The 115,343-nt window shown below is 69.4% G+C and carries 97 protein-coding genes, 10 pseudogenes and 1 CRISPR repeat array (2 of these 108 cut by a window edge); of the genes and pseudogenes, 46 read left to right on the top strand and 61 right to left on the bottom strand.

The genetic code is table 11. The annotated features are described in order from the left end of the window. Positions 1–885 carry the 5' portion of an IS200/IS605 family accessory protein TnpB-related protein gene (locus tag ACQEXA_RS06455; RefSeq protein WP_433128973.1) on the bottom strand. 825 nt of this gene lie to the left of the window's left edge, so only the first 885 of its 1,710 coding nucleotides appear in the window; its start codon is at positions 883–885; its stop codon lies off the left edge, out of view. Positions 886–1,042: 157 nt separating this feature from the next. Between ACQEXA_RS06455 and purU the strand changes: the two are divergent. Further along, a pseudogene (purU, locus tag ACQEXA_RS06450) lies at positions 1,043–1,171 on the top strand (formyltetrahydrofolate deformylase); the annotation flags it as partial. Between the two features lie 28 nt (positions 1,172–1,199). Here the strand turns inward: purU and ACQEXA_RS06445 are convergent. Together ACQEXA_RS06445 and betA are read right to left on the bottom strand one after the other, a co-directional pair. After that, entirely contained in the window at positions 1,200–2,036 is an 837-nt protein-coding gene (locus ACQEXA_RS06445) for a methylenetetrahydrofolate reductase (RefSeq protein ID WP_432936296.1), read from the bottom strand. Between the two features lie 3 nt (positions 2,037–2,039). After that, positions 2,040–3,710 carry a choline dehydrogenase gene (gene betA / locus ACQEXA_RS06440; RefSeq protein ID WP_432936298.1) on the bottom strand — a complete coding sequence of 557 codons (1,671 nt, stop codon included), beginning with the start codon at positions 3,708–3,710 and terminating at the stop codon, positions 2,040–2,042. Positions 3,711–3,862: 152 nt separating this feature from the next. Here betA and ACQEXA_RS06435 point away from each other — a divergent pair, with 152 nt between their 5' ends. Then, the gene (locus tag ACQEXA_RS06435) at positions 3,863–4,660 is read left to right on the top strand and encodes an IclR family transcriptional regulator (protein WP_432936301.1); all 798 of its coding nucleotides are present in this window, start codon (positions 3,863–3,865) and stop codon (positions 4,658–4,660) included. Between the two features lie 60 nt (positions 4,661–4,720). Here the strand turns inward: ACQEXA_RS06435 and ACQEXA_RS06430 are convergent, their stop codons facing one another. The 5 genes from ACQEXA_RS06430 to ACQEXA_RS06410 form a co-directional block, all read right to left on the bottom strand. Then, positions 4,721–5,854, bottom strand: a complete 1,134-nt coding sequence (locus tag ACQEXA_RS06430) for an aromatic ring-hydroxylating oxygenase subunit alpha (RefSeq protein WP_432936304.1) — start codon at positions 5,852–5,854, stop codon at positions 4,721–4,723. 129 nt (positions 5,855–5,983) lie between these two features. Beyond that, positions 5,984–7,144, bottom strand: a complete 1,161-nt coding sequence (locus tag ACQEXA_RS06425; protein WP_432936306.1) for an NAD(P)/FAD-dependent oxidoreductase — start codon at positions 7,142–7,144, stop codon at positions 5,984–5,986. Further along, the gene (locus ACQEXA_RS06420) at positions 7,141–7,503 is read right to left on the bottom strand and encodes a bifunctional 3-phenylpropionate/cinnamic acid dioxygenase ferredoxin subunit (RefSeq protein WP_359401713.1); all 363 of its coding nucleotides are present in this window, start codon (positions 7,501–7,503) and stop codon (positions 7,141–7,143) included. Before ACQEXA_RS06420 ends, ACQEXA_RS06425 begins: the two co-directional genes overlap by 4 nt. 490 nt (positions 7,504–7,993) lie before the next feature. Beyond that, a complete protein-coding gene (locus ACQEXA_RS06415; protein WP_432936309.1) occupies positions 7,994–8,131 on the bottom strand; it encodes a hypothetical protein in 138 nt (45 codons plus the stop codon). Next, entirely contained in the window at positions 8,128–9,216 is a 1,089-nt protein-coding gene (locus tag ACQEXA_RS06410) for an S-(hydroxymethyl)mycothiol dehydrogenase (RefSeq protein WP_433128971.1), read from the bottom strand. Before ACQEXA_RS06410 ends, ACQEXA_RS06415 begins: the two co-directional genes overlap by 4 nt. 230 nt (positions 9,217–9,446) lie before the next feature. Here ACQEXA_RS06410 and ACQEXA_RS06405 point away from each other — a divergent pair, with 230 nt between their 5' ends. Then, positions 9,447–9,866 (top strand): ArsR/SmtB family transcription factor, encoded by a 420-nt coding sequence (locus ACQEXA_RS06405; RefSeq protein WP_433134465.1) that lies wholly within the window; start codon positions 9,447–9,449, stop codon positions 9,864–9,866. A 262-nt stretch (positions 9,867–10,128) separates the two neighbouring features. Here ACQEXA_RS06405 and ACQEXA_RS06400 read toward each other — a convergent pair whose 3' ends face one another. Beyond that, on the bottom strand, positions 10,129–10,938 hold the full coding sequence (locus tag ACQEXA_RS06400) for an SGNH/GDSL hydrolase family protein (protein ID WP_433128969.1): 810 nt from the start codon (positions 10,936–10,938) through the stop codon (positions 10,129–10,131). Positions 10,939–11,257: 319 nt separating this feature from the next. Between ACQEXA_RS06400 and ACQEXA_RS06395 the strand changes: the two genes are divergently transcribed. The 4 genes from ACQEXA_RS06395 to ACQEXA_RS06380 all read left to right on the top strand — a co-directional run bounded on the left by ACQEXA_RS06395 (position 11,258) and on the right by ACQEXA_RS06380 (position 14,413). Next, positions 11,258–11,758 carry a winged helix-turn-helix transcriptional regulator gene (locus ACQEXA_RS06395; RefSeq protein ID WP_359401728.1) on the top strand — a complete coding sequence of 167 codons (501 nt, stop codon included), beginning with the start codon at positions 11,258–11,260 and terminating at the stop codon, positions 11,756–11,758. A gap of 88 nt (positions 11,759–11,846) precedes the next feature. Further along, entirely contained in the window at positions 11,847–12,353 is a 507-nt protein-coding gene (locus ACQEXA_RS06390; protein WP_359401768.1) for an SRPBCC family protein, read from the top strand. Beyond that, positions 12,353–13,411: an LLM class flavin-dependent oxidoreductase gene (locus ACQEXA_RS06385; RefSeq protein ID WP_433128967.1), complete on the top strand. Its 1,059-nt coding sequence runs from the start codon at positions 12,353–12,355 to the stop codon at positions 13,409–13,411. Before ACQEXA_RS06390 ends, ACQEXA_RS06385 begins: the two co-directional genes overlap by 1 nt. A gap of 279 nt (positions 13,412–13,690) precedes the next feature. Next, a complete protein-coding gene (locus ACQEXA_RS06380) occupies positions 13,691–14,413 on the top strand; it encodes a hypothetical protein (RefSeq protein ID WP_433128965.1) in 723 nt (240 codons plus the stop codon). 102 nt (positions 14,414–14,515) lie between these two features. Here the strand turns inward: ACQEXA_RS06380 and ACQEXA_RS06375 are convergent, their stop codons facing one another. After that, positions 14,516–15,268 carry an SDR family NAD(P)-dependent oxidoreductase gene (locus ACQEXA_RS06375; protein ID WP_433128963.1) on the bottom strand — a complete coding sequence of 251 codons (753 nt, stop codon included), beginning with the start codon at positions 15,266–15,268 and terminating at the stop codon, positions 14,516–14,518. 944 nt (positions 15,269–16,212) lie between these two features. Between ACQEXA_RS06375 and ACQEXA_RS06370 the strand changes: the two genes are divergently transcribed. Beyond that, a complete protein-coding gene (locus ACQEXA_RS06370) occupies positions 16,213–17,481 on the top strand; it encodes an ISL3 family transposase (protein WP_433128623.1) in 1,269 nt (422 codons plus the stop codon). Positions 17,482–17,617: 136 nt separating this feature from the next. After that, positions 17,618–18,838: an RNA-guided endonuclease InsQ/TnpB family protein gene (locus ACQEXA_RS06365; protein ID WP_433128961.1), complete on the top strand. Its 1,221-nt coding sequence runs from the start codon at positions 17,618–17,620 to the stop codon at positions 18,836–18,838. Positions 18,839–18,901: 63 nt separating this feature from the next. Here the strand turns inward: ACQEXA_RS06365 and ACQEXA_RS06360 are convergent. Both ACQEXA_RS06360 and ACQEXA_RS06355 read right to left on the bottom strand, forming a co-directional pair. Further along, positions 18,902–19,762 (bottom strand): annotated as a pseudogene (locus ACQEXA_RS06360) (anti-sigma factor RsbA family regulatory protein); the annotation flags it as partial. Further along, positions 19,759–20,118: an STAS domain-containing protein gene (locus tag ACQEXA_RS06355; RefSeq protein ID WP_433128959.1), complete on the bottom strand. Its 360-nt coding sequence runs from the start codon at positions 20,116–20,118 to the stop codon at positions 19,759–19,761. The pseudogene ACQEXA_RS06360 and the gene ACQEXA_RS06355, both read right to left, overlap by 4 nt. Before the next feature lie 531 nt (positions 20,119–20,649). Here ACQEXA_RS06355 and ACQEXA_RS06350 point away from each other — a divergent pair. Both ACQEXA_RS06350 and ACQEXA_RS06345 read left to right on the top strand, forming a co-directional pair. Beyond that, positions 20,650–20,877 (top strand): hypothetical protein, encoded by a 228-nt coding sequence (locus ACQEXA_RS06350; RefSeq protein WP_433128957.1) that lies wholly within the window; start codon positions 20,650–20,652, stop codon positions 20,875–20,877. A 16-nt stretch (positions 20,878–20,893) separates the two neighbouring features. Further along, on the top strand, positions 20,894–22,276 hold the full coding sequence (locus ACQEXA_RS06345; protein WP_433128955.1) for an IS200/IS605 family accessory protein TnpB-related protein: 1,383 nt from the start codon (positions 20,894–20,896) through the stop codon (positions 22,274–22,276). Here ACQEXA_RS06345 and ACQEXA_RS06340 read toward each other — a convergent pair. Beyond that, complete coding sequence (locus ACQEXA_RS06340; RefSeq protein WP_433128623.1) at positions 22,230–23,498, bottom strand: ISL3 family transposase; 1,269 nt, start codon at positions 23,496–23,498, stop codon at positions 22,230–22,232. The two genes, ACQEXA_RS06345 and ACQEXA_RS06340, sit on opposite strands and share 47 nt — an antisense overlap. Before the next feature lie 166 nt (positions 23,499–23,664). On the opposite strand from ACQEXA_RS06340, the pseudogene ACQEXA_RS06335 reads away from it, so the two are divergent. Both ACQEXA_RS06335 and ACQEXA_RS06330 read left to right on the top strand, forming a co-directional pair. After that, positions 23,665–23,991 (top strand): annotated as a pseudogene (locus tag ACQEXA_RS06335) (IS200/IS605 family accessory protein TnpB-related protein); the annotation flags it as partial. Positions 23,992–24,045: 54 nt separating this feature from the next. Next, positions 24,046–25,311, top strand: coding sequence for an IS701 family transposase (locus tag ACQEXA_RS06330; RefSeq protein WP_433128953.1), 1,266 nt, complete (start codon positions 24,046–24,048; stop codon positions 25,309–25,311). Positions 25,312–25,452: 141 nt separating this feature from the next. On the opposite strand, the gene ACQEXA_RS06325 is transcribed toward ACQEXA_RS06330, so the two are convergent. Both ACQEXA_RS06325 and ACQEXA_RS06320 read right to left on the bottom strand, forming a co-directional pair. After that, positions 25,453–26,091, bottom strand: coding sequence for an IS630 family transposase (locus tag ACQEXA_RS06325; protein ID WP_433134462.1), 639 nt, complete (start codon positions 26,089–26,091; stop codon positions 25,453–25,455). Beyond that, positions 26,004–26,585 carry a helix-turn-helix domain-containing protein gene (locus ACQEXA_RS06320; protein WP_433128951.1) on the bottom strand — a complete coding sequence of 194 codons (582 nt, stop codon included), beginning with the start codon at positions 26,583–26,585 and terminating at the stop codon, positions 26,004–26,006. The genes ACQEXA_RS06325 and ACQEXA_RS06320 overlap by 88 nt, the downstream gene beginning before the upstream one ends. Before the next feature lie 93 nt (positions 26,586–26,678). Here ACQEXA_RS06320 and ACQEXA_RS06315 point away from each other — a divergent pair, with 93 nt between their 5' ends. Then, entirely contained in the window at positions 26,679–27,077 is a 399-nt protein-coding gene (locus tag ACQEXA_RS06315; RefSeq protein WP_432936334.1) for a helix-turn-helix domain-containing protein, read from the top strand. Between the two features lie 129 nt (positions 27,078–27,206). On the opposite strand, the gene ACQEXA_RS06310 is transcribed toward ACQEXA_RS06315, so the two are convergent. Beyond that, positions 27,207–28,487 (bottom strand): MFS transporter, encoded by a 1,281-nt coding sequence (locus ACQEXA_RS06310; protein WP_433128949.1) that lies wholly within the window; start codon positions 28,485–28,487, stop codon positions 27,207–27,209. A gap of 601 nt (positions 28,488–29,088) precedes the next feature. On the opposite strand from ACQEXA_RS06310, the gene ACQEXA_RS06305 reads away from it, so the two are divergent. Together ACQEXA_RS06305 and ACQEXA_RS06300 are read left to right on the top strand one after the other, a co-directional pair. After that, positions 29,089–29,481, top strand: a complete 393-nt coding sequence (locus ACQEXA_RS06305) for a nuclear transport factor 2 family protein (protein WP_432936339.1) — start codon at positions 29,089–29,091, stop codon at positions 29,479–29,481. Positions 29,482–29,780: 299 nt separating this feature from the next. Further along, positions 29,781–31,238, top strand: a complete 1,458-nt coding sequence (locus ACQEXA_RS06300) for a dihydrolipoyl dehydrogenase family protein (RefSeq protein WP_433128947.1) — start codon at positions 29,781–29,783, stop codon at positions 31,236–31,238. A gap of 125 nt (positions 31,239–31,363) precedes the next feature. On the opposite strand, the gene ACQEXA_RS06295 is transcribed toward ACQEXA_RS06300, so the two are convergent. Next, positions 31,364–32,443: a PP2C family protein-serine/threonine phosphatase gene (locus tag ACQEXA_RS06295; protein WP_433128945.1), complete on the bottom strand. Its 1,080-nt coding sequence runs from the start codon at positions 32,441–32,443 to the stop codon at positions 31,364–31,366. Positions 32,444–32,755: 312 nt separating this feature from the next. On the opposite strand from ACQEXA_RS06295, the gene ACQEXA_RS06290 reads away from it, so the two are divergent. From ACQEXA_RS06290 to ACQEXA_RS06270, 5 genes are all read left to right on the top strand, one after another. Next, positions 32,756–33,652, top strand: coding sequence for a LysR family transcriptional regulator (locus ACQEXA_RS06290; RefSeq protein WP_432936348.1), 897 nt, complete (start codon positions 32,756–32,758; stop codon positions 33,650–33,652). Between the two features lie 457 nt (positions 33,653–34,109). Next, positions 34,110–34,943 carry a maleylpyruvate isomerase family mycothiol-dependent enzyme gene (locus ACQEXA_RS06285; protein WP_433128943.1) on the top strand — a complete coding sequence of 278 codons (834 nt, stop codon included), beginning with the start codon at positions 34,110–34,112 and terminating at the stop codon, positions 34,941–34,943. 139 nt (positions 34,944–35,082) lie between these two features. Next, positions 35,083–35,799 (top strand): FadR/GntR family transcriptional regulator, encoded by a 717-nt coding sequence (locus ACQEXA_RS06280; RefSeq protein WP_432936353.1) that lies wholly within the window; start codon positions 35,083–35,085, stop codon positions 35,797–35,799. Then, positions 35,796–37,187 (top strand): hypothetical protein, encoded by a 1,392-nt coding sequence (locus ACQEXA_RS06275; RefSeq protein WP_433128941.1) that lies wholly within the window; start codon positions 35,796–35,798, stop codon positions 37,185–37,187. Before ACQEXA_RS06280 ends, ACQEXA_RS06275 begins: the two co-directional genes overlap by 4 nt. After that, positions 37,184–39,040, top strand: coding sequence for a GMC family oxidoreductase N-terminal domain-containing protein (locus tag ACQEXA_RS06270; RefSeq protein ID WP_433128939.1), 1,857 nt, complete (start codon positions 37,184–37,186; stop codon positions 39,038–39,040). The genes ACQEXA_RS06275 and ACQEXA_RS06270 overlap by 4 nt, the downstream gene beginning before the upstream one ends. A 161-nt stretch (positions 39,041–39,201) precedes the next feature. Here the strand turns inward: ACQEXA_RS06270 and ACQEXA_RS06265 are convergent, their stop codons facing one another. The 15 genes from ACQEXA_RS06265 to budA form a co-directional block, all read right to left on the bottom strand. Beyond that, positions 39,202–39,756, bottom strand: coding sequence for an HD domain-containing protein (locus tag ACQEXA_RS06265; protein ID WP_432936362.1), 555 nt, complete (start codon positions 39,754–39,756; stop codon positions 39,202–39,204). Beyond that, on the bottom strand, positions 39,753–40,583 hold the full coding sequence (locus ACQEXA_RS06260; RefSeq protein ID WP_432936365.1) for an inositol monophosphatase family protein: 831 nt from the start codon (positions 40,581–40,583) through the stop codon (positions 39,753–39,755). Before ACQEXA_RS06260 ends, ACQEXA_RS06265 begins: the two co-directional genes overlap by 4 nt. After that, entirely contained in the window at positions 40,580–41,821 is a 1,242-nt protein-coding gene (locus ACQEXA_RS06255; RefSeq protein WP_432936368.1) for an alpha-D-ribose 1-methylphosphonate 5-triphosphate diphosphatase, read from the bottom strand. The genes ACQEXA_RS06260 and ACQEXA_RS06255 overlap by 4 nt, the downstream gene beginning before the upstream one ends. Further along, on the bottom strand, positions 41,818–42,588 hold the full coding sequence (locus ACQEXA_RS06250) for a phosphonate C-P lyase system protein PhnL (RefSeq protein WP_432936371.1): 771 nt from the start codon (positions 42,586–42,588) through the stop codon (positions 41,818–41,820). Before ACQEXA_RS06250 ends, ACQEXA_RS06255 begins: the two co-directional genes overlap by 4 nt. A 5-nt stretch (positions 42,589–42,593) precedes the next feature. Beyond that, positions 42,594–44,459 carry an alpha-D-ribose 1-methylphosphonate 5-phosphate C-P-lyase PhnJ gene (locus tag ACQEXA_RS06245; RefSeq protein ID WP_432936374.1) on the bottom strand — a complete coding sequence of 622 codons (1,866 nt, stop codon included), beginning with the start codon at positions 44,457–44,459 and terminating at the stop codon, positions 42,594–42,596. Then, entirely contained in the window at positions 44,456–45,586 is a 1,131-nt protein-coding gene (locus ACQEXA_RS06240; protein WP_359401259.1) for a carbon-phosphorus lyase complex subunit PhnI, read from the bottom strand. Before ACQEXA_RS06240 ends, ACQEXA_RS06245 begins: the two co-directional genes overlap by 4 nt. Further along, positions 45,586–46,260: a phosphonate C-P lyase system protein PhnH gene (gene phnH / locus ACQEXA_RS06235; protein ID WP_433128937.1), complete on the bottom strand. Its 675-nt coding sequence runs from the start codon at positions 46,258–46,260 to the stop codon at positions 45,586–45,588. The genes ACQEXA_RS06240 and phnH overlap by 1 nt, the downstream gene beginning before the upstream one ends. Continuing rightward, entirely contained in the window at positions 46,257–46,691 is a 435-nt protein-coding gene (locus ACQEXA_RS06230) for a phosphonate C-P lyase system protein PhnG (protein WP_432936379.1), read from the bottom strand. Before ACQEXA_RS06230 ends, phnH begins: the two co-directional genes overlap by 4 nt. 13 nt (positions 46,692–46,704) lie before the next feature. After that, on the bottom strand, positions 46,705–47,595 hold the full coding sequence (locus ACQEXA_RS06225) for a GntR family transcriptional regulator (RefSeq protein ID WP_432936381.1): 891 nt from the start codon (positions 47,593–47,595) through the stop codon (positions 46,705–46,707). Positions 47,596–47,769: 174 nt separating this feature from the next. After that, complete coding sequence (phnE, locus tag ACQEXA_RS06220; protein WP_433128935.1) at positions 47,770–49,557, bottom strand: phosphonate ABC transporter, permease protein PhnE; 1,788 nt, start codon at positions 49,555–49,557, stop codon at positions 47,770–47,772. Positions 49,558–49,561: 4 nt separating this feature from the next. Continuing rightward, on the bottom strand, positions 49,562–50,365 hold the full coding sequence (gene phnC, locus ACQEXA_RS06215; protein ID WP_433128933.1) for a phosphonate ABC transporter ATP-binding protein: 804 nt from the start codon (positions 50,363–50,365) through the stop codon (positions 49,562–49,564). 167 nt (positions 50,366–50,532) lie between these two features. Continuing rightward, the gene (locus tag ACQEXA_RS06210; RefSeq protein ID WP_432936387.1) at positions 50,533–51,489 is read right to left on the bottom strand and encodes a phosphate/phosphite/phosphonate ABC transporter substrate-binding protein; all 957 of its coding nucleotides are present in this window, start codon (positions 51,487–51,489) and stop codon (positions 50,533–50,535) included. Positions 51,490–52,107: 618 nt separating this feature from the next. Beyond that, complete coding sequence (locus tag ACQEXA_RS06205) at positions 52,108–52,332, bottom strand: hypothetical protein (RefSeq protein ID WP_432936389.1); 225 nt, start codon at positions 52,330–52,332, stop codon at positions 52,108–52,110. Positions 52,333–52,435: 103 nt separating this feature from the next. Then, complete coding sequence (alsS, locus tag ACQEXA_RS06200) at positions 52,436–54,106, bottom strand: acetolactate synthase AlsS (RefSeq protein ID WP_433128931.1); 1,671 nt, start codon at positions 54,104–54,106, stop codon at positions 52,436–52,438. A gap of 358 nt (positions 54,107–54,464) precedes the next feature. Continuing rightward, positions 54,465–55,262 carry an acetolactate decarboxylase gene (budA, locus tag ACQEXA_RS06195; protein WP_432936393.1) on the bottom strand — a complete coding sequence of 266 codons (798 nt, stop codon included), beginning with the start codon at positions 55,260–55,262 and terminating at the stop codon, positions 54,465–54,467. Between the two features lie 436 nt (positions 55,263–55,698). Between budA and ACQEXA_RS06190 the strand changes: the two genes are divergently transcribed. Beyond that, a complete protein-coding gene (locus tag ACQEXA_RS06190) occupies positions 55,699–56,628 on the top strand; it encodes an aldo/keto reductase (RefSeq protein ID WP_432936396.1) in 930 nt (309 codons plus the stop codon). 59 nt (positions 56,629–56,687) lie between these two features. Here ACQEXA_RS06190 and ACQEXA_RS06185 read toward each other — a convergent pair whose 3' ends face one another. The 3 genes and pseudogenes from ACQEXA_RS06185 to ACQEXA_RS06175 form a co-directional block, all read right to left on the bottom strand. After that, positions 56,688–57,824 carry an integrase core domain-containing protein gene (locus ACQEXA_RS06185; RefSeq protein ID WP_433128929.1) on the bottom strand — a complete coding sequence of 379 codons (1,137 nt, stop codon included), beginning with the start codon at positions 57,822–57,824 and terminating at the stop codon, positions 56,688–56,690. A 76-nt stretch (positions 57,825–57,900) separates the two neighbouring features. Continuing rightward, a pseudogene (locus ACQEXA_RS06180) lies at positions 57,901–58,092 on the bottom strand (LysR family transcriptional regulator); the annotation flags it as partial. A 227-nt stretch (positions 58,093–58,319) separates the two neighbouring features. Further along, positions 58,320–59,174 carry a S1 family peptidase gene (locus ACQEXA_RS06175; RefSeq protein ID WP_432936401.1) on the bottom strand — a complete coding sequence of 285 codons (855 nt, stop codon included), beginning with the start codon at positions 59,172–59,174 and terminating at the stop codon, positions 58,320–58,322. A gap of 1,095 nt (positions 59,175–60,269) precedes the next feature. Here ACQEXA_RS06175 and ACQEXA_RS06170 point away from each other — a divergent pair. Next, entirely contained in the window at positions 60,270–61,712 is a 1,443-nt protein-coding gene (locus ACQEXA_RS06170; RefSeq protein ID WP_433128927.1) for an IS1380 family transposase, read from the top strand. 176 nt (positions 61,713–61,888) lie between these two features. Next, positions 61,889–62,374: pseudogene (locus ACQEXA_RS06165) on the top strand (IS110 family transposase); the annotation flags it as partial. Positions 62,375–63,041: 667 nt separating this feature from the next. Here ACQEXA_RS06165 and ACQEXA_RS06160 read toward each other — a convergent pair. Beyond that, entirely contained in the window at positions 63,042–64,385 is a 1,344-nt protein-coding gene (locus ACQEXA_RS06160; RefSeq protein WP_433128925.1) for an IS4 family transposase, read from the bottom strand. Positions 64,386–64,579: 194 nt separating this feature from the next. On the opposite strand from ACQEXA_RS06160, the gene ACQEXA_RS06155 reads away from it, so the two are divergent. The 6 genes and pseudogenes from ACQEXA_RS06155 to ACQEXA_RS06130 all read left to right on the top strand — a co-directional run. Then, positions 64,580–66,040: an IS1380 family transposase gene (locus ACQEXA_RS06155; RefSeq protein ID WP_433128923.1), complete on the top strand. Its 1,461-nt coding sequence runs from the start codon at positions 64,580–64,582 to the stop codon at positions 66,038–66,040. A gap of 239 nt (positions 66,041–66,279) precedes the next feature. Next, positions 66,280–67,536, top strand: a complete 1,257-nt coding sequence (gene ltrA, locus ACQEXA_RS06150; RefSeq protein ID WP_432920871.1) for a group II intron reverse transcriptase/maturase — start codon at positions 66,280–66,282, stop codon at positions 67,534–67,536. A 552-nt stretch (positions 67,537–68,088) separates the two neighbouring features. After that, positions 68,089–69,096, top strand: coding sequence for a group II intron reverse transcriptase/maturase (ltrA, locus tag ACQEXA_RS06145; protein ID WP_433128392.1), 1,008 nt, complete (start codon positions 68,089–68,091; stop codon positions 69,094–69,096). Continuing rightward, on the top strand, positions 69,060–69,350 hold the full coding sequence (locus tag ACQEXA_RS06140; RefSeq protein ID WP_433128390.1) for a group II intron maturase-specific domain-containing protein: 291 nt from the start codon (positions 69,060–69,062) through the stop codon (positions 69,348–69,350). Before ltrA (ACQEXA_RS06145) ends, ACQEXA_RS06140 begins: the two co-directional genes overlap by 37 nt. An 86-nt stretch (positions 69,351–69,436) precedes the next feature. Next, positions 69,437–70,141, top strand: a pseudogene (locus tag ACQEXA_RS06135) (transposase); the annotation flags it as partial. 16 nt (positions 70,142–70,157) lie between these two features. Beyond that, positions 70,158–71,468, top strand: a pseudogene (locus ACQEXA_RS06130) (galactose oxidase-like domain-containing protein); the annotation flags it as partial. Positions 71,469–71,486: 18 nt separating this feature from the next. Here ACQEXA_RS06130 and ACQEXA_RS06125 read toward each other — a convergent pair. Next, positions 71,487–71,807 carry a hypothetical protein gene (locus tag ACQEXA_RS06125; RefSeq protein ID WP_432936412.1) on the bottom strand — a complete coding sequence of 107 codons (321 nt, stop codon included), beginning with the start codon at positions 71,805–71,807 and terminating at the stop codon, positions 71,487–71,489. Positions 71,808–71,912: 105 nt separating this feature from the next. Here ACQEXA_RS06125 and ACQEXA_RS06120 point away from each other — a divergent pair, with 105 nt between their 5' ends. Beyond that, on the top strand, positions 71,913–72,023 hold the full coding sequence (locus ACQEXA_RS06120) for a hypothetical protein (RefSeq protein ID WP_432939870.1): 111 nt from the start codon (positions 71,913–71,915) through the stop codon (positions 72,021–72,023). 242 nt (positions 72,024–72,265) lie between these two features. Here ACQEXA_RS06120 and ACQEXA_RS06115 read toward each other — a convergent pair whose 3' ends face one another. The 4 genes and pseudogenes from ACQEXA_RS06115 to ACQEXA_RS06100 form a co-directional block, all read right to left on the bottom strand. After that, a complete protein-coding gene (locus ACQEXA_RS06115; RefSeq protein WP_433128921.1) occupies positions 72,266–72,391 on the bottom strand; it encodes a hypothetical protein in 126 nt (41 codons plus the stop codon). A 226-nt stretch (positions 72,392–72,617) separates the two neighbouring features. Next, positions 72,618–72,863: a GntR family transcriptional regulator gene (locus tag ACQEXA_RS06110; RefSeq protein WP_359410545.1), complete on the bottom strand. Its 246-nt coding sequence runs from the start codon at positions 72,861–72,863 to the stop codon at positions 72,618–72,620. A 1,056-nt stretch (positions 72,864–73,919) separates the two neighbouring features. After that, positions 73,920–75,015 (bottom strand): annotated as a pseudogene (locus ACQEXA_RS06105) (integrase). A 510-nt stretch (positions 75,016–75,525) separates the two neighbouring features. Next, positions 75,526–76,632, bottom strand: a complete 1,107-nt coding sequence (locus ACQEXA_RS06100; protein ID WP_433128919.1) for a replication-relaxation family protein — start codon at positions 76,630–76,632, stop codon at positions 75,526–75,528. Between the two features lie 679 nt (positions 76,633–77,311). Between ACQEXA_RS06100 and ACQEXA_RS06095 the strand changes: the two genes are divergently transcribed. After that, on the top strand, positions 77,312–77,812 hold the full coding sequence (locus ACQEXA_RS06095; RefSeq protein WP_432939872.1) for a hypothetical protein: 501 nt from the start codon (positions 77,312–77,314) through the stop codon (positions 77,810–77,812). 147 nt (positions 77,813–77,959) lie between these two features. Here ACQEXA_RS06095 and ACQEXA_RS06090 read toward each other — a convergent pair whose 3' ends face one another. Further along, entirely contained in the window at positions 77,960–79,243 is a 1,284-nt protein-coding gene (locus tag ACQEXA_RS06090) for a HEAT repeat domain-containing protein (RefSeq protein ID WP_433128918.1), read from the bottom strand. A 216-nt stretch (positions 79,244–79,459) separates the two neighbouring features. Next, positions 79,460–80,023, bottom strand: a complete 564-nt coding sequence (locus ACQEXA_RS06085) for a hypothetical protein (protein WP_433128916.1) — start codon at positions 80,021–80,023, stop codon at positions 79,460–79,462. Between the two features lie 207 nt (positions 80,024–80,230). On the opposite strand from ACQEXA_RS06085, the gene ACQEXA_RS06080 reads away from it, so the two are divergent. Then, positions 80,231–80,377, top strand: coding sequence for a hypothetical protein (locus ACQEXA_RS06080; RefSeq protein WP_432936430.1), 147 nt, complete (start codon positions 80,231–80,233; stop codon positions 80,375–80,377). After that, complete coding sequence (locus ACQEXA_RS06075; RefSeq protein WP_433134460.1) at positions 80,377–80,670, top strand: choice-of-anchor P family protein; 294 nt, start codon at positions 80,377–80,379, stop codon at positions 80,668–80,670. The genes ACQEXA_RS06080 and ACQEXA_RS06075 overlap by 1 nt, the downstream gene beginning before the upstream one ends. A 306-nt stretch (positions 80,671–80,976) precedes the next feature. Here the strand turns inward: ACQEXA_RS06075 and ACQEXA_RS06070 are convergent, their stop codons facing one another. From ACQEXA_RS06070 to ACQEXA_RS06055, 4 genes are all read right to left on the bottom strand, one after another. Further along, complete coding sequence (locus ACQEXA_RS06070) at positions 80,977–81,147, bottom strand: hypothetical protein (protein ID WP_432936433.1); 171 nt, start codon at positions 81,145–81,147, stop codon at positions 80,977–80,979. 44 nt (positions 81,148–81,191) lie between these two features. Continuing rightward, complete coding sequence (locus ACQEXA_RS06065; protein WP_433128913.1) at positions 81,192–82,055, bottom strand: cytochrome b N-terminal domain-containing protein; 864 nt, start codon at positions 82,053–82,055, stop codon at positions 81,192–81,194. After that, entirely contained in the window at positions 82,052–82,483 is a 432-nt protein-coding gene (locus tag ACQEXA_RS06060; protein ID WP_433128911.1) for a hypothetical protein, read from the bottom strand. The genes ACQEXA_RS06065 and ACQEXA_RS06060 overlap by 4 nt, the downstream gene beginning before the upstream one ends. 394 nt (positions 82,484–82,877) lie before the next feature. Continuing rightward, positions 82,878–83,867, bottom strand: coding sequence for an Acg family FMN-binding oxidoreductase (locus ACQEXA_RS06055; protein WP_433128909.1), 990 nt, complete (start codon positions 83,865–83,867; stop codon positions 82,878–82,880). A gap of 717 nt (positions 83,868–84,584) precedes the next feature. Here ACQEXA_RS06055 and ACQEXA_RS06050 point away from each other — a divergent pair. Then, the gene (locus ACQEXA_RS06050) at positions 84,585–85,190 is read left to right on the top strand and encodes a hypothetical protein (protein WP_432936441.1); all 606 of its coding nucleotides are present in this window, start codon (positions 84,585–84,587) and stop codon (positions 85,188–85,190) included. Positions 85,191–85,209: 19 nt separating this feature from the next. Continuing rightward, positions 85,210–87,576, top strand: coding sequence for a bifunctional polysaccharide deacetylase/glycosyltransferase family 2 protein (locus ACQEXA_RS06045; protein ID WP_433128907.1), 2,367 nt, complete (start codon positions 85,210–85,212; stop codon positions 87,574–87,576). Positions 87,577–87,655: 79 nt separating this feature from the next. Here ACQEXA_RS06045 and ACQEXA_RS06040 read toward each other — a convergent pair whose 3' ends face one another. The 4 genes from ACQEXA_RS06040 to ACQEXA_RS06025 all read right to left on the bottom strand — a co-directional run bounded on the left by ACQEXA_RS06040 (position 87,656) and on the right by ACQEXA_RS06025 (position 92,426). Beyond that, positions 87,656–88,858 (bottom strand): S53 family peptidase, encoded by a 1,203-nt coding sequence (locus ACQEXA_RS06040; RefSeq protein ID WP_432936445.1) that lies wholly within the window; start codon positions 88,856–88,858, stop codon positions 87,656–87,658. Between the two features lie 352 nt (positions 88,859–89,210). Further along, complete coding sequence (locus tag ACQEXA_RS06035; RefSeq protein ID WP_432936447.1) at positions 89,211–89,966, bottom strand: hypothetical protein; 756 nt, start codon at positions 89,964–89,966, stop codon at positions 89,211–89,213. A gap of 377 nt (positions 89,967–90,343) precedes the next feature. Continuing rightward, positions 90,344–90,626: a CRISPR direct-repeat array (repeat unit 29 nt; unit sequence CTGCTCCCCGCACCCGCGGGGATGGTCCC). A gap of 79 nt (positions 90,627–90,705) precedes the next feature. Further along, positions 90,706–91,782: a transposase gene (locus tag ACQEXA_RS06030; protein ID WP_432936449.1), complete on the bottom strand. Its 1,077-nt coding sequence runs from the start codon at positions 91,780–91,782 to the stop codon at positions 90,706–90,708. Beyond that, complete coding sequence (locus ACQEXA_RS06025; RefSeq protein WP_432936452.1) at positions 91,755–92,426, bottom strand: hypothetical protein; 672 nt, start codon at positions 92,424–92,426, stop codon at positions 91,755–91,757. Before ACQEXA_RS06025 ends, ACQEXA_RS06030 begins: the two co-directional genes overlap by 28 nt. 803 nt (positions 92,427–93,229) lie before the next feature. On the opposite strand from ACQEXA_RS06025, the gene ACQEXA_RS06020 reads away from it, so the two are divergent. Then, a complete protein-coding gene (locus ACQEXA_RS06020; protein WP_433128905.1) occupies positions 93,230–94,798 on the top strand; it encodes a DUF7405 family protein in 1,569 nt (522 codons plus the stop codon). A 598-nt stretch (positions 94,799–95,396) separates the two neighbouring features. Continuing rightward, entirely contained in the window at positions 95,397–96,164 is a 768-nt protein-coding gene (locus ACQEXA_RS06015) for a pirin family protein (protein WP_432936461.1), read from the top strand. Between the two features lie 82 nt (positions 96,165–96,246). Here the strand turns inward: ACQEXA_RS06015 and ACQEXA_RS06010 are convergent, their stop codons facing one another. From ACQEXA_RS06010 to ACQEXA_RS05995, 4 genes and pseudogenes are all read right to left on the bottom strand, one after another. After that, positions 96,247–96,648 (bottom strand): tautomerase family protein, encoded by a 402-nt coding sequence (locus ACQEXA_RS06010; protein WP_433128903.1) that lies wholly within the window; start codon positions 96,646–96,648, stop codon positions 96,247–96,249. Between the two features lie 29 nt (positions 96,649–96,677). Beyond that, positions 96,678–97,130 (bottom strand): annotated as a pseudogene (locus tag ACQEXA_RS06005) (SDR family oxidoreductase); the annotation flags it as partial. A gap of 67 nt (positions 97,131–97,197) precedes the next feature. Continuing rightward, entirely contained in the window at positions 97,198–98,451 is a 1,254-nt protein-coding gene (locus ACQEXA_RS06000) for an IS256 family transposase (protein ID WP_432939878.1), read from the bottom strand. Positions 98,452–98,680: 229 nt separating this feature from the next. Then, positions 98,681–100,357, bottom strand: a complete 1,677-nt coding sequence (locus ACQEXA_RS05995; protein ID WP_433128901.1) for an IS4 family transposase — start codon at positions 100,355–100,357, stop codon at positions 98,681–98,683. A 525-nt stretch (positions 100,358–100,882) separates the two neighbouring features. Here ACQEXA_RS05995 and ACQEXA_RS05990 point away from each other — a divergent pair. After that, on the top strand, positions 100,883–102,709 hold the full coding sequence (locus tag ACQEXA_RS05990) for a reverse transcriptase domain-containing protein (RefSeq protein WP_433128899.1): 1,827 nt from the start codon (positions 100,883–100,885) through the stop codon (positions 102,707–102,709). 195 nt (positions 102,710–102,904) lie between these two features. Here the strand turns inward: ACQEXA_RS05990 and ACQEXA_RS05985 are convergent. From ACQEXA_RS05985 to ACQEXA_RS05965, 5 genes and pseudogenes are all read right to left on the bottom strand, one after another. Further along, a pseudogene (locus ACQEXA_RS05985) lies at positions 102,905–103,201 on the bottom strand (SDR family NAD(P)-dependent oxidoreductase); the annotation flags it as partial. 52 nt (positions 103,202–103,253) lie between these two features. Beyond that, positions 103,254–104,732 carry a benzoylformate decarboxylase gene (mdlC, locus tag ACQEXA_RS05980; RefSeq protein ID WP_433128897.1) on the bottom strand — a complete coding sequence of 493 codons (1,479 nt, stop codon included), beginning with the start codon at positions 104,730–104,732 and terminating at the stop codon, positions 103,254–103,256. Positions 104,733–104,802: 70 nt separating this feature from the next. Then, positions 104,803–106,023 carry an RNA-guided endonuclease InsQ/TnpB family protein gene (locus ACQEXA_RS05975; RefSeq protein WP_433128895.1) on the bottom strand — a complete coding sequence of 407 codons (1,221 nt, stop codon included), beginning with the start codon at positions 106,021–106,023 and terminating at the stop codon, positions 104,803–104,805. Positions 106,024–106,033: 10 nt separating this feature from the next. Beyond that, complete coding sequence (locus tag ACQEXA_RS05970; RefSeq protein WP_433128893.1) at positions 106,034–106,330, bottom strand: hypothetical protein; 297 nt, start codon at positions 106,328–106,330, stop codon at positions 106,034–106,036. 291 nt (positions 106,331–106,621) lie between these two features. Next, positions 106,622–107,782, bottom strand: coding sequence for an alpha-hydroxy-acid oxidizing protein (locus ACQEXA_RS05965; RefSeq protein WP_433128891.1), 1,161 nt, complete (start codon positions 107,780–107,782; stop codon positions 106,622–106,624). Positions 107,783–107,891: 109 nt separating this feature from the next. Between ACQEXA_RS05965 and ACQEXA_RS05960 the strand changes: the two genes are divergently transcribed. Continuing rightward, the gene (locus tag ACQEXA_RS05960) at positions 107,892–108,926 is read left to right on the top strand and encodes an Lrp/AsnC family transcriptional regulator (RefSeq protein ID WP_432936479.1); all 1,035 of its coding nucleotides are present in this window, start codon (positions 107,892–107,894) and stop codon (positions 108,924–108,926) included. Positions 108,927–109,040: 114 nt separating this feature from the next. On the opposite strand, the gene ACQEXA_RS05955 is transcribed toward ACQEXA_RS05960, so the two are convergent. Next, positions 109,041–109,481: a hypothetical protein gene (locus ACQEXA_RS05955; RefSeq protein WP_432936482.1), complete on the bottom strand. Its 441-nt coding sequence runs from the start codon at positions 109,479–109,481 to the stop codon at positions 109,041–109,043. Positions 109,482–110,035: 554 nt separating this feature from the next. Between ACQEXA_RS05955 and ACQEXA_RS05950 the strand changes: the two genes are divergently transcribed. The 6 genes in view from ACQEXA_RS05950 to ACQEXA_RS05925 are tightly spaced (at most 45 nt apart) and all read left to right on the top strand, a layout consistent with a single transcriptional unit that may run on beyond the window. Next, positions 110,036–110,764, top strand: coding sequence for a DUF1684 domain-containing protein (locus tag ACQEXA_RS05950; RefSeq protein WP_433128889.1), 729 nt, complete (start codon positions 110,036–110,038; stop codon positions 110,762–110,764). A gap of 45 nt (positions 110,765–110,809) precedes the next feature. Beyond that, positions 110,810–112,330: an ABC transporter substrate-binding protein gene (locus tag ACQEXA_RS05945; protein WP_433128887.1), complete on the top strand. Its 1,521-nt coding sequence runs from the start codon at positions 110,810–110,812 to the stop codon at positions 112,328–112,330. Further along, complete coding sequence (locus ACQEXA_RS05940) at positions 112,330–113,295, top strand: ABC transporter permease (protein WP_432939881.1); 966 nt, start codon at positions 112,330–112,332, stop codon at positions 113,293–113,295. Before ACQEXA_RS05945 ends, ACQEXA_RS05940 begins: the two co-directional genes overlap by 1 nt. Continuing rightward, on the top strand, positions 113,292–114,170 hold the full coding sequence (locus tag ACQEXA_RS05935) for an ABC transporter permease (protein ID WP_432936491.1): 879 nt from the start codon (positions 113,292–113,294) through the stop codon (positions 114,168–114,170). Before ACQEXA_RS05940 ends, ACQEXA_RS05935 begins: the two co-directional genes overlap by 4 nt. Further along, entirely contained in the window at positions 114,167–114,967 is an 801-nt protein-coding gene (locus ACQEXA_RS05930; RefSeq protein ID WP_432936494.1) for an ATP-binding cassette domain-containing protein, read from the top strand. The genes ACQEXA_RS05935 and ACQEXA_RS05930 overlap by 4 nt, the downstream gene beginning before the upstream one ends. Continuing rightward, a protein-coding gene (locus ACQEXA_RS05925; RefSeq protein WP_433128885.1) for an ABC transporter ATP-binding protein crosses the window boundary here: on the top strand, positions 114,964–115,343 show its 5' portion. 385 nt of this gene lie beyond the right edge of the window; only the first 380 of its 765 coding nucleotides appear in the window; it begins with the start codon at positions 114,964–114,966; the stop codon falls past the right edge of the window. Before ACQEXA_RS05930 ends, ACQEXA_RS05925 begins: the two co-directional genes overlap by 4 nt.

Here is a 115,343-nt window from a genome sequence, read left to right as displayed (position 1 = left end):
GGGTGGGATGGTCCAGGAGGCGGTGAGGTACCAGCGGCAGCGGCCTGCGTCGTAGTGGATGCGGTAGGCCACGGCCCGATTCGTGGTGACGCGGTCGGCCCACTCGTCGCTGCGGTGGTGGAAGAGGGCAGCGCCGGTGAGCGCATACCGGCCATGCGGAGCGTTGGCCAGGTGGGCGAGCGGCACAGGCAGTTTCAGTGACACCTCGCCCTCGGGCGTGACGCGGATCGTCTCATTACCGAACCGCTTGCCCGATTCCCCGTCCGCCTGCACAAACCAGCGTGATGCTTCCCAGCGTTGCCGCCACTGGGCCTGCGTGAGCTGGGCGGCCTTGAGGTGGTGCCGGTTGCGTGCGAGCCGCTTCCCGCCGCGCACCACCCGGACCCGGCCCGCAGCGTGGTCGGCCTGCTCGGCACTCAGCCGGTCTTCAAGGACCTGCAGGCGCCGGGACTTGGCGAACCACTCCCGTGCGCTGCGGTAGCCGCCCGACGCCCGCCTGTTTCCCTTCTCGCCGATCGGGAGGGACAGGCGGTGCGCGATCGTCCGCACGCCCACCTGAAGGCTTTGAATGTGCGCGAGTTGGGCACGCCGCGCCAGCGCCCACTGATCATGCGTGGCCTTGGTAATACTCCCGGCCCAACGCGACGAAGACTCCTTTGTCAGGGCCCGCTTACGCTCCGCCCACCTCTCCGCGGAGTGCTCCAGACCGTCGGCGCACCGGCGTTTGAGGTCCTTCGAGGCCAGCGAGCCCAGATGCGCGCCCACCAGGCGCAGCACCTCCTCGTCGTCGGCGCTCAGGTGGCCCAGACGGGTCCGGATCGCCACGCCCGACGGGCCAACGGCCACGAAGGAAGCAGCGATCGTGCGCAGCGACTCATCACGCATCGATGTACTCCCCTCCACCACGCTTGAGCAGCAACAGGAAGAACGGTACGGGCGGGCACTGACAGTGCCCGCCATACGACGTGTGCGCGCTACAACACCACGAACCAGTACATGCCCCTGCACACCCACGCACGCTCCTGCACATCCGAAAACGACCAGTTCCCCACCCGACGATCTCGTCACGGTGGGCCGCGACGTGGAGGCGCAGGTACTGGCCCACGCGGTGAAGTGGCACACCGAGAGCCGGGTCATGGTGCACGGCAACCGCACGGTGGTCTTCCGCTGAGCGTTCCGCGGAACCCGTTCAGCCCACCTCAGCCGTCCAGCCGGTCGAGCAGGGCGCGGCGCCAGCGTTCGGTCTCCGCGATCTGGTTGAACGTGAAGAGGTGAAGTCCGGCCACTCCCGCCGAGGGCGCGGTGAACGCGTCCGCGCCGCGCGCGAGGAGCCGTCCGGGGTCGTATCCTCCGGGCGCGGCGAACCGCAGAAGCCACGAGGGGTGCCTGGTCAGGAAACGTGTGGACTCGCCGACCCCGATCTTTGTCGCCATGGACAGCAGCTTCGCGCGCTGCACGGGCCCGGCGACGCCCACGTGGACGGGCAGGGTGACCCCGCGGCGGCGGATCCGGGTGATCCAGTCGCCGAGCACGCGCGGATCGAAGCACAGGTTGCTGACGATGTACGTGGCGTGCGCCTGCTTGTCCCACATCGCCTGGACGGTGATGTCGTCATGGATGAGGGGGTGGCTCTCCGGATAGCCGGTGATCCCCATCTTCGCGAAGGGCCTGCCCAGTTGGCTCAGCGTGCGCAGCACCGGCAGCGCCCCGTCGTACGCCCCGGCCGGCGGATCGGCGTCGCCCGCCGGGACGAACACGTCGTCGACGCCCACCGCACGCAACCGGTCGAGGACATCCTTGAGATGCGCGTCGTCCCGCAGCAGTCGCGCGGGAACGTGCGGGACGACAGGGTAACCGTGCGCGGCGAACCGCTCGGTGAGGGCGAGCGTCGGCTCCAGGCCCTTGACCGGCGACGCGGTGACCGTGACCACGACGTCGCGAGGTAGATGGGCGAGGACCTTCTCCTCGGTCGTCGCGGCCGGCAGCACCTCGTAGCGGACACGGCCGAGCAACGTCCGCAGTACCTCGGCGCCCAAGGCCTACCGGGCCTGTTTCTGTGCGTCGCGGTGGCGGTAGTACACGGCCTTGGACGGGGTCGGCGGTTCGTTGCCCAGGATGAGGTCCGCCGCCTTCTCGGCGACCATCATCACCGGTGCGTAGATATTGCCGTTGGTGACGTACGGCATCACCGAGGCGTCGACGACGCGCAGCCCGTCCAGTCCGTGCACCCTCATGCTCAGCGGGTCGACGACGGACATCTCGTCGGTGCCCATCTTGCAGGTGCAGGAGGGGTGGAGGGCCGTCTCGCCCTCCTTGGCGACCCAGGCGAGGATCTCCTCGTCGGTCTCCACTGAGGGTCCGGGTGAGATCTCACCGTCGTTGTACGGCGCGAGCGCCGGCTGGCCTAGGATCCGGCGCGCGACGCGGACGGCCTCGACCCACTCGCGGCGGTCCTGTGCGGTGGACAGGTAGTTGAAGCGGAGCGCCGGGTGCTCGAGCGGATCCCTGCTCTTGATCTTCACGGAGCCCCGGGCGTCGGAGTACATCGGCCCCACGTGCACCTGGTAACCGTGCCCGCCCGCCGGCGAGGAGCCGTCGTAGCGGACCGCGACGGGCAGGAAGTGGAACATCAGGTTGGGATAGTCCACGTCCTCGTTGCTGCGGGCGAAGCCGCCGGCCTCGAAGTGGTTGGTCGCGGCGGGGCCCGTGCGGAAGAGCCACTGCAGTCCGATGAGGGGAGCACGCCACTTGGCCATGTACGGCTGCACGGACACGGGCTGCCTGCAGGCGTACTGGACGTAGACCTCGAGGTGGTCCTGGAGGTTCTCCCCGACGCCCGGCAGGTCGTGGACCACGTCGATGCCGAGGGCGGCCAGTTCGTCGGCGTTGCCGACCCCGGACAGCTGCAGCAGTTGCGGGGAGTTGACGGCGCCGCCGCACAGGACGACCTCGCGGGCGCGGACCTGCTGCGGTGTGCCGCGCCCTTGCCGGTACTCGACGCCGACGGCGCGCTGGCCCTCGAAGAGGATCCGGCTGACGAACGCCCGGGTCTGCACGGTGAGGTTGGGCCGTTTCATCGCGGGCTTGAGGTACGCCTTCGATGCCGAAAGACGGCGCCCGCGGTGCACGTTGCGGTCGAAGGGAGCGAAGCCTTCCTGGCGGTAGCCGTTGACGTCGTCGGTGCGGGCGTAGCCCGCCTGCTCAGTGGCCTCGAGGAAGGCGGTGAACAGCGGGTTGACGGCGGGGCCGCGCTCGAGCACGAGCGGGCCGTCGTGGCCGCGGAACTCGTCGTCGGGACCGGCCGCGAGACAGTTCTCCATCCGCCGGAAGTACGGTAGGCAGTGCGCGTAGTCCCAGGTCTCCATCCCGGCATCGGCGGCCCACCGCTCGTAGTCCATGGGGTTGCCGCGTTGGAAGATCATGCCGTTGATGCTGCTGGAGCCGCCCAGTAGTTTGCCGCGGGCGTGGTAGATGCGCCGGCCGCCCATATGGGGTTCGGGCTCGGACTCGTACTTCCAGTCGTAGAAGCGACTGCCGATCGGGTAGGTCAGCGCCGCGGGCATGTGGATGAACACGTCCCACGGGTAGTCGGGCCGGCCCGCCTCCAGCACCAGCACCCGGTTTCGGGGGTCCGCCGAGAGCCGGTTGGCAAGGGCGCTGCCGGCCGATCCACCGCCGACGATGACGAAGTCGTACTGCTGAGGAGCCATGGTGCCTCGTCTCGCTCGCGCCGTCGATACGCGAGGCATGCTAGTACGGGTAGCGCTATACGCACTAGGTTGCGTTCAGCGCAACTTGACGCCCCTTCGGCCTATCGGCGATCACTTGCGTCGGCGTTGTTTACTGCGCGTATAGTTTCGCCATGAGCAACTACAGTCCGGATACCGAAACGACAGGTTCGCAGGCCGGCGGAGTGCAGTCCGTCGATCGCGCCATCAGCGTCCTCGAGATCCTGGCCCAGCGCGGCGAGGCGGGCGTCAGCGAAGTGGCCGCCGAGATCGATGTTCACAAGTCCACCGCGTTCCGGCTGCTCGGCGCCCTGGAGGCGCGCGGTCTGGTGGAGCAGGCGGGCGAGCGCGGCAAGTACCGGCTCGGATTCGGCATCGTCCGCCTGGCCGGTGCCGTCACGGGGCGGATCGACATCACCCAGCAGGGACGCCCGGTCTGCGAGCGCCTCGCCGAGGAGATCGGCGAGACCGTGAACATCGCCGTGATGCAGGAGCAGTACGCGATCAACCTCTACCAGGTGCGCGGGCCGGCGGCCGTCACCGCGCACAACTGGGTCGGCCAGCTGACCCCGTTGCACGCCACCTCGAGCGGCAAGATCCTGCTTGCCCATCTGCCCGCCAAGGGGCGTGCCGCCCTGCTGTCGGACGCCGGCCTGAAGAAGGTCACCCCGCACACGCTGACGGCGAAGACGAAGCTGGAGAAGAACCTCGCCGAAGCCCGGGAACGGGGCTATGCCTGGACGCTGGAGGAGCTGGAGATCGGGCTGCACGCCATGGCCGCGCCGATCCGCGACCGGGAGGGGCAGGTCGTCGCGGCGATCAGTGCCTCGGGACCCTCCTACCGGTTCACCGAGGAACGGATGCACGAGCTCGCTCCGGTGCTGCTCAAGGGCGCCGAGGAGATCAGCCACCGGATGGGCTACCTGGGCTGAGCGGCCCGCGCGCCCCGGCCGCGGGGAGCTCCGGAGCGAGGCCGTGACCGCACGGCCCGGTCAGCGCGGCCGCCTGGTGCCCAGACGCTCCTGCACCCAGTCGTGGAAGGCGCCGATGTGGTGCTCACTGGGCACCAGCACACCGCCCTTGGCGTAGAGCCGGGAGCTCATTCCGGGCTGGGTGCGTTCGCACGCATCGAAGTCCTGGCGGTTGACCCGGTCGAAGAGTTCCACGGACCGGCCGAGGTCCTTGCCGCTCTCCACGACGCCGGGCAGGTAGAGCCAGTCGCACTCCACGACCGTGCGGTCCACGGCCACCGGGTACATTCGATGGAAGATCACGTGGTCGGGTACGAGGTTGATGAACACCTGCGGCTTGACGGTGATCGCGTAGTAGCGGCGGTCCTGCTCGTCGGACACCCCGGGAATCCGCTGAAGTCCCTCGGAGCCGTCGACGGTGAAGCCCTGGACCTCGTCGCCGAACTCGGCGCCGTGGCCCACGTAGTACTGCGCGGCGTAGCCGTCCGCGAACTCCGGCAGAACCTCGGTGAGTTCGGGGTGGATCGTGGCGCAGTGGTAGCACTCCATGAAGTTCTCGATGATGAGCTTCCAGTTCGCCTTGACGTCGTAGACGATCCGCTTGCCCACCGCGAGGTTCGCGATGTCGTAGTGCTCGATCGACTCCACGTCGCCCAGCCGGGCGATGACCTCGCCGACGACCTCCTCCTCGAAGGACGGCGGATTCTCCGCCAGGCACACCCACACATAGCCGAGCCACTCGCGCACGGCCACGCTCACCAACCCGTACTCGGTGCGGCCGACATCGGGCATCTTGCTGAGATTGGGCGCCGCGACGAGCCTGCCGTCGAGGTCGTAGGTCCAGGCGTGGTACGGGCACTGGAAGGCACGCTTCACCTCGCCGGACCCCTCGGTGCGGAGCTTGGCTCCGCGGTGCCGGCAGACGTTGAAGTAGGCGCGCACGGAGTCGTCCCGGGCGCGGGTGACGAGGATGCTCTCGCGCCCGACGTCGACCGTGCGGAAGGCGCCTGGCTTCGGCAGGTCGGACGAGCGCGCGACGCAGAACCACATCGTCTCGAAGATGCGCTCCTGCTCCTGGGCGAAGATTCCCGGGTCCGTGTAGCAGGAGCCGGGGAGGGTGGCGATCAGGCTGTCCGGCAGGTCTGTCGAGGTCACGGTGCACTCCTCGGGAAACGTCGTGGATCGGTCAGTCACGCGCAGAGAAGAGCGACTTCGGGCGGCGTTGTGTATGGAGCAACGCTGCGTGTCATGTGCAACGCAGCATGAGTTGCCGCCCCGTCGGTGTCAAGAGGCGGCCGTGAGCCTCTTGCGCCAGCGGGTGAACAGCCGCGGCTGGTTCATCCCGAGCACGGCGACCGGTCTACCGGCACGCCGGTAGACGGCCAGGAAGCTACGGTCGCCGGTGGTTCCTTCCTCCACCGTCACGCTGTCGGCACCGGCGGCGTGACCCACGAACTGGATCTTCACGCCGTACTGGTCGGACCAGAAGTACGGTGGCCGGGGCGCGACCGTCTCGGCGGCACCCGAGGACAGCAGCGTCGCCACGGCGATGTCCGGCCGCTCCAGCGCGCCGGTCCAGTGCTCGACGCGGCGATGGCGGCCGACGTGGGGGTCGTACCAGGCGGCGCAGTCTCCGACGGCCACCACCCCGGGCAGGCTGGTGCGTCCGTCGGCACCGCACGTGACGCCGTCGTCGAGCGCGACACCGGAGCCTGACAGCCAGTCCGCGCATGGACGTGCGCCGACACCGACGACGACGGTGTCGGCCGGAATGCCACGGCCGTCCTCGAGCAGCACGCCCTCCACCCGGCGCTCCCCGCTGAGTCCCTTGACGCCGACACCGCACAACAGCCTTACGCCGTGGTCGGCATGGAGGGCGGAGACGACGCCGCCCATGGTCTCGCCGAGCGGTCCGGCCAGCGGTGCCGGTGCCGCTTCGACCACCGTCACGTCGAGTCCGAGGCCGTGCGCGGTGGACGCGACCTCGGCGCCCACGAACCCGCCGCCGATCACCACCAGCCTTCCGCCCGCGGCCAGTTCGCCCCGCAGGGCGCGGGCGTCGTCCAGGGTGCGCAGGACGTGCACTCCGGCCAGTCCCGAGGTGCCGGGCAGCCGGCGCGCAGCCGCGCCGGTCGCGATGACCACGCCGTCGGCGCGTATCTCCCGGCCGTCGGCGAGACCGATGGAGCGCCGATCGCCGTCGAGTCCGACGGCGCGGGCACCCAGCACCCACTGGGCGTCCAGGTCCTCGTCGTCGCTCTCCAGCGCCAGATCCGCTTCGCCGATGGCACCGGCCAGGAACTCCTTGGACAACGGCGGTCTGTCGTACGGGCGGTGAAGCTCCTCACCGATGACGACCAGCCGGCCGTCGTACCCCCGCTTCCGCAGCGAGCGCGCCGCCGAGAGACCGGCCAGCGAGGCGCCCACCACGGCCACGGTCCTCACGCGGGGCCTCCGGCGAGACGGGAAGCCACGCAGGGCGGCAGGTTGGGCGCATCCGTCGACAGCCGGACGTAGATCGTGCCGTCCTCGACGACGACCTCGTGGGTGCGGACCGGGAGCTTGGCCGGCGGGGCGCCGACGGCACCGGTCCTCAGGTCGAACGTGGAGGCGTGCAGCGGGCATTCCACCTCGCAGCCCTCCAGCCAGCCGTCGGCGAGCGAGGCGTCCTGGTGGGTGCAGGTGTCGTCGATGGCGAAGACCTCTCCGTCCTCGGTGTGGAACACCGAGACCGGCGGGTCGATGTCGAGCCGGTAGGCCTCGCCTCGCGGCAGATCCGCGAGACGGCACGCGGGAATCATCATGACACCTCGGTGCGTATAGCGAAACGGATTGCGATTGACGCAACGCCAGTTTGTGGGCGGCGCCAAACCCTTGTCAAGACGTCCAAGAGCCCGGTTGAACCGGCTCCGGCGGCTGTTCCCGGCGCATGCCAAAGGGCCTCAACCAGCCGCGCGAGCAGGCCGAAACGGGATCCGGCGATCCGGTGAGGAGGGGAGAACGCGGGCCCATGCGGAACCATCGCGCCGGGAGACAGGTGCGGAAGGCATGGCCGTCCGTCGCACGGCGCGGCGGTGGCGCGGCGGCCGGGACTCGTTCGCCCGTAGCAGCGGGGGGCGCACGAGCTCCTCGTGCCCGCACCGGCGCGCAGGTTGGGCCTGGACCGGCTCCCCATCGGCGTGGAGACCGGGCCCGCACCGGCGTGAAGCCGGAGGGCGACGGGACCCCCCGTGAGGCGGCACCCTCTCCACGGCCGGCGCCGTGAAGCGCCGAGAGGTGCCGCCGCCAGGGCGTTCAGAAGCCGCGGTCGATCCGCTCCTGAAGGTGTGGAGTCTCGGCGCCGATGATGGTGGGGAAGTCGCTGTACGACCTGCCGCCTGCCGGCGTGAACGTCCCCGAAGTGACGAGCCGTTCCTTACGCGCCCCCGTCATGGGAAGACCACCACCGAGCGCAGTACGTCGCCCTGGTGCATACGCGCGAAGGCCTTCTCGACCTCGTCCAGCGCGATGGTCTCCGTGACGAAGGCGTCCAGGTTCAGGCGGCCCCGCAGATAGAGGTCGATGAGCATGGGGAAGTCACGCGAGGGGAGGCAGTCGCCGTACCAGGAGGACTTCAGTGATCCGCCCCGGCCGAAGACGTCCAGCAACGGCAGTTCCAGCTTCATGTCCGGGGTCGGGACGCCGACCAGCACCACCGTCCCGGCCAGGTCGCGGGCATAGAAGGCCTGCCGGTAGGTCTCCGGGCGGCCCACCGCCTCGATGACGACATCCGCCCCGAATCCGCCGGTCAGTTCGCGGACCGCCTCGACCGGATCGGTCTCCTTGGAGTTGACCGTGTGGGTCGCACCCAGCTTCCTTGCGGTCGCCAGCTTGCGGTCGTCGATGTCCACCGCGATGATCTTCGATGCGCCCGCCAGGTGCGAACCGGCGATCGCCGCGCCCCCCACGCCGCCGCAGCCGATCACTGCCACGCTGTCGCCGCGCCCGACGTTGCCCGTGTTGATCGCCGCGCCGAGCCCCGCCATCACCCCGCACCCGAGAAGTCCGGCGGCGGCCGCCGACGCCGCCCGGTCCACCTTGGTGCACTGCCCGGCCGCCACGAGTGTCTTCTCGGCGAAGGCGCCGATGCCCAGGGCCGGCGACAACTCGGTGCCGTCCAGCAGGGTCATCTTCTGCCGCGCGTTGTGCGTGTCGAAGCAGTACCACGGCCGACCGCGCAGACAGGCACGGCACCGGCCGCAGACCGCACGCCAGTTCAGGATCACGAAGTCACCGGGCGCGACGTCCGTGACGTCCTCGCCCACCGACTCCACCACTCCCGCCGCCTCGTGCCCGAGGAGGAAGGGGAAGTCCTCGCTGATGCCGCCCTCGCGGTAGTGGAGGTCGGTGTGGCAGACCCCGCACGCCTCGATCTTCACCAGCGCTTCGCCCGGGCCGGGATCGGGCACGACGATCGTCTCCAGGCTCACGGGGGAACCCTTGCCCCGCGCGACGACAGCACGGACGTGGTGAGTCATGGCCACTCCTCGGCTGGTACGAGACCCTGTGTGGGCGTTGCTTATCGCGGCACGCATCTCGTGTCGTGCAACACAGGATCGTGGAGGGCCGAGCGACGGTCAAGGATCCGTCCGATGGCTCGGCGAGCGGCAAATCACGGTGCCGCGTGGGAGCGCCGTCCGTCACCCGGCGAACGGCACCGCTCGGATGCCACTCCTCACTCCGTGGCCCCGTCGTGATCACTCCCGAAATGCAGTTGATCAAAACCCCCGCACCGACCGGCAATTCGGAGCTCCATTCGGGTCCCCTCTACCAGGCCAAGGCCGAGTTCTTCCGCATGCTCGGGCACCCCGTGCGGATCCGGGTCCTGGAACTCTTGCAGAACGGCCCCGTCCCCGTACGCGACCTGCTCTGCGAGATCGAGATCGAACCGTCCAGCCTCTCGCAGCAACTGGCGGTACTGCGCCGTTCGGGGATCGTGGTGTCCATTCGGGAGGGCCCCACCGTGAGTTACGCGCTCGCGGGCGGCGATGTCGCGGAGCTCCTGCGCGCGGCTCGCCGGATCCTGACGGAACTGCTGGCCGGCCAGACCGAGTTGCTGGCCGAACTTCGCCAGGCCGACGACCGCCGTCCGGCCCTGGCCCCGGGCAGCGCACGCCGAAGCGCCTGACAGCGTGGCGGGCACGCGAAACTGCGCGGTCGACGGCAGGGCGACGGACGGCCGGTGAGCCGCGTCCCCACGAGGGGATCTTGGCGGCCTGGAGGAGGGGGACATACCTCAGGACGACCGTGACTCCGCCCGGCCTCCGCGGTGTTGCGGGAGCCGGGCGGGCGTGGCGGGGATCGGACGGTCACCAGGTATGACCGGCAGCGGTGAAGGCACCGTCGCGTCAGGTCGCCGGCGGAGGCCTCCGCCGTGCTCGGGACGGACCTCAGACGGAGCCGGCGAACACGGGAAGGTAACCGCGGGACTGCCCGACGTCCGTGGGGTGGTACGACTCCGTGACGGCGAGCAGGTTCACGCTGCGCAGCCAGGGGTTGGCCGAGCAGATCTCGTGCCCGGTGAAGGCGCGGCGGACGTCGGCAAAGGTGAACCCGTGATCGGCTGCGCGCTTGGCGGTCACTGTGTCGAGGTGGTCGACGGCGTTGTTGAGGGCGGAGCGCGCGGTGTCGGAGAGGCCGATCGCACACATCCCGCTGAGCCGGTACAGATGCGGATAGCCGAGCACCACGACATGGGCGGCGGGGGCCTTGCTCCTGATGGCCCGGTAGAGACGGTCCAGGTCGCCCGGGAGATCGGCGTCCATGTATCTGCGTGCCTCGGCGGCGGCGGTCACGCATGCGGTGGTGCCGCGCAGTACGCAGGTCGTCATGACCTTGGCGAAGCCCGAGTCGCTGCCGCCGACCGTGATGCTGACCAGGCCGGTGCGGCGGCTGAGGGCACCGAGCTGGCGGGCCAGCACATCGCTCGTCCGGGCGCCGTTGCACGCGGCGAAGCTGAACGACGACACCGAATGGGCCGCGGCCCACTGGGCGGGATAGGCCCGGCTGCTGCGCAGGCAGTCGCTGCTCGAGGCGAGGTAGCCGCCTGCTCCGACCCCGGCGGAGTAGGAGTCGCCGAGGGCCACGTAACCCCTGGACACCGACTGCGGGACCGCTTGTGCTGTGGCGGCCCCGGTGAAGGTCCAGGCGGCGGCGAGGAAGAGCGAGGACACACGGACGGCGATTCGGGACAGTCTCATGCTCCTGCCTTAACACGGCTCGTTCGACCCGGACTGTCATGACCGCCCGCCCCCGCGCGGCCGTGTTGAGAAGCGTCCCTGGCCGTGCCGCTCGCGAAGCGTCCTGTCTCTGACCGGACTTCTGCGGGGACCGGCGGTGCGCGGGCCTGCCGTACTCCGTGCGGACGTCACCCGGACGGCCGTCACTCCACCGGCGGCGTTTGCGCCGCCCCCGAACTGGAGTGCCTCGCCCCGCGGAACCCCGGGTGACGCGGGCAATCGCCGATGACCGCCCTGATCATCAGCTGGGTTTCTTGGTGAGACTCGCTAGGGTGAGTGCATGAAACGGACGTCTTTCGAGAACTGGCCGTGCTCGATCGCGCGGACCATGGACCTCCTGGGTGACTGCTGGACGCCGCTGGTGCTGCGTGAGGCGTTCTACGGGGTCAGCCGCTTCGACGAGTTCCAGCAGGGGCTGGGCATCGCACGCAACACCTTGACCGACCGGTTGCGTCACCTCGTGGACGAGGGTGTCCTGGAGAAGCGGCTCTACCAGAGCGAGCCGCGGCGTCACGAGTACGTACTGACGCAGAAGGGGCGGGACTTGTTCGGCGTCCTCGCCGCCATGTCCCGCTGGGGCGATCGATGGCTGGCAGGGGAGGAAGGCGTCCCCGTGGTGTTCCACCACGACACATGCGGCCACGACACCGGGGCCGAGGTGGTCTGCGCGGTGTGCCGGAAGCCGCTGGAGGCCGAGGACACCTCGATGCGCATGGGGCCCGGGTATCCGGAACGGCTCAAGCGGCGGGCGGATGTGCGCCGCCGGTTCGGTGCCGCCTGACGGACCCGCCGCCCACGGCCCTTGACAGGGTAAGTCTTGTGAAGCAACCCTTGAGGTCAACTGCTCGATGGCGAGGAGGCCGGCCGATTTGGAGTGGACGGGCGCACGTTACGCGGACACACCCACGCTCGAGGTGCGGACCTGGATCGATGCCCCGCCGGCGCGGGTCTGGTCGTTGGTCAGCGATATCGAGCTGATGCCGACCATGAGTGCGGAGCTCCAGTCGGTCGAGTGGCTCGACGGGGCGGCAGGGCCGGCCGTGGGCGCCAGATTCGTCGGGCGCAGCAAGCACGAGGCGCTGGGGGAGTGGCAGACCACCTCGCACGTCATCGAGTGCGAACCCGGGCTGTCGCTCGCCTGGGCCGTGGAGGACCCGGCCAACCCCTCAGCGGTCTGGCGCTTCCGGCTCCGGCCCAAGGACGGCGGCACCGAGCTGTCCGAATGGATGCAACTGGGCCCGGGCCGTTCCGGTCTGTCCCTCGCGATCGACCGGATGCCGGAGAAGGAGCAGAAGATCGTGTTCGTGCGGCTGCGCGAGTTCGAGCGGAACATCACCGCCACCCTGGAGCAGATCAAGAAGCGGGCGGAGAAGTGATGCGCACCGCCACCACCATCGAGGCGTCCGGCGGTGAACGCTGGTCGGAGCAGACCGACTTCGTCGTGGAGGCCGAGAAACTCGGCCTGGACGTGTGCTGGGTCGCCGAGGCATGGGGGTCCGACGGTCCCTCGGCACTCGGCTACTACGCGGCGCGTACCGACCGGATGCTGCTGGGATCCGGCATCATGCAGGTGGGGACGCGCACTCCGACAGTCGTGGCACAGACCGCCATCACGTTGTCGAATCTGTCCGGCGGACGGTTCCTGCTCGGACTCGGCGCCTCCGGCCCCCAGGTGATCGAGGGCCTGCACGGAGTTCCGTTCGCCCGGCCTCTGAGGCGTATGCGTGAGACCGTGGAGATCGTGCGCCGGGTCCTCGGCGGTGGGAAACTCTCCTACTCCGGAGCCGAGTTCCGAATTCCGCTGCCGGGCGGCGAGGCGGTCCCGATGCGCCTGTCGATGCGCGCCGAGCACCGGATCCCCGTCTATCTGGCCGCGCTGTCACCGGCCATGCTGGAGCTGACCGGGGAGGTCGCCGACGGCTGGCTGGGAACGAGCTTCGTGCCCGAGGGTGCGGCCGGTGCCTACTTCGCCCATCTCGACAACGGCCTTGCCCGCAGCGGCCGTACGCGTGCGGAGCTGGACATCTGCCAGGGGGCGGAGGTCGCGTTCGCGCCCGATGAGGAGGCGCTCGGGGCGATGACCGCGACACGCAAGAAGGAACTGGCCTTCAGCCTGGGAGGCATGGGCTCCGCGTCCACCAACTTCTACAACAACGCCTACAGCCGCCAGGGTTGGGCCGAGATCGCCGCCGAGGTGCGGGAGCGGTGGCAGTCCGGCGACCGGGACGGTGCCGCCGGCCTGGTGACGGACGAGATGGTCCTGGGCACGACGCTGATCGGCACCGAAGCCATGGTGCGGCAGCGGTTGAGGGTGTGGCGTGAGGCAGGCGTGGACACCGTCCGCCTCTACCCGGCGGGGGAGTCGCTGCAGGCCCGGCTCGACACCCTGGCCAGGGCCATCGAGCTGGTGCGGGAGACGGACGACGGTTCGTAAGCCGGAGCCGTGTCCGGGCCGCCGGTGACGCCCTCGCTCTGCGGCCGGGCAGCCCCACGGACCTCGAGGTGTCGGGCTGACCGGAGCAGCCGGTGACCGGCGCGGACCTGCCGGGCACCCGGTCGGCGCAATGGGCCGAGCAACGGCGAGTGGCGCGGGACGCCTGGCCGCGGGGGTGCGCCAGACTTGCGTGGAGACGATTTCGGACCGGACCCGGTGCCACGACGCGGTTCCGGCCGGTCCCCGGATCGCCCCGGTCCGTGGACCGAGGAGGAGAGAATGAGCGACCTGCTGTCTGCAGTCCTGGAAGCCCACGGCGGCGTCGACCGGTGGCGGCGACTGTCGACCTGCACCGCGACGATCGTCAGCGAAGGGGAACTCTTCAGGGCCAAGGGGATGCCCCAGGACCCGCAGCCCCGGCAGATGACCGTGAGCCTGCACGAGGAGCACGCATCGGTGCGTCCCTTCGGCGGCCCCGATCAGCGCAGCGACTTCACCCCCGGCCGCACCGCGATCGAGCGCGCCGACGGATCCGTCGTGGCCGAACGCCTCGAGCACCGGAAGGGGTTCGCTGGGCATACGTTCGAGACTCCGTGGGATCCGCTGGACCGGGCCTACTTCAACGGGTATGCCCTGTGGACGTATCTGACGACTCCGTTCTTCATGCTCATGCCCGGGATGGCAGTGCACGAGAAGGAGCCGTGGGCCGAGTCCCCGAGGGAGACATGGCGTGGTCTGCGGGTCTCCTTCCCGGACGGGATCGAGAGCCACAGCAGGGAACAGGACTTCTACTTCGGTGACGACTTCCTGGTCAGGCGTCACGACTACCACGTCGACATCGCGGGCGGTTTCGCGGCCGCCCATTACATGTACGACATCGCGGAAGCGGACGGAATCAGGTTGCCCACCAAGCGCCGCGCGTACCGCCGGGGACCCGACGGGCGTCCGCTCCGCGATCACCTGATGGTCGGCATCGACCTCAGCGACGTCCACTACTTCTGACGGGGTCTCGCCCGTGGTCCCGTCCGGCTCCGCGGCGGGCCGGGCGGCGGCCGTGGTGCCCTTCCCTGGCCCCACGGCCGCCGCCCGGCACCACCGGGCTCGTCAGACGGCCGTACGACCGCCGTCCACGGGCAGTACCGCCCCGTGCACGAAGCTCGCCGCGTCGCCGGCCAGATAGGCGATCGCCTCGGCGACTTCCTCAGGCGCGGCCGGGCGGCCGGCCGGGGCCTGTGCGGCGAGTGCGTCGAGGTCCTCGTCCATGCCGGCGGTGCCCTCGGTACGTGTCGGGCCGGGCTCCACGGCATTGATCCGCACCCCGCGCGGACCGTACTCGGCGGCCCACGCCTTGGTGAGCAGGTTCACCGCCGCCTTGCTGGACGAGTAGAGCGCCATGCCGGCCACGCCGTACTCGGCGACCATGGTGCTCACGTTCACGACCGCCCCCTCCCCGCGTTCGGCCATCGGCGGGGCCAGGGCCGCCACCAGGTGGAAGGGAGCCTTCACGTTCACGTCGTAGACGGCGTCCACATCGCCCTCCGGCGTCTGGTCCGTCGGGCCGAACGGGAAGATACCCGCGTTGTTGATCAGGACGTCCACCCGGCCGCCGCCCAGTGCGACGGCCTCCCGGGCCAAGTCCCGCGCCCCCTGAGCGGTGCGCAGATCGGCGGCGACGAAGTCCGCCCGCCCGCCCCGGTCCCGGATGGTGCCGACCACGGACTCGCCGCGGGCGCGGTCCCGGCCCGCGACCAGTACGTGTGCGCCGCGCTCGGCGAGCAGGGTCGCGGTGGCGGCACCGATCCCGCTGGTCGCACCGGTCACCAGCGCCACGCGTCCGGTCAGAGCAAGAGAACCCATGAGGTCCATCCTTCGTGTCGAATCTCCAGGGTCAGCGAGCACGACCGTGCCGCGTCCGCTGTCCCGTCACCTCGTTCGCGAGCTGACACGGGTCGAAAGCGCGCGCTGACGTGCGGGATTCCGTCTTCGCCATAGGTGATTCCGAGAGCCGCCAGAGGCGCCGGGGTGTTGTCCCGCGAGCGAGCCCTTCCGGGTGCGCCGCAGCACCGGAGCGCTGGTCAGGCGCCATGCGTGACCAAAAAGCGGGACTTATGCCCGCTCTTGGTGAGGGCGATGGCTCGATGCGGGGCGCCGAAACATCGCGCGGTCGCTCCGGCGATCCGCGCCACGTCCGGCCGCGCCCACGCCTGCGGCCGCCCCGGTCGGACGAACCAGTGGCTTGTCGGCCATGATCGCGCCTGGAGGTCTCGAACCGGTCAGGACGCCCGGCCGACGGCGCGACCGGTTGCCGCCGGCAGGTAAGGCCAGCGTAGGACGACCCCCATGGTTCGGCATGTCGTGAGTACGACGCCGCGACCGCCCGCTCGGCGGCCCCGAGTGCGCCCGGCGGCCGCGACGGGACGTCGTTCGCAGGGCTCACGGACCCCGATACGCGCCCGGGGCAGCCCTCTCGCAGCGACGGGCGGTCAACGGCCGAGATAGAAGCGAATGGTGGTGCCCGGGTCACCGGAGTGGATCCGGACGAGGTCCGCGAGGTGGTTCACCGGGTTCCTCCGAGGATGCCCCGGCCTTCAGGCCGGGGAGGAATCGGACTCCTGCGGAGCAGGACAGGAAATAGGGCTCTCCGGGCATGAGTGTGGGCTGGTGGGTGGGATCTCGGGGTCAATGTATTGATCGGGTTGGATCGTTCCGCCTGGGGTGGTGAAACGTAGGACGCGCACGGGGCGGACCGTAGATTCGGAGGCTGTCGAAGGCCGTACCGAAGCTACAGGAGTCCACGCACCGTGCGCGTCACCACCGCATTCAACCGCCTCCTGGAGCTTCCTGGCGTGAGCGTCACCGACGTGTCGTTCGGCGAGGACCGGGTGATCGTGGACGTGGCGCTGACCCGCCGGTGTCTGGCCTGCCCGGAGACCGGCTGCGGTTTCACCACCCGCACGCGTTACGACACCAGGCCGGTGTCCTCCTGCTGGAGGCACCTGGACCTGGGCCGCTGGGGCCTGGTCGTCCGGGCCGGCCTGCGCCGCCTGCGCTGCCCCGAGCACGGCGTCAAGATCGAAGCCGTGCCCTTCGCCCGGCACCACTGCGGCTTCACCCGCGACTTCGAGGATGTCATCGCCTACCTGGCCACCCGCACCGACAAGACCACCATCACCCGCCTGCAGCGCATCGACTGGCACACCGTGGGCCGCATCTGCGCCCGCGTCGTCGCCGACGGCCTCGACGAGGACAGACTCGACCACCTGGTCACCATCGGGGTGGACGAGGTCAGCTGGAAGAAGCACCACAACTACCTGACCCTGGTCACCGACCACACCGGCAAGAAGATCGTCTGGGGATCCGAGGGCAAGGACAGCGAGACCCTGGACGAGTTCTTCGATGAACTCGGCCCCGAGCGCGCTGCAGAACTGGCCGCGGTCAGCATGGACATGGGGCCGGCCTTCGCCAAGAGCGTTGGCGAAGAAGGCCACGCCCCGCAGGCCGTGATCTGCATCGACCCGTTCCACGCGGTCAAGCTCGTCGGTGACGCCCTGGACGCCGTGCGCCGCGAGGCATGGAACGAGCTGCGCCAACTCGGCGATCAGGCTGCGGCAAAGAAGTTCAAGGGCGCCCGCTGGAGCCTGCTGAAGAACCCGGAGAACCTCACCGACGAGCAGGCCACGACCCTGCGCAAGCTCAAACGGAAGGGCGGCGGAGTCTGGCGAGCCTACCGGCTCAAGGAATCCTTCCGCGCGATCTTCGCCGGGGACCTGGACGCCGGCGAGGCAGGCGAGTTGATCGACCGCTGGATCTCGCAGGCCCAACGCTCCCAACTGCCCGCGTTCATCAAGGCAGCCAAGACCATCCGCAAGTTCCGCGACGGGATCCTGGCCTCCATCCGCCTGAAGATCAACAATGGTCGGGCCGAAGGCCTCAACAACCACGTCAGGCTACTGATCCGCCGCGCCTACGGCTTCCACACCGCCACAGCCGCCCTCGCCCTCGTCATGCTCACCTGCGGACCCATCACCCTTGTCCTACCCCACGAACGACCCCGAACCCGGACCGGCTGACCCACATCCATGCCCGGAGAGCCGGAAATAGGGGTTTCGCCTCCAGGGCGAAAGACCGTCCACCCGCGACGAGGTGAGCGAGCCCGTGGCGATCAAGAGGCCTCAACTGTCAGTCCCCCCGGGTAGGTTCGGATGCATGACGACAGACGCGACCACGGAGGGGGCCGGGCATGCCCGGTACTCCTTCCGTGTGCGCCTGTCGGCTACCGCGCGGCGCGCACTTGAAGCGGAGTGGGACCGCTGCCGGTGGCTCTGGAATGAATGCGTGGCCAAGTCCAAGCAGGTCCACCAGCGAGCCAAGGAGTCCGGCGAGAAGCTGACGTGTGGTCCGGCGCAGTTGGACAGGATGCTGACCGAGGCGCGTCGGGTGACGCCGTGGCTGGCCGAGGGTGCCTCGGTGCCGCAGCAGCAGGTGATTCGGGACTTCGCCAAGTCGCGGGCGAAGGCGCTGAAGGACATCAAGGACGGGCTTCCGGTGCACCGCCGGGCCGGGATGCCCCGCTTCAAGCGCAAGCGGGACAGCCGCCCGAGCCTGAACTACACCCGGCGCGGTTTCCGTCTGAAGGACGGTCGTCTGCACCTTGCGGGCCAGATCGTGCTGAGCGTGGTGTGGTCGCGGGCTCTTCCGGCCGACCCGTCGAGTGTGCGCGTGTACCAGGACACGCTCGGGCACTGGTATGTGTCCTTCGTCGCCCCCGCGCGGACCGAACCGCTTGCCCTCACGGGGCGGGTGCTCGGGGTGGACTGGGGTGTGAAGGAGACGGCCACCACCACGGATGACGCCTACGATCTCCCGCATGCCGAGCACGGCAAGCGGGTCGCGCAGGGGCTCGCCCGCTACCAGCGGATGATGGCCCGGCGCCGGCGTCCGAAGGGCCGGCCCGCATCCACCGGCTACCGGAAGGCGCAGGCACAGGCCGCGAAGCTGCACAGGAAGGTCGCGCGGCAGCGGGAGGACACCGGCCGCAAGTGGGCCAAGTCCGTGATGCGTGATCATGACGGGGTGGCGGTGGAGGACTTCCGCCCGAAGTTCCTCGCGAAAACCACGATGGCCCGCAAGGCAGCCGATGCCGCCATCGCCGCCACCAAACGCGCTCTGGTCGAGATGGGGCGCAAGCACGCACGGGACGTCCGCCTCGTGCACCCGGCGCACACCACGATGGACTGCGCGCAGTGCGGAGCGAGAACCAAGCACGCACTACCTCTGTCAGAACGAACCTATGCCTGCACCGTGTGCGGAGCCGTCTCGCCCAGGGACAAGAACTCCGCCCGCGTGATGCTGGTCCGGGCAGGTTGGAACCCGGACGGTGCCGAGGGCGTAAGACCACCTGAGCCGCCGGCTCAGGTGGCGGCCTGAGCCGTGAATCCCCACGCAGCCCTGGAGGGTGGAGAATCCCCTCCCTTCAAGGAGGGGAGCCTTCAACAGCAGCAGTCCCCGCCCACCGGGCTCGGTGGGCGGCTGGGGGCGTCGCCCGGCCAGGGGGTCGATCAGCCGTCCTGCGTCGTGCACCTCGCAGACGATCTGGTCGCCCTCCGTCCAGATCCGCAGCGTTCCGCCACCGGCACCGTGGAGGACGCTGTTGGTGGTCAACTCGGCCACCGCCAGCGCCAGGTCGTTCAGGCGCGAGTCGGCGAGCCCCGTCTCCCGGGCGTACCGCACGGCGAATTCGCGCACCACGGAGAGCTGACCGCTGCTGCCGAAGACGAACACACCGGCTCCCGGCGGCACGGGCAGCGCCTGGTTGTAGCGGTCGACAACGGTCTCGGGGCTGTAGACGGCAGACGCCACCTCACTGTTCTCGTCGATCACCAGCGGGTGGGTGGCCCGTGCGTCGTCGAGGACCCGCCGGTCCAGCCCCTCGGCGTCGTACGGGCACAGGATCGTGATGTCACGCCCGGCGAAGGCCGCGTTGATCAGGGCCTCGTGCTGCACACACGCGGGGTACTCGAGGCTGCTGCGGCCCGGCCAGATCGGCTCACCGATGATGCGTACCCGGCCCTCACCATGGGCGTCGGCGAACTTGCGCAGCACCCCCGGGATGATCCACCCGGGGTTGCGGCCCGCCCGGGTCATGTCCACGAAGCGCACCTCGGCGGCACGCCCGCCCAAACGGTCCTCCAGGAGTTCCAGACGATCCGGCGGGGCCGCCACGGCCACCGGCTCGGCTGCCTCCAGACCTTCCAGAACGAACGGAACCGTAGCGGCCAGGAACTGCTTCTCGCCGCGGTAGAACAGCGCCGGATGCACGAATGTCCCACGCGCGGTGACAAGTTCGGTCATGGTGCCACCTCGATACCGCCCAGCTCCGGCCAGAAGACCGACAGCACGCGCGCCACTTGCGGCGGCGGCCCGTACAGCATGAGCCGCTGCCCCTCGGCCAGGGACTGGGCGAGCACCGCAAGGTCCGTAACTCCCGCCACGTCGATGAACGTCACCTCGGACAGCTCCACATGGAGGAGGGCCTCATCGCGCCGCGCCAGCCGGCCGAGCGAATCCCGCCAGGCCGTGCGGGTGTCGAGGCCGACTTCGCCGATCACCCGTACGCCGGGACGCTCCGGCAACGGGTGCACCTCCAGTCGCGGCGCGCCGTACGACTGCGCGGCGCGGAGGCTCCCCGACTCGAGTGAGACGTCCACCCTTTACACCTCGGTCTTCCCGTCGTCGGCCGTCCGGCCGGACTCTCAGGACTCATGACGCGCAACGCCCGCCGTCCTGGTTCCCGGCCGCTCTTCTCCTGCCCCGACATACGCGGCTCATCGGCACCTTAGCCCTGTTCACCCCCAAGCCGTGCTGACGAGCCGGGCCACGGAAACGACCGCCCTCATGGCCTACGCATGCCCGCGGTGGGACGCGGACCGCGCAGCCCGGCCAGTCCGGGAACTTCCCGGCCGGCGCAGGGAATGAACCGGCCCGCGGCGGGTACACGCACCGCCGCGAGGGCAGGTGCGGGGCGGCGTGTCCCTGGGGAGGTCACACGCCGCCCCCATCGTGGTGCTCCACACGTGGGCGGACCGAACGCCCCCGACCGGTCGGCTCGCGCCAAGCCGGGACAGCTGACGTGCGAGCGTGCTATGACAGCTGTCATGAAGGGTCTGCTGCGGGGAGACGGACATGGGCGCGCGGCGAGCGATGTCTCCGCCCGGTCGATGTAGGAGCTCGCCGAACCCGTGCACGACCTCGTCTACTTCACACCGGAGGCGCGGCAGGAGGCCGACCGGGCGGGAATGCGCGGCTTCTGGATGGGGTGGGGAACTGGTCGTTTTCGGATGTGCAGGAGCGTGTGTGAGTGTGCACGAGCATGTACTGGTTCGTGGAGTTGCAGCGCGCACGTCATATGGCGGGCACTGATGTCAGTGGCCGCCCGTACTGTTCTTCCTGCTGCCGATCAAGCGTGATGGAGGGAGTACATCGATGCGTGGTGAGCCGTTGCGCACGATCGCTGCTCCCTTCGTGGCCGTTGGCCCGTCGGGCGTGGCGATCCGGACCCGTCTGGGCCACCTGAGCGCCGACGACGAGGAGGTGCTGCGCCTGGTGGGCGCGCATCTGGGCTCGCTGGCCTCGAAGGACCTCAAACGCCGGTGCGCCGACGGTCTGGAGCACTCCGCGGATAGGTGGGCGGGGCGCAAGCGGGCCCTGACGGAGGAGTCTTCGTCGCGCTGGGCCGGGAGTATTACCAAGGCCACGCATGATCAGTGGGCGCTTGCCAGGCGTGCCCAACTCGCGCATATCCACAGCCTTCAGGCGGGCGTGCGGACGATCGCGCACCGCCTGTCCCTGCCGATCGGGGAGAAGGGAAAGGGGCGGGCGCCGGGCGGCTACCGCAGCGCACGCGAGTGGTTCGCCAAGACCCGACGCCTGCAGGTCCTTCACGACCGGCTGCGTGCCGAACAGGCCGACCACGCCGTCGGCCGGGTCCGCATCGTGCGCGGCGGGAAGCGGCTCGCGCGCATGCGGCACCACCTCAAGGCCGCCCAGCTCACGCAGGCCCAGTGGCGGCAACGGTGGGAAGCATCGCGCTGGTTTGTGCAGGCGGATGGGGAATCGGGCAAGCGGTTCGGCAATGAGACGATCCGCGTCACGCCCGAGGGCGAAGTGTCACTGAAACTGCCTGCGCCGCTCGCCCACCTGGCCAACGCCCCGCATGGCCGGTATACGCTCACCGGCGCTGCCCTCTTCCACCACCGCAGCGACGAGTGGGCCGACCACATCACCACGAACCGGTCCGTGGCCTACCGCATCCACTACGACGTGCAGCGCGGGCGCTGGTACCTCACCGCCTCCTGGACCATCCCGCCGGTCAAGACCGTTCCCCTGTCCCACGCCCGCACAGGCGGTCTGATCGGTGTCGATACGAACGCCGACCATCTGGCCGCCTGGCGGCTGGACGAGCACGGCAACCCCTGCGGCGAACCGCGCCGGTTCTTCTACGATCTGTCCGGCACCGCGAACCATAGTGATGCCCAGGTACGGCATGCACTGATCCGGCTCCTGCACTGGGTCGAACGCCACGGCCTGTCGATCGCGATCGAAGACCTCGACTTCGGCGCGGAGAAAACCCGGGAGAAACACGGCCGCCAGAAGCGGTTCAGGCGGTTGATCTCCGGCATGCCCGTGTCCAAGCTGCGGGCCCGGCTCGTCAGCATGGCGGCCGAACTCGGCATCACCATCATCGCCGTCGACCCCGCCTACACCAGCAGGTGGGGCGCCCAGCACTGGCAAAATCCGGCTCTCCGGGCATGGATGTGGGTCAGCCGGTCCGGGTTCGGGGTCGTTCGTGGGGTAGGACAAGGGTGATGGGTCCGCAGGTGAGCATGACGAGGGCGAGGGCGGCTGTGGCGGTGTGGAAGCCGTAGGCGCGGCGGATCAGTAGCCTGACGTGGTTGTTGAGGCCTTCGGCCCGACCATTGTTGATCTTCAGGCGGATGGAGGCCAGGATCCCGTCGCGGAACTTGCGGATGGTCTTGGCTGCCTTGATGAACGCGGGCAGTTGGGAGCGTTGGGCCTGCGAGATCCAGCGGTCGATCAACTCGCCTGCCTCGCCGGCGTCCAGGTCCCCGGCGAAGATCGCGCGGAAGGATTCCTTGAGCCGGTAGGCTCGCCAGACTCCGCCGCCCTTCCGTTTGAGCTTGCGCAGGGTCGTGGCCTGCTCGTCGGTGAGGTTCTCCGGGTTCTTCAGCAGGCTCCAGCGGGCGCCCTTGAACTTCTTTGCCGCAGCCTGATCGCCGAGTTGGCGCAGCTCGTTCCATGCCTCGCGGCGCACGGCGTCCAGGGCGTCACCGACGAGCTTGACCGCGTGGAACGGGTCGATGCAGATCACGGCCTGCGGGGCGTGGCCTTCTTCGCCAACGCTCTTGGCGAAGGCCGGCCCCATGTCCATGCTGACCGCGGCCAGTTCTGCAGCGCGCTCGGGGCCGAGTTCATCGAAGAACTCGTCCAGGGTCTCGCTGTCCTTGCCCTCGGATCCCCAGACGATCTTCTTGCCGGTGTGGTCGGTGACCAGGGTCAGGTAGTTGTGGTGCTTCTTCCAGCTGACCTCGTCCACCCCGATGGTGACCAGGTGGTCGAGTCTGTCCTCGTCGAGGCCGTCGGCGACGACGCGGGCGCAGATGCGGCCCACGGTGTGCCAGTCGATGCGCTGCAGGCGGGTGATGGTGGTCTTGTCGGTGCGGGTGGCCAGGTAGGCGATGACATCCTCGAAGTCGCGGGTGAAGCCGCAGTGGTGCCGGGCGAAGGGCACGGCTTCGATCTTGACGCCGTGCTCGGGGCAGCGCAGGCGGCGCAGGCCGGCCCGGACGACCAGGCCCCAGCGGCCCAGGTCCAGGTGCCTCCAGCAGGAGGACACCGGCCTGGTGTCGTAACGCGTGCGGGTGGTGAAACCGCAGCCGGTCTCCGGGCAGGCCAGACACCGGCGGGTCAGCGCCACGTCCACGATCACCCGGTCCTCGCCGAACGACACGTCGGTGACGCTCACGCCAGGAAGCTCCAGGAGGCGGTTGAATGCGGTGGTGACGCGCACGGTGCGTGGACTCCTGTAGCTTCGGTACGGCCTTCGACAGCCTCCGAATCTACGGTCCGCCCCGTGCGCGTCCTACGTTTCACCACCCCAGGCGGAACGATCCAACCCGATCAATACATTGACCCCGAGATCCCACCCACCAGCCCACACTCATGCCCGGAGAGCCCAAAATCCCCCCACCCACAAGACCAGGAAAACCACCCGTCACGATGCCGCGAGCATCGCGATCGGCAGGCGCGCCCTCGGGCACCGCATCCGGCGACGGACGGCACCGCCCCCACACGACCAGAGTGATCGTGTGGGGCATCGGACCGCCCAGGCCGGACACGGCACCCGCGGGCGTGAGGAAACCCGCCCCCGCATCCCCGGACCACGGACACGATCCGTGTCGCCGGACGCGGCGCGAACGCGGGCGACCAGTGCATCCAAAACCGTTCGGGATGCGCCAGTTGACCAGGAGTGGGTACAAGACTCACTCCTGCACACTGACTAGTAGGACTTTGTTAGCTCGGGAATACTGTGTGCCGGATTTGTGTTGATCTGTTCCGTGACACCGGAAGAGATCAACGAACTGCGCCCCCGCCTGGAAGCCTTCATCGCCCCGATGCTGGCCGAGCTCCCCCGCGCCGACCAGCGGGAGAAGGGAGAGCTCTACGTCCGGGGCCTGATGATGGATGGGCAACGCAAGTCCATGCAGCCCATGGCCGAACGCCTGGGCGTGGACCACCAGCGCCTGCAGCAGTTCATCTCCTCCTCCACCTGGGACTACACCCAGGTCAGAGCCAACATCGCCACCTGGGCGAGCGGGGCGTTCCCCGTGCGGGCCTGGGTCGTCGACGACACCGGCTTCCTCAAGGACGCCGCCTCCGTCAGCAGTCCCGGGGTGGCCCGGCAGTACACCGGCACCGCGGGCAAGATCACCAACTGCCAGATCGGCGTCAGCGTCAACCTCACCGGCGACACCGCCTCGGCGGCGGCCAACTGGCGCCTGTTCCTGCCCGAGAGCTGGGACCCCGCCCTGATCGACGACCCCGAGCAGGCCGCCCTGGTCCGCACCCGGCGCCGACGCTGCGGCATCGGAGAGGACTTCGGCCACCGGGCCAAGTGGCACCTGGCACTGGACATGCTCGACGAGATGGCCGGGGACTGGGGCCTGCAGCCCCCACCGGTGGTCTGCGACGCCGGCTACGGCGACATCACCTCCTTCCGCCTGGCCCTGGAAGAGCGCGGCCTGGCCTACGTCGCCGCGGTCAAGGCCACCACCAGCGCCCACCCCGGGCAGGCCGTCCCGCAACAGCCCCCCTACGCCGGACGCGGCCCGCGCCCGCGCCCGCGCTACCCACAGGATCCGTCCTCCCTCAAGGAGTTGGCCATGGCTGCCGGGCGAACGGCAGGACACTATGTGACCTGGCGGCACGGCACCCGCACCAGCAGGAGCAACCCCTCCGCCGCGATGCGCTCGCGGTTCCTGGCCCTGCGCGTGCGCCCGGCCAACCGAGACATCCCCCGTGCCGACGACGGCTGTCTGCCCGAGTGCTGGCTGCTGGCCCAATGGCCCCCGGGAGCGGCGGAGCCGACCGACTACTGGCTCTCGAACCTGCCCGCCGGCACTCCGCTGCGCGACCTGGTCCGCCTCGCCAAGATCCGTTGGCGGGTGGAACACGACTACCGGGAACTGAAGTACGGCCTCGGAGTGGACCATTTCGAAGGACGCAACTTCACCGGCTGGCACCGTCACGTGACCATGGCCGCGCTGGCCCAGGCGTTCTGCACAGAGCTGCGGCTGGACCCAAAAGTCCCTGCTCGGGCCTGACGCTGTACGCCGTCCTGAAGGCACTCCAGACCCTTCTGGCGCTGTGGACCGGGATATGCCGAGCTTGCCGCCAACCACTTCTGCAGAACCAGCAACAAGCCCGAGCTCCCACCTAACAAAGTCCTACTAGTGCTGCGTTCCTCAAAGTAGGTAGGCGAACTTCCGGCGTAGTCGGCGGTGCGGTGGCGGGGGTCGCCCCCAAACCCACGGTTTGGCACGGGCGTTGAGCTGGGCGGTGGCCAGGCGGGTGGCCTGGTCGATCTCGTCGGGGTCGGCGAAGGTCTGCCCGGCCAGCGCGGTCTTGCGGAAGATCCGCCACCACCCCTCGGCCAGGTTCAGCCAGCACGCGCCGACGGGGATGAAGACCTGATGGACCCTCGGATGCTTCCTCAGCCACCTGCGGATGGGGCCGCTGGCGTGGCTGGAGAGGTTGTCGGCGACCACGTAGACCTGGCCCCGCGGGTTGGCCCGGGCGATCTCCTGCAGCAGCTTCAGCCAGCCGGCGGTGTTGCGGGACGGCGCGCAGAGGGTCACCTCCTGGCCGTCGCGGATGCGCAGGCCCCCGTACACCCAGGTCTTCTGACTGCCGCGGGCGTACTCCAGCGGCGCCTTGATCCTGTGCCCGTCGGGGGACCAGGCCGGCGCGGGGGCGAAGGTGCGCGGGATGACCGGGCCGAGCTCGTCGCCGCAGATCACCGTGGAGCGCGGCGGCGGGTCGGTGTAGAGCCCGACGACCGCCGTTCTTTTGGGGCGAAGTCGGGGTCCTTGCTGGTCGCCCAGGAGTGGGTACGGCGCCAGCGCACCCCCTCGGCCAGCAGGATCCTGCGCACCTGGCTGCGGTGCACGTCGATACCGCCGGCCCGGGCTGTCTCGGTGAGCGTATCCAGCGTCCAGGCCGGCGCTCCGGTCTCGTCGGCGGCCTGAAGGGCGCCGCCGGGGCCGGGCACCGGGCGCCCGGGAGGATCGCTTTGGGCCAGGGCGATGACCACCGAGCGCTCGGCCTCGGTCAGCCGGCGCGGGCGTCCGCTGATCGGCCGGTCGCCGAGCCCGTCGATGCCCTCGGCGTTGAACCGGTGCAGCCGCTCCCGCACGGTCTTGGGATGGCAACCCAGTTCGGCGGCGATGGCGGTGACCTGCTTCCCGGCCCAGCTGAGGCTGATCATGCGGGCTCGCAGGATCCAATCAGCGGGGGCATGACGAGCGCCGGCCAGCTTGCGGATCTTGTGCTCCTCGTCCGGATCACGCGCCGGACGCGCGTACAGAGGCAGATACATGGCACAGTCCTCCACCACGCATCATGCGCCCCCTGACGCCCAGCGGTCCACACCCACTTTGAGGAACGCAGCACTAGGAACGGTGACGGACATGTGGCCGTGCTGGTGAGCCGGCGCGTCGGCCCGGTCCAGGCGATGGTGCTCAAGGTCGCCTCGGGGGAGTCGGACGGCGCGATGCTGCGCGAAGGCCGGAAGTGGGACGCGACGACCTGGCAAGGCGCCGAAGCGGACCTGCGGGCGCGCGGATGGATCGACGACGTCGGTCGGCTGACCCCTCGGGGAGCGGCCGAGCGCGATGCGATCGAGGCGGAGACCGATGCCGCGGCCGAAGGTCCATGGCGGGCCGTGGGACACGATGCCACCGTGCGACTCGCCGAGCTGCTCACCCCGTTGGCCCGGAAGGTGCTGGCCTCCGGAGTGATTCCGTCCGGCAATCCGGTGGGACTGACCGGGGCGCCGCGGCGTGACGCCGGCGGCGCCGGGTCACGATGACGCCGGCGCTGTGCGGGCGGCCCTTGCGATGCTCGGCCCGGATCGTGCCGCCTCCGGCGCGCGGCCACGGCTACGGGCCTCATCCGCGCCGTCCTTCGCGGCCCGCGAGGACGGAACCGCGCCATCGGCTCAGGCGGAGGCCGGAGCCGGATCCCTCCTCGCGCGCAGCACCGGGTTGGTGCGCAGACGCACGAAGGTGACGAACAGGGCCAGGGCCTGAAGCACGGCGCACCCACCCAGGACGTCGGTCAGGTACGACGGCGGGCTGAGGGCGATGACGATCCCTGCCAGGGGGAAGGGCAGCAGCAGGAGCAGGATCGTCAAGGACAGCGTGGTGCCGAACGCCGCGGGCGGAATGATCAGCGAACGCAGGGTGCGCAGAACGACGGTGAGCCCCCCGTCACCGGCCATGAACAGCGCCACGAGGGCCGTGTAGCCGAGATAGGAGGGAGCCTGGGGGAGAGCGAGACAGGCGGTGGCCGCGACCGTGGAGCTGATGACGCCGACTCCCCACAGACCGAGCCGGTCGAGAGCGAAACGGCAGCAGGCGACCGCGAGGAGCGTGGAGGCGGCGGCAGCCGACCAGAGGGTGCCGACGGCGGCGGGGGAGCGGCCGAAACCGTGCACCACGATGATGGGGCTCGCCGACTGGAGCAGTCCGAGCGCCAGGTTGGAGCAGGCCAGCCCGGCCACGAGCAGGCGCAGGGCCGGCAGTGAGCGCAGCGTCTCCCGTCCTTCCCGCATGCCGCCGCCCGGGCGCCCCTCGTCCCCGCTCGCGCCGCGCAGTGGTGTGGGCGGGGTCTGCAGGGCCAGTCCGGCCGACAGGAAGGACAGCACACTCAGGCACGCGAGCATCCGGGTCGGCCCGGACAGGAGCAGGAAACCGCCGAGTGCCGGTCCGACGAGAGTGGCCGTCTGATCGATGCCGATGAGCACCGACTGCACCTTGTGGGGCTGCCCTTCGGCCCGCCGGCTGACGATGGCGCCGACGGCCTCGTTCGCGACGAAGCTGAACTGGGTGAGCGTTCCGGTCACGGCTGCCAGCGCCATGACGGTGATGGTCTCGGTCGTGCCCCGCGGAAGCGCGACAAGTGCCACCGCCGCGGCAGCCACCAGCAAGGCCCGTGCCAACGAGGCGAGAAAGCACACGATCGCCGCGCCGCAGCGGTCCACGAGGGCTCCGGCCAGGCTGAACGCGGCCACTCGGGGTATCCACTCCAGCGCGAAGGCCAGGCCTGTCAGGGACGAGGATCCCGTGGTCGCCAGCACCAGCAGCGGCATGGCGTAGGTCGACATGGAGAAGGCGAGCGCGTCGCAGGTGCGCGGTGCGTAGACACGCCGGAAAAGGCTGCCGGCGGGAACGGCGGCATGCCGACCGGCCGGTTTGCTCTCGGGCAGGGAGATGGTCACGGAGCGGACTTTCGGAGAGCGGGTCGCGGACGGACGGAGAGTCGGACGGCTTCTCACCGCTCACGCCGCAGGGCATTTCGAGAGGATGCGAAGAGGGAAGGCCGGTGTGTCCACCGGCCGGTGACGCTTAGTTCGTTGCCGGACCGAATCCGCGAGTCGCCTCGGCGAGAGGCACGGTACGGGAGTGGCGGCCGCATGGGGACAAACAAGCCATGATCATGACATGAGGTGCGGCCACGTAAACTCCACTCGGGTTGGGGAGCCGAAGACGGGAACGGGCGTGCCGACGCGCCTGGTTGAGGCGTGATCTACGACGCGGTAACAACATAGCGGAACGGCTTCCTGCTGCAGACCCCGGTGCCGGGCCCGGTTCGGTCTCTCGGGGAGACGTCCCTTCCGGCCGGGCGACGGTGCCTGGGCGGCAGGGGGTCTCGCCAGGAGCTTGGACCTTGACCAGGAGCGTGTCGTGGATCACGGTGGGCCGGGTGGTCGGTGGCACGAACGTGCGCAGCCCCGCTCGCCCGGTGCCGGTCGATGACAACAGCCGTTCGGCCGACCGGAGTTGCCGCCGATGAACAAGTCGAGGAGCAGGAGGGGCCAGATGAGTGAGTTCCGCAAGGCCGTCGAGTCCGGTGACCACAACGCGATCGAGGGGATGCTGTCCGAATCCGTCGTGTTCACGAGTCCGGTCGCGTACAAGCCGTACCCGGGCAGACCGATGACGGCGGCGATCCTCCGCGGGGTCATACGGGTCTTCGAGGACTTCCACTACGTGCGCGAGATCGTGAGCGCGGACGGACGCGACCAGGCGCTGGTGTTCCGGGCGAAGATCGACGGCCTGGAGGTCAACGGCTGCGACTTCCTGCACTTCGACGAGGACGGCAAGATCGACGACTTCCAGGTCATGGTCCGCCCGCTCACCGCCGCCAAGGCGCTCGCCGAGGCGATGGGCGCGCAGTTCGATCAGATCGCCCGCGAGGCGACGGGGGCCTGATCCCGCAAAGACCTCAGTAGCCCGATGCGGACGCGGGCGGCAGCCGAGCCGAGCCTTCCGGCGCCCCCGCGGGTCCGATGCCCCCGCGACCCGGCGCCGGTACAAGGTGCGTACGGCGTGCGTACGGCCGAAGGTGGCACTTATGGCGACTCTTCGTGAGGCGAACGGGGCAGTTGTGGCGGCCGGGGAAGAGCGCGCGGTTACATGACCGGGGGCGCCGCATGGACCCGCTTCCCGACGCCGTCCCGCGCTCCGGCGAAGAGCCGACGACCGGTCCCGGATCAGGTTGCGAGGGAGACATGAGCGAAGCACACGGAACATCGGAGGAGACCACTTACGACGTGGTGGTGCTGGGCGCTGGTCCCGTAGGCCAGAACGTCACCGCCCGCGCTGTTGCCGCAGGCCTGACCGTAGCGGTCGTGGAGCGTGAGCTCGTCGGCGGCGAGTGCTCCTACTGGGCCTGCGTGCCGAGCAAGGCGCTGCTCAGGCCCGTCATCGCGGTCGCCGACGCCCGCCGCGTGGACGGTGCCCGGCAGGCCGTCGACGGCCGGATCGACGCGCAGGGGGTCTTCGCCCGCCGCAATCGCTACGTCACCGACTGGGACGACACGGGTCAGGCGGAGGCGGTCAAGTCCATGGGTGCCGACCTCTTCCGTGGCCAGGGCCGGCTCGACGGTCCCCGCCGTGTCACGGTCACCAGGGACGACGGCGCACGCCACGCCCTCACGGCCCGGCACGCGGTCGCCGTCGCCACCGGCAGCCGGCCGGTCCTGCCCGACATCCCGGGTATGGACGAGGCCCGGCCGTGGACGAACCGGCAGGGGACCGACTCCAGTACGGTGCCCGGGCGGCTCGTGATCGTCGGTGGCGGCGGGGTCGGTGTGGAGATGGCCACTCTCTGGCAGGGTCTGGGCTCCCAGGTCACTCTCGTGGCCCGACGCCGTCTCCTGCCCCGTATGGAGCCCTTCGCGGGGGAGTTGGTGGCGCGCGGTCTCGGCGAGGCGGGTGTGGAGGTGCGCATCGGCGCCCAGCCCACCGCGCTGCGCCGTCCGGACCCCGACGGTCCCGTCACCCTCACCTTGGACGACGGCAGTGAGGTGGAGGCGGACGAGATCATGTTCGCCACCGGCCGTGCCCCCGCCACCGACGACATCGGCCTCGACACGGTCGGCCTCACCCCCGGCTCCTGGCTCGACGTGGACACCACCTGCCTGGTCCGCGGAGTCGACGGCACATGGTTGTACGCACTGGGTGACGTCAACCACCGGGCCCTGCTCACCCACCAGGGCAAGTACCAGGGCAGGACCGCCGGGGACGCGATCGGGGTCCGAGCCGCAGGCCGCCCCCTGGACGACGGCCCCTGGGGCGACCACGCCACCACCGCCGACCAGCACGCCGTGCCCCAGGTCTTCTTCACCGATCCCGAGGCTGCCGCGGTGGGCCTGAGCGCCGAGCAGGCGGCCGCGGCCGGTCACCGCATCCAGACCGTGGACCTCGACTTCAACGCGGCCAAGGGTGCCAATCTGTATGCCGACGGCTACCAGGGCCACGCCCGGATGGTGGTCGACCTCGACCGTGACGTCCTGCTCGGGGTCACCTTCGTCGGCCCGGGGGTCAGTGAGCTGCTGCACTCGGCCACCGTCGCGGTCGCGGGCGAGGTCCCGCTCAAGCGTCTGAGGCACGCGATCGCCTGTTTCCCGACGGTCAGCGAGATCTGGCTCTTCCTCCTCGCCGCCTACGAGCGCGAACGCGACTGACCCGCACACCCCGCACCGGCCCAGGGCCCGCACCCGTGCCTCGCCGGGCCCGGCAGGAGGCAGCCCGCCGGGCCCGGGGGCGCCCGGCGCCGTCGCCCCCCTTCCTCAGGCGGGCCGCGCCTTCGTCACGAAACCCACCGGTTCTCGGAGATCCGGGCCGGGACGCGCGCCCCCTCGCGCTGCAGCACGATCAGGGCCATGTCGTCGGCGAGCGGCCCGCCCGTATGGGCCCGCAGGTCCGCGCCGATCCTGCGCACGAGCGCGTCCGGACGCTGATCGGCCCAGGCCGTCACCCGCTCGAGGAGGGGGTAGAAGCTGCCCAGGCGGTCCCGGGCCTCGGTGACTCCGTCTGTGCACAGCACCAGCCGGTCGCCCGGGGTGAAACGGAAGGTCAACGGGGTGTACTCGGTCTCGGTCAGGGTGCCAAGTCCCAGCGGGGGAGCGGGGGCGCTGACGTCCAGGGGCGTGACGTGTCCCCCGTGCAGCAGAAGCGGCGGCAGGTGGCCGAAACTGATCAGGTGGGCACAGGGCTGGTCGTCCGGGATCTCCAGCACGGCCGCCGTGACGAAGCGTTCACCGGGCCATTCGTCGAGATCCCCGCGGTGCGCCTGGCCCAGGTCCCAGCGCACATCGGACTCCAGGGCGGACGCGAGCCCGGACAGTGTGGCGTGCCGGTGCGCGTTGAAGCGGAAGGCACCAAGGACGGTCTCGATGTCTGCGATGGCCCCCAGCCCCTTGCCGCGTGCATCCCCGATGATCAGCCGGGTGGCGCCCGGCGCGCGGACCAGGGCGTACAGGTCGCCGCCGATCCGGGCTTCGGTCTCGGCGGCCACGTACGTGGATGCCAGGGATATCGCTCCGGCGCGTCGGGGCAGTGGCCGCAGCAGCACGGACTGTGCGGCTTCCGAGACCTGGCGCACGATGGCCAGCTGGCGTTGATGCTGCTCGCGCAGCCGGGTGGCGATCAGGAGCAGCGCCGAGAACAGCACCAGGGACAGCGTCTGCACGAGTACGTTCTCGGTGGTCAGCGTCTGTCGCTCGGCTCCCGCGACGACCAGCGCCGCCAGGGCGAGCAGAGCGGTGACGGCGGTACGGCGGGTGTCGGTGAAGGCGGCGGCGAGCGCGAGCGGGATGACCAGCAGATGGGCGAGGTGGATGTGCGGCGGCAGGAACCAGTCGGCCACCGGAACCGCCACGATCGGCACGGACCACAGGGTCACCCAGCGGTAGCCCCGCCATCCGCTCGGTGCCCTACTCGCCTGCAAAGACGGAGACGGCCTGCTCTGCATGGTTCTCCCAGGATCGGCGCGCGGCAGATGAAGCGTCGCCGCTCGGCACACCGAGCCGCAACAGGGCACAGGCCACCGCCACGGTCAGGTGGACCCTGCTCCGTCCTCTACAACCGCGCGCCTCGGCGGCTCGATGGCCGCAGGGCCATTCGCCGTGCCGATAGGGGGTATAAGCAGCGGCTCTGACCCGTGTGGCTTGGGTGTCCGCAGACGTGGTGCGATGAGTGCATGGAGTTGCGGGAGCTGCACGCGTTCGTGGCGGTGGTCGAGGAAGGGGGCTTCTCTGCCGCGGCCCGGCGGTTGCACGTCAGTCAGCCGGCGCTGTCCCAGACGGTCAGCGGGCTGGAGCGGCAACTGAGGGTGAAGCTGCTGGTGCGCAGCAGCACCGGTGTACGGGCCACCGAGGCGGGCACGGCCCTCCTCGGCGAGGCGCGTGCCGTGCTCGCCCGGCGTGATGAGGCCGTGCGGACGATGGCCCGGTTCGCCGACGGGGGCGGCGGGGTGCTGCGGATCGGCATTCCGCTGGAGTTCCCGTCGCGACTGCTGAGTTCCGCGCTCACGGAGATGACCGAGGCCTGTCCCGACACCCGGGTACGGGCCCTGCACATGTCCACGGCCGAGCAGCTGGCCGCGTTGCACGCCGGTGATCTCGATGTGGGACTGCTGCGCGAGCGTCCCACCGGGCAGGAGTTCGACGCGATGCTGGTCAACACGGAACGGCTGGGTGTGCTGCTCAACGCCGAGCTGACCGCGGAGCTGGCCGGACCGGACGGGATCGGGCTGGATGCGCTGACCGGGCTGGAATGGGTGGGGTTTCCCCGCTCGGGCAGCCCCGCCTGGTACGACGAGCTGACGGCCACCCTCCGCACCCACGGTCTTGAGCCGGGCCCGGTACCGGAGGGGCAGCGGCTGATCCCGGAGGTGAAGCTCGCCGCGGTCAGCGCCGGTCGCGCCTTCGCCCTGGCGCCGCCGGACTGGGCGCAGCCCCTCCCCGACGGTGTGGTGTGGTCGCCGCTCGTGGGTCATCCCCTCGTCCGCCGGACCTGGGCGGTGTGGCCGGCCGCCTCCCGCCGGCAGGACCTGGGCCGCCTCATCGCCGCCTTCGCCCAGCCGCCCACCGACTGACTCCGGGGCGGGCGCCCGGTCGCCCGGTGGGAGGGCGCCACCACACCCGGTGCCCGGGGGCCGTCCCTCGCCTCGCCCCTCTCCTGCATGCGGCGTCGTCGCGGACGGACGGCCGGCCGGACAGCCGGTGCGCGGAGCGTCTCTGACTGGCTTGGCGAGCCTGAGCGTTGCTCAGGCTTGGGAGCCGATCGCCTTCGTGCCCTGGTACTGAACGACAGGAGCCGCCAGCCCGCGTGGCACGTCCCTCCGGACGCTGGTCGACCGGGCCGCAAGACCCGACCGAGGAGGGTGCCCGACGTCGCCTGGGCGCCGGGCGTGCGCGTAGCACTCTGCCACAGGTTCACTACGCTTCGCTAATCCAACTGGTGAGCCTTGCCGCCTGCCTGCCGGGCCTGGTTGGGTATCGCGCTACGTGCGCGAGGGGCGCAGCAGGCCTGGTCGAGGGGAGCGGAGCGGCGTGGAAGCGGGAACGCGGCAGGACATCGGAGGTGCCCTGCCCGAAGGGCTGGGGCAGGCGATACGTGAGACCGCTGGTGACATCGCCGCGCTGCTCGGCCCGGTGGCCGACACTTCGGTTCCCGTGCCCGAGTCGGAGTGGACCGTAGGGGAGGCGGCGGCCCACCTGGCGCAGGCCAACGAGCTCATGGCCGACCTGGCAGCGGGCCGCGAACGCCCCTACGGGGACGGCACGGCGCAGAGTCTGGCGGCGGCCAACGCGCGTGCGCTCACCGCCTTCGCCGAGCGCGGCGCGCGGCCCCTGGCGGAGATGATCGTGGAACAGGCGGACCTCTTCCTCGCGGCGGTGGCCCGGACCGCGGGGGAAGGGAACGCGGACCGCACGCTCGTCACGCCGCTCGGCCGTATGGACCAGACCGTTCTCGCCTCCTATCTGCTGACGCACATGCTGGGTCACGGCTACGACCTCGCCCGCGCGCTCGGCCGGCCGCACATGATCGACCGTGCCCGGGTCGGGCTGTGCCTGCCGTTCCTGCAGGCCGTCATGCCGCGCGTCGCCGACGCCTCCGCCACCGCCGGGTTCACGGCCCGCTACGCGCTCCGTCTGCGGGGCGGCTCGGCGTTCGGCGTCACCTTCGCCGACGGCGCGGTCGAGGTGACGCCCGAACCGCCCCGGCGCCCGGACTGCACCCTCCTCGCCGAGCCCGTCACGTTCCTTCTCATCGCGCTCGGGCGGTGCGACCCATGGGGAGCCCTCGCCCGCGGCCGTGTGCTCGCCTGGGGGCGCAAGCCCTGGCTCGGGCCCCGCTTTCCGACCCTGTTCACCGCGCCCTGACCGCAGGGGGCCGACCGTCGGCGCGGCCGGAGGCATCGCGGGCAGGGCGAGGCTCGCCGGGTCCCTCCTTATTGACGCAGCGTCACCCGTAGTGGTTCAGTGGCTCATCCACTGAACCGCTGAGTCGTTGGGGGCCGGGGTGGAAGCACTGCCACGCGAGACGATCGTCGACGTGCTGGAAAAGAGGCTACGCGAGGACATCCTCGCCGGACGCCATCCGGCCGGGAGCTATCTGCCCCCCGAACGTGAACTCGCCGACGGGTTCGGGGTCACCCGCACCACGCTCAAACACGCCTTCGGCCGGCTGGTGCACGCCGGTCTGCTGGAGACGCGGCACGGAGTCGGCACGCGCGTACGGGACTTCCTACGTCTCGGCGGGGCGGACCTGCTGCCGATGCTCGTGCGTCACAGCCCCGACTGGATCGGCGAGATCTTCGAAGTGCGCCTCAGCATCGGTGCGTTGATCGCGGAACGCGCCGCGGCCCGCGCCACGGCGGCCCAGGTCGCCGAACTGCGCGCGCTGCTGGCGGCTGTCGGGGACGCGGACGGGGGCGACCAGGCACAGCTGGCCGACGCCGAGGTGCACCGGGCGCTGGCCCATGCCACCGGGAACCGTGTGTACGTCCTGCTGACCAACACGCTGTTCAACGCGTACATGCCGGTACGCGCCGCCCTCGTCGGGCCGTTCGAGGACGCCCGGAGCGCGCACGACCGCCTCGCCCCGGTCGTCGAGGCCGTGGCGGCCGGCGACGAGGAAGCGGCACGCACCGCGGCCGGCGACTACCTGTCGGCCACCGAACGCATCATGCTCGAGGGGCTGGCCCGCTCCGGCGGCCGCCGGGAGAGTGACCTGTGACCTCGCGCGAGACGGTGTTCAAGGAGACGATGCTGGGCCATGTGCGCCTGGCCGGCGAAGAGGCCGACCGCCCGGTGCGGCTCGATCTCAGCGTCCGCGCCGACGGTGTGATGCTGCCCCATCGGACCACCCAGGCGCGGCTGACGGGACGGGTCCGGATCGCGGGACGGGCCGACGACCCCGAAGCCGTGGGCGAGTTGGAGATCTCACCGCTGGCGCGCCGCCGGATCCGCTACCGGATCACCTTCGCCCTGGAAGGCCGGCAACTGCTGCTGGATGGCTGGAAGTCGGTGTCGCTCAAGCGCCCGGTGTCCTCGATGACCGTCCTGCCGTACACCCTGTACGAGAACGGAGAGCGCGTCGGCGACGGCACCCTGCGCTTCCCCCTCGCCACGGGCCTGCTGCCGTTTCTCGCCGGCTTCCGGTTCCCCCGGGCGGCCGAGCCCGCCGATCGGTACCTGGCGCCGCGTTGGGACGGCAGACCGGGGCGGACGGAGGTCTGGTACACGACCCTGACCGATCCGGCGACCGGCAGCGGCATCTGGCTGCACCACGAGGTTCTCGCGCCCAGTGACGGCTCACCCGCCTACGCGCACGGCTGGACCGCCGTGTTCCCCAAGGACGGCCCGGCGGAGCACGTACGGTTCGGCCCCACACCGTGGAAGGGACCGACCCACGGCTTCACCGCCGAGGACATCCGCGCCGCGCCCGGCCGCCTCACCGGCTCGGCCGGGTCGTTCTCCTGGGCGCTGACCGAGGAGCCCCAGGGCCCGCCCCTGCACACCTTCCCGCGCTGGTCCTGGCGGCGCCCCTGGCTGCCGGCCTCCCATATGCTGCCCGCCGCCCGCGCCCGCTACAGTGGAACCGTCCGCCACGACAGCGGCGAGCTGCGGCTCACCGGGGCTCCCGGCGCGAGCGCCCGGATCTACGGCCACGGCAACGCCCGCCGCTGGGCCTGGCTCCACGCCGACCTGGGGGACGGTGACGTCCTGGAGATCGTGGCCGCGGTGTCGATGCGACGCGGACTCGACAGGCTGCCGCCGCTGGTGTTCCTGCGCCTGCACCGCAACGGCCGCACCTGGCCCCGGCGGGTGGAGCGCGCCGCCGTGGGATGGGCTGGACTCGGCCGGTTCCGCGCGGAGATCGGTCTGCCCCAGTGGCGGGTCGAGGGCCGCGTCGGCCTGCGTCGCATACGGGTGACGGTGACCCAGCCGCCGGAGGGGACGCTCGCACTTGACTACACCGACCCGGACGGTTCGCCCGCGGTGTGTCGCAACAGCGAGCGGGCCGACGCGGTGGTGCGCCTGGAGCGGTGGTGGGGCCGTTGGCGGCCGGAGGCCGCATGGCGGCTGTCAGGCACCGCCCACGCGGAGGTCGGCGACCGATGAACCGCCCGACCGACGGCTCCCTTGCGGGACTTGCCGCCGCGGTCCTCGCCGACGACGGCACCGCCGAATGGACCAGGGCCGTGCCACGGCGCCTCGCGGCGCTGCTCGACGTCATGCCCGCCCCGGCGCGCACCGCGATACGCGGAGCGGCCGCGGCGATCGACGCCTACGCCGTGACCCGCACCGGCAGACGCCTGTCCGCGCTCGGTACGGAGCGGCAAGAGATCGTCATGGCGTCGCTCGCCTCCCGCAAGGCCCTGCTTCCGCTTCTGGACGCGGTCAAGGTGCCGCTCCTGCTGGCCGCCGGCACGGAACGGCAACTGCACCACAGCCCCGCGGTTTCCGTGCCCGCTCCCGAGGATCCGCCGCTCGACTGCACGCCCTCCCGACACTGGCCCACGCGTTCCACCGCCGACGCGGTCGTCGTGGGATCGGGCGCGGGTGGTGCCATGGCCGCGCGGACGCTCGCCGCCGCGGGTATGCGCGTCGTCGTTCTCGAAGAGGGGGAGCACCACACCACCGCGTCCTTCGGACGGCGGGCTCCGCTCGACCGCTTCATCGACCTGTACCGGGACGGCGGCGCGACGATCGCCGTGGGCAACCCGCCGCTGGTCCTGCCCGTCGGCCGCGCCGTCGGCGGCACCACCGTCGTCAACTCGGGAACGTGCTACCGCACACCGGACCGTGTCGTCGCCCGCTGGCTGAGCCGTCACGGATTCGCGGCCGCCGAGAGCTTCGGGACGCATCTCGACGAGGTCGAGCGCACCCTGAGGGTGGCACCCCAGCCACTGGACGTCCTCGGGGACAACGGGCGGCTCGCCCTCGCCGGGGCCCGGGAACTCGGCTGGGCCGCTGCGCCCCTGGTGCGCAACGCCCCGGGCTGCAAAGGCTCGTGCCAGTGCGTCGTCGGCTGCCCCACCGGCGCCAAACAGAGCGTCCAGCTGTCCGTGCTTCCCGAGGCCTGTGCGTCCGGTGCCCGTATCGTCACCGGCGCCCGTGTACGGCGGATCCTCACCGACCACGACGGGCCGGGCGCCCCACGGGCAGCCGGGGTACTGGTGTGCCGCCCGGACGGCAGCGAACTGGAGATCCTCAGCCCCCTGGTCGTGGTCGCCGCCGGAGCTTTCCAGACCCCGCCGCTGCTGCGCCGCTCCGGCCTGGGCGGACATCCGCGGCTCGGCCGCAACCTCAGCGTGCACCCGGCCATCAGCGTCGCGGGCCGGTTCAGTCGCCCGGTCACGGGCTGGAAGGGCGTCCTGCAGAGCGTCGGAGTGGAGCACCTGCGCGCCGAGGGCATCCTGATCGAGGCCACCGCCGCCCCGCCGGGCATGAGTTCGTTCGTACTGCCGGGTGTGGGACGCGAACTGCGGCGCGAACTCGAGCAGACGGATCGGCTGGCGACCCTCGGCGCCATGATCGCCGACCGCCCCTCGGGCCGTGTCCTCGGCCGCGACCGCACGCTGCTGCGCTACGACCTGGCGAAGCGGGACGCCGGCCGTCTGCTGCGCGCCCAACGGGCCATGGGGCGCCTGCTGTTCGCGGCGGGCGCCGAAGAGGTACTGACGGGCGTCCCGCAGGCCCCGCGGGCCCGCACCCCTGCCCAACTGGAATCCCTGCTCGACACGGTGAGCGCGCACCGCCTCCACGTCTCCGCGTTCCACCCCACGGGAACGGCGGCTGCCGGCGCCGACCCCGAGCGCTCACCGGCCGACCCGGAGGGCCGCCTGCGGGGCGTGCACGGCGTACTGATCGCCGACGGCTCCGTACTGCCGAGCTGTCCGGAGGTCAACCCGCAACTGAGCATCATGGCCGCCGCGTTGGCCATCACCGGCCGTTTCGTGACCTCTCAGTAGGTCGAGGACAGAACGGCACAAGGACAGGGGACTGCCCACCACTTCTCGCTGGGGCCCCGCCCCAGCCGGCCACAGAGGAGGAACACCTCCGGCCGGCTGGAGCGGAGGCCGTCAGGGCGATCGCGCGGTGCGACCGCCGAGTCGGCCTGTGCGTCCGGCCGTCAGGCCTGCTGCGCGGCGATGCAGCGGGCGTGGGCCTCCAGCAGGGCCGGCATCGACAGCACCGGGGCGTCCGGGTCCTTCGCCGCGTCGTCCCAGCGCCGCAGCGCCACCGCGTCCGCGGCCAGCGGATGCGCCGCGAACTCCGCCACCTCGTGCTCGTCCATCGGGCCGCCCTGGACCTTCAGGGACGCGATCGACGCCGGGCTGAGCAGGGCGTGATAGGCCGGGTCGGTCGCCACCAGATAGCGCTTGGCCGGTACGTGCTGGGCGATGACCCAGGCCGCGCGTTCGCCCAGCCGGCTCCTGGCGAACTCGGCGCCCGCCAACTCGTGCGGCAGACCTGGGTGTTCGGCTCGGACCGGCCGGGCGCGGCCGATGTCGTGCAGCGCCGCGGCCACCACCAACTCGTCGTCCGCGCCCGCCTCCGACGCCAGCCACGCCGTCTGCAGCGCGTGCGTGCGCTGGTCGACGGCCTCCCCGCCGTACGGGAGGCCCGCGAGGCCCTCGACGAGTGCGGTCAGTTCCTCGCCCGTGAGCGGGGTAGGCGTGGTCATCGCTGCTCCGTTCCGCGGATGGTCTCCGCCAGTTCCTCTGCGAGGCGCGGGGTCGCCGCGACCACGCCCGACCAGCGGCGGTTGAGGTCGGGGTCGATCTCCAGCGGGCGTCCGTGCACATCGATCACCGCTCCGCCCGCCGCGGGCACGGTCACCATCGCGGCCGCCAGGTCCACGATCCGGTGCGTGTCGGAGCCCGCGTCGGCGAACGCGTCCGTCGACCCCTCGGCCACCAGCACCGCTTCCAGGCAACTCGTCGACAAGATGCGGATCCTGGAGGCGCGCGTCGCCACCCGCCACCATGCGTCGGCGATGTGCTGCTGCGGCCGCAGCAGACTCACCGCCGCGCCGTCCAGCTCCGTACGGCCGCTCGTGCGGTACGCCGACGGCTGCCCCGTCACCGTGTGCCAGCAGCGCCCGGTGTCCAGCCAGCAGGTCAGCGCCTCGGTCGGCACGCCGTCCACCGCTATGACGCCCGCGAAGGCGGACAGCGGGACACCCGAGGCGGCGTTCGCCGTGCCGTCCACCGGGTCGGTGACCAGCGTGACGGCGGAGCCGTTGTCGATGTGGCCCAGCTCCTCGCTGAGCAGATTGATCCGGTGGGCGTCCACGACCTCGGCGATCGCGGTGTCCACCAGGATGTCCAGCCGCATCGTCGGCGTGCCGTCCGCGCCCATCTGCACCTTCTCGGCCAGCTGGGCCCGGTCGTACGTTTCGCGCGCGGCGCGGAAGGCGTCCACGGCGGCCTGGGTCGCCGCGGCCAGCGCCGGATGGACGCCGGAGGGCAGCTGCGGTTCGGGCACCGCCCAGGGGATCCGGCCGCTCATGCCGCCTCACCTTCCGAAGCGGCGCGCAGCACGGCAGCGACGACGGGCCAGGGACGGCCCGGCTCGGCCAGCACCAGGTCGGCCCGCAGGCCCAGCTCCAGCCGGCCGCGGTCCCGCAGGCCGGCCACGTCCGCGGCACCGCCGGTGACCAGACCGACCGCCTCGGGCAGCGGCGCCACGCCCTCCTCGGCGAGCAGCAGCGCGGCCCCGAGCAGCCCCGACGGCAGGTAGTCCGAGGCGAGGGCGGTGACCAGACCGCGGCCGACCAGCTCGCGACCGGAGGCGTTGCCGTTGTGCGAGTGGCCGCGCAGAACGTTGGGCGCGCCCATCACGACCGGCATACCGTGCTCGCGTGCGGCCTTCGCGGCCGCCGCCGTGGTGGGGAACTCCGCGACCGTGCCGCCCCGTTCGCACAACTCCTCGATCTCCTGCGGCGAGCTGGGGTCATGGCCGAGCAGCCGGATCCGGCCCGCGCGGGCCTGTTCGCCGAGCCAGCCCAGCGCCTCCTCGCGGACGTCGAGCCGGCCGTCCCGGTCCACGATCAGCCGGTCGACGTAGGCGCGGGCCTCGTCCTCGCTGACCCCGCGGGTGCCGACCAGATAGCGTTCGTAGTAGGCGCGGTCCGCGTACTGGCCCTGGCCGGGGGTGTGGTCCTCGTGCGACACCAGGACCGGCCCGCGGGCAGCACCCTGGATCTCCTCCAGCCGCTCCCGCAGCCCGGCCAGGCCCTCCGGGCAGCGGACGTCCAGCCGGTGCAGGACGCGGTGGTCCACCAGACCGTCGCCGCCCCGGCCCTCGATGGCCGCACAGATGCGGCGCGCGTTCTCCAGGGTGCGGCGCATACCGCGCCCGCCGCTCTCCTCGAACGCCGCGCCGTGGAACGCCGTCGTGACACCGGCCGCGCGCAGCTTGCCCTCGAAGGACAGCAGCGCGAACTCCATGGGCAGTTCGGCTCCGGGCCGCGGCAGCAGCTCCTTCTCCAGTCCGTCGCTGTGCACGTCCACGAGGCCGGGCAGACAGAGCATGCCCTGGCCGTCGACGTCGGCCTCCACACCGCCCGGGTGCGGTTCGACCGCCGCGATCCGGCCGTCCCGGACCGCGATCAGCGCATCGTCGAGCACCCGGTCCGGCAGCACCGCCCGTACGTGCCCGAGGACGTAGTCGCGGGGCGGGCCGCCCAGCGTCCAGCCCTGGGCCGGTGCCTCGGCCGGTCCCGTGTTCACCACGCTTGTGGTCATGCCGCCTCCTCCAGCATCTGCGCCGGCGTGCCCTGCCGGGCGATCCGGCCGTCCCTGACGAACACCACGCGGGTCGCCAACTGCCGGATGGCGTCCATGTCGTGGAAGACGGCGAGGACGGCGACGCCCTGCCCCGCCAGTGAGTCGATCAGCTCGAGCGCGGCCTCCCGGTTGGCCGGGTCCAGCGCGGAGACCGGCTCGTCGAGCAACAGCAGCCGCGGAGGTTGCACCGTTCCCGCGGCGAGGTTCACCCGCTGGCGCTCACCGCCGGAGAGGACACCGCAATCGACGTCCCACAGCGCCTCGTCGAGGTTCAGCCGGTGCAGCGCGGCGGCCGCGACATCCCGCGCCTCGGCCCGGTCGAGCCCGCGCCGCCGGGCGGTCGCGGCGACCACCTCCAGCGGGCCGGTGCGCGGCGGGGCGGCGAGGAACTGCGAGACGTAGCCGAACTCCCGGCCGCGCAGCCGGGCCATCTCCCGGTCGGGCAGCGTGGTCAGTTCGACCGGCCCGGCGGCTGCCCGCAGCCGTACGGAACCGGAGTCCGGCAGGTACGTGCGGTACACGCAGCGCAGCAGGGAGGACTTGCCGGCGCCGCTGGGGCCCGCGAGGGCGACGTGCTCACCGGTGTGCACGTCGAGGTCGACACCGCGCAGCGACGGGACGGTACGGCCGTCGATGCTGTGCAGGGTGAAGGACTTGTACAGGTCGCGTACGGAGAGGACGGCGTCCTGGGTCTCGGATACGGAGTGGGTGTCGGCGGTGTTCACCGGGCTCACCTCCGGGCGGCGGCCACGAGCCGCTGGGTGTACGGGTGGTGGGGATCGTGGAAGAGCTGGTCGGTCAGGCCCTGTTCGACGACGCGGCCCGTCTGCATGACCAGCGTGCGGTCGGTCAGTGCCTCGATGACGGAGAAGTCGTGGCTGACGACCACGGCGGCGACGTCCCGCTCGGCGAGCAGGCTCCGCAGCAGGTCGAGCACTCCGGCGGCGACGGAGGCGTCGAGACCGGTGGTGGGTTCGTCGAGCAGCAGCACGGGCGGCTCGGTGGCCAGGGCCTTGGCGATCTGCACGCGCTGCCGCATGCCGCCGGAGAAGGTGTGCACGGGGTCGTCCATACGGGACAGCGGTACCTCGACCCGGTCCAGCAGCTCCGCCGCGCGGCGCCGGATGGCGTGGTAGCCGCGCCAGCCCGCCGCGGTCAGCCGCTCGGCGATGTTGCCGCCGGCGGAGACGCGCAGGTCGAGTCCGGCGGCGGGGTCCTGGTAGACCACGGCCATCGAGTCGATCCGCAGCCGCCTGCGGACGGCCGCGGGCAGGTCGAGCACGTCGGAGGCGCCGCCGTCGACCGTGGCCAGGCGGACCCGGCCGGCGGTGGCCGGCTCGTCGCCGATCACACAGCGCAGCACGGTGGACTTGCCGGAGCCGGACTCGCCGATGAGACCGAGCGCTTCGCCCGGGGCGATGTCGAACGAGACGTCCCAGGCGGCCACGACGGCGCCGGTGGACGGGCTGATCGCGGTGCCGTGCTCGGGACCCGTGCCGGGCACGGCCGATGCTCCGCCCGCGCCGTGCACCTTGCCGATGCCGTCGACGCGCAGGGCCCACTCGGGGCCGTCGGCCGAGGTCCTGCGGGCGGGCGCGGGTGCGGCGTCCGCCGCCGCGGCAGGAGCCACGGGCTTGCTACGACGCCCGGCGCGGGCCTGCGGATCGGGCAGCAGGGCCAGCGGTGCGCGGTCGCGGTGGGCGGCGGTGTCGGCGTCCCCCGCCTGGACGCGAGCGCACCACTCGGTGTCGCTGCAGGCGAAGGCGCCTTCCGTGCCGGCGTTGACCAGGTAGACGTCGTCGCTGCCGCAGAACTTGCAGCGCGCCCCCGGTTCGTGCTCGACCTCGAACGGCACGTCGTCGAAGGTGAGGGGCCGGACGTCGGTGTGCGGGGGCACCGCGTAGATGCGCTTCTCACGACCGGCGCCGAAGAGGTTGAGGTGCTCGGCCTGGTGCAGCCGGGGCACGTCCCAGCGCGGGATGGGGCTGGTCGCCATCACGTAGCGGCCGCGGACCAGCACCGGGTAGCCGGTGCTCGCGGTGATCATGCCGTTGCGGACGATGTCCTCGTAGAGGCTGACCCACATCGCGGAGTAGTCGCCCTCGGCGTGCATCCGCGCGCATTCGGCCACCGACTTCTGCACGCCGCGTAGGGGTTCGGGCACCGGCACCTGGTAGACCACCACATGGTGGGCGCCCAGCGCCTCCTCGGGGATGCGGTGGCGGGTCTGCACGACCGTGGCCTCCCGGGTGTCGGCGGACTCGCCGCACCCGGTGGTCTGCGCGATCATCCGGCGCAGGTTGGTGGCGTTGACGCCGGCGTCGTCGCCCTGGTCGATCACCTTCACCGTGTCGTCGGTGCCGATCATCGCCAGGGTGACCTGCAGTCCGCCCGAGCCCCAGCCGCGTGCCACTGGCATCTCCCGGGAGCCGAACGGGACTTGGTATCCGGGCACGCAGACGGCGGCGAGCGCGGACCGGCGGATCTCCCGCTTGGCGTCCTCGTCGAGGATCCCGGCGGGCGGGCTGCCCGCGGCCGCCTCGGCCACGAGCGCGCCGACGGGCGACAGCTGCGGGATCTCCTGAGTCGTGCTCATCGGCAGTCCTTTCCGGCGGGCTCGGCGGCCCGTGCCGGCGGGTCCTCGCCCGCCTCGGCGGCGGCCCGCATGGCTTGCTTGCGCTCGACCATCGAGCGGAAGGTGACGTAGTGGGGGAGCTTCAGGTGCTCCAGGAAGCCGCCCGAGTCGAGGCCGTCGACGGTGAGCAGCAGCAGCTGCTCCAGCGGCCCGCTGCGACCGAAGCGGCGGTTGGCGATGTCCAGGTTGGCCATGGCGATCGCCTTGCGCTCGTTGTGCCCGAAGCACAGGCCGTACCCGATGTCGAAGCGGGTACGGTCCTCGTCCGCGCCGTCCAGGTCCTCGATGGCCTCGGCCTCGGTGACCCGGAACTCGCCGACGGTGACGGGGTTTCCGGTGTGCGGGTGGCGGACGCGCAGCGGCAGCCGGCCGTGCCGCAGCTCGCCCAGGGTGATCTCGTGCACATCACCGTCCGGGCCGAGGACCGAGCGGTACCACAGCGCCACCAGCGCACCGGATTCGGCGCGGGCCATGGCGGCCAGGACGGCGGAGCGGTCGGCGGGCGGCCGGGCGGGCTTGCGGGTGATGTCGTGCGGCTCCGGGTCGTCCGCGGTACGCCCCTCGGCGACCAGTTCCATCTTCCGCAGCAGGTCCAGGAACCGGCGCGGACTGCGCTGCTCCTCGGTCCGCTCCCCACGTTCCGCGTGATCTGTGGTGTCCGGGTCCTGGGACAAGGACTCCGGCGGCCCGTCGGGCCGCTCCAGCAGCCGGCCGGTGTAGTCGGAGGTACGGCCGAGCAACTGCGGGCCGTCCGGCTCGCGGAACGCGGGCACGATGCGGCGCAGCACGGTCATCTCGCCCGGGTCGACGGGTTCGCTGACCGCCAGCCGCGGCAGGGTGGACCGCTGCGCGCGCAGCAGGTGCGAGGCCTCCAGGGTGTCCCCCTCGGCCTGCCGGAAGGCGTCGGCCGCGGTCGGCTCGTCGTACAGTCCGGCCTCGCCCATCACCCGGTCGACGGCCAGCCGGAAACGGGCGGTGATCTGCTCGGTCGACGCCCACGGCGCGGGCGCGTGGTCCCGCTTGCGGCGGACCAGGTCCTCGGCGGCGAGAATCGCCTCGAGTCCTCCGCGTGCTCCCGAGTACCCCATCAGTTTTCCTCCTCGGCCACGGCACCGGGCGCGCTCGTGACGGTCGTGCTGCGCGGCAGGCCCATGACGCGTCCGTCGGGAGTGGCGAGCAGCAGATCGGCCCCGGCGGGGAAACCGCCGACGATCTCGGCGCGCGCCGCCACGAACCCTTCCGGCAAGCCCAGCGGAGCGACGTCCCGTTCACCCGGCACGCCGGGCCCGGACAGCCGCCAGGTCGACGGCCCGCCCTCCAGCGCGGTCACCGGCAGGCACAGCACGGCGCCGTCCTCCGGCGCGTCGGCGGTGCCCCGTGCCAGCCGCAGGATCTCCTCAGCCGCGACGGGCCGTACGGCGGCGGCGAGCCGAGCCTGCTCCAGCGGCACCGCGGGCGCGTTGGTGGCCACGCCGACGACGTCGGACCAGCGCCGCGAGCCGTCCTCTTCCAGGACGCACACACCGGTGCCGAGGTCCGCGAGCGCGAGGACCGGCAGCAGCGCGGGCGGCACCGTACCGGGGACGCCCGCGGGGAACCGGGTCACCGTGCCCGGCTGCGCCAGGGCGTCGAGCACGGCGCGGAAGACGCCTTGCGCCTGGGCGGGGCGCAGCTTGGCCGCGGCCACCAGCTCCGCGGTCCCGGAATCGTCCGTGGCGGGCGCCCCGCCGCCGGGCGCCGGCACTGTCTCGACAGCGCTCACGTCAGCTCCTCGAACTCCACGACGGTGGGGGCGAGTTCCGCCCACTCCTGGCTCTCCCGCCGCTCCCGGCGGCTCGCGACCCGCTCGCACAGCAGGTCGATGTCGGCGGCCCGGCGGCCGCCGGACTGCGCCTCGGCGTCGAGCACCGCGGCGGCCAGCACGGCCAGGCGGTCGTCCCCGAGGCGCATGGCCCAGCCGCGGTGGCCGGCGAGCTCCACCTCGGCGCGGCAGGCCAGCACGTCACCGAGCAGGAACCGCTGCGCCAGGACCGGTTCGCGGACCTGCGCGGTCACACAGCCGACCTCGGGCCCCACCAGCACCCGTACCTGCCCGCCGTCCGCGATGCAGGCGTCGGCCAGTTCGATCAGTTCGGCCCTCTCGGCCTCGGCCAGCAGGGCGCAACGATGCTCCCTGCTCAGTACGTTTGTCACCACTTCTCCCGGTTCATTGTGGTGTGACAACTTTCTGCGATGTTGCAGTTCTCTGCGGTGTGGACGATCTCTGCGGGGAAGTCCTCCGCGCCGTGACGGGCTGGGCGCGGGCCGTGGGCCCGCTCCCGGCGCCGGCGGCCGGCCTGCTGACGGGGGCGGCCGCGGGCCCGCCGGCGGGTTCGTCACCGACGGCCGGTTCGTCGAGTTCGACGACGACACGGACGGCGTCGGCACGCGTCCAGGTGCGGCTGCACATCAGGACGTTGCCGAGTACTTCGTCCCGGCTGACGCTCTCCACCAGCCAGGCGGGCTGGCTGCTCTCCATGCGCAGGGCCCGCAGTACCTCGGCCGACGGGACATCGATGCTGACCCGGCACCAGGCCCGCATCGGCCGCACCCGCACCATCTGGCGGAGCACGAGGTCGACGGAGTCGACGGCGTGCAGCGCCAGATCCAGGTCGGGCACCTCGTCCACCGGGATCCACTCATGGACCCAGGAGGCGAGGAGGTCGTCGATGTAGAACTCGCGCACCACCTCGTGCACCGGCGAGCCGGCCGGCCGCTCGAACCTGTCCGCCAGGTCGGCGGGCAGGGGAATCCTGCGGACCGACTTGACCAGGGCGCGAGGTGTGGCGCCCGCCGCCGAGATCGTGGCGGACCACGACGGTGGGACACTTCGCGAGATGACGTAGTCGATGCGCCGGTTGACGAACGTGCCGGACCCCTGGGTCCGGCGGACGACGAACCGGCGCTCCAATTCCTGTACGGCCGCCCGTGCTGCGGCCCGGCCAACGCCGAACCGTCGGGCGATCTCGGCCTCGCTGGCCACTCGTGTGCCGCGGGGGCACTCGGCCAGCTCGGCGGACAACTGCTCCGCGATCTCCAGATACCTGGTCGCACTCACACAAGGAACTGTGCTCGGCGGACTTGTCCGAACAACCTGCGGACAACCAACGAGTCCGACCGGGAATGTGAACAGCCGGGACAGTTGTTTCGCGGTTCGGACCGGACTTCTCCCTTGGAATCCATGGCGGAGGACCCCGTGCCGAGGCGGCGGGGTCCGGCCATCATCCGGCGGTCAGCGGACGATCCGGCGCAGCCACACCGCGAGCAGCTCCACGACGAGCACGGTCGCGAACACCATCAGCAGCACGGTGGTGACCACCCCGAAGTCCAGCACCCGCGAGGCGTTGAGCAGATCGAAGCCGATACCGCCCGCGCCGACGATGCCCAGCAGTGTCGCGGAGCGGATGTTGACGTCGAGCTGGTAGAGGACGTGCCCGACGAACGCCGGCGCGGCCTGCGGCAGCGTCGCCGAGCAGAAGACCTGCCAGCGTCCCGCGCCGGTGGCGCGCACCGCCGCCTCCACCCCTGGGTCCACTTCCTCCAGCGAGTCGGCGACGAGCTTGCCGAGCAGCCCGACCGCGCCGACGCCCAGGGCCAGCGCGCCGGCCACCGCGCCGAGGCCGGTGATCACCACGAAGACGATGGCGAGGACGAGCTCGGGAATTCCGCGGACCAGTACCACCACGACCCGGAACACGGCGGCCGTCGCGCGCGAGGGCGCGACATTGCGGGCGGCCAGCGCGCCGATGGGCAGGGCCAGCACCGCGCCGATCAAGGTCGCCGCAAAGGCGATCTTCGCGGTGTCGAAGAGGTCGGACAGCAGGTCCGGCAGGATGCCGCCGGCGCTCGGCGGCCAGAACAGCGCCAGCGTGGGACCGACGTTGCCGAGCGCACCGAAGAACTGGCCCGGTGCGATACCGGCACCCCACACGGAGGCGGCGAGCGCGAAGACCGTCACGGCTGCGTAGACGGTGCGGCGGACGCGGCGGGTGTTCCACGGCGGACTGATACGGGGCTGGGCGGCAGTGGTACGGCCCAAGTGCGGTGCGTCCCCGGCGTCCGACGCACGTTTGTGGTGCGCCGGGGTCACCGCGGCCAGAGGCGGCAGGCCGGCAGCGGAAGCCCGGGACATCGTGCCCTTGCCGCGCGCCCGTCCACCCGCGCCGGCGTTCCGCAGCAGGGCCCGGCGGATCGCCGCGGAGAGCAGTTCCACCAGCACGCAGAGCAGGAGCACCACCAGCGCGAGCGCCATGCCCCGCCGGTAGTTCAGGGCGTTGAGGGCCCCCGCGATCTCGTAGCCGAGGCCGTTCACGCCGACGAAGCCGAGGACCACCGAGATCCGGAGGTTGATGTCCAGCCGGTGCAGGGCGTTGGCCACCAGGGAGGGGAGCACCTGCGGCAGTACGCCGGAGACCAGCTGCTGGAGGCGGCCGGCGCCGGTGGCCCGGATGGAGGTGCGGGGTCCCTCGTCGATCTGCTCGATGGCGTCCGCGTACATCTTGCCGACCATGCCGACCGAGTGCAGGCCCATGGCCAGCACACCGGACAGTGCGCCGAGTCCGAAGATGCGGAAGAAGACGATCGCCAGTACGACGTCCGGTACGGCCCTGGCCAGCACGATGACACCGCGAGCGCCGAACCGTGCGCTCGCGTGGGGGGTGGTGTTGCCGGCGGCCAGCACCGCCACCGGGACGCTGAGCACCACCGACAGCAATGTCGCGGACACCACGACGGCCATGGTCTGCCCGCACAGCCGCAGCACCTCGCCGGCGGACGGGAAGTCGAGCGGGAACATCCGCCCGGTGAAGTCCACCGCGTTCGAGGCACTGTCCACCAGCGTGGCGGCGTTGATGCGGAGGTCGGCGAAGGCCCAGCAGGCGAAACCGGCCAGCGCGGCCATCACGAGCAGCGCCGCCGCACCGGCCGCGCGGGGTCGGGGCAGGGTCCGGGGCGCGGCGTTCGGCCCCGTCGGCGGGGCGGGGGAGGGCGGCGTGGGGGCAGCAGCGGTCGAGACGGTCATGGGCTCAGCCGGCCTTTGCGGTGAGCACGGCCGGGGTCGCGACGCCCAGACGCGCGTACACGGACATCACGTCGTCCCGTGTCAGATCGGACACCGGACTGTCCATCAGGACCCGGCCTCCCCGCAGGCCGATGATCCGGTGGCCCCAGGAGAGGGCCAGGTCGACCTGGTGCAGGCTGCACAGCACGGTGAGCCGCTCCTCCTCGCCGATCTCCTTGATGAGCCGCATGATCTGCGCCGAGGACTCCGGGTCGAGCGAGGCGACGGGCTCGTCGGCGAGCAGGATCTCCGGCCGCTGCATCAGCGCCCGGGCCACGGCCACACGCTGCTGCTGACCACCGGAGAGGGTGTCCGCCCGCTGGAACGCCTGGTCGAGCAGGCCGACCCGCTCCAGGTGGCGCAGCGCCTCACGTCGTACCGACTGCGGATAGCTGAGCAGGCCGAGGCGCGGGCCGCGCAGCCGGCCGAGCGCGCCGGTGCACACGTTCTCCAGCACCGTGAGGCTGCCGACGAGGTGGAACTGCTGGAAGACGAAGCCGATACGACGGCGGAGCCGGCGCAGTGCGGCCCCGCGGGCGCGGCCCACATCCGTGCCGAGGACGGTGACCGTGCCGGTGGTGGCCCGCTGCAGTCCGTCGACGTGCCGCAGCAGGGTCGACTTGCCTGACCCGGAGAGCCCGAGCAGCACGACCATCTCCCCGGCCCCAACGCTCAGCGAGACGTCGTCGAGCGCGAGCACATCGGCATCGAACTGCTTGCTGACGCCCTCGAATCGCACTACGGGTTCGATGAGTTGTTCCGCGGCCAAGGATCGCTCCGATTCTTCCGTGAACTGCACTGCCGTGGGGGAAAATGAACTGAACTTCCGTAAGCACAACCGGAATTGCCGGCAACCGGGAGCTTTGCCATCCCGGTTGCCGGCATTGCCCGCGTTATCCGGGCAAAAGAGCCTTCCGTGCTATCCGGCCGCGAGGGTCAGGACTTCACGCACTGCTCGTCCTTGGTGACATCGCAGACGTTGCGGACACCGTCGTAGTCGGAGTCGTCCACCTTCACGAAGCCCCAGTCGCCGGCGTCGTCGACCTCGCACTTGGCGCTGCCGGAGCAGAAGCCGTGGGCCTTGAGGTAGTCGACATTGGCCATGGTCTGGAAGGCGGTGGCGATCTTCTGCTTGAGGTCGGCGTCGAGATCGTCGCTGACCGCCACCGGGGAGCCGGGGATCACCGGGGACTTCCACACCGTGGTGATCTCGCCCTCCTTGATCTGGCCCTTCTCGACGAGCTGCTTGTCGACCATGGTGTCGTAGGCGAATCCGGCCTCGCACTGACCGCTCTTCACCGCGAGCACGGAGGCGTCGTGACCGCCGGCCATCACGGGGGTGATGCCCTTCTTCACGTCCACCCCGGCCTCCATGAGCCCGGCACGCGGGTAGAGGTAGCCGGAGGTGGAGTTGGGGTCGACGAAGCACACCTTCTTGCCCGCGAAGCCCTTGAGGTCCTTGATCGGCGAGCCCGTCTTGACGATGCCGTAGGACTTGTAGCCGGGCTGCGCACCCTTCGTCTCGACACCGGCGGCGACCGGAGTGGTCTTCACACCGGAGCTCTTCGCCTGAACATAGGAGAACGGCCCGTACCCGGCGATCTGAATCTTTCCGGAACGCTGTCCTTCGATGACCGCCGCGTAGTTCGTGGCGGTCTGGAAAATGATCTTCTTGCCGGTCTCCTTCTCCAGGAGCTTGATGACAGCGCCGTACGAGGCCTTGAGGTCGGTGGAGTTCTCAGCGGGAACGGCAGCCATCACGAGAGTGTCGCCGCCCTTTCCCTCCGACGTGGAAGACTTCGAAGCAGCACTCGAGCCGCAACCGGCCAGGGCGAGAACGGAGGCGGCACCGAGGGCGAATACGCCGAGATTGCGCCGGTTCACAAGAAACATCGTTTGGCTTCTCCTCAAAACGGCCCGCATTGGTGCCGCCGGAACGGTTCACGAACGACACCTAGGCTGGGTCCGGGCTGTGCCGGGGCGGAGAAGCGATGGTTGCGCCCTGTCGAACGAGTCCGGTCTCTTACGCGCACCCGACCGGACGACTGGTGCCGCCGCCGCCCCGGACGACGGCCCGCAAACGGATCCCGGCCGGCGTAGCCGGATGATCAACAGTGGGTTCCTGATCGGTGCCGGACAGGCCATGGTGCCGGGCTGTGCGAACCGGAACAGAACCTCGTCGCCGCGTACAGAGCGCCGGTCACCGCACCGATGGTCGCGACACGGCGCTCGGCTCTGCTCGCCGAACGGGTCCGGGCAGGTGCCGCCGCCGTACTCGGCGGCGGGAGGACCGAGGTGTCGATGCCGGAGGACGACCTCCTGGTCATGCCCGTCGGCTCCGGAAACACGCCACCGCTCTGCCGGCCGACCGCGTCCGGGCAACGGTACGGCGTACCACCCCCGACGAGCACCGGATGGACGCGGCCGTCATGGGTCGCCCCAGGCGAGGAACTCCCACCGCCCCGACCGGGTCCCGCGGCACCCGGACCGAAGCCGCAGGCCGGTCCGCGGTCAGGAGACCGGCGCGTGGTGGTAGTCGGCGGTGGCGAACACCGTGCCCAGCTTGACGAGAGACTCCGGGGCGTCCAGACGCTCCATGAAAGCTTCCACGAACACAAGCCGGTCGCGGTGGTTCTTCGCCGTGTCGAGCGCGGCAGCGAGCGCGTCCTCGGTGTTCGCCTTGACGGTGACGGCCGTGTCCTGCGGGTCGAAGGCCTCCCTCGATAACCGGATCACACGCCTAGGACCTGCCGACGCCGCAGGTGAAGCCGTCCGCCGCCAAGCCGAGCGACCTGTCGTTGCCGCCGTGCAGGCGTGCGCGGCGGCCGTCCTGAACCTGCTACTCAAGGACGCCTTCGTGGAGTTGGGCGAACAGCTCGGTATTACGGGAGTAGTCGACAGGGACATCGATGATGGTGACGCCGGGCTGGACGCGCGCCTCGCGCGACAGGGCCTCGTCGAGGATCTTGGCGAACTGCTCCTCGGTCTGGACCCGGTAGCCGTTGACGCCGAAAGCCGCGGCGTAGTGGGCGATGTCGTAGTCGCCGAGCTGGACGCCCGAGGTCCGCCCGTACCTGAGCTTCTCCTGGAAGCCGACCATGTCGTAGGTGTTGTCCCGCAGGATCACATGGGTGAAGTACAGGCCCAGACGGGTCGCGGTCTCCAATTCCTGGGCGCTGAACAGGAAGCCCCCGTCGCCGGACACGGAGACGATCTGCTTGCCGGGGCGCACCATGCAGGCCGCCATGGCCCAGGGCATGGCCACGCCCAGCGTCTGCTGACCGTTCGAGAACAGCAGGTGCCGAGGCTCGTATGCGCGGAAGTGCCGGGCCATATAGATGTAGTGCGAGCCGACGTCGCAGGTGACCGTGGCATCGTCGTCGATCTTGTCGCGGAGCATGAGCAGGACGGACACCGGGTTGAGCCCGGCCTCCGAGTGGTTGGCCGAGCGTGCCGAGTCGTCCGCCTCCTTCAGGGCACGGCGCTGCTCGGCGAGTTCCGCGAGCACTTCGGCATCCAGGCGCAGCCCGGACAGGTGCGCGGTCAGGGCCCGGAGAGTCGAGACCACATCACCGCGCAACTCGACTGCGGGCTGGTAGTTGTTGTCGATGTCCGCGGGGATGGCGTCGATGTGCACGACCGTGCGGGACGGGTCGGTGTTCCACAGCTTCGGGTCGTACTCGACGGCGTCGTAGCCGACGGTGACCAGGACGTCGGCGTGGGAGATGACGATGTCGCCGGGCTGGTTGCGGAACAGGCCGATGCGACCGTAGTAGTGGTCCTGCAGCTTCCGTGAGACCACACCGGCCGCCTGGAAGGTCTCCACCACCGGCAGATCGGTGGTCTCGAGAAGGGCACGCAACTCGGCGCACGCCTCGGGGCCGGCGCCCCTGAGCCCGACGAGAATCACCGGGCGCTTGGCATCGCGGATCAGACGGGCCGCGTGCTCGATACGGTCGGCCGGCGCCGGTCCTTGGACGGGGGCGGGAACCGCGTTGACGAGGCTTGCGCTGGTGGTCGCGGTCAGCACATCGGTGGGCAGCACCACGGCGGCCGCCCCACGGGGCTCGGTGACGGCGGCGCGCAGGGCGTTGGCGATCGCCTCCGGGACGTTGTCGGCGTCGTTGACCTCGCCGGTGTACTTGGTGAAGAGCTTGAGCGCCGCGGTGGCGTCCATGGACTGGTGGCTGCGCTTGAGCCGGTCGGCGCGGGGCACCGCACCACACATCGCGACCACCGGATCCTGTTCGATGTTCGCGGTGAGCAGGCCGGTCGCGCTGTTGGACGTACCGGGTCCGGAAGTCACCAGGATGGCACCGGGGATGCCGGTGAGCCGGCCGATCGCCGCGGCCATGAAGGCGGCGTTCTGTTCGTGGCGGCAGACCACCAGTTGAGGGCCACCGTCCACCAGGGCATCGTAGATCGTGTCGATCTTGGCGCCCGGCACGCCGAAGATATGGCTGACGCCATACGCCGACAGCACCTCGATCGCGCGCTGGGCCGCACGCACTTCAGACTCATACCGATGCGAACCTCTCTTTGACAGGGGAGAAACAGCTCCTCGAGGACGGGCCTGGGTGACCGTCCCGCCGGGTGGCAAGTGAGGTCAGCGGCCGGCCATGCTCAGCCGCCCTCTGCTTTGCGGATCCGGTCCGCGAGATTGGAGGAGGTGAGGTCCGAGCTGAGGAACTGGCCGGTCGTCGGCAAGGCTCACCAGTTGGATTAGCGAAGCGTAGTGAACCTGTGGCAGAGTGCTACGCGCACGCCCGGCGCCCAGGCGACGTCGGGCACCCTCCTCGGTCGGGTCTTGCGGCCCGGTCGACCAGCGTCCGGAGGGACGTGCCACGCGGGCTGGCGGCTCCTGTCGTTCAGTACCAGGGCACGAAGGCGATTGGCTGCAAGGCTGAGCAACGCTCAGCCTCGCTAAGCCAACCAGAGACGCTCAGATGGAGCTCGGAGCGCTCGCTGAGGGCGATGATGCCGTGGTCGATGCGGAAGTCCAGGCAGTGGCCGCCGTGTTGGTGGGTGTCGTCGATGAAGTGCAGGTGGTAGCCGGCCACCGAGATGCCCTGCTCGTAGTCAGGGGTGCGGTAGCCAGCCAAGGTGCCCGTCAAGTCGGTGAAGGTGGTCTCGGCCTGCCCCTCGGCGGCCTCGGTGAGGGATGGATAGGGCGGTTCCTGCTTCCGTACGGTGCGGGTGCGGACCTCGCTGAAGCGCCCGGTGATCCGGATCGCGTAGATCAGGTTGGGGCTGCGGGCCATGCCGTCAATGAGCGCCATCAGCTCGCTGCGCGTCATGGGCGAGGTCAGTTCTCGGCTGGTGTCGGCCCGGAACCAAGTCATGGCCGCGAACGGCGAGAGGTCCCCGTTGTCGGCGACCTCCACGGATCCATCGGCGCGCAGGTGGTAGCAGACACCGTCCAGGACCAGCATCTCGCCGTCCAACTGGTTGAAGGTGCCCAGCCCGAAGTCGCCGTGCTCGAGCAGTTCTCCCACCGACACGTCGCCGTCGTAGACGCCGTCGATCAGCGCGCCCATGGTGGAGCTCTGGTAGACCTCCCGCGCGCGTGCCGGGTCGTGCCGGGCGCCGTTGCCGCCGTTCCTGTGCGCCAGAACCGTGCGGACGAACCTCCGCAAGCGACCTTGGGGGCACTCCTCGGTAGCCATCCCTGGTACCTCCCAATGCCCGGGCAATCGGGACCATGGATCGCGAGGATTGCGGCACTACGGGTGTCGTCCGGCCCCGCCTGCGCAGTGGCCGCTACGGAAAGTAATCAGTGCCGCATACGCGCGCTCAACTGACCGCCTAGATCCCATACTGCCTTTATCCACACGGTGCGCAACCGGAGGTGCACGTGTCCGAACTGGGCAAACCGGGACTGCGACCCCTGGTTCAGCAAGATCGATCGAGGGCAGGGTGCCGGGCGTGACCGGGGAGACGTCGTGCCAGAGATGCTGGGGTCTAGAGGATACCCAACGCCATCCAGCCCGAGCCCGCCGTGATCGCCTGAAGCCGCAAAGCGCCTGTTCAGGGGCTGTGTGTGACATTTGGAACCCTACAGGTCACTGGCGTTCCATCAGCACGCTCGGACAGGATGGTCCCATGAAAATGATCTCCTTCCCCCAGACTGAACTGCGCGCGTCGAACGTCGTCCTGGGGCTGATGCGCATCGCCGAACTCGCCGATGACGACATCCGCACCCTCTACGGCAGCGCCCGGGACGCCGGGATCAACGCCTTCGACCACGCAGACATCTACGGCCCCTCCCGCCACGCGTGCGAAGCGCGGTTCGGGCAGGCGATCAAACTCTCCGCTGCAGAGCGGGAGTCGATAGTCATCCAGAGCAAGGTCGGCATCCGGCCCGGCTTCTTCGACTTCTCCAAAGAGCACATCGTGCGCACCGTCGACGAGTCGCTGGCGGCCCTGCGTACCGAGTACCTCGACGTGCTCCTGCTGCACCGGCCCGACACCCTCGTGGAGCCGGAGGAGGTGGCCGCGGCCTTCGACGAGCTCCACTCGGCCGGGAAGGTCGTGAACTTCGGCGTTTCCAACCACACACCGGGACAGATCGAACTGCTCAAGACGGCGGTGCGCCAACCGCTGGTGGCCAACCAGGTGCAGCTGAGTATCACCCACTGCCCGGTGATCGCCTCGGGAATAGCCGCCAACATGGCCGGTCTCGATCAGTCGGTCGACCGCGACAACGGCCTCCTCGACTACTCACGCCTCCGGGGAATGACCCTGCAGGCGTGGTCGCCGTTCCAGAAGGGGTTCTTCGACGGGGTCTTCATCGGTGACCTCGAAAACTATCCGGAGCTGAACGCCGCCCTAGACGAGTTGGCCGCGAAGTACGATGTGACTCCCACCGGGATCGCCGTCGCGTGGATCACTCGCCATCCGGCGAACATGCAGGTGGTACTCGGGACCACCAGCCCAGGTCGGGTGGCCGAGTCGGCGGCGGGCTCGGAGCTCCCGTTGACCCGTGAGGAGTGGTATCGCCTCTTCCGCCTGGCCGGCCACACCGTGCCCTAACGGCCTTGGGAGTGATTGATACCGGGGCAGGCTGGCCTGGCGGGTCGGCTGGTGGCTGATCAGCAGGCGGTCGGTCGGACGAGGACCAGTTCGGTGCTCGGCTTACGGCCAGTCGCCCGCCGGACGGAGCGGTCGGAGACCAGCCCGGCGATGGCGAGGTGGGTCTCGGCGTAGGTCTCGCGGCGTCCGGTGAACCTCTGCAGGGGCGGCCACTGCTTGTACTCGGCGTTGGTGTGCTCAACACAGATCCGCGCGGAGAACTGACGGCGGCGCCGCTCGCGCCAGGCATGGTGCCGACCCAGTGGCGCGTCGTCCTTCGGCTTCCGCGCCTCGCGGCGGATAGTGCCGATCACCCGCTCGCAGTGCGCGTTCATCCGTGGCGCCCGTGGCGCGCTGAGCAGGACGTCCATGTCCTCGGCTTCGAAGACGGCGTCGAAGGACGGGTCGTACTTGGCGTCGCGGTCGCGCAGCGCGAAGCGCAGGGACTCCATGCGCGTGTCGAGTTGGTCGGCGAGATTGCGGGCCTGGTGCGTTACCCGGGCCCGAGTGGGGTGGGCGGTGACGCCGGTGAGGTGCAGTCTGCGGGTGCCGTGTTCCAGGAACGCCATGGTGTATAGGCGTTTTCCGAGCATGGTGTCCACGTGGAAGAAGTCGGCTGCGATGATCCCTTGGGCTTGGGTGGTCAGGAACTCGCGCCAGCTGGGGCCGGACCGGCGTGGAGCCGGGTCGATGCCCGCGGCGTTCAAGATCCCCCAGACCGTGGACGGTGCGATCGGATGGCCCAGCCGGGCAAGCTCGCCCTGGATCCTGCGGTGTCCCCACTGGGGATTCTCGCCGGCCAAGCGCAGCACCAGCTTCCTGAGCGCGGCCGCAGTCGGGGGTCGGCCGGTGCGGCCGCGGCGGGCGGAGTAGTCCCACTTCATGGCAATCAGCTTGCGGTGCCAGGCCGGCAGGGTGCCGGGGGTGACGGGGAAGTCGTCGGCCCAGCGGCGGCGCGGTATCAGCGAGGACAGCGCGGAGAGCCAGAACCGGTCGGCCCACTCGTAGTGGACCGGGCCCTTGAGCTGGCGGCGCAGGATTGAGTTTTCATGCCTCAGCACCAGCAGCTCGGCTTCCCTGGCGGTGTCTCGGCGCAGCAGGACAGCCGGTAGGGACAGCAGCGTGCGAGCAGCGCGGTACAACAGCGACACGACCATCGGAACAGCGTCTCAGCCACCACCGACAACCGTGTACACCGCTGCTCACCTGCAGCGATGACTTTACGAGCCCCACAGGGTCGACGAAGAGCACGACGCAGTCCTCGCCGACCGCTCCGCGCACGACGTGGGAAAACGCGGTGGTGACGCCGGCGCCTCCGCCGCCATGCCCATGACTGTCGAGGTGGTCTCGGTGCGGACGGCGGCGTAGCCGGAAGCCCGCCTGCTGGCAGGCCCAGTCAAGGAAGCGCTCGCCGTGCACAACGGGTATGGCGCCGTCGGTGTGGGTGCAGGTAGCTGGAGCCGTGGCGGATTTCGCGATCGGTTGTCTGCCGGGCGGGTGGGAACGGTCGCTGGCCGAATCGGCGGCGGGACGCTGGTGGCCCAGGATGGGTTGGGTGACCGCACGGCCGATGCGCGCCAGAGCGGCATTCGGCCGTGCGGACTTCAACTGACGTACAAGTGGGGACGTTCGGTTGTGTTGGCCCGGTAGTTCTAGTAGATGCTGACGCCGTAGGCGCTGAGTGCCTCGGGTACGGGCTGGTAGAACGTCGTGCCGCCGGACGTGCAGTCACCGCTGCCGCCCGAGGTGATGCCGAGCGCCTTCGTCCCGTCGTACAGCGGGCCGCCCGAGTCGCCGGGTTCGGCGCACACCGTGGTCTGGATCATGCCGCTCACGGTGCCGCCACCCTGGTAGTGGACCGTGACGTTCAGTGCGGTGACGGTGCCGCTATGGGTGCCCGTGGTCGAGCCGGTGCGTTTGACGGACTCGCCCACGTAGGCGTTGGCCGCGGTGTAACCGCCGGGGTGGCTGAGCGAGGCGTTGTCATAGCGCACGAGAGCGTAGTCGTTGCCGGGGAAGCTGTAGCCGATCGTCGGACCGATCAGCGTGTTGTGCGCCGGGTCGGTGTACCAGGTCTTGGCCACCTTTCCGCAGTGGCCCGCGGTGAGGAAGTAGTACGTGCTGCCGCTGACCACGTTGAAACCGAGCGAACAGCGGTACTGGCCGCCATAGATGGCGTTTCCGGCGGAGAGCAGCGGACGGAAGACGCCCGTGGTCCGCTCGACCTTCAAGGCGTGGTCCGTGTTGGCGCCCGCGGCCTTCTTGATGCGAGCGATTTCCGTTGCGGAGACCGTACTGTCCGCGGTCACGACGACCCGTCCGGAGGCCTGGTCCACGTACCAGGCGGTTCCGTCGACCGCGGTGTTCGCTATGGCGTCCCTCACCTGGGCGAGCTGCGTCCCACTGCGGGAAGGGGCGCCGACCGCGTCTGCGCTCGGCGCCCCGGAGAGGGCTGCGGCGATGAGACCTGCGGCGACGGCGAGCAGTCGGATGCGTTTGGTTCTCACTGATCCTCCTCTTGGGAAGCGGAAGGCCCAACGGGATGGGGGCCCGTGAGACGCTGTCGGGTGGCGTGTTCCTGACATGCTCTGTAGCGAGGATGGCGCCGGTCCGCCGCACGCACAAGAGACTCACAGGTGAGGAATCGAGCGTGAGGGGCTCGAAAAAATCGTCGCTGTTGGGCAAGCCGCGTATCGAAAACTCGTTGATCAGACCGCTCAGGGTGCGTGTGCGTAGGACCTGGTGGCTGGTTGGGTCCTGTACCGGGGCTGTTGTTCCTGGACTTCGGGTAGGGGCCGATGGCGGGCCCGGTGTGGTCGGTGTGCGTTGTAGTACCGCTGGTACTCGGCAAGGACGCAGCGCGCACGGGCCTTCCCGACAGGGTGCATGCATGCTCGCTTGGTCGATCGTCGCAGCGACGACCGATCGAGCGAGGCGCCGCTTCAGGCCCGACGAGCCACGGCATGACGGCTCGGCGACCTCAGCGACCTCGGCGGCCTGAGGGGCGAAACTGCCGGGAACCGTGCCTTGGCAGCGGTGGGATGTGCGGTAGTGCCCAGGACGCGGATGCGGCGGTGGCGTGTTTGACGGCGGCGAAAATGTACTGACGGTATCCGTTCACGGTCGCGGTCTGGGTGAAGTCCATGACCAGGGGGGCGCATGCCTGGAAAGGCAGGAATCCGGCCAGGGGGTCGAGGTCGGCTGCGGTGCCGGATCGATGCCCTCAGTCTTGAGGATCTCCCAGACGGTCCTACCTTGTTCGTGGGTTGGACGGGCCAGTCGTAAGGTCCAGAGATCCAGAGACTCCGGGTATGGCTTCCAGACGGTTGCCCTCGATGGTTCCCTCCACCTGGCCGCCCGGCGTCTCACGACGACTCGGCCGCTGATTAGGAGCTGCGAACGCCTTCGGGCGGATCGCTGAGTAGGACCACGCCGGCGAGGTCGTCCGGGAGGACAGAACGTCAACGAACGACCGGAGGAACTGGCCTCATGTATTCAGCTATGAAGTGGAACTGACGCCCTGACAGCAGAAGGGTGCCTCTCACCTGCGATGATCTGGATTGCCTAGATCAAGAACGTCGCGAGGAAGAGGCACCCGGAAGGTGAAGAGTACCCGCTGGGACCACCGGCTCGGCGTGCGGGCCGACGACCGCAACCTCGTGGGGCACGCCGGCGTCGTGCTCCTGCGCAAGATCGCTGACAAGACCGGACTGACCACGGCCCTGGCCCGAGCCCTGCCCCAGGGAACCGGGCCGGGCTGGCGTGACCGCGGCGAGGCCCTGGTCATGCTCGCCTGCGCGATCATGCTCGGCGCCACCAACGTCCTGGAGGCCGAACAACTCCAGCACCACTGGCGGCGATTGTTCCCGCGCCCGATCTCAGACAGCACCCTGCGCCGCGCCCTGGAGGCGATCGACGGCCCGGTGGCGGCGCGGGTTGAGCGCGTCCGCGCTGCGATACGACGCGTGGTGTGGACGATGCTCGCCCTGCGCCCCGGGGGCTTTCCCTGGATCTCGGTGTGCGGGCGGGAGCTGGCCGGCTGGTACGTCCTGGATCTCGACGCGACCATCGTGACCTGCAGCAGCCGAAAGGAGGGGGCGGCCGGCACGTTCAAAGGCAGCTATGGGCATCATCCGCTGGGGGCGTGGGTGGCCAATACCCGCGAGTGCGCGGCGATGCTACTGCGGTGTGGCAACGCCGCCGCCAACGACGTCGCCGACCACAAGAGCGTCCTGGCCGCAGCTCTGCGCCAGCTACCGCTGCCCATATGGTCGAAGCTGCTGATCCGGATCGACAGTGCGGCCTTCAGCCACGCCCTCCTCGAGCACCTGCAGGCGCTGACCACCAGCCGGCGCCGCGTGCGCTGGGTGACCGGCTGGGCGATCAACACCGCGGACGAGCGGGCGATCGCGCTGCTGCCCGAGCAGGTGTGGACTTGCGCGCTGCGGCAGGACGGCCAGGTGCACGAGATCAAGGGCCCCGACGGCGAGTGGCTGTCTTACCAGGTCGCCGAGCTGACCGGGGTGCGCGACCTGACCGGCTGGCCCGAGGGGATGCGGCTGATCGTGCGCCGGGATGCGAAGAAGCTGACCGCCTTCGAGAAGCGCACCGGCTGGCGCTACCAGATCATCGCCACCAACATCCCCGCCCACCACGGGCTTTCCGGGGTGCCAGCCTCCGGGCAGATGTGGTTCGTCGATGCCTTGTATCGCGATCACGCTGAGGTGGAGGACCGCGTGAAAGCAATCAAGCGGGTCGGGCTCGCCCTGCTGCCCTCGAAGTCCTGGCAGCTCAACGCCGCCTGGATCCTGGCCGCCGCCCTCGCGGCAGACCTCGACGCCTGGATGCGACTCCTCCTCCTGCATGACGAGCCGGAGCTGGCCGGTGCCGAGCCGGAGACGATCCGGATGAAGCTGTACCACCTGCCCGCCCGCCTCACCGCCCATGCCCGCCGACGCACCCTCCACCTCGACCGCACCTGGCCCTGGGCGGCCGCGTTCGCCACCGCCTGGCAGCGCACCACCGAACTCCCGGCCGCCCCCTGACGGCTGGTCACCACCCCGACGAGGACCAGGAAGGAGAAGACCCGCACCACCCTCGGGTCCGTGGAACCCGACGCCCCCGCAGCGTCATGCGACGGCCCACCCCGACACGGCACGGGACATAACGGGCAGACAGCCGCCCATGGCGAGGCCGTCACGCCGCAGAACAATCGAGGCTGGTGGCCCAGATATGGGCGGGTACGGATATCGGCAAGACCCACCACCACTGCGTGGTGCTGAGCGCCGAAGGTGAACGGCTGCTGTCGCGGCGCGTGCTGAACGACGAGCTGGAGCTGCTGGCCCTGCTCGCCGACGTGCTGGCCCTCGACGAGGAAGTGGTCTGGGCTGTCGACGTCGCCGACGGCATGGCCGCACTATGGATCAGCATGCTGCTCAACCATGGCCAGCGCCTCGTCTACATACCCGGCCTGGCGGTCAACCGGGCCTCGGCCGGCTACCGAGGCATGGGCAAGACTGACGCCAAGGACGCCACCGTCATCGCCGACCCGGCCCGCATGCGCCGAGACCTGATGGCCCTGCGACCGGACGACGAGCACGCCACCGAGCTGCGGGTCCTCACCAACCGCCGGAGTGACCTGACCGCCGACCGCACTCGCCGGATCAACCGGCTTCGCGGCCAACTCACCAGCATCTTCCCGGCCTTGTTGTGTCCTGAACGCGAAAGGAAGAAGCATGTAGGAACTCTTCTTGTAGCGATGCTGTACGAAGGATGAAGGTTTGGCCCTTCAAATTCGCCCTGCGGGGGGAGGATTTAAACCACGTGTGTCACGAACGCAGAGGGGAGTTCAGGTAGGAGAGCTTCGCGATGCGGTGCTGTGCGAGAGATGAGGGACTTGGCCCCTCGGTTCCGTCCTGCGGGGGATGGTGCCAAACCGCCACATGCTGCGTTGGTTGACGACCGTCGTGGTGAGCGATGTGGAAAAGGCGGCGGTAGAGCCGTCAGGTGGGGATCAGGAAGACGAACGCAAGTGAATCGCTGCTGAAGTGTCGTTAGAAAACAGGTGACATCAGAACCGGAGATTTGTGGTTGCTCCGGGATAAGTCTGGCGGGAGTCCCGTCTACTGGCCAGGCGGTGTCCGGCACGGAGGCGACGTGAGCCTGATCTGCGGCTCTCGCATGGAACGTGAGAAGGCATGCCCTGATAGTGCCGCTTGAGTCATGCGGGTGGCGAGAGGGAGCGGCCCAAGCGGAAGAACCGTGAGGGTTTGAGTACCGACGCGGGGTGTGCTGGCGGACCGGCTCGTAGTAGTGAGGAACCCTTTGTAATGAAGGGGGAGCGAAGGGGCCGGGCAATGCCGTTGCTTGAATGTCTAAACCAGTTTGGGGATGAGGGTGATGGTCTTCGGCTGGACGCGGCGGGTCGGTTGGCGGGTCCAGCCCTTCGGAGGGTCGGCGTACTTGAGCTTGAAGCGCTTGACCAGGCGGTCGGCCTCGCGGTCGCGACGTGGTCCGATGTCGAGTTTGCGGAGTTTGGCGGCGAGGGTGGCCAGGAACTTCGCGAGTCGGCGTGGGGTGCTCGCGGCCTGCTGGATGACGCTGCGGCGGGCGGCTTTGAGGACTTTGACGAAGGAGATCCGGTCCGGGTCGAGGCGATGCTGGCCGGCGATGTCCACGATCATGCGGGACAGGCAGTGGTGGACGGTCAGGTGGGCCCAGACCTCCTGGTGCACCAGGGCCGGCTCCGCCGAGCGCAGGACCTGCTGCGGGCCGCGCTGGAAGGTCTTGAGTTGGCGGTTCGACAGCTCCGCCTCCCAGCGCTCGTGATAAAGGGCCGCGAGTTCGGCGGCCGGGGCCTGGTCGGGGTCGAGGAGGTCGGTGAGCAGACGGATCGTCTCCCCACTGTTGACCTGGTACTCGATCACCCGCACGGTCACCGTGTGGACCTTACGACCGCCGACCCACTGCGAGATCTCCGCCAAGTAGGTGCCGTCCGGCAGGCGTTCGACCGGGGTGCGCGCGTTGTTCGTCTTCGCGCGGATCAGCACGTGGGCGCCCGCGCCGGTGAACGCCCGCCACACGCCGACCCCCACGAACCCGCGGTCCATGATCACGAGCATGCCAGTCGCGGCGGCAGCGAGAGGCACGGCCAGGTCCTGTTCGCTGTCGACGAGGCCGCCGACCCGCGCGTCCAGCACCGCGTGCGTGCCGATCTCCGTCAAGGTGACCACCCGGACCTGCGGGAACGCCAGCGGACTGCCGTCTTTTGCCACCTGCCCGCCGAACGCTGCCCGGTTCGCCGCCGTGTCCGGGGCGTCCAGGTAGAACCCGTCGACCGCGGCCAGCCGCATCCCACGCCAGAACGACCCGGCAAGCCCGTCCGGAGCCAGCGGACCCGCGACCTTGCGAAACACCGTCTCCAGTACCTGCGGGCCAAGACGCTGCCGCGCCCGGGTGAACGACGACTTGTTCGGAACCGCGCCACCCATCCCCGGGATCGCGCTGACCAGGTTCTCCGCCACGTCGTCATAGGAGTCCTGATGGAACAGGGCCAGCCCCAGCACGAAGTACACCATCGTCCTGACCGGCAGCGCACCCGGCCGCTTGTCCCGTCTCCCGTGCGCGACGACCGCCTCGTCCACCAGCTCCGGCGTCACCCACCGAGTCAACGCCCCCAGCCGCACCTGATCAGATAATCCCACCCACGCGTGACCCATGCCCGACCCAACGAGGGCCAGCCCGCCACGTCACCGCCCCAGAGCGAACTTGTTCGCACATCAAGCAACGGCATTGACCTCATGTGTTCAGCTACGTCTGTGACCTGATGCCCCGACAGAAGAAGGGTGCCTCCCACCTGCGATGATCTGGATTGCCTAGATCAAAACCGTCGCAGAGAAGAGGCACCCGACAGGTGCAGGCTACCGAATGGGATCACCGGCTTGCTGTGCGGGCCGACGGCAAGAACCTGATCGGCCACGCGGGCGTGGTGTTGCTGCGGAAGGTCGCCGACCGCACTGGCCTGGTCACCGCACTGAGTGCGGCGCTGCCGAAGGGCGCCGGGCCGGGCTGGCGGGAGCGGGGTATGGCGCTGGTCCAGCTGGCCTGTGCGATCGTGCTCGGCGCGACGAACATCCTGGAAGCCGAGCGACTGCAGTACCAATGGCGGCCGCTGTTCCCGCGCCCAGTCTCGGACAGCACCCTGCGCCGCACTCTGGCGACGATCGACGGCCTGGTGGCGGCGCGGGTCGAGCGCGTCCGCGCTGCTATACGCCGCGTGGTGTGGACGCTGCTCGCCCTGCGCCCCGGCGGCTTCCCCTGGATTACGGTGTGCGGCCGGGCCCTGACCGGCTGGTACGTCCTCGACCTGGACGCGACCATCGTCACCTGCACCAGCGCCAAGGAGGGCGCGGCGGGCACCTTCAAGGGCAGCTTCGGTCACATGCCGCTGGGAGCGTGGGTGGCCAACACCCGCGAATGCGTCGCGATGCTGCTGCGGCCCGGCAACGCGCCGCCCAACGATGTCGCCGACCACAAGACGGTCCTGGCCGCCGCGCTGCGGCAACTTCCGCTGCCGCTGTGGTCGAAGCTGCTGATCCGGATCGACGGCGCGGCCTTCAGCCACGATGTCCTCGACCACCTCCAGCAGTTGTCCACCAGCCGGCGCCGGGTGCGCTGGGTGACCGGCTGGGCCATCAACGCCACGGACGAGCAGGCCATCGCGCTGCTGCCCGAGAACGTGTGGACGGCCGCACTGCGGCAGGACGGCGAGGTCCACGAGATCAAGGGATTCGACGGCGAGACGGTCTCCTACCAGGTCGCCGAGCTGACCGGGGTCCGTGACCTGACCGGCTGGCCCGAGGGGATGCGGCTGATCGTGCGCCGGGTCAAGCCCTCGCGGCGGGATGCGAAGAAGCTGACCGCCTTCGAGAAACGCACCGGCTGGCGCTACCAGATCGTCGCCACGAACATCCCCGCCCACCAAGGGCTTTCCGGGGTTCCCGCCTCGGGGCAGGTGTGGTTCATCGACGCCCTGTACCGGGATCACGCCGAGGTAGAGGACCGCGTCAAAGCGATCAAACGGGTCGGCCTCGGGCTGTTGCCCTCGAAGTCCTGGCAGATCAACGCCGCCTGGGTGCTGGCCGCCACGATCGCCGCCGACCTCGACGCCTGGACGCGGCTCCTTCTCCTGCACGACGAGCCCGAACTCGCCGCCGCCGAAGCGGAAACGATCCGCATGAAGCTCTACCACCTGCCCGCCCGCCTCACCTCCCACGCCCGCAGACGCACCCTCCACCTCGACCGGACCTGGCCCTGGGCCACCGCGTTCACCGCCGCCTGGCAGCGAGCCCATCAGCTTCCGGCCCGCATCTGACGGCCGACCACCACCCCGACAAGGACCAGGAAGGAGCAGGCCAGCAGGATTCCGGCCCCGTGGAAGCCGGCGCACCCGCAGCGTCACGCGAAGGCCCCCACACCGACCACCGGGACAAATAGGGCAAACCGTCGGACCGGTCAGACCGATCAGGCCACAGACGAATCGAGGTTGAGGGGCCGGGTCATCCGTGACTGATTGTTCGTTCGGTCAACCGGAAGTTCTCCGGGAGGAGCTGGGTGGACCAGTTGAAATCATCGGACAAGCCGTTTGAGATCTCGAAGTGGGAGGTTCAGGAGGCGTACGAGAAGGTCAAGGCGAACAAGGGTGCGGCAGGGGTGGACGGGCGCTCCATCGAGGACTTCGAGAAGGATCTGAAGGGTAATCTCTATCGAATCTGGAATCGTCTGTCTTCGGGGAGTTACTTTCCGCCTCCGGTGAAGGGTGTGGAGATCCCGAAGTCGCATGGTGGTGGGGTTCGTTTGCTCGGTGTGCCCACCGTGGCTGACCGAATCGCTCAAACGGTAGTAGCCCGGCGTCTTGAAGAGAAGGTCGAACCGATCTTCCATCAGGACTCCTACGGCTACCGTCCTGGGCGGTCCGCGTTGGATGCGGTCGCGGCGTGCCGGAAACGCTGTTGGAAGTATGACTGGGTGATCGATCTGGACATCCAGAAATTCTTTGACAGCGTGCCCTGGGACCTTGTCGTCAAAGCGGTTCGGGCCCACACGGATCTCCCCTGGGTAGTTCTGTATGTGCGGCGGTGGCTTGAGGCGCCGTTGCAACTGCCTGACGGGACCTTGCAGCAGCGCGATCGCGGAACCCCGCAGGGTTCTGCGATTTCGCCTGTTTTGGCTAACCTGTTCATGCATTATGCGTTCGACATGTGGATGGCCCGGGAGTATCCGGGCGTACCGTTCGAACGGTACGCAGACGACGGTGTTGTGCACTGTGTCAGCGAGGGTCAGGCCCGGAAACTACGGGAGGCAATCGCGAACAGGATGCGGGAAGTTGGGTTGCGGCTGCATCCCGACAAGACCAAGATCGTGTACTGCCGGGATGGTAATAAGCGCCGACGTCCGTACGGGCAGACGGAGTTCACCTTCCTGGGGTTCACTTTCCGGGCTCGCAAGGCCATCGACAGGAATGGGGAGAGGTTCACCTCGTTCCTGCCGGCGATCAGCAAGGAATCCTCGAAGAAGATCAGTGGTGAAGTGCGGCAATGGCGGCTTCACCGACAGATCGGCCGGACCTTCGCCGAGCTCGCACGGGCGATCAATCCGATCGTTCGGGGCTGGATGCAGTACTTCGGTGCGTTCTACCGGACGGCGCTGCTTCCCCTCCTGGAGCGCATCAACGCCTACTTGATGCGCTGGATCCGCAAGAAGTTCAAGCGGCTGCGGACCTTCAAGAAGGCCCATGCGTGCTGGCGGCGTATCACCCGTCAGTACCCCAGGCTCTTCGCCCATTGGGCATGGGTTCCCACGTTCTGGTGATCAGGATGACAAGAGCCCGGTGACGGGAGACTGTCACGCCGGGATCTGTGAGGGCCGGGGGGTGAAATTCCCCCCGGCTACTCGACCTCATGCTGCGCTAGCTGAAGACTGCCGTGGTGAACGATGAGGAAAAGGCGCCGGAAAACGGTGTCAGGTGGGGATCGGGAAGGCGAACGCAAGTGAATCGCTGCTGACGTGTCGAAAAGTAGAGTTGACATCAAAACCGGGGTGTCAAGGCAGTCCCGGGAGGAGTCTGGCGGGTGCCCGTTTATTGGCCAGGCGGTGTCCGGCATGCAGGCGGCGCGAGCCCGGTCTGCGGCCTTCGTGCGGAACAGGAGAAGGCGGGCCTGGATACGTCTCCGCTGGTGAGCGGGGAGAAAGGGAGCGTCCTGGACGGTCCGAAGCCGTGAGGGACTGAGTACCGATGCCAGGCACGCCGGCGGACCGGCTCGTAGTAGTGATGAAGCCCCTGTAATGGGGGCGGAGCGAAGGGGCCGGGTCGTTCGTGACTATGTTTATTCGATCAACCGGGTGTTTCCCGGGAGGAGTCGCGTGAACGAGTTGAAAGCATCAGGCAAGCCATTTGATATTTCGAAGCAGTCCGTCTGGGAGGCGTACGTGAAAGTCAGGTCGAACAAGGGCGCTGCGGGTGTGGATGCGGTGTCGATGGAAGAGTTCGAGAAGGATCTGAAGAACAATCTGTACCGGATCTGGAACCGTCTCTCCTCCGGCACCTATTTCCCACCCCCGGTGCGTGCGGTGGAGATCCCGAAGAAAGGGGGCGTCCGGATTCTGGGCGTGCCCACGATAGGGGATCGTATCGCTCAGACGGTGGTTGCCGGGGTGCTGGAGGCGAAGGCCGAACCGGTCTTCCACCCGGACTCATACGGCTATCGTCCCGGGCGGTCGGCGATCGACGCTGTGGGCCGGTGCCGGGAGCGCTGCTGGAAGGCGGACTGGGTCATCGACCTGGACATCCGCGCGTTCTTCGACAGCGTTCCGTGGGATCTGGTCCTCAAGGCGGTCGCTGCCCACACTGATCCGTCCCAGTCCTGGGTCCTGTTGTACGTGCGGCGCTGGCTGGCCGCACCGCTGCAACTGCCCGACGGGACACGGCGCGAGCGGGACCGGGGGACGCCCCAGGGCTCTTCGGTTTCGCCTGTCCTCGCCAACCTCTTCCTCCACTACGCCTTCGATTCCTGGATGGCGCGGAACTTCCCCGCCATCGGGTTCGAACGCTACGTGGACGACGCGGTGGTCCACTGCGTCAGCGAACGCCAGGCACGCTTCGTGCTCAAGGCGATCGAGAAGCGGATGACCGAGGTGGGGCTTGAACTGCACCCGGAGAAAACCCGGATCGTGTACTGCCAGGATGCCAACCGGCGTGCCTCGTACGAGCAGACCGAGTTCACCTTCCTGGGTTCACCTTCCGCACACGCTCCGCGGTGCGCAAGGACGGCCGGATGTTCCGGTCGTTCCTCCCCGCCGTCAGCGGGGAGGCCCTGCGCCGTATCAGTTCCGAGGTGCGGTCCTGGCGGCTGCACCACCGCACCAGCCTGACCGAAGCAGACCTCGCACGGTTCATCAACCCGATCATTCGGGGATGGATGGCGTACTACGGGGCCTTCTACCAGTCGGCCCTGTATCCCCTCCTGGAACGCGTCAATGCCTACGTGATGCGGTGGATGCGCAAGAAGTTCAAACGGCTGCGGGGCAGGAAGAAAGCCCAAATGGCGTGGAACCAGGCCGTCTCACGACGACCTCGGTTCTTCGCCCACTGGGCCTGGACCACCCATGCTCCCCGCGTCTGGTGACCAGAGCGACAAGAGCCGTATGACGAGAGATCGTCACGTACGGATCTGTGAGGGCCGAGGGGTGAGAATCCCCTCGGCTACTCGGCGAGCGGGTCCTTGACCTGGGAAACGTCGGACCGTTGATCCTGCTGACGGGCTACCAGACCCCTGCCGCCCTGCGACGGACCGGCGGCAAACGACTGGTGACCTGGCTACGTAACCGCAGCGTGCGCAGTCCCGAAGCCCTGGCCGAGGCCGCCCTGGAAGCAGCCGAGCGTCAACACACCGCCGTCCCCGCGGAGAAGATCACCGGACAGGTGATCCACACCCTGGCCAAGGAGGTGATGAGCCTCAACGAGCAGATCGCCGAGATCGACAAGCTCATTGCGGCCCGGTTTCGCGACCACGAACTCGCCGAAGTGATCGAGAGCATGCCCGGTATCGGCCCACTGATGGGCGCCGAGTTCCTCGCAGCCACCGCCGGCGACATGAGCCGTTACGGCACCGCCGACCGCCTCGCCAGCCTCGCCGGACTCGCCCCAGCGCCCCGCGACTCGGGCAACGTCAGCGGCAACTTGCACCGGCCCAGGCGCTACCACCGCGGCCTGCAACGCGTCTTCTACACCTCCGCGCTCATCAGCATCCGCAGCTGCGACGACTCGCGCCGCTTCTACGAACGCAAACGCTCCGAAGGCAAGCGCCACACCCAGGCAGTCCTCGCGCTGGCCCGCCGACGTGTGAACGTCCTGTGGGCTCTCATCCGTGACCGACAGTGCTACCAAAGCAACCTCCCCGTCACTGCCACGGCTTGACAACATCATTAGGAGGTCCTACTGGGGGCTGTACCCGTCGATGATCCTGATGCAGGACGGCCGGCTCTTCTACTCCGGCAGCCATGTCTTCGGCAACGGCACACCCGGCACCGGCTCGGCGGTCTACGACTACGACGCCAACACCGTCACGCCCATCAACGGCCTGCAGAACAAGGACCAGCGCGACCAGTCGGCCAGCGTGCTGCTGCCCCCGGCGCAGGACCAGCGGGTGCTGACCATCGGCGGCGGCAACATCGAAAGCAACCCCGACGCCAACCGGCTCACCGACCTCATCGACCTGAAGCAGCCGAACCCGGCGTACTCCGCAGGACCGCCGCTGCCCCAGGGCACGGTCGACCTGCCGACGGGCACCGCCCCGGAGACCGGTGCCCAGGGCAAGATGTACGTCTCGGCCGTCCTCCTGCCCGACGGCAAGGTCCTGGAGACCGGCGGCGGACTGCACAACCGGGCCGACCCCGTCCACGAGGCCTCGATCTTCGACCCGCAGACCGAGACCTTCGCCTCCGTGGCCGCCGACCCCCAGGCCCGCGGCTACCACTCCTCTGCCTTCCTGCTGCCGGACGGCCGCGTGATGGCCACCGGCGACAACCCCGGCAACGGCACGTGGAACCACAATGTATCGATCTACACGCCGGCCTACCTCTTCAAGGGCCCCCGGCCGCAGATCACCTCGGTCGCCGACAGCAACTGGACCTACGGCAGCACTCAGCGGATCACCGTCGACCGCACCATCGCCAGAGCCGAACTGATCCGCCCGGCCGCAGTCACCCACTCCTCCGACCCCAACCAGCGCTTCATCGACCTGCCGATGACCGTCAACGGCACCACCATTGACCTCAACGTCACCAGCAACCCCAATGTGGCGCCGCCCGGCTGGTACATGCTCTTCGCGGTCGACGCCAACGGCGTGCCCTCGGTGGCGAAGTGGGTCCACCTGGACGCTCAGGCAAGCGCCACCGCGCTGCGCTCCACGGCTTCGGCCGGCGCGGACATCCCGTCCCCGCACATCCACGACTTCGCCAGGGACCTGTCGAACAAGCCCCAAAAGCCAGGGAAGAAGCGCACCTCGGCCCCGGTGGGCGTCCGCGTCTTCGGCTGCGACAACCGCTACGGCACGCCCGACCTCTGCGTCCCGACCGTCTTCCCGGGCACTGTCAAGAGCACTACGGCCGCCCGCTGCACATGGCTGAGCAGACACGATTTCCAGCTGCCGTTGAAGGTCAACGGTACCGCCGACCCGCTGCGGCTCGATCCGAACCACAACGGCCTGGCCTGCGACCGTACCGACGGCATGTCACCCAAGTGACAGCTGCACGGCGGCAGCTCAGCGTCGGGCGCTTCGCCGTCTTGCCCAGGTCGCAGCGTGGCGTCGATTGAGCAGGTCGCGGTGCCGGCGCAGGATCGTGTCCGGCCGTACCAGAAGCAGGAAGCGCCGCAGTGTGTTCATCGGGAGGTGGTGGAGCAGGCCAGCGAGGATCGCGTGGTCGGTGTCGGTGAAAGCGGGCTTGCCGACCTGACGTTGAAGGACCTGCAGTTGGTGTCTGAGCGCCGGAGTCTCGATGCCCTTCTTGCGATCGCTCATCGGCAGCAGGCTCAGAAGTGCGAAGGTGTTGGTGGCCGCGAGGTGGGCCAGGCGCAGCAACACGAGAGATCATGATGCTGTTCGCACTGGGCCACGGGAAGACAAGGGGAACGGTTGGCGGTCACGCCATAAGCCGACGATCAGGGCTGTGGCCTGGGCGGATGATGTATCGGCACCCGCAACGTCGTAGAGCAGGGCGACACCGGCCAGGTGCTCGGCCACCCAGCGCATCACTACACCCGCCGCCTGATCGACAGCGTGCCGCGACTGCCAGCCTGAACCCGGGCCCAGGCGTCGGGTGTCTGACGCATCCGGCCTTCCACCGCTACCCGGCTGCGCCCAGACACCAGTTGTTCCTTCCGCCTGGCCGGTCGGGTGAACCTTGTAACCAGAGTCGTCCTTGCGCCACCACGACCGTATCGTCAGTGGTCAACTCCCCCTCGGACACTCGCTATAACGATACGGAAGCGAGGGCCTCGACCTTACGGTCGCGGTGCTTGTTGCGTTTTCGTAGCTGATGGTCATGACCGGACTTCGTAGAGTGGACAGTCCTTGTCGGCGTCGGCGTCGGCGTCGACGGCTTGGATGCGTTGTGCGATGTCTCCGGGCCTCTTGGTCATCGCCCCGATCTGCTCGGCGTCAGCCATGACTCCCTCTTCCCGGTGACGGCGGGCAGTGCGTCGAGCTTCCCCTGCGCCGCTTGCCTATCTCCTTGATCCACTGAGTGGCGACGGTTGGGTCGGCTCCGGCATCGAGGGCGGCTTGATCGCGGGCCACGCGCCGCTCACACTCCTTGATTGCCTGCCAGGTTCGGGCGCGCTCGCGGGTCTGTACCTGGGCGGTGCTCGCCGCGATGGCGTGTGGCTGGCATTGTCATGTCCGGGGTGGCGACTCCACCACGAAGCTGCCTTTGCCTCGCACCGTGACGATCAGGCCCCGCTCCACGAGCAGCTGGACAGCCGCCCGTGCGGTCGGACGGGACACGCCGAACTCGTCACAGATGCCAGCTTCGGAGGGCACCCTACGCCGTGGCGGATAGGTGCCGTCGGCGATGCGGGCAGCCAGGATCGCGGCGATCTGCTCGTAGAGAGGCTCAGGTCCGTCGAGATCCAACGTCATGTATCGACCGTAGGAGCCATACGACAATGCTTCTCGTCACATGACGTCATCTGACAACATCTGACAAGTGAGCTAGCGTCGATAAGGAAACCCCCGCGACCGTGCGACCGGTCCGGGGGCGTGGACGACGCTTTCGAGGGAGCATCGACATGGCAGAGAGTACGGCCATCCCATCTGCGGCGGAACCAGCCGCTGTCGAGTACCAGGCCCTGTTGGACCACTGCAGCACCTGCCGCACCTGCCGCAGGGCGACGGCGGTAGCCTGCCCGGAAGCCGGGCGACTGCGCAGGCAGTGGTCGGCGGCGCGGCGTGCAGCTCGCGGGGGTACCCAATGATCTGCGCACGCTGCGACGAGCCGATCAAGAAAGACGAGCCCTACGTGACGCGGGACATCGAAGCCGCATCCGGCCCCGGGGCGGTCATGCACCTGCACCCGTGGTGCCAGCCGGCCGCGGCCGCTCAGCCCCTGACGTACCCGGTCGGCCGGGGCGCTCAAGACCCCTGGCGCTTCTGAGCCGGTAGGCGCGCCAAAAAGGGCGGCCGCGACGGCGAGCAGTACAGCGGCCGCCATGCACTCCGTGCACGTGGTTCGTAAGACCCACGCGGAACTCGACGCGTTCGCGCTCGAATGGGCCGCCTCCCGAGGGCTGGCGCTCTAGTCTGAGCGCTCACCTCACCGAACAGCACGGACCGTCCCTGCCCTCGCAGGATGGCCCGTCCCGGAGGAAGTATGACCGTCACCGACCCTGCGGCACCCAATGTCACCAGCCAGACGTGGACAGGCCATTGGCATGGCTTCGGTCCTTGGCTCGGCTCTCCCAGCCGTTACGCGCAGAAGGGCAACAGGCGACCGCCCAACCCTGTGCGGCCTCAGGCTGACTCGGATCATGCCGCCCGCTATCAAGAGGCCGCCGGCGAGTTCGTCACGTCTAGCCTGCCGCGGCTGGTCGGCGATCAGTTCGGGCAGGGCCAGGGTGTAGTCCACCTACTCCAGCAAGTTGCGCACGCGGTCCGCTTGCGCAGCGCTTTCCTTGCCGAAAATGTCGTCCGTGCAGGTTAGGCGGCGTGTTCGTACTCGTGGAGGATGCCGCCGAGGCGGTCGGGTCTGCGTATGTCGAGACGGGGGATCTGCTCCGGAGCAGTGATCGGCGTGGGCAGGGAGTTGAGGGGACGGGCGTTCGCGATGTTCTGGTGGGGTTGGTGGGAGTTGTAGAGCGGTTCGAACTCGCGCAGAGTGCGGGGGAGTTGGTGCTGGTTCCAAATCAATGTCCTGTCCAGAAGCTCGCGTCGACAGGTGTGTATCCAGCGCTCCCTGAGGGACTTCATCTTCGGCGTCTGCACGCCGCTGAATGTGACCTCGATGCCGGCGTCGGCGAGGATGGCGTCGAAGAGGGCGGGAACTTTCCCCTCCCAGTCCCGGATCATGGATCTGGCCCGACAACCGGCGTCCTCAAGGTCGATGACGAGGTGCTTTGCGGCCTGCGCCACCCCGGAGGCGGTCGGGTGCGCAGTTGCGCCGAGGGTACGGATGCGCCGTGTGGCGTGCTCGATGACGACCAGCACGTACATGCGCGCCCCGGAGGGGGTGACGGTTTCGAAGAAGTCATAGGCGAGGCGGGCGTCGGCCTGGGAGCGCAGGAAGCTCGCCCAGGTATCGGAGGTCCGTTCGGGTGCGGGCGCGGTACCGGCCTGGTGCAAGATCTCCCACACCGTGGACGTGGCCACCTTCACCCCGAGGACGAGCAGTTCGCCATGTACTCTCCTGTAGCCCCAGGTGGGGGTCTCTGTCGCCGGTCGCAGCATCAGGGCCCGGATGGAGCGTATGGTCCGTGGCATGCCGGGCGCTTGGGGTGGGAGGCGCAGCGTGGCGGCGTGCGATCAGGTCGCGGTGCCGGCGCAGCACCGTCTCGGGGCGCACCAGTAGCCACATGCTGCGGAGAGCATCGAGCGGCAGCCAATGCAGGAGAGCTGCCGGGAACGCCCGGTCGCCGGGAGTGAACCGGACTCTGTTCTTGCCGAGTTGGCGTTCCAGCAGCGTGATCTGTTGGCGCAAGGCGAGTATCTCGGCATCGTTCTCGCGGTCGCTCATCGGGAGTAATCGCAGGAGGGCGAGGGCATTGATGACGCCATGGTGGGCCAGTTTCAGCAGCACGGTCGATCATCATGTCGCCTTGATCCACAGGGCGGCCGGGGTGCTGACTTTGACACTTCGGGCGACGTGGTCGGCGCCCGGTGGCCGAGGCACACTGCCTCACACCAGCGCGGATGAGTTTTCGGCAGGCGCTGGGTCTGGGTCTGTGCGGTGCTTGCCGTGGTGCTTGCGGGGCTGAGTGCTGCGATGGTGGCGGCGAGCCGATCCGGTGCGAAGGCGCGGGCATGCACGAGTCTGGCGCCCTGCGCACGACGTCTTCGCGCAGGTTGACGGTCCGCGGGTGGCCGAGCCCGGGGTGGAGCGCGGCTTCCTGCCCCAACGCTCAGACGACCATTGGCCCTGCTGAAAACAGATCTGCGCAATTGGCTGCGCATCCGTGTCCGGGACCATTGCGCAACCCCTCCCCCCCCAGGCGACTTCACGGTGCGCAGCCTGCGCACCCGGGCCTGGAAGACATCCGTCGTTGCGCGATCGAGCTCCCATTGCGCAGCTATCGGTCGGACGGTGCGCTCACCGCTGTGACCTGCTCTGGTCGGGTCCATGGTCGGGTCCGTACAAGCCGTGGTCGGGCATGATGTCCGGGCCATGTCGGCGGCGTGCTGGAGGCGGCTTGGGCGGTTGCGCAGCCATCGCGTGCGCGAGGCGCCGCGCAGCGGCGCTGTGACCTGCTGTGGTCGGGCTCATGGTCGGGAGAATTACGCAGGCGCGGGCGGAGCGGCTAGGCGCGGCGGGACTGCATCCAGCCGACCTTGTGGTCTTGGTCCGGGACGTGGATGGGATGCCATACGGGTGCGGAAGGGCCGTTGTGGAGCAGGTCGGTGAGGGGGCTGCCAGGACGGGGATGTCGCGCGGGAAGCTGGACAGCGCCAGTGCCCTGGTGGCTGCGTGCAGGGCTTGGATGCGCGTGACGATGCCGGTGGAGCCGGTGCCGTCCAGGACGAACAGCAGCCGCGGGAACAGGGCGTAGCGGCGCCTCCAGTCCTCCTCCAGGGGCTGCAGCCTTAAGTTCGGCCGCGGGCGTCCAAGGGGTGTGGGCACGTAGGCGTGCAGGCGGGCGTAGGCGCCGAGTTTGGCGGCCAGGCGTTCGGGGCCCATGGTGGCCCGGTCGACTTCCACGAAGGCCCGCAACATCGACCCGCCGTCGCCGCAGGTGCGGTAGTACAGGAGGGCGTCGGGGATGACAGCTTCGCCGCTGCCGAGGGAGTGGTAGACCTCGGGGATCCAGTCCAGCGGCCGGCACACGTCTCCTCGGCGGCGGGCGTCCTGCAGGAAAGCAAGCCCGGTCTCCGTTACCGCCAGCGCGTGCCTTGCCCGAAGCCGCGCGGCGGTAGGGTCGGCGATCAGCTTCGGCGGCTGCCACTCCCGCAACTCCGGCCACTCGGAGGCGACCTGTACACCGTACTGGGTGGCAAACCACACCCGGGTGCGCCCGGCCTGGGGCAGCGTGATGCGATCGATCAGGCCCTCGCTGCGCAGCTTGGCCAACCTTCGTCGCGTCTGCTCAATCCGCACTCCGGGCGCGATCACCCGATGCATCTGCTCGGTCGTCGCCATCCGGTACTGCGCCAGTACCGCCAGCGCCAGCCAGTCCCCGCCGCCCGCGCCCACCTTCACCATCGCCAGGTCCTCCCGTACGCTGCGGCACCGCTTGCCCGGCGCCGCCCGTACCGACAGACCAGCAGCCGGCCCCGACCACACGTGCGACCGTGGAGGCCCGACCAGAGTCACGATGCGATAACCCCGCCCCCAACCACCCCGGAAATCCCGCCGAAAGCCCCACCAGCATCCCTGCCGACAACTCTCCGCATCTACCGGGCGCCTGACGGCGTATCCACAGCTCACCACGCCTGTTTGGGCATCGTCGGGAGCCCGACATCCCCCTATGCGCCTCTCGCAGCCGACCCCTGAAGCAGACAGAGAAAGGGTTGGGGCGGGCTGGGGCGGGCGGTCGGCGCGGCGGGGGATCGGGCGGCTCGGAACTGTTGTTGCGCGTCGGCGGGGCCTCCGCGCTCGGCGCCGGGCAAGCCAGCACAGAGAGGGGATCGGCGGGCGAGGTGCAGCGTGACAAGAACATGCGCCATCGTCACGATGCCACGGTGGCGCTTTGCCCACCCTAATCGCCCTCGTGCAGAGCGCAGAGGCCAAGCCCGAGCGATGTGCAAGCGAAGTGCTGGGGCGGCTGCCGCATGGCGACGTTCGCTCACCATTAGTGTGCCGTACGTGAGGGTCCTTGCTCGGCCTCGTACTGGGCGCGTGCCTCGTTCACGGCCGCTCCGGCGACCTCGTCCTCGACCCGATGTGCGGCATCGGCACCACCCTCGTCGAAGCCATCCGCCTCGGCCGCCATGCCATCGGCACCGAGTACGAGCCCCGCTGGGCCGCCCTCGCCGGCGCCAACGTCCGGCACATCACCACCACAGCAGGTGGCCAAGGCGAGGTCCACTACGGCGATGCCTGCTGCCTGACAACCCCCAGCCTTCAGCTCCCGCGAGGGCCTGGGCGCCGCCACGGTCCTGGTAATCCTTGCCGCGGCGCCGACTCCGGCGCAGGTCGCCAAACTCACCCGCAGCCAACTGGAGGCACTGCTGAAGAGAGCTGGCCGGAAACGGGGGATCGAGGGGGAGACCGAGCGGCTCCGCGACGTCTTCAGGCTCCCGCACATGCGCCAACTCGCGGCGGACGAGGACGGCGACGTTCGGGACGCGGCGCGCGCGGTTATGGGGAAGCCAGTCGCACCGGGATGACGGGCATCCTGTCTTCAGTCAGGGCTCCGAGGACCTCGGTGAACAGGTCGTAGAACTCCGTCCGGCGTCAGCGCGGGGCAGGTGGTCCGCGTGAGGAGCGAAGTCCGACTCCGTCGCAGCGTAGTGCCTTTGTGTCATGGCCCCGCCCTGGTTCTCCAGAGGGATGACTTTTGAACCGCGCGCTCGACCAGCGGGCACGCTCAGCCCCAGATGTATCCGGTCGTGTCGTCGTGGCCGTCATCCGGAAGGCCCGCGTAGACGCGCAGCGCCGCTCGGGTGTCGGGCAGCCGCTGGCTTCGGAGGCTCTCTTCGAACTTCTTTCCGTACGCGCCCCAGGGCCCGGCCTTCACCAATGCCTGGAGGAGGCGTTGTCGCCCCTCGGCGAGTTCGGCGAACGGGAGGAGCCCGTCGTGGAAGGGCTCGGCGAAGGCCACGGCCAGCACTGATGTTGCCGTCGATTCCATGTGGTTGCGGGGCATCGCTGCCAGACAGTCGGCCACGCTGCGGAAGACGGTCTCCTGGTCATGGTCGGCGAGCGGCAGAAGGGAACGACAGATGTAGCCCGGGATGTCGCATTCGTTGTAGTCGAGGTCCGGCTTTGGGGTGTCGGCCGCCGCCGCGGCGAGTTCGGCGATCACGTGCCCGGTCAGGTCGGTGCCGAGTCCCGTGGCGCCCTTGGCGCTGCCGATCCGGGCGAGCGCGGTCGCCGCCGCCCAGCGGATCAAGGGCTCTGTGGCGTCCAGGTGGGGGCTGATCCGTGAGGTGAGGGTGATGTCGCCGAGCAGGCCGACCGCCACGAGGGCGGTGGCCGTCACTGTCACGGAGTCCTCGACCTGCAGGCGGTTGAGGAGACGGGGCAGCACGGCGGCCGCTTTTTCGGGGAACCAGGCCGACAGGTAGGCGGTCCTGGTCCGGATGGCGGGGTCGGGATCGTCGAGGAGCGGGAGCAGGCCGGACAGTTCGGCTCGGACCGCGTCGTAGGAGAGTAGGGCGCTCGCCCGGGAGTCCATCAGCCGCCCGGCGGCCCACTCCGCACGAGTCTCCGTGAGCCTGCTGCGCTTCTTCTCGTCCAGCTCGGCGGCTATTTGCTCGTCGTACCAGGCCAGTGCCTCGTCCATGCTCAGTTTGGCGGCCGCTGCGCGCCAGGCCTTGATGTCGATGCCGCGGGGAAGGTCGTACTCGTCGTGCCAGTCGATCGCGAGTCTGGTCAGCAGCGACAGCACCCCGTCTCGGACCGGTTGGGGGCCGGCCAGGGCGATCCGGGCCAGGAAAGGCACCGCGTGCGGTGACGCGGAGTATCGGGTGCCCTGGTGAAAGATGTTGCTGAACAAGGACATCAAGGCGCTCTCACGGGCGGCCTCATCTTTGCCGCACAACGCGGTGAGCTGACCTGGGACGTCCTGCGCCCTCCCATACGCGTGTCCCAGCTCGGCCCAATCCACCTCATCCAGGCCTTCCAGGAGGCCACGCCCAATGTTGATCACCGGCCGACTGTCGCACACGCCACTGACAACGAGCTGGGCGAAAGCCCATGCCTGGCCTGCGTACGCGGCCGGTCGGCCGAGTCCGTGAGGAAATGACACGGCTCGTGAGACTGAAGCCGCCCGACACAGCGTGAGACAGCCTGAGAAAGCGCAGGCCGCGGCCCCCTACCTGTGACACCAAATCTGAGATCCTACAGGCCGCTGCCACCCACGTGGTCACGTCGCCGTCACTACAACAACGACCGTCTCACCCGACGTAGACGATCTAGGGTGGACACGTACCGGCGGGGCGACGCGATCACGGGTCCCATCGGTCAGGTCGGCTGGCCGGCCTCTGCGAAAATTTTCCGCCCCTCTCCTTCCAAAACCCCGGAAAGTCGCGCCGTCACCCTCAGCGACAAGGGGTCCATCTGCGTATCCCTTGATCCATCTATCGCTCGCCCCGGGGCGTGTATCCTTCCGGTGCGCGAAGCCGGTCGCGATGGGTCGCTCTCCGTCGGCGCCGGGCTGGATCTCCACCGTGAAGACTGCGTCCTTGGGGCCGGTGCCTTCTTCGTGCGCCCACACGATCACGCGCACGTGCTGCTGGCCTATGCCGTTCGCCTTCCATTCGGTGATCAGGTCGGTGACGACGAGGGTGGCGACGTACTTGGCGTCCTGCCCCGGGGCGTCGGTGGTGACCACTCCCCGCGACCGGTGGGAGTGGGAGCCGTGGGGGTGCCAGCCCTGCGAGCCGTGCGGCTCCTCCACGCGGTACACCCAGACTCTCTCGGTGCCCATAGCACTGATCCTGCCACCGGGGGGCTTATCGCCACACGGCGGCGGGGGCGAGGGTAGTGCCGGCTACCCCCACCCCTCCTCCAGGGCGACGTCCGCGCGGCCGCCTGAGCGGATCTGGGGCCCGATCCTGTCCGAGAGGGGCCGAGGCCCCGGAACGGGTGAAGGGCGGGTCCACAGGGGCCGTGCCCCTGCTCGAGAGGCGAGACCATGACTGAGCCAGTTCGCATCTACATGGTGACCAACCCTGGCCCGGTGTTCGGCCCCGGCGGGCGCGTCGTCATCCGCAGCTCCGCCCCGGCCGGTTCGGTCGTCGACCGCGTCGTCGACGGCCACCCCGTCCGCGTCCACCGGTAATCACACTCTCCGGGCTGACCGCAACTTCGACCAGCACCTGCACCACGACAATCGGGTCCGTCACAATGTCTCTGGCTATCGCCGGCTCGCGGGTGGTCGTGCCCACCGCCCCAAACAGTGCGATCCCGTTCCCGGGCGGAGGCCGCATCGTAGTGAATGAGCAGTCACCCGCCCCCAAAGCCGATTCCGGCCTGACTGTCCGCGCTGTGCACATCATGGTGCCCGGCGTCTCAGGCCAGCTCGTCGACATCGCCGTCGGTACGGCGACCAGCGCTGCCCACAATTGCCGGTAGAGAATCCTCCGCCAGGCTGCCCTCGGGGGCTCCTCCCAACGTTTCCCCGAGGGCAGATGGGCCGCCGAGTCCTTTGCCGGCGGGTGCGTCGCCACAGTAGAGGGCTCGGCTGGTCGGAGAGCGCGGCCAGGATCCGCGCCGCCTGAGCGGCGGATACGGCGAGCACGAGGCCGCTGATCAGGACGCGCAGACCCGTGCCAGGTCCCGGGGCGGCGCGCAGCCCGTCGTACAGGGCGCCCGCCGCGCATACCGCCATGGTGGTGAGGGCCCAGAACCAGCGTTGGGCGCGCCTCAGGCTGGCGGTGCTCATCCGTGCCCCTTCGGGTTGGCGATCCAGACCTCGACGGTGATCGCGGCGAGCGTTAGCAGCAGCACGGTGGCCGCGCCGAGGGCGAGTTTGCGCTCGCGCCACCTGCGTCTCGGGCTCCGGTCCAGGAACGGCACGAGGAAGATCAGTCCGAAGACGCCATGACCCACGCGATGGAGGCGACCCCGAACCATTCCTCCATCGGGAAGAACCATCAGAACATCCACAGCGGGCGGGTGATCTCGATCCCTTCGACGGGGGTCGGCCCGACCACGGGCGGCACTAGCACGCCCAGCATCGACAGCACCCCGAGCGGGACGAGCCCAGAGGCGGACACGCGCCTGAGGTGGGTGGTGAACGGCTCGGACGGCTCAAGGGCGGACACCGGGATCTCGGGATGCGATGAGATCCTGTGCCGCTTGATCAGCAGGGCGTGCCACACGAAGAGCAGCAGGATCAGGCCGGCGACGATCACCACGTGGGCGTTGAACAGGCGCAACAGGATGGACACCCGGTTGGTGAGCTTGTCGGTGAACCAGATGCCGGCCCCGCCGAGGAGTTCGGCCACGTCCAGGTTGTGGGTCATGGCCTCGTACCCCTCCTGATCCCACTTCAGGACGGTGCCGGTGAACACCGCCAGGAATGTCAGCAGGAACATCGCCGCACCGATGACCCAGTTGCCCTCGCGGGGCTTTTTGTACGAGGCGTGGAAGAACACGCGCAGCAGGTGAAGCAGGGCCAGGACGAACATTGCCTGCGCCGCCCAGAAGTGCAGGCCGCGGGCGAAGCTGCCCAGCCACACATCGCTCACCAGGTCGCGTACGGACTGATTCGCGTGCTCCGGGACCGGTGTGTAGAACTGCGTGATGTAGATCCCGGTGACCAGAAGGATCACGAAGGCCACCGCTGTGATGCCGCCCAGGCTCCATGCCAGATTGTTCGCATGCTCGGGCACCGGATAGGTGAGCGCCTTGATGCCCATGCGTTCGTCGATCGCGTCGACGGCGCGATGGAACCATCCGCGGCGGCCCGATTCCGCCCCGGCCGGGCGCGCTGGGGTCGGTGAGGCCGAGGTCATCGTTTCCTGCCCTCCCCGTCTTCGTCCGCGGCGGTACGGCGCTTCAGTTCCCGGATGCTGTAGCCGGGGCGCAGCCGCACCGACAGCCACAGCCCGACCGCGATGGCCAGGAGGGACAGCGCGAACAGGGTGGCATCGCCCGAATCGGCGATGCCACGAGCCGGCCGGAATTCATCCAGCACCACGCTCGTCCCGGTCTCGGTACCCGTGACGAGGTGCCCGGCTTTCGGAGCGGATGGCAGGTTGCCGTCCAGCGAACGCAGCAGAAGCCCACGGGCCTCCTGGAGGGAGGCTTCCTGAGGGCCCGTACGCTCGACCACGTCAAGGGCCTGGCGGACGAGGTTCAGGTCTACGCCTTCCTTGGGCGGGGCCTCCAAAGCGTCTCCGACACGCTCGGCCACCTGATCCTTGGGGGCGGCGTTGGCCAATCAGCGCGATGGCCTGCTCGACCAGCACCGCCGACTCGTCGCTCTCCGCCTCATGCGCTGCGGCCACGCCCGAAAGGAGCAGCGGGACGAGGGCCGCGACCGGAAGTGCCGCACGAGTCCGGGCAGCGACGCGTACCAGTACCCGCGAGCAGGGGGAGTCCCGGCGCAGGGCGGTCGCCCTCCATGGCTCTTGAGGACGTGGCACCGCTTTGACCAGCACGTGCCGAGTATGAGACGGCCCACGAGGATTCCCGGTCACTGACCCGCTGCGCCCGCAGCTTGGTTCACCCCCATGGACGGGACGCTGGGGTCGCAGTCTTGGCTTCCGGGGAAGGAACGACTGCCCACGCGGCAGAGCCACGGCAGGACTGCAGGGGCTGTCACCTGTCCTCGTTCACGCGATGTCGAGCACTTCTTCCACCGGACGGCGAGGGGTCGCACGGACTGGGGGACCATAACCGAGGCGCAGCACCATCTGCACATACCCCATGGCCGTGGTGGGGTCGCGCACGAGCCAGCGCAGATCGGACCACTCCAGGGCGTGGGAGGTGAGGGAGGTGGACAGCCCGTGCATGGTGGCCAGGAGCAGGACGCGCTCCATCGCCTGCCCCGCGCGCAGCCAGTCCTCCGGCCCGTCGCCCGCCGTGCCCACAAGGGCCAGATGAGGGGTCCGTTCGAATGTGGCCGCCCTCCGCCCGGGCATGGGGCGGCGGCCCGCGTAATCGCGTACCGGAGCCTTGCCGTCCCGTTTGCGGGGCCCGAATGCGTACTCCGGGATCCCGTCCGTGGCCGCACCGGCTTCCTCGGCTCCGATGCGGGTCCAGCGGGCCAGTTCCTCGGCGCGTCCGGCATCGACGGCGTCGTGCCCCTCAGCGTCGTGGACCACCTCCAGCAGCGTCTGCACGTGCCAGGGCCTGGGGAAGATCAGGTGTGCTCCTTCCAGCTCCGCGCCGTGGCGGATAGTGGCCTGTACCTCGGGGGGTATCTCCGTCTCCGCGAACGGCTCACGACTGGTGTGCCGGCGGTGGATGGCGGTATACAGCTCGGCCAGACCACTTTCGGAGCGGACCGGGTCCGTCAGCTGCACTGTTGCGAGCAGGTGCGGATCCATGGGATTTGGCAGCAGTTCGACGGCCGGCTCCCAGCCTGCGTGTACGGCGGCGACCCTCAGGTTGAACAGGGCAGCGCCACAGCCCAGACGCAGGGCGCGGTTGTCTGGATCGGACCGCGGCATCGTGCGCGTGAGATCCGCACACAGATGGAACGCGCCGCTGTCATGAAGGAACCGGAACCGCCACGGCTGCGCGTTGTACATGGACGGAGCGGCTGTGGCGTCCTTCACGAGGGCCGTCACGGCCTCGGTGTCGAGCCGTTGCACCAGCACCGAAGACCTCCCTCAGCAGGTCCTTTCTTCCCTCCCACTATTCCACTGCCCAGGGGGACATGCCGGAGGCGAGTGGTCCGTCCTGCGTACGGCCATGCTTCGGCCTGTCGCAGTCACGCCCCCAGGGGCAATTCTGGCTGGTTCGGCAGCCTTTACAGTCGCAGTGCGCGGCGCAAGGTGTCGGCGAGTTCTGCGAACCAGCCCGATCGCCGGCAGTGACCGCCCCTACCCGCACCCCGTCCTGCCCAGTGAGATCGTCGCCATCGAGGCCGAACGCTGCGACCCGTACCGCGACGCCTTCGGCCCGTGCACCGGCTGCGGCCTACGCGGCCGCCTCCAACACCGCTGCATCGCAGACGACCCCGGCCGCGGCCGAGCCCAAGCGGGCACCGCCCAGCCGTGGAAGTGGGTGTCCTGCCCGCACAGCTGCGGCTACGTCGGCCAGCCGGAGATCCGGCCAAGCGTCCTGTACGACTTGGTGCCGCAGCTGAGCGCCACCTGCTGGCCTGAGCGCAGTGGCACGAGCGGCCCACGTGGTAGGGCACGCATGGATCGCCCTGGACGGGGTACTCCCGCACACTGATCCGGATCAAGTGGCGCCTTGGCCACTGCCTGTCATCGGATCGGTCCATACATCTTGGTCGTCGTTGCCGGTAGGCGCACAGGGTTCAGACCGGGTGTCGGCATGCGATCCGCCCCCTTGTAGGGTCCGGTGCCGTGGAACAAGGATCTGGCATCCAGACGCACCTCGGGGACCCGGCGGCCCCGCTACAGAGCCCGCCGCCAAGCCCTGCGCCTGAGCGTGCCGCCCGACGGCGAGCGGCGCAGCCTGTCTTCGTCGACGCCTCGGGCCGCCGGCAGCGCCGGGTGCGCCGCCTGGGGCTGCTGCTGGCCGTACCCGCGGCGGGCTATGTCGCCCTGCTGCTGAGCGCCGTGCTGGGCGGACCGACGGTGGACGCCCCGTTCCTGCCGCTGCCGAAGGCCCCGAATCACCGGTCCCCCGGCACCGCCCCGCCCAGTGCCCCCGCCCGTGCTCCGCACGGCACCGCCGGCAGCGGCGGGGCTGCGCACAGCACCGGCCCGGGGACCACCGCAACCGGGCCCGGGGCCGCTACCCAGCCTGGCTCCGGCCCCACCTCGGCCCGGCCGGCCGCCAGCACGACCCCCGCCCCCGCGTCCTCGGCCGCCCAGCCCACGGCCGGCGCCACCCCGACCGCCACGCCCAGCCACGGCAGCAGCACCCACACCGCGACGCCCGGCGCAAGCAGCCACGCCACCTCGGCGCCCGGGGCCAGCCACAAGCCGACCACCCGTCCGAACTGAGCCACACCGAGAGCGACCCATGTCAGGAAACCGAGGCCGCAGACGCGGCGGCCGACCCGGCAGTGTGCGGGACGTCCCGCTGCGCACCCACTGGCTCCTCCTCACCGTGCTGGTGATCACGCTGTCCGCGGCGCTGCTGCTCCAGGGCTACACCCACCACATGTTCGGCACGGCGGCCGACGGCGCGCCCCGCGCCCAAGGCCCCAGCGGCGACATACCGGCCACCGTGGTCCACGGCGGCCCCGTCATCCAGGACACCGGAGCAGGGGTACGCACCGCCCGCCCGGCGACCCGCACCATCGCTCTCACCTTCGACGACGGCCCGGATCCCACCTGGACACCGAAGGTCCTCGACGTCCTGCGGCGCAACCACGTGCACGCCACCTTCTTCGTGGTCGGCAGCCAGGTCGCCGCGCACCCGGAGCTGGCCAGGCGGATTGTGGCCGAGGGCCACCAGCTGGGCATCCACACCTTCACTCACACCGACCTCGGCGCCATCGCCCCATGGCGGCGCTCTCTCGAGCTGAGCGAGACCCAGCTGGCGGTGGCCGGCGCGACCGGTGTCACCACCCCGCTGCTGCGTCCGCCGTACTCCTCGTCCAACGACGCCCTGGACGACCGCGAGTGGAGCGCCGTCGCCCAGGCCTCCCAGGCGGGTTACCTCACCGTCCTGAGCACCTTGGACAGCGAGGACTGGAAACGTCCCGGAGTGGACCGGATCGTCGCCGCCGCGACGCCGCGCGGCAGCGCCGGCCAGGTCCTGCTGATGCACGACGCCGGAGGCGACCGCGCGCAGACGGTGACCGCCCTGGAGAAGCTGCTGCCGCAGCTGAAGGCGCACGGCTACCGGATCGGTACCGTGAGCACCGCACTCGACATGGCGGACCCGGTTCGGGCGGCCGGCGCCTCCGACCACTGGCTCGGCCAGGGCCTGATCTGGGCCCTGCAGGGCGGCGACTGGGCTGTGCGCCTCATTTCCTGGCTGCTGTACGCGGCCGGGGCGCTGAGCGTCCTGCGGGCCGTCGCGGTGCTGATCGCCGCCCGCCGTCACAGCCGGGCCCGGCAGGGGACGTGGGGCCCGCCGATCGCCGAGCCGGTGAGCGTGATCGTCCCCGCCTACAACGAGAGCGCGGGCATCGAGGCCGCGGTGAGGTCGCTGCTCGCCTCGGACCATCCGGTGGAGGTGATCGTCGTGGACGACGGCTCCACGGACGGCACCGCCGACCTGGTGGAGTCGCTGCGGCTGCCGGGGGTCCGGGTCATCCGGCAGCAGAACGCGGGCAAACCCGCCGCGCTCAACACCGGTCTGGCCGCGGCCTCCTGTGAGCTGGTGGTGATGGTCGACGGCGACACGGTCTTCGAACCGGACGCGGTCCGCATGATTGTTCAGCCTTTCGCCGACCCGCGGGTGGGTGCCGTGTCGGGCAACGCGAAGGTCGCCAACCGGGGCGGTCTGCTGGGGCGGTGGCAGCACATCGAGTACGTGGTCGGCTTCAACCTCGACCGGCGGCTGTTCGACCTCGCCGAGTGCATGCCCACGGTGCCGGGGGCGGTGGGCGCCTTCCGGCGCCGGGCGCTGCTGGCCGTGGGCGGGGTCAGCGACACCACGCTGGCCGAGGACACCGACCTGACGATGGCGTTGTGCCGGGCCGGGTGGCGGGTGGTCTACGAGGAGCGCGCCAAGGCGTGGACCGAGGCCCCGGCGTCGCTGGGAGCCCTGTGGCGGCAGCGTTACCGGTGGTGCTACGGCACGCTGCAGGCGATGTGGAAGCACCGCGGGGCGCTGGTGCAGGGCGGCGCATCGGGCAAGCTGGGCCGGCGCGGCCTGGTCTATCTGGCGCTGTTCCAGATGCTGCTGCCGTTGCTCGCCCCGGTGGTGGACGTGTTCGCCCTGTACGGTCTGGTCTTCCTCGACCCGGTGCGGATCGCGGGACTGTGGCTGGCCTTCCTCGCCCTGCAGGCGCTGATGGGCCTGTATGCCTTCCGGTTGGACCGGGAACGTCCGGGGCCGCTGTGGAGCCTGCCGCTGCAGCAGTTCGTCTATCGGCAGCTGATGTACCTGGTCGTCATCCAGTCGGTCTTCACCGCCGTGGCCGGCACCCGGCTGCGCTGGCAGCGCATGGAACGCTACGGCAGCCTCCAGGTACCGGTCGCGGCGAGCTCCGCCGGCGCCCCGGTGCCGCAGGCCGCCGCGCCGGTGCCGCAGGCGGCCGCGCCGACGGCCGACCTTGCGCAGAGCTGGCTGGAGGAGGCGCGGGCTGCACCGCGCGACTACCCCACCCACCAGGGCATGGGACAGCCGGGCTGGACGCCCGAACAGCCACTACCGCACCAGCAAGGCGGGCCCTACGGGCAGTACCAGCAAGGTGGGCCGTACGACAGCTGATCCGTACGATGCCGCAACGGGCCGAAGAGGTTTCCCTCCGGCCCGTTGCGGCCGTGTCAGCCGGCGGTGGTGCGGTGGATCAGAAGGCGCCGACGCCGTTGGGAGTGCCGAGGCCGGTCGGGCCGTCCCAGCCGGCGCGGGCGTTGCACCACTGGGTGGTGGTGCAGGAGCCGTTGCTGCCGGAGGTCACGTCCCACAGCGCGGAGGAGTGGGTGTAGGGGTAGTTGTTGTCGATCGAGGCGGTGTTGCCGGCCAGGGCGTAGACCGAGCCGATGATCGGGGCGGAGACGCTGGTGCCGCCGAAAACCAGCCAGCCCGACAGGCCCTGGTAGGCGGTGCTGTCGTAGACCGCGACACCGGTGGCGGGGTCGGCGACCGCCGAGACGTCCGCGACGGCCCGGTTGGCGCAGCCGGTGTTGAAGGACGCGGCGCCGCTGAGGGCGGTGTTGTAGGCGGAGCAGCCGCTGCCGGCGCCGCTCCAAGCGGTCTCGGTCCAGCCGCGGGAGTTGGAGGCGCTCACCAGGTGGGTGCCGCCGACCGCGGTCACGTAGTGCGAGTCGGCCGGGTAACTGGCGCCGTAGCCGTTGTCACCCGTGCTCGCAGTCACGGCGATGCCGGGGTGGTTGTAGTACGAGCCGTAGGTGGCGTCAGAGGCGTCACCGCCACCGTAGCTGTTGCTGATGGCCACCACGCCGGGGGTCACGGCGGCGCGGTTCACCGCGGCGCCGAGGTTGGCGAAGGAGTTGGACTTCGCCTCGACCAGCAGGATGTGGCAGTTGGGGCAGATGGCGGAGACCATGTCGAGGTCGAGGGAGATCTCCTGGGCCCAGCCGCCGTTGGTACGCGGGTAGCTGGTGCCGCCGTTCTGGTCGATCTTCTTGAAACAGCCGTTGGCAGTGGTGCATGCCGGCAGCCCGAACTGGGACCGGTAGACGGCCAGGTCGGCCTCGGCGGTCGGGTCGTCGTAGGCGTCGACGATCGCCACCGTGCGGCCCGACCCTGCGGTTGCCGAGGGCAGGTTGTAGGCGGACTGGAGGCTGGAGGGCCCGTAGCCGGAGGGGGTGGCGTTGGGCGTCACGCCCTTGGCCGTGGAGACGACGTCCGTTCGGACTATCGCCTGGCAGGCGGCAAAGCCGACCTTGGCGGTGGCGCAGGAGTGCGCGGTCGCCGGGGCGGGATGGGCCGCGGCGTGCGAGGCTCCGGCAGCCGGGCCGAGGACCACGAGCGGGATCGCCGCCAGGGCCGCGGTTGCGAAACTGGCAAGCCGTGCGCGCAGGTGCATGTGACTCTCCTCGTGGGTGGAGATCAACGTTGCGCGCAAGCCTGACGCCAAATGTAAAAGGCATGTACATGCCGCGTAGTTAAAATTTTTATCATATTGGGAAAGGCTGGTCCGCACAGTGCCGGGATCCGGTAGGCGACCCACGGGCGGGTCGTCGGACGGGAACCGGCCGTAGGGGCGCCCCCGCTGTGCAGTTTGCGGTGAGAATTGAGTCGGCTGGAGCGCGGTACTGACGTTGCCGCCAGCCCGTTTCTCCAGGCCGCTCGCCGAATAGTGAGACCTAAATGCCTCTCAGGGTCGGTGGGATGTCCGGTCCGGTGGTGCGGCCGCGCACCACCGGACCGGTCCCGAGTCAGCCGGTGGCTGCCGCCTTCAGCTTCTCGACCTGCTTGACCATCAGCAGCTGCGGAACCGCAGGCACCTTGGCGGCCTTCAAGTCGAAGCTCGCAAAGACGGCCATGGACGAGCCGATACGGATGTCGACCAGGCGTATCGTGAGGGCGTGGCCCTGGACGTCGCCCGTCGCGTCCAAGGTGACGGCGTCGTCGCCCAGCGCGGGACCCGACTGGACGGCGAGCCGCACCCGGGTGAGGCTCCCGTCGTCCGGGCTCTTGCTCTTGTAGGTGGCGCAGGACTTCACAGCCACCTTGAGGGCGGTCATGGCCTTCTCGGCGTCGCCCGCCGGGTAAGAGACGAGACGGCTGAAGATCATCGCTGATGCCTTCGCAGGCTGCGGATAGTCCTGGTCCACCGCGGCGGACGGCCTGATGGCCGCGTCGTTGGCCGCGATGTCGGCGATGGGCTGACAACTGGCGGGCATTGTGGTCTCGGACTTACCGAACATGTCCTCACCCTTGTCGGGCTTGGACGCCTTGAAGCCGGCCGGTACCTCCGCACTGGTCAGCAGGGCCTGCTGCAGCGCAGCCTTGGTCAGCGTGTGGTCGACAGGTGACGCAGAAGCCGGCGCCGAGGCGGCGGGGGCCGGAGTGGAGGCGGCGGGGGAGGCAGCAGCACCGCCAGTCGCCGTGCCGCTGCTGGAGCAGCCCGAGACGGCCAGCGCCAGGCCGGCAACCAGCGCGGCACCGGCAAGACGGGTGGTACGGGACATGAACCATCCTCTGTTGTGGGTAAATGAGGAGCGGTCAGATTAGTACGCCGTTCGGATGCCCCGGGAGGGGGCCGGTCAGAACCGCACGTGCAGCCGTGGAAGTAGGTGCCCTGCCCGCACGGCTGTGGCTACGTCGGCCAGCCGGAGATCCGGCCGAGCCTCCTTTACGGGCTCTTCGCAGTTGAGGGTGGCCGGGCTGTGCACGTGGCTGACGGTCGGCGCTCACTCAGCTTTCCTCGTCGCGTTCCTCCTCGTCCCCATGCCGACGGCGCACCGCTCGGCGCCGTGGTGATGGCGTCCTGCAGCCCGCCACTCTGCTCCCAGCACACCCGCGGGGATGGTCCCGCTCTCGGCCGGCCGGAGCTGGGTTGATGCAACTGCTCCCCGCACCAGCGGGGATGGTCCCGACCTCGGCAAGTACCGGGAGAAGCTCAGCGCCTGCTCCCCGCACCCGCGGGGATGGTCCCGTCCCACCCCTTGCCCTTCAGCCTCTCGACCTCTGCTCCCCCTCTGCTCCCCGCACCCGCGGGGATGGTCCCCGCGTGACGAACGCCCCCGCTGCTGTCCATCCTGCTCCCCGCGCCCGCGGGGATGGTCCCGCGACGAACTACGGCAAGCAGGCGTGGCGCTACTGCTCCCCGCACCCGCGGGGATGGCGGTCAGGACAGGAATCCTGCCACCGTGACCCGCGTGAAAACCCTGGTTCGGGCTGCTGATCAGGCCGTTTGTCTGCCTGCCGTCAGGCTGCTTGCTGGTACTCGTTGATGAGGCCGCCGAGTAGTTGAGTGCGGCGGACGCGGCCTCCGAAGGGGATGACAGGTGCCGTCTGGCCGGTCTCCGAGGCTTGGGGAGATCGTTGGTGGAGGGATTGGTGGGGGCGGTGCCGGTTGTAGTGGTCGGTGTAGGTGTTTAGGACGGTGCGCAGGTGCCGTTCGTTCATGATGAGTAGGCGGTCGGTGCACTCGCGGCGGACGGTGCCGACCCAGCGTTCCGCGAAGGCGTTTTCCTTCGGCGATCTCGGCGGGGAAAGTAGCACCTGCACGCCCGCGTCGGCGAGCACGGCGTCGAAGGCGTCGGAGAACTTCCCGTCCCGGTCGCGTAGGAAGAACCGGAACCGGTCCACCCGGTCTTCGAGGTCCATCATCAAGTTCCTCACCTGCTGGGTCACCCAGTCCTGGTTCGGGTGCGCGCTGATGCCGAGGACGTGCACTCGGCGCGTTGCGACTTCCATGACGAACAGCACGTACAGCCGCCGGCAGAACGCGGTATCCACATGGAAGAAGTCGCAGGCCAGCAGTCCGGAAGCCTGGGCGCGTAGGAAGGAGGCCCAGGCGTCGTGAGCCCGCTGGGGCGCGGGCGGAATGTTGCCCTGACGCAGTACTGACCGGACGGTGGCGGCGCAGACCGTGATGCCCAACCGGGCCAGCTCTCCCTGCACTCTGCGGTGTCCCCACAGCGGATTCTCCCGCGCGAGACGCAGGATCAGCTCCCGCGTCTCCTCCGATATCGGCGGCCGACCGGGGCTCGTGTGGGGGTAGGTCCACTTGCCGGCGATCAGCTCTCGGTGCCAGCGCAGCAGCGTCGCTGGGGTGACGAAGAAGCTACTCCAGCTCTGTCTGGGCAGCAGACGCGACAGGGCCGCCAGCAGGACCCGGTCGGCTGGTTCCAACTTCGGTTTATCGAGCTGGCGTTGGAGCACAGCGAGCTGGTGCCGCAGCACCAGCAGTTCGGCGTCCTTGGCAGCGTTGCCCAGCAGCCGCAGGCCCGCCAACTCCAGCGACCTGCGCGTCAGCAGATAGATCCATGACCACCGCATGGATCTCGATCATGCCCCGGTCTACCACCGTCCCGCAGCGAAACGTCCTGATCAGGGGCCCGAACTCGGGTTTTCACGCGGGACACCGTGTCCACGTGGAAGACGTCGACGGCGAGGATACCCGTGGCCTGGGCCTTGAGGAACCGGGTCCAGGAGCGGCTGGTCCGCTGGGGCGCCGGGTCGACCCCGGCGTGCTGCAAGATCTCCCAAACGGTGGAGGCGGCGACCTTCCAGCCCAGGTTCAGCAGTTCGCCATGGATACGGCGATACCCCCATCCGTCGTTTTCGCGGGCCAGGCGCAGCACCAGAGCGCGCAGTGCCTCGGGTTTGCCCGGGCGGCCCGGGCCTCGGTGCGGATAGGTCCACTTCTTCGCGACCAGCCTCGCATGCCAGCGCAGCACGGTACGTGGAGTGACCAGCAGCTTCAGCGCTGAACGGTGACGTTTACTCAGGAGTCGGATCAGGGCTGCGAACACGGCGCGGTCCCCGCGGGTGAAGGCGGGCTTGGAGCTGCTGCGCTGCAGGACGGCCAGCTGCTGCCGGAGTACAAGTATCTCGACATCCTTGGCCGCAGAGGAGCGGGCCAGCAGACGCAGCCAGCCGAGCAGGAGGCAGCCGAATCGGTAGGCCAGACGGAACGTCACGATTCCCAAGCGTGCGCCGACGGGCTCACGAGCGCTTTCGATGTGATCACACCGTGACCCTCAAATCGCAGCTCAGCGTGGGAGACAGGGTTGTCGGCACCTACAGGCGCAGAACCGCGACCTGGTGCCGAAGCACGACAATCTCGATCTCCTTCGCACGGTCACCGCGCCCAAACAACACCACGAGTTGGAGGAACCGACAGACCAAGAGGTACAGCACAGACCAAGACACAAGCAACGACGATGCCCTCTACCTCACCTTGCCCCGGCTACGGAGCCACAGGCCACGGTCCCTGAACCCGGTTTCCACACCCCACAGGCGTCGTCTGGGCTTTTCTCATGCAACCCATCTGACCCCCCCTGTCAAGCCTTCCGCATCTTGGGGAACCTCAGGTAGCTGGCAACCACCGCACCAGATTGGTGCTGGCTTCAATGGCCCAGGCCGCGTGTTGGCTTCAATGGCCCAGGCCGCGTGTGGTTATATCGCGACGGCGAAGGTGATGACGATGGAAACCAGTCAGCACACCCCCGTCATCGGCTATCTGGCGGCACGTGGGCAAGGCCGTATCGGCGCTGCGAACCCCGCATCGCGAGCAGACCTTTATGTGGGAGACGTGGTAGCGGGCTAATCGGGCGACGGTCCTCAGCGGCGGCGCACTCACCTACCCTCACCTTCTATTTCAACCCCTGACCCCTCCGATGCGCATGAGTGGCAAGAAGGTCAATCGCAGTCATTCGAGCAGGATAGACCTTCGATGCCGGGTGATGGCGGACATCTACTCCACAGTTGGGGAATACGTTTCATGGCAGATAGCAACGAAAATGCGCGTGCGGGTCGACCACGCGGGAACTTGGGTAGGCGGCGCCTTCTTCAGGGAACAGCGGGCACCTTCGGTGCCGCTCTAGCATCCGCCGGCATCTATGAGCTGATCGACAGCATTGCAAAACCACCGGACCGGCCCGCTGCTGCCCCGGACAGCACGCCCGTCCAGGAACAATATATCCTGCAGAACGAGCAGGTGGTCATGGTCGATGACTCCGGCGTGAAGAGCAGCAATGGCACGATTGCGGTCCGGGTGCCGGCCCTGCACGATCATGTCATTACCGCACGGCTGAATGTGCCGGCGAATGCCAAGGCGTTGCAGGAGGCGCAGCACCACCTCGAGTCCGCCCTCCTGGGTCTGGAACGCCAATTTCCGCCCACTCCCACAGGAGTGGCCACCACGGTAGCCTGGGGACTTCCCTACTTCCACCACTACATCCCAACCTTGGGCAAGACGTCGGGCTTCTTCAAGGCGGGAACACGTTACCCAGCCTATCTGCCGGTCGATTTGGCGACCTCCAAGACGGAGGACCGTACCGTATATGCGCTGCAGGAGGCCAGGACGTTCCCCAGCGACCAGCCCCCGCCTGGCTTCGGGCCAGTCCGCTTGGAACAGAATGACGTGGCCGTGCTACTCCGCAGTGACTCGCTCGACAATATCAAGGCAGCCCAAAACGCCCTCTTCGGGACTAGAGGAAACCAGGCGGGCAGCCTGTTCAAGGTGACGAGTATCCGCCAGGGCTTCTCCGGGGGTGGCTTCTACGGGCAACAGGGCTTGCCGAGCAAGCTGGCGCTGGCAGTTAATATCCCCGGTGCACAGTCGATCCCTCGACAGGCGCAGGGCTTCCTCGGCTTCGCCACCACCCTGGACTCGAATATGGGACCCGGCAACATCGCCAGTCTGGAGACCCTTCCTGGCCTCACCGATCAGTGGCCCAACGGTTACTTCAAACAGGGCACCACCATGCATCTCTCGCACCTGTTTCAAGATCTGGTGACCTGGTACGAACAAAACTTCCCTCAGTACACGGATCGCGTACAGGCGATGCTCCAGCCCGGCCTTTCGCCCGCGCCCGCGCCGGGTACGCTGGCCCTCCAACCGCCGGGTCAAAGTGTGGCCGAAGTGGCGCAAGGGGTCCAGCGGTACCACGCCTACGGCCACACTGGAAGCATGTCGCAGGTGGACAGCACCACATCACCGACGACCAGCAATTACGGGAAGGCCTACCCCACGGGGACGACCATCCCCGTGCGCGGCGATTTCGACACGCTGGACAATCCATTCCACTACACATCCGATCCGACGGCAGACCACTACAGCAAGAAGCCAGCGGCCGGGTTGCACTTCATTCAGTTCCAGCCGACGATTGCAATCTTCAATCTCGTACGGCTCTCGATGGACGGCCACTATCCCGATATGACACTCCCTATCGCATCGCGCAGCCCCCACGCCGGCATCAACTCGGTCCTGCACACGACCCACCGGCAGAACTATCTGGTTCCACCACGTCGCCATCGCTCCTTCCCGCTCGCCGAGTTCCTTGTCTGACACGAGCCGCGCGCCGCCGCCCGCAGGGCTGTCGCAAGGCTAACCGTCGTGGCGCGGGCCACCGTGGGCTCAAATCCCACACCCACCGCGCAGCACGACGGCCCCTGATCAGCCAAGTCGGTCAGGGGCCGTTCTCTTTTGCTCTCTCCATCAGTCACCACGGTTCCCCGTCAGTCCCCGGTCGGTCGGGCACGCGAGGGGCATGTTATCCGCGGGGTTTGGGGACTTGCCTCCATCCGTCGATCGACGTTCCGCCGGACTCGGGCCAGCACCCTGACGCGGCCCCAACACCGGGCCTACCTGGCGCGTGTTCCTGTGCGCCCGGGCCTCCGGCCTACTCGCAGCCGACTTCTTCCACGTCGATACCGCGGGCTTGACCAGGCTCTACGCCTTCGCCGTCATGGAGGCCGGCACCCGCACCGTGCACATCCTCGGCGTGACCGCCCACCCAACAGCGGCCTGAGCCACCCAGCTCGCCAGAAACCGCCGCAGCCAACTGACCGACCTGGCCCGTCACGAGGAAGGTGTGCGTCTGTCGGGCAGACGCACACCTTCCTCCGGCCGCTTCCGGCGCCCCTCGGCTCGACAGGACAAACCCGTGGGCGCCACACTCGCTCCGCTCATCGATGTCCGCCAGTCCGACGACCGGTCGGAGACCAACCCGACGTGGCTTCGCGGCAGGCACTCGTTCTGGGTCGGCGGCCGGCCCTACGATCGGGCCGACACCCGGCACGGCTTGCTGCTGGTCCACAACGAGGACACCATCCAGCCGGACACCGGCTTCGACACCCATCCCCACCGGGACATGGAGATCGTCACGTGGGTGCTGGAGGGAGCGCTGGTACATCAGGATTCGGCCGGCAACTCCGGAATCATCCATCCGGGGCTCGCCCGGCGAATGAGCGCCGGCACCGGCATCCTGCACTCGGAGAAGAACGACTCCTGGCGTCTCGGCCGAGAACGCCACACGAAGCCGGTGCACCTGATCCAGATGTGGGTGGTGCCCGACGAGACGGGCGTGACGCCCGGATACGAACAACTGGAAATGCACAACGACGTGTTGTCCGGCAGCCTGGTGACGGTCGCTTCGGGCATGACCCGGCATGACGGCGATGCCGCCATCCGCGTCCGGAACCGTCACGCGGCGCTGCACGCGGCCCGGCTGACGCCCGGTCGGCTGGTGGAGCTGCCCGAGGCTCCCTATCTGCACCTGTTCGTCACCCGCGGCTCGGCCGAACCCGAAGGCATCGGCACGCTGGCCGCGGGTGACGCGGTCCGCTTCACCGCGAGCGGCGGCCAGCGGATCAGTGCCTCCGCGCCCGCTGAGATTCTCGTCTGGGAGATGCACGCGGACCTCGCGACCTGACCTTGCGAGGAAGGGCAGCGGCTGGCACCGGCCCGCGCGGACCGGCGCAGCACGGCGGATGGTGCGCGAACGCACGCGCCGTTCAGCCCCCGGTACGGCGCAACCACTCTGCTTCCTCACCTGGTTCGGGCAGCACGTGCCCACCCTCGACGGCGGACCGGGCAGGACCGTCCTGCAGCACCACTATGGTCCGGCTCTCGTCCACGCCGGAGATCCGGGCGATCGCCGAGGACAGCTCCAGGGCCAGTCGGGTCGCCTCCTCCTGCGGATGACCCCGCCGCACCCAGCCGGTGAGCAGCAGCGGTGTCGCCGGCTGCCCGCCCGCGAAGACACTGGCCGTGGGCAGCTCGGAGAAGACCACGTTGACGTAGGCCCGTGGAACGTGGTTGATGTTCACGTGGATCCGGGTGATCTCGGCTGCCAGCTGGGCCTTCACCTCGCTGGTCAGCGATCCCCGGGCCGTGTTGCAGGTGTAGATGGGCATGATGACTCCTCAACTGCCAGGGAGTTACCTCAGAAACCTCTGCGCACGCCCCCGTCGATCGAGAGCATCACACCCGTGAGGTACGAGGCGGCGGGCGACAGCAGGAAGGCGGCGCTGCGGCCGAACTCGTCCGGGGTGCCGTAGCGGCGCAGGGGAACGTCGGCGGTGGCGCGCTCGCGGGCGGCGTCGGCGTCGCCGGTCCGTGCGTTAAGTTCGTGTACCCGGTCGGTTTCGATGTGGGCGGGCACGAGGCCGACGACGCGGATGCCCCTCGGACCCAGCTCGTTCGCGAGGTTCTTGGCATAACCGGCCAGGCCCGGCCGCAGGGCGTTGGAGATCGCGAGGTCGGGGATCGGCTCGTACACGGAGCTGGACAGGACGAAGCCGATGGCGCCTCCCTCGCCCAGCTCCGCCGCCACGGCGCGGGAGAGCCGCACCGCGCCGAGGAAGACCGACTCGAAGGCGGCGCGCCACTGGTCGTCGCCGATGGTGTCCGACGTACCCGTCGGCGGCGAGTAATTGTCAAGAGTTGTGGATCAGCGGGGTTACTCAGGCTGCAGTGACTTCGTGGCGTTCGACGAGGTGACCGTTGTTGAAGCGGGCGCCGTTGCGGACGAGGGCGACAAGGTGGGGTGCGGTGATCGCGCGCCAGCGGGCCTGGGCGGACTCGACGAGTTTGAACACCATCGCCAGGGCCGCGCCCGGGCTGCCAGCCCCGCGGGTGACTTTGGTCCTCAACTTCACGGTGCTGAATGTGCTCTCGATGGGATTTGTCGTGCGCAGGTGCACCCAGTGCTCGGCGGGGAAGTCGTAGAACGCAAGGAGCTCGTCGGCCTCGTCGGTGACCTTCTTGGCCGCTTTCGGCCACTTCGCTCCGTAGGCGCGCTCGAAGTCCTTGATCGCCTTCTCGGCGTGGTCGCGGTCCTCGGCGTTGTAGATCTCCTGCAGGGCCTTCTTCGCGCCGGGCCGAGCCGACTTCGGTAGCGCGTTCATGACATTGCGGACTTTGTGAACCCAACACCTCTGGTGCCTGGCCCGCGGAAACACCTCTGCCAGGGCCCTCCACAGGCCCATCGCGCCGTCACCGACCACGAGTTCGGGATCGCGCATGCCGCGTCGGCGGCAGTCACGCAGCAGATCCGCCCACGACTCGGTCGATTCACGCAGCCCCTCGGCCAGCGCGATGAGTTCCTTGCGGCCGTCGGGTCGCACGCCCATGAGGACCAGCACGCAGGAGTGGGCCTGGCCGAGGCGGACCTTGGGGTGGACGCCGTCGGCCCACACGTAGACGTAGTCGGAATCCGACAGGTCGCGGGCCTGGAAGGCAGTGTGGTCGTCGGTCCACTGCTTCGTCAGCCGGGTCACCGTCGCCGGCGAGAGGCCGGCCGAGGAACCCAGGAACTGCTCCATCGCGGGCACGAAATCCCCGGAGGACAGCCCGTGGAGGTAGAGCAGGGGCAGGACCTCGCTGATCTTCGGGGACTTGCGGCACCACGGCGCGAGAATCTTCGACGAGAACCGCTTGCGCTCACCGGTCTCCACGTCGACGCGCTTGTCGTTCACGCGGGGCGCCTTCACCGCGACCGGCCCGGCGGCGGTGGTCACCGTCCGTTCGCGATGATGGCCGTTGCGGACCACCGGACGGCGGCCGACCTCGTCCCGCTCACCGGCCAACTCGGCTATGTACTGGTTGACTTCGGCCTCCAAGGCCGCGGCGAGCATCCGCCGGGCGCCCTCGCGGACGATGTCGTCCATCAGGGATCCGGTCTCGGTGGTGCCGTCGTTGTTGACTACGCTGAGCACGGGCGTGGTGCGCCGTTTCACTCGGCGCTGGATCGTTCCTTCAGGGAACACGGGGTTCGGAAGGAGGCTCACCTCGTGGGTCGCCCGCCTCACCTGAACGCGAAAGCGCGAGGGGACAACAGCATGGCGGGAAAGCGCGGGACGCAGTGAAGGCGTCGAAGGCGTGGCCGTGCAAGACCCAAGGCCGGGAAGTTAAGGGTCTTGTGGTTGGCGTCGAGGCCCGTCGCGGTCAGCAGGCGAGGGTGTAGGTGGCGGGTCCGGTCTTGTGGATCACGCCGCGGTGAGCCCACTGGGACATCTGGACGCGGAAGCTGTTGATGTTCGTGACGCCGAGGATGCGGGCGACATCGCGGGCGTGCCAGGGCTCGCCGGGGCGGCTGGCAAGCACGGCGAGGGCGAGTGTCATCCGGCCGCCCGGGTCCGCCGAATCGTGTTCTTCGGAGGTGCCGTCGGTAGGTGAACTCTCCATGATTTCATGCCCGTTGTTCTCCTCGGTCGATGGTGGGACGGTGCTGGGCGGCGCGAGCGGGGTACTGGTGCGGTCGTGGATGGTGATCTCGATGGCGGTCACCGGGGTGCCGGCCTGGGGGCGGGCCTGGCCCTTGAAGGTGTGGTAGCGCGAGATCGGTGACTTGACCTTGCGGGCGCTGATGCGCAGGCGGCGGGCGGGCAGCAGGTTGTCCAGGACCGCGGCGCCGATCGTGCCGACCGGCTGGGGGTGCTCGGGGGCGATCCCGGCCGCGAGGATGACCTGGGTCCGCGCGGCCTGCAGGGCGGTGATGAAGCCGGCGCGGTCGGGGTCGATACCGGGGTGGGACTCCACGGCGTCGACCATGACGGTACGAAGCGCCTGGTAGAGGGCGAGGGCGGCCCACAGTTCCTGCTCGATGCCGAACCGGTCGCCCGAGCGCAGGACCCGGCCTGCCATGAGCGTGGAGCGCAGGGCGAAGAACGCCGATTCGATCTCCCACCTTTCGGCATAGATCCTGGTCAGACGCTCGGCGGGGTCGGCTACGGGGTCCAGCAGGGTGGTGGCCAGGCGGTAGCGCCCGCCGACGTGGGTGCCGTCCGCCAGGACGCAGACGATGTCGGCCTCGATGACGCGCACCGTCAGCTCCCCGAATCGGGAAAGGTAGGAGCCGTCGGACAGGGCCCGGAGCAGGGGCGGTCGGCGGGTGGACTTGCAGCGGGCCAGGAACTGGGCGCCGGTGGCGGCGGCCTCGGCCAGGAAGGTGTTGCTGTCGAAGCCCCGGTCGATCAGCAGCAGGTGGTCACGGCCCAGCAGCGGCAGCAGGCGCTTGGCGTAGCTGGTCTCGCCGGCGCTGCTGGGGCCGAGGCAGGCGCCGAGCAGGCCGCGAGTGCCGGTCTCCACCAGCGCCATCAGCATGAGGGTGGGGTAGCCGGCCCAGGCGAGCCGATAACGGATCTTGCCGAGCCAGCCCCGGGCCCGCTCGCTGTCCGGGGTCTTGATCGAGGAGCAGCCGTCGAAGGCGACGGTGCGAAGGTGCCGGTAGCGGACGCCGGGTGTGGTGGGCTGGGCCAGCGGTCCGGCCAGGGTCTCGAACAGGAGCTTGAGCGGGGCGGGGGTGAGGCGGCGGCGCAGGTGCCGCAGCGCGGTGGTCGACACCTGCGGGAGCGGCAGGTTGCCAAGGGCGGCGGTGAGTTGACGCCAGACGCCCTGGTAGCCGTGGTCGGGGAACAGGGCCAGGGCGAGCATGTAGTACACGCCGACGCGCGAGGGCAGCGCGCGCAGCCGCTGCTGGGTCCGTCCGGTCTCCTCCAGCACGGCGTCGACCAGCTCGAAGGGGATGACCTGTGTCAACTCGCCCAGATGGCCCGGGGCGTAGACCCCAGCGGCGACCGTGCTGGAACGAGTGAGGGTGATGGTGGCACACTGGCCGGGCAACGGGACCTCTGCTCTGGATCTCGGACTGTCTTGCGAGGACGTCCCAAGATCTACCAGCGGTCCCGTTCCGCATGTAGCCCCAGGTCAGCACACATCAGCCCCCGCCTGGACAGTGCCCCGGCCAGCCTTAACTTCCCGGCCTTGGTGCAAGACCCGTGCGATATGGCGAAGGCCAAACTGCTTGAAGCCCAAGTCTCCAGAGATGCAAGTGGTCATTCTCCGACACGACGCCTGATGTCGGAGCCGCCGGTAACAAGGCTTTCGAGGCGCCTGGCCCCAATCCTTCCGGTCGGCGGACAGCGGGCAGTGAGCCCGCCCAAGGGGACGGACCGGGCCGCCTACGTCGCACTCGATACGTCCAGCGCAAGGGGAATGCGGGATCGCCTACGGGACGAGAGTCCTACGGCGACGGAGGGTCCGTAGTAGTCGCCGGATTCACGGCCGGCCGGGGAGGACGGGAAAGCCGTCCGCAGGGCGAAGGGACCCAGGTGTCAGCTGATCGCTCACGTTGGCGAGGTATGCGAAATGCAGAGCGCCGAAGCCGTACTGGGGATCATTCGCGAACGCGGCCGAAGGGGGCTGCCTCTGGAACGTCTCTACCGGCACTTGTTCAACCCGGAGTTGTACCTGCTGGCCTACGGGCGGATCTACCGCAATGCCGGTGCGATGACGCCCGGCAGCACGAAGGAGACAGCGGACGGGATGCGCCTGAGCAAGATCCAGGCGATCACCGAGGCTCTCCGGCAGGAGCGCTACCGCTGGACCCCCGTGCGGCGCGTCTACATCGAGAAGAAGGGACAGCCGAAGAAGAAGCGCCCGCTCGGGCTGCCGACATGGTCGGACAAACTGCTGCAAGAAGTGATCCGGCTCCTGCTGGAGGCGTACTACGAGCCGCAGTTCTCCGATCGCTCCCACGGGTTCCGGCCCGGACGGGGCTGTCACACCGCCCTGCAGAGCATCAGCCCCGGTTGGCGGGGCACCACGTGGTTCATCGAAGGCGACATCACCGACTGTTTCGGATCGCTCGACCACTCGATCATGAGGTCGATCCTGGCTGAGAAGATCCGCGACAACCGGTTCCTGCGTCTGATCGACGGACTGCTCCAGGCCGGGTACTTGGAAGACTGGCGCTACCACACAACGCTCAGCGGCTGTCCGCAAGGCGGCGTGGTCTCACCCGTCATGTCCAATACCTACCTGGACCGGCTTGACAAGTACTGTGAGTCGAACCTGCTGCCCGCCCACAACCGTGGAACCCAGCGCCGGTTCAACCGGCCCTACATGCGGTTACGTGACGCCGCCCGCCACCAGGAGAAGATCGGGAACCGCGACCAGGCAAAGGCGCTGTGGCAACAGATGCAGCGCCTACCCTCGCGCGACCCGCTCAACCCGGGGTTCCGGCGGCTTCGCTACTGCCGCTACGCCGACGACTGGCTACTGGGGTTCACCGGTCCCAAGCGGGAGGCCGAGGAGATGAAGGCCGACATCGGCAAGTTCCTGCGCGACGAACTGAAGCTGGAACTCTCCCCGAGCAAGACCTTGATCACCCACGGGCGGACTCGTCCCGCGCGGTTCCTCGGCTACGAGATCACGGTCTACCACGCCGACAACAAGCACTCCCAGCACGGCTGGCGCAGCATCAACGCGCAGATCGGGCTCAAAGTGCCTGTGCATGTCGCGCGAGACAAGGCCAGGCCCTACCTGCAACGCGGCAAACCGATCCACCGGACCGAGCGCATGACCGACAGTGACTTCTCGATCATCGCCCAGTACCAGGCGGAGTACCGGGACGTCGTGAACTACTACCAGCTGGCAGTCAACCGGCACTCGTTCGAATGGTTGAAGTACGTCATGCAGCGCTCGCTGACCAAGACGCTCGCGCACAAGTTCCGCATCAGCGTCCCCGAGGTCTACAAGCGCTACCGTGCCGTCCTCGCCACCGACCGAGGTCCCCGCGCGGGACTTCAGGTCGTCATCGAACGGGACGACGGGAAGAAACCGCTGGTGGCCCAATGGGGAGGGATCTCCCTGGCCCGCAGGACCATGGTCCGGGCCCTTGACGATCAACCCCCGAAGGTCTGGAGCAACCAACGGTCCGAACTGGTGCAACGACTCCTCGCCGAGACCTGCGAGCTCTGCGGGTCGCAGCAGGACGTCGAGGTCCACCATGTCCGACACCTGAAGGACCTCCAGAAGAAGGGACGGGCCCCGAAGCCCGCATGGGCCGAGCGGATGGCCAGCCGCCGCCGCAAGACCCTGATCGTCTGCCGCAGCTGTCACCACGCCATCCACGCCGGACGGCCTACCCGACAGCAACCGCGGACTGCGGCACTGGAGAGCCGGGTGCGGTGACAAGCCGCACGCCCGGTTCGGGAAGGGGCCGTCGGAAAAGGGCCTGGTCACAGGCACCTCGCTGGCGGCCTACTTCACCCTTCCCAACCCGCGGTGCAACGCGGGTCTACTCGGTGACCATCAATCGATCACTCGGGAAGGTACGCCCTCCGCGTTTCGCGAAGCAGACCTCCCGAGGCCGATCCACAGGTCTTGAGCATTGCTCATCGGCGGCCCGCCGACGCTGATGAGTACTCCGTCCAGGCGCTTGAAGGCATCCTGTGCCGCGGCGATCAGCCTTTCCGGAGTGTCTGTGTCGGCGTTGTCGGCCACAACGCCGACCGCCTGTCCCGGGCCGCCGAGTTCGGCATGTGCGGCGGCGACCGACTTCTCGCTGCGGCCGCTGACGACGACCCGCGCACCGTCCGCCACCAGCTCGCGCGCGGCGGCCAAGCCCAGCCCGCGGGTGCCGCCGGTGACTATGTACACCCGGTCCTTCAGTCCGAAGTCCATGATTGTTGTCCTCTCTCCGCTGTTCTCTACTTGACTGTGCGAGCCGTGCGGGCTATAACATCGCCTTCTGGAGCTGCGTGGCGACCACGATGACGGTGGTGGTGCCGGCGGTCAGGGCCGCCTTGAACTCCCGCTCCAGGTCCTCGGTGGTCTCCACGTCGACCGCGCGGCATCCGAATCCGCGGGCCACGGAGGCGATGTCGAGCCCTGGCAGATCCAGCCCGGGTACGCCCGGGGTCTCCTCGAGTACCGCGAAGGACTTGAGGATGGAGTACTCCTGGTTGTGCATGACGACGTACACGATCGGGAGGTTGTGCTGGGCCGCCGTGTAGATGGCCTGCACGGAGTACTGGAAGGAGCCGTCGCCGATCAGGCCGACCACCGGCCGTTCGACGCCCCTGTCCCGGTGGCCGAGCGCGACGCCCACGGCGGCCGGGGTGCCCCAGCCGATGCCTCCGCTGGCCGTGGCGAAGAACGATCCGGTCCGGGTGGTGGGGAGCCACTCGATCTGCTGCGCCATCGTGGAGGTCGATTCGTTGACGATGACCGCGTCGGCCGGCCGGACTCTGCTCAGCGTGGCGTACACCTCCGGCGGGGTGAGCGGGCTGTTCGGCGTCTGCGGCAGCTCACGGGGCCGGGGCATAGGTTCTGGAGCGGTCCGCGCCGATCCCTCGGCGACCATGTCCAGGAGCAGCTCGATCGCCGTCCTGGGGTCGCCCAGGAGGCTGTCACCCACGCGCGCCGCAGCGGCGACCGCCGGGTTGCCGGTGATCTGGAGGAGGTCGGTGCCTTCGGGGAGGTAGTCGCCGGGCACGTAGGGGTAGTAGCGGAACACCTCGGCGCCGATCACGACGACCAGGTCGTGCCCGGTCAGCCGGTCGCTGATGGTCTTCACCGACATGCCGAGCGGGCCGCCGAAGAGGGGGTGGTCCTCGGGGAAGGAGGCGCGGTCCAGCAGCGGGGCGCCGTAGACGGAAGCGCGCAACTTCTCCGCCAGAGCGACGGCCGCGTCCCAGCTGCCGGCGCGGTCCACCTCCGGCCCGAAGATCAGGACGGGTCGACGGCTTGCGGAGATGCGGTCGGCGAAGGCGCGCAGCCGCGCGGTGTCGGGGGCGACGCGGTCGCTGACCGTCCGTACCCGGGGGAAGCCGGACAGGGGCCGCTTCCAGTCGTCCATGGGAATCGACAAGTAGACGGGTCCCGTCGGCGGCTGCAGCGCCTCCGCGTAGGCCCGCATGAAAGCCTCGGGGACGTCTTCGGCGCGGGCCGGTTCGTAGGACCACTTCACCCACGGCTTCGGGAGGGTGGTGGCCTCGCGGTTGCCGAGGTACGGGTCTCCGATGACCAGTTCCCGGTGCTGCTGGCCGGAGGTGAGGATGAGGGGCGTGTTTCCGTGGTAGGCCGCCACCAGGTTGCCCACGGCGTTGCCCATCCCGGCCGAGGAGTGCAGGTTCACCAGTGCGGGGCGGCCGGTGACCTGGGCGAAGGTGTCGGCCATCGCGATGACGGACGCCTCCTGCAGCGCCAGCACATAGTTGAAGGCTCCCCTCCCTGAAGGGAGGGGATTCTCCACCCTCCAGGGTTGAGCGGGGATGTACGGCTCAGGCTGCCACCGGAGCCAGCGGCTCAGGTGGTCTTACGCCCTCGACACCGTCCGGGTTCCAACCTGCCCGGACCAGCATCACGCGGGCGGAGTTCTTGTCCCTGGGGGACACGGCTGCGCACACGGTGCAGGCATACGTTCTCATCGAGAGAGGGAGTGCGTGCTTGGTTCTCGCCCCGCACGTTGCGCAGTCCATCGTGGTGTGCGCCGGGTGCACCAGACGGACGTCCCGTGCGTGCTTGCGCCCCATCCCGACCAGGGCACGCTTCGTCGCCGCGATGGCCGCGTCGGCCGCCTTGCGGGCCATGGTGGTCTTCGCGAGGAACTTCGGGCGAAAGTCCTCCACCGCCACCCCGTCATGATCGCGCATGACGGCCTTGGCCCACTTGCGGCCGGTGTCCTCCCGCTGCCGCGCGACCTTCCTGTGCAGCTTCGCTGCCTGTGCCTGCGCCTTCCGGTAGCCGGTGGATGCACGCTGTCCTTTCGGTCGCCGGCGCCGGGCCATCATCCGCTGGTACTTCGCGAGCCGCTGAGCGGACCGCTTGCCGTGTTCGGCATGCGGAAGGTCGTAGGCGTCATCCGTGGTGGTCGCGGTCTCCTTCACACCCCAGTCCACGCCCAGGACGTGGCCGGTCTCCACAAGCGGCTCGACCTGGGCCGGGGCGACGAAGGAGGCGTACCAATGCCCGAGCGTGTCCTGGTACACGCGCACACTCGACGGGTCGGCCGGAAGAGCCCGCGACCACACCACGCTCAGCACGATCTGGCCCGCAAGGTGCAGACGACCGTCCTTCAGACGGAAACCGCGCCGGGTGTAGTTCAGGCTCGGCCTGGCCTCACGCTTGCGCTTGAAGCGGGGCATCCCCGCCCGGCGGTGCTGCGCAAGCCCGTCCTTGATGTCCTTCAGCGCCTTCGCCCTCGACCTGGCGAACTCCCGGATCACCTGCTGCTGCGGCACGCTCGCGCCCTCAGCCAGCCACGCTGTCACCCCGCGGGCGTCGGTCAGCATCCTGTCCAGCTGCGCCGGACCACACGTCAACTTCTCGCCGCCCGCTCTGCTCTGCGCGTGGGCCTGCCGGGACTTGGCCACGCATTCGTTCCAGATCCAGCGGCAGCGATCCCACTCGGCTTCGAGTGCGCGCCGGGCTGTCTTCGACAGGCGTACACGGAAGGTGTACCGGGCATGCCCGGTGTCCTTCGTGGTCGCTTCTGTCGTCATGCATCCGAACCTACCTGGGAGGACTGACAGTTGAGAGTTCTTGACCGTTGTGGGCGGCATCACGGCCGTGCGGGGTGGACGCCGGATCGCCCTGACGGCGATCCGGCTGTCCCTGCCCTGCTCCGCAGGAGTCCGATTCCTCCCCGGCCTGAAGGCCGGGGCATCCTCGGAGAAAGCCGGTGAAGTCCTCAGGGAACTCCTGCAGGAACGGCTGCTCAGTGGAGCCGGGATTACCGAAGACCGTGGTGAGGTTCAGAGCCCGCAGCAGGTCGTAGGTCACGCTGCGGACGGTGGATTGCTCAGCCATGGTTGCTACCGACTTTCTTGTTGGTGCAGGGCTTCGGGTTCGGCGGATCTGGTAGAGGGGCGAGCGCTTCTTGGCGAAGGCTCGAATGCCTTCCCGGGCGTCGTGCGGGTGGCCAGAACCGGTACGCCAGTCCGATCGTGTTGGACAAAAAGGTCGCTGTAACGAAATGTCGCCCGTTCGGTGGCGGACCTGTTTGAGGGCCTGGTCCGATCTGCGGAGGTGGTGGACCATGGCCAACCGCTCGGTGAACGAGGCTCCGCCGCCGCGTCCGCCCCGGCTGGTCGGTGGCTGTCAGGTGAGGCGGCGGAGGGCGTCGGGGGTGAGGTCGGCGAGGGTGGGGTAGCCGTCGACGGCCATGATCAGATCGGCTTCGGCGAGCAGGGACCGCAGGAGGTGGACGAGGCCGGCTTCGCCGCCGTGGGCGAGGGCGTAGGCGTAGGGGCGTCCGACGCCTACGGCGGTGGCACCCAGGGCGAGGGCCTTGATGACGTCGGCTCCCGTGCGCACCCCGGAGTCGAACACGACGGGTGTGCTGTCGGCGGCCTGGAGCACGCCGGGCAGGGCGTCGAGTGCGGGCAGGCCGCCGTTTGCTTGGCGCCTGCCGTGGTTGGAGCAGTAGATGCCGTCCACGCCGCCGTCCTTGGCGCGGCGGACGTCGTCGGGGTGGCAGATGCCCTTCAGGATCAGCGGCAGGTCGGTGATCGAGCGCAGCCAGGACAGGTCGTCCCAGGTCAGCGGGTTGCCGAAGACCTTCACCCACTCGGCGACCGCGGCGGCCGGGTCGTCCTCGGGGCTGCGGGCGAGGCGGGCGCGGAAGACGGGGTCGCTGGTGTAGTTGGCCAGGCAGTTGCCGCGCAGCTGGGGGAAGTTGCTGATGGCGAGATCGCGGGGGCGCCAGCCGGTGATCCAGGTGTCCAGGGTGACCACGATGCCCTTGAACCCGGCCGTCTCGGCACGGTGGACCAGGCTCTCGGCCAGCTCCCGGTCGGTGGGCGTGTAGAGCTGGAAGAAGCCCAGCGTGTCACCGAACTCGGCGGCGACCCCCTCCAGCGGATCGACGGTCAGGGTGGAGGCGACCATCGGCACTGCGGTGCGGGCGGCGGCGCGGGCGGTGGCGAGATCGCCGTGGCCGTCCTGGGCGCACAGGCCGATCACGCCGATTGGGGCCATGAACAGCGGCGAGGGCAGGTGCATCCCGAACAGGTCCACGGACAGGTCCCGCTCGGTGGCTCCGACCATCATGCGTGGGGTGAGGCCCCAGCGGCCGAGCGCGGTGACGTTGGCCCGCTGGGTGTGCTCGTCGCCGGATCCGGCCATGACGTAGGAGCGCATCGAGGCGGGCATCGCGGCCTGGGCCAGCGGCTCCAGCTCGTCGTAGGTCATCGGCAAGCGCGGCACTACCCCGCGCAGTCCGTCGAGGTAGATCTCGTCCTGATAATCGCCGTACGCCATGGGTCCGGCCCTCCTTCGCGCTCGCCAGGTGCGGGCCCCTGAAGTCCACAATGGGAGAGTGACGTACGAAAGCCGCCAAACGCAGGATTCTGGCTCACGAGTAGGGAACATGCAGGATGATGCACCAGCGCTGCTGACAGAGGACGACCTCACGCTGATCAACGCCCTGCAGTTGCAGCCACGGGCCTCATGGACCGAACTCGGGCGCGCCCTGGAGGTCGACCCGGTCACCGTCGCCCGTCGCTTCGGCCGCCTCGCCGACCAGGGCGCCGCCTGGGTGGGATTCTCACCCGGCCCACGCCTGTTCGAGCAGATCTGCGTGGGCTTCGTCGTGATCGACTGCGCTCCGGGAGCCACCGCCGGGGTCGCCCGGGCACTGAGCGCCGACCCTCACATGCTCACGATCGAGCGCGCAGCCGCCGGCCACGACATCCTCGCCATCGTCGCCACCCGCGACCTGCCAGCCCTCTCCCAATACACCCTGGACCTGCTCCCGCACCTTCCCGGCATCACCGCCGTGGAGGCGCGGATCGTCACCCACATGTTCACCGAGGGCGGCCGGTGGCGCATCGCCGCCCTGGACCCGGGCCAGCGCGCCCAGCTGACCGGCCCGCCCCCGGCTCAGACCCCTGTCGCCCCGGGCGAGTTCACCCCTTTCGACCGCGCCCTCGTCAGCCGGCTCGCCCACGACGGCCGCGCCCCCTACCAGGCCCTCGCCGACGATCTCGGTGTCAGCCTCAACACCGCCAAACGCCGCATCGAACATCTCGTCCGGCGCGGCCTGCTGCGGTTCCGCTGCGACTTCGCCCGCCCCCTCGGGGGCTGGCCCGTCTCGGTCACCGTCTGGGCCAAGGTCCCAGCCGCCGACCTCCCCGAGATCGGCCACGCCCTCATCCGCCTGCCCGAGACCCGCAACTGCGCCGCCGTCAGCGGCCCGCACAACCTCATCCTCCAGGCCAGCCTGCACTCCGTCAGCGACGTCCTGCGCCTGGAGACCCAGCTCGCCACCGCCCACCCGAGCCTCGACATCGTCGACCGCGTGATCACCCTGCGCCAGGACAAGCTGCTCGGGCGTCTGCTGGACCCGTACGGCCGCTCCGTCGGCATCGTCCCGCCCGACCTCTGGGCGGAGCCGGCGATGTGACGTGCACGGTGCCCCAGGGCGCCGGTTCCTCTATGTTCCTCAGTGCCACTAGGGACAAGGCCCAACGGCGCATGGCAGCGCGGCGGACCGCGCGCTCCATACCCGTCGCCCCGCTCAGGCGAAGTGCCGGATGCGAGCGGACGTTGCCGGAGCGTAGGGCGGCCAGTCGTGCACCGATCCGGTCGTGATGAACTCGGCGACGGCGGTCGCGAAGGTTTGTTCCAGGACAACCTGCTCGGATATCGGCGGCCGCCCGGTCCGTGCGGGTTTCTGCCGCCACTTCCAGCGGATCAGGCGTCGGTGCCAGGACAGCAGTGTGCCGGGGGTGACCAGGCGGTGTCGGCGGAGCCTGCCGGGCAGGTGCCGAGCGAGAGCGGCGAGGACCGCACGCTCCGGCCAGGTCAGCCGCGGTCGGACACCGAGCTGCCGGCGCAGCACCGCATTCTCATGGCGCAGCGCGAGCAGCTCTACGTCCCTCGCCCGGTCGGCACAGGAGAGGCGCAGGATCAGTCCGAGGAGTCGAATGAAGATCAGGTAGAGCATGCGCAACGCCATGCAGTCCGACCCTGTCAGGACTGCCGACCCTCGCAAAGTTCCTGGTCAGCAGCGATACGTGAGTTTCGGCACCCTACAGGGGTTGTGGATCCGTGGGTGGACCTTCCCGGGCTTGGCGAGGGGGCAACAGATCGGCCGCGTGGTGGATGTCACATAACACGAAGGAGGCGGCCGGGTGGATCAAGGCCGCGCGCCGGTCGCCGGGTCGGGTTTCGGCACCGGCGTGGATCTGCTTGGTCTCGACCGATCACGCTGAGCCTGCCGAACACGGCAGAGGTCGGCCGTCGACGCCGGACAGCGCGGCCGCGCGACGGCGAAGAACGAGCGGAAGGCGCGGGAAAGCAGGAGGTTCAACCGCCGGCAACGGCGGCAGGACGCCGGAGGCGAGGCGTCAGCGCGGAGCCGGTCCTGACCGTTCCCTCCAGAAGGCCGTCTCAACATGTGTACGCCCTATTTGACATTAGGTTCCCTTATGGAAGATAAAGAACATGCTTGGGCCATGTTTTCGCGCAGCGTGACGATCGCGGCGTGAGGCCGCCGATCCCTCTACGCGAATGAGTCCGACCGTGTCCCACCTCACCAGCGACGGCCCCGTCGGCCGCTGGCACGCGTGGCGTGCCGAGCGTCATCGCGCCCTCACCTCGCCGACCGGGAACCTCGCCCTGGCTGAGACCCGCTGGCTCCCGGCCGGTAAGCGCCCGGACTCCGAGAAGGCCCGCGTCGGTCAACCGGACACTGTGACGGTCACCACGCTCCAGCGGACCGACCTCGTCACCGGGGAGCCCGAGCACGGCCTGCGCTTGTGGGACGCCGATTCACCCGCCATCCACCGTTTCGATCGGGTCGACACGTTCCCCTACGACCCGGCCTGGGTCCTCCCCGCCACGTACATCCCCGTGCCCGGTGCCCGCCGGGTTGCCTTCGAGCACCTGCGGGACAACGGCGGCACCCGAGAGCTTGTCGTCCCCGGCGACATCACCCTCAGCGTCGACGGCCGCGACTACACCCTCAGCGCCTTCGACGACGACGGCACCCTCCTGCTCGTCTTCGGTGACCCCACCAACGGCGTCACCACCTACGGGGCCGGCCGTTTCCTCTTCGTGCAGCGCACGCAGGACGAGCACCGTGTCCTGCTCGACTTCAACCGCGCCTTCGTGCCGCCCTGCGGTTTCTCCGATCAGTACAACTGTCCGATGCCGCCGCGGCAGAACCGCTTCCACCTGCCCATCGAGGCCGGCGAGAAGCTTCCCGTCTTCCGCGACGGCTTCCCCGCGCAGCACTGACCGCCGACAGCCTCCCCGCACCGCAGCACGAAAGCGCCCTTCACCATGAGCCTCAAGAAAACCTCCCTGTACGGAGCCGCGACCGCGGCCACCCTTGCTCTGACATTGACCGCCTGCGGCGGGTCCGGCGCGGGTGGCAGCGCCGGGGGCGGCTCCGATGACAAGAACGCCACCGTCAACATCGGCTCGCTGTACGAGCCGCAGAACCTCGACAACACCGCTGGCGGCGGCCAAGGCGTGACCGAGGCCCTCAACGGCAACGTCTATGAAGGGCTGTTCAAGCTCACCGACGACGGCAAGGTGGAGAAGCTGCTGGCCAAGGACTACAAGGTCAGCGGCGACGGTCTCACCTACACCTTTACCCTGCGCGACGGCGTGAAGTTCCACAGCGGCAAGGAGCTCACCAGCCAAGACGTCAAATACAGCCTGCAGAAGGTCATCGCGGACGGCTCCCAGTCGGCTCGCAAGAGCAACCTCGAGGTCATCAAGGACATCGCCACGCCTGACACGCGGACCGTCAAGGTCACGCTGTCGCAGAAGTCGATCTCTTTCGTCTACAACCTCTCCTACGTCTGGATCATCGACTCACAGGCCAAGAACCTGAAGACGACCGAAGACGGCACCGGCCCGTACAAGCTGGGCGAGTGGACCCGCGGTTCCGCGTTGAGCCTGGACCGGTTCGCGGGTTATTGGGGCAACGCCGCCAGGAACAAGAAGGTCGTCTTCCACTACTACAAGGACGCCACGGCCCTCAACAACGCTCTGCTGACCAACGCCGTCGACGTGGTCACCAGCGAGCAGTCGCCCGACGCCCTGGACCAGTTCAAGAGCAATCAGAACTACAAGGTCAACGACGGCAACTCCACCACCAAGCTTCTGCTCGCCTTCAACGACAAAGCCAAGCCCTTCACGGACGTCAAGGTGCGCCAGGCCGTGTCCGCCGCCATCGACGACAAGAAACTGCTGGAATCGATCTGGGGTGGCTACGGCCAGCTCATCGGCTCGATGGTGCCGCCCACCGACCCCTGGTACGAGGACCTCACCAAGGTCAACGCCTATGACCCGGCTCGTGCCAAGAAGCTGCTCGCCGAGGCCGGGTACGCCAAGGGCTTCGCCTTCACGCTGGACACCCCGAACTACGACCCGCACCCCACGGTCGCCACCTTCATCAAGTCTCAACTGGCCAAGGTCGGCATCACCGTCACGATCAACACGATCACGCCCGACGAGTGGTACACGAAGGTCTACAAGAACCACGACTTCACGGCCACGCTCCAGGAGCACGTCAACGATCGCGATCTCGTCTGGTACGGGAACCCCGACTTCTACTGGGGCTACGACAACAAGCAGGTCACCCAGTGGGTGCAGCAGGCCGAGGAGGCGTCCACCACGGCCGAGCAGACCGCGCTGCTGAAGAAGGTCAACGAGAAGACCGCCGAGGACGCGGCCAGCGACTGGTTGTACCTGTACCCGCAGATCGTGGTCGCCAGCAGCAAGCTGTCGGGCTACCCCCTCAACGGCCTCAACTCCCAGTTCTACGCCTACGACATCGAGAAGAAGGGATGATGGCGCGTTACCTCCTGCGCCGCCTCGTCTTCCTGGTGGTGTCGTTGGCCCTCGCGAGCGTGGTGCTGTTCGTGCTGCTGCGCATGCTGCCCGGCGACCCGGCCAACGCACTCACGGCAGTGGGCGCGAGTCCCGAACAGATTGCCGCGGCACGGCACTCGATAGGGTCCGACAAGCCGCTGCCCGAGCAGTTCACCCACTGGCTCGGACAGCTGGCGAGCGGCGACCTCGGCACCTCCTTCGTCAGCTCGCTGCCGGTCGGACCCGAGGTCGCCTCTCGGCTGAACATCACCGTCCCGCTCACCCTCGCCGCCTTCGTCCTCGCCGTCCTCATCGCCGTGCCCGCCGGATTCGTCGCCGCGCACAAGCGCCACACCTGGTACGGCGCCCTGCTCAGTGGTGTGTCGCAGTTGGGCATCGCCGTCCCGGTGTTCTGGCTCGGCATGATCCTCATCGCCGTGTTCGCGCTGAACGCGGGCTGGCTTCCGGCGGGCGGATTCCCGCAGGACGGCTGGTCCGAGCCCGCGGACGCGATCCGCTCCCTCGTTCTCCCGGTCGTCACCATCGCCCTGGTGATGAGCGCGTCCCTGATCCGCTACGTCCGCTCAGCGACCCTCGACGTTCTGGACAGCGACTATCTGCGCACCGCCCGTGCCCTGGGATCGTCGTTCGGACGCGCGATGTGGCGGCACGGTCTGCGCAACGCCTCCGTGCCGGTGATCTCCGTCCTCGGTATCGAGCTCGCCTCGACCCTGCTCGGCGCGGTCGTCGTGGAGTCGGTGTACGCCCTGCCGGGTCTCGGTTCGATGCTCGCCACCGGCATCGCCCAGCACGACTACCCGGTCATCCAGGGCGTGCTGTTCGTCTCCACCCTCGGTGTGCTGCTCATCGGCTTCGCCGCGGACCTGCTCCAGCGGATCATCGACCCGCGGCTGCGCGGACGGCTCTCGGGAGGTGCCCGGTGATTCCGGCCGACGCACTCGAAGCGGCGCGGCCTGCGGGGACACCACAGGGCGGGCGCCGCTCCCGCGTCTCCGCCACGCTGGTCGTCGGCTCCGTCCTCGCCGGCCTCATCGCGCTGCTCGCCGTGGTCTCCCTGTTCTGGCTGCCCTATCCCGCCGACGACACCTCCGGCGGACGGCTGACGAGACCGGGCGGGGGACATCTGCTGGGTACCGACAAACTCGGCCGTGACCTGTTCACCCAGGTGATGACCGGCTCCCGAATCGCCGTCGAGGCGGGCCTGGGGTCCGTGCTCATCGCCGCCACCATCGGCATCGTGCTCGGCGTGCTCGCCGCGTTCGCGCAGGGCTGGCTCGACGACACGCTCTCCGCGCTCCTCGACATCCTGATCGCGTTCCCGACGCTGCTGCTCGCGATGCTCATCGTCGCCGCGCGTTCGGCGACCCTGGGATCCGCCGTCCTCGCCATCGGTCTGGCGCAGAGCGCCGTCGTCGCCCGCCTGGCACGCATCCTGGTCAAGCGCGTCCTGACGCAGGACTACATCACTGCCGCTCGCACCTCCGGCACGTCCTGGTCGCGCATCGTGCTCGGACACGTCCTGCCCAACATCTGGCCCACCCTCGTGGTCAACCTGGCCCTGCAGTTCGGGCTCGCCGTGCTGGCCGAGGCGGGCCTGTCGTACCTGGGGCTGGGCGCCCCACCGCCCAACGCCTCATGGGGTCGCATGCTCCAGGAGGCCCAGGCCACCTTCACCACTGCCCCCGCCGGCGCCCTCGCCCCCGGCATCCTGCTCGTCCTGCTCGTGGTCGGCGTCAATCTCATCGCCGACGGTCTGCGGGAAACCCTCGATCCGGCGACCGGTCGGAGGCGCTCATGACCTTCCTGGACGTACGCGGGCTGACCGTCCGGACCGCCGAGGGCAGAGTCCTGGTCGACGACCTGTCCTTCACCGTGGCCGGTGGTGAACGGCTCGGCCTCATCGGCGAGTCCGGGTCCGGCAAGTCGCTCACCACGCTGGCGGTCCTCGGCCTGCTGCCCAGTGGCATGACCGCCACCGGCAGCGTCGAACTCGCCGGCACCCAGATCGTCGGCGCGACCGAAAGGGCGCTCACTTCGGTGCGCGGCCGGGACGCCGCCGTCGTGTTCCAGGAGCCTCTCACCGCGCTCGACCCGTTGATGCGCGTGGGACGGCAGATCGCCGAGCCCCTCGCCAGACGCAGGGGCCTCAGGGGCGCCGCGCTGCGCGACGCCGTCGGCGACATGCTGGCACAGGTACGGCTGCCGGAACCCGAACGTGTCGCCCGCGCCTTTCCGCACGAGATCTCGGGCGGACAGAGGCAGCGCGTCGCCCTGGCGATGGCCTTGGCCTGTGACCCAGGACTTCTGATCGCGGACGAGCCGACTACCGCGCTGGACGTGTCGGTGCAGGCGGAGATGCTGGATCTCCTCGACACCCTCGTGCGGGAACGGGGAATGGCGGTGATCTTCGTCAGTCACGACCTGGCCGTCGTGGCCCGGGTGACCGACCGGGCTCTGGTGATGAAGGACGGCCGGGCGGTCGACACGGGAACCGTCCACGACCTCGTCCGCTCTCCGCACGCGGAGTACACCAAATCGCTCGTGGCCAGCGCACGGAGGCTGGAGGCCGCTCTGGATCTGAGGAGCCCGCGGTGACGCCCGTACTGGAACTGACAGACGTGGCGCTGCGCCACCAGGGGAGCGCGGTCGACGCGGTGCAGGACATCTCGCTGGCCGTCGAAGCGGGGCGCAGCCTTGCCCTCGTCGGCGAGTCGGGGGCGGGCAAGACGACGCTCCTGCGCCTGCTGCTCGGGCTGGCCCGGCCCACCGCCGGGACTGTCCGCTTCGACGGTGCCGACCTGGCCCTGCGCGACCGGGAGCAGATGCGCCGGTTCCGGCGCAGCGTGCAGTGTGTGTTCCAGGACCCGTACTCCTCGCTCGACCCGCGTCGTCGCGTGGGTGCCGTCGTGGCGGAGCCGTTGCGCTCCCTCGGTATCGACACACGGTCCTCCGCCGTGCCGAAGGTGGCGGC

This window comes from Streptomyces sp. CA-106110, from assembly GCF_050936285.1.
In the GTDB taxonomy this organism is placed as follows: Bacteria; Actinomycetota; Actinomycetes; order Streptomycetales; family Streptomycetaceae; genus Streptomyces.
This window is presented reverse-complemented; position numbering and strand designations above follow the sequence as displayed.

Excerpts from the sequence above, each read along its gene's own strand:
- betA (WP_432936298.1), bottom strand. The coding sequence starts at position 3,710 with ATGGCTCCTCAGCAGTACGACTTCGTCATCGTCGGCGGTGGATCGGCC.
- ACQEXA_RS06435 (WP_432936301.1), top strand. The coding sequence starts at position 3,863 with ATGAGCAACTACAGTCCGGATACCGAAACGACAGGTTCGCAGGCCGGC.
- ACQEXA_RS06420 (WP_359401713.1), bottom strand. The coding sequence starts at position 7,503 with ATGATGATTCCCGCGTGCCGTCTCGCGGATCTGCCGCGAGGCGAGGCC.
- ACQEXA_RS06415 (WP_432936309.1), bottom strand. The coding sequence starts at position 8,131 with ATGACGGGGGCGCGTAAGGAACGGCTCGTCACTTCGGGGACGTTCACG.
- ACQEXA_RS06410 (WP_433128971.1), bottom strand. The coding sequence starts at position 9,216 with ATGACTCACCACGTCCGTGCTGTCGTCGCGCGGGGCAAGGGTTCCCCC.
- ACQEXA_RS06405 (WP_433134465.1), top strand. The coding sequence starts at position 9,447 with ATGCAGTTGATCAAAACCCCCGCACCGACCGGCAATTCGGAGCTCCAT.
- ACQEXA_RS06400 (WP_433128969.1), bottom strand. The coding sequence starts at position 10,938 with ATGAGACTGTCCCGAATCGCCGTCCGTGTGTCCTCGCTCTTCCTCGCC.
- ACQEXA_RS06395 (WP_359401728.1), top strand. The coding sequence starts at position 11,258 with ATGAAACGGACGTCTTTCGAGAACTGGCCGTGCTCGATCGCGCGGACC.
- ACQEXA_RS06385 (WP_433128967.1), top strand. The coding sequence starts at position 12,353 with ATGCGCACCGCCACCACCATCGAGGCGTCCGGCGGTGAACGCTGGTCG.
- ACQEXA_RS06380 (WP_433128965.1), top strand. The coding sequence starts at position 13,691 with ATGAGCGACCTGCTGTCTGCAGTCCTGGAAGCCCACGGCGGCGTCGAC.
- ACQEXA_RS06375 (WP_433128963.1), bottom strand. The coding sequence starts at position 15,268 with ATGGGTTCTCTTGCTCTGACCGGACGCGTGGCGCTGGTGACCGGTGCG.
- ACQEXA_RS06365 (WP_433128961.1), top strand. The coding sequence starts at position 17,618 with ATGACGACAGACGCGACCACGGAGGGGGCCGGGCATGCCCGGTACTCC.
- ACQEXA_RS06345 (WP_433128955.1), top strand. The coding sequence starts at position 20,894 with ATGCGTGGTGAGCCGTTGCGCACGATCGCTGCTCCCTTCGTGGCCGTT.
- ACQEXA_RS06320 (WP_433128951.1), bottom strand. The coding sequence starts at position 26,585 with ATGTATCTGCCTCTGTACGCGCGTCCGGCGCGTGATCCGGACGAGGAG.
- ACQEXA_RS06305 (WP_432936339.1), top strand. The coding sequence starts at position 29,089 with ATGAGTGAGTTCCGCAAGGCCGTCGAGTCCGGTGACCACAACGCGATC.
- ACQEXA_RS06300 (WP_433128947.1), top strand. The coding sequence starts at position 29,781 with ATGAGCGAAGCACACGGAACATCGGAGGAGACCACTTACGACGTGGTG.
- ACQEXA_RS06290 (WP_432936348.1), top strand. The coding sequence starts at position 32,756 with ATGGAGTTGCGGGAGCTGCACGCGTTCGTGGCGGTGGTCGAGGAAGGG.
- ACQEXA_RS06270 (WP_433128939.1), top strand. The coding sequence starts at position 37,184 with ATGAACCGCCCGACCGACGGCTCCCTTGCGGGACTTGCCGCCGCGGTC.
- ACQEXA_RS06265 (WP_432936362.1), bottom strand. The coding sequence starts at position 39,756 with ATGACCACGCCTACCCCGCTCACGGGCGAGGAACTGACCGCACTCGTC.
- ACQEXA_RS06260 (WP_432936365.1), bottom strand. The coding sequence starts at position 40,583 with ATGAGCGGCCGGATCCCCTGGGCGGTGCCCGAACCGCAGCTGCCCTCC.
- ACQEXA_RS06255 (WP_432936368.1), bottom strand. The coding sequence starts at position 41,821 with ATGACCACAAGCGTGGTGAACACGGGACCGGCCGAGGCACCGGCCCAG.
- ACQEXA_RS06245 (WP_432936374.1), bottom strand. The coding sequence starts at position 44,459 with ATGAGCACGACTCAGGAGATCCCGCAGCTGTCGCCCGTCGGCGCGCTC.
- ACQEXA_RS06240 (WP_359401259.1), bottom strand. The coding sequence starts at position 45,586 with ATGGGGTACTCGGGAGCACGCGGAGGACTCGAGGCGATTCTCGCCGCC.
- phnE (WP_433128935.1), bottom strand. The coding sequence starts at position 49,557 with ATGACCGTCTCGACCGCTGCTGCCCCCACGCCGCCCTCCCCCGCCCCG.
- ACQEXA_RS06210 (WP_432936387.1), bottom strand. The coding sequence starts at position 51,489 with ATGTTTCTTGTGAACCGGCGCAATCTCGGCGTATTCGCCCTCGGTGCC.
- budA (WP_432936393.1), bottom strand. The coding sequence starts at position 55,262 with ATGGCTACCGAGGAGTGCCCCCAAGGTCGCTTGCGGAGGTTCGTCCGC.
- ACQEXA_RS06190 (WP_432936396.1), top strand. The coding sequence starts at position 55,699 with ATGAAAATGATCTCCTTCCCCCAGACTGAACTGCGCGCGTCGAACGTC.
- ACQEXA_RS06185 (WP_433128929.1), bottom strand. The coding sequence starts at position 57,824 with ATGGTCGTGTCGCTGTTGTACCGCGCTGCTCGCACGCTGCTGTCCCTA.
- ACQEXA_RS06160 (WP_433128925.1), bottom strand. The coding sequence starts at position 64,385 with ATGGGTCACGCGTGGGTGGGATTATCTGATCAGGTGCGGCTGGGGGCG.
- ACQEXA_RS06115 (WP_433128921.1), bottom strand. The coding sequence starts at position 72,391 with ATGGCTGACGCCGAGCAGATCGGGGCGATGACCAAGAGGCCCGGAGAC.
- ACQEXA_RS06110 (WP_359410545.1), bottom strand. The coding sequence starts at position 72,863 with ATGACGTTGGATCTCGACGGACCTGAGCCTCTCTACGAGCAGATCGCC.
- ACQEXA_RS06100 (WP_433128919.1), bottom strand. The coding sequence starts at position 76,632 with ATGGTGAAGGTGGGCGCGGGCGGCGGGGACTGGCTGGCGCTGGCGGTA.
- ACQEXA_RS06095 (WP_432939872.1), top strand. The coding sequence starts at position 77,312 with ATGTGCGGCATCGGCACCACCCTCGTCGAAGCCATCCGCCTCGGCCGC.
- ACQEXA_RS06085 (WP_433128916.1), bottom strand. The coding sequence starts at position 80,023 with ATGGGCACCGAGAGAGTCTGGGTGTACCGCGTGGAGGAGCCGCACGGC.
- ACQEXA_RS06080 (WP_432936430.1), top strand. The coding sequence starts at position 80,231 with ATGACTGAGCCAGTTCGCATCTACATGGTGACCAACCCTGGCCCGGTG.
- ACQEXA_RS06065 (WP_433128913.1), bottom strand. The coding sequence starts at position 82,055 with ATGACCTCGGCCTCACCGACCCCAGCGCGCCCGGCCGGGGCGGAATCG.
- ACQEXA_RS06045 (WP_433128907.1), top strand. The coding sequence starts at position 85,210 with ATGTCAGGAAACCGAGGCCGCAGACGCGGCGGCCGACCCGGCAGTGTG.
- ACQEXA_RS06040 (WP_432936445.1), bottom strand. The coding sequence starts at position 88,858 with ATGCACCTGCGCGCACGGCTTGCCAGTTTCGCAACCGCGGCCCTGGCG.
- ACQEXA_RS06035 (WP_432936447.1), bottom strand. The coding sequence starts at position 89,966 with ATGTCCCGTACCACCCGTCTTGCCGGTGCCGCGCTGGTTGCCGGCCTG.
- ACQEXA_RS06030 (WP_432936449.1), bottom strand. The coding sequence starts at position 91,782 with ATGCGGTGGTCATGGATCTATCTGCTGACGCGCAGGTCGCTGGAGTTG.
- ACQEXA_RS06020 (WP_433128905.1), top strand. The coding sequence starts at position 93,230 with ATGGCAGATAGCAACGAAAATGCGCGTGCGGGTCGACCACGCGGGAAC.
- ACQEXA_RS06010 (WP_433128903.1), bottom strand. The coding sequence starts at position 96,648 with ATGCCCATCTACACCTGCAACACGGCCCGGGGATCGCTGACCAGCGAG.
- ACQEXA_RS05990 (WP_433128899.1), top strand. The coding sequence starts at position 100,883 with ATGCAGAGCGCCGAAGCCGTACTGGGGATCATTCGCGAACGCGGCCGA.
- ACQEXA_RS05975 (WP_433128895.1), bottom strand. The coding sequence starts at position 106,023 with ATGACGACAGAAGCGACCACGAAGGACACCGGGCATGCCCGGTACACC.
- ACQEXA_RS05970 (WP_433128893.1), bottom strand. The coding sequence starts at position 106,330 with ATGGCTGAGCAATCCACCGTCCGCAGCGTGACCTACGACCTGCTGCGG.
- ACQEXA_RS05965 (WP_433128891.1), bottom strand. The coding sequence starts at position 107,782 with ATGGCGTACGGCGATTATCAGGACGAGATCTACCTCGACGGACTGCGC.
- ACQEXA_RS05960 (WP_432936479.1), top strand. The coding sequence starts at position 107,892 with ATGCAGGATGATGCACCAGCGCTGCTGACAGAGGACGACCTCACGCTG.
- ACQEXA_RS05955 (WP_432936482.1), bottom strand. The coding sequence starts at position 109,481 with ATGGCGTTGCGCATGCTCTACCTGATCTTCATTCGACTCCTCGGACTG.
- ACQEXA_RS05950 (WP_433128889.1), top strand. The coding sequence starts at position 110,036 with ATGAGTCCGACCGTGTCCCACCTCACCAGCGACGGCCCCGTCGGCCGC.
- ACQEXA_RS05945 (WP_433128887.1), top strand. The coding sequence starts at position 110,810 with ATGAGCCTCAAGAAAACCTCCCTGTACGGAGCCGCGACCGCGGCCACC.
- ACQEXA_RS05940 (WP_432939881.1), top strand. The coding sequence starts at position 112,330 with ATGGCGCGTTACCTCCTGCGCCGCCTCGTCTTCCTGGTGGTGTCGTTG.
- ACQEXA_RS05930 (WP_432936494.1), top strand. The coding sequence starts at position 114,167 with ATGACCTTCCTGGACGTACGCGGGCTGACCGTCCGGACCGCCGAGGGC.